The 112,767-nt window shown below is 60.7% G+C and carries 110 protein-coding genes, 5 tRNA genes, 2 pseudogenes and 1 riboswitch (1 of these 118 only partly in view); of the genes and pseudogenes, 36 read left to right on the forward strand and 81 right to left on the reverse strand.

The window, feature by feature from the left end; translation table 11 throughout:
• Together HA052_RS11400 and HA052_RS11405 are read right to left on the reverse strand one after the other, a co-directional pair.
• On the reverse strand, positions 1-202 hold a 202-nt coding region (locus HA052_RS11400), incomplete at its 3' end, for an FAD-dependent oxidoreductase (protein WP_166452042.1).
• A gap of 173 nt (positions 203-375) precedes the next feature.
• Positions 376-1,341, reverse strand: a complete 966-nt coding sequence (locus tag HA052_RS11405; RefSeq protein WP_081546388.1) for a LysR family transcriptional regulator — start codon at positions 1,339-1,341, stop codon at positions 376-378.
• Positions 1,342-1,993: 652 nt separating this feature from the next.
• Here HA052_RS11405 and HA052_RS11410 point away from each other — a divergent pair.
• The 3 genes and pseudogenes from HA052_RS11410 to HA052_RS11425 all read left to right on the forward strand — a co-directional run bounded on the left by HA052_RS11410 (position 1,994) and on the right by HA052_RS11425 (position 5,644).
• Positions 1,994-3,880 (forward strand): annotated as a pseudogene (locus tag HA052_RS11410) (ribonucleoside triphosphate reductase).
• A complete protein-coding gene (locus HA052_RS11420; protein ID WP_166452045.1) occupies positions 3,861-4,568 on the forward strand; it encodes an anaerobic ribonucleoside-triphosphate reductase activating protein in 708 nt (235 codons plus the stop codon). Before HA052_RS11410 ends, HA052_RS11420 begins: the two are co-directional and overlap by 20 nt.
• 278 nt (positions 4,569-4,846) lie before the next feature.
• Complete coding sequence (locus HA052_RS11425; protein ID WP_107797968.1) at positions 4,847-5,644, forward strand: LuxR family transcriptional regulator; 798 nt, start codon at positions 4,847-4,849, stop codon at positions 5,642-5,644.
• Positions 5,645-5,660: 16 nt separating this feature from the next.
• On the opposite strand, the gene HA052_RS11430 is transcribed toward HA052_RS11425, so the two are convergent.
• Positions 5,661-6,326: an acyl-homoserine-lactone synthase gene (locus HA052_RS11430; protein WP_166452046.1), complete on the reverse strand. Its 666-nt coding sequence runs from the start codon at positions 6,324-6,326 to the stop codon at positions 5,661-5,663.
• Between the two features lie 411 nt (positions 6,327-6,737).
• Between HA052_RS11430 and HA052_RS11435 the strand changes: the two genes are divergently transcribed.
• Positions 6,738-7,919: an NAD(P)H-dependent flavin oxidoreductase gene (locus HA052_RS11435; protein ID WP_081546376.1), complete on the forward strand. Its 1,182-nt coding sequence runs from the start codon at positions 6,738-6,740 to the stop codon at positions 7,917-7,919.
• Between the two features lie 138 nt (positions 7,920-8,057).
• Here HA052_RS11435 and HA052_RS11440 read toward each other — a convergent pair whose 3' ends face one another.
• The 4 genes and pseudogenes from HA052_RS11440 to HA052_RS11450 form a co-directional block, all read right to left on the reverse strand.
• Entirely contained in the window at positions 8,058-8,852 is a 795-nt protein-coding gene (locus HA052_RS11440) for a MetQ/NlpA family ABC transporter substrate-binding protein (RefSeq protein WP_166452047.1), read from the reverse strand.
• 75 nt (positions 8,853-8,927) lie between these two features.
• Positions 8,928-9,605, reverse strand: a complete 678-nt coding sequence (locus HA052_RS11445; protein ID WP_081546374.1) for a methionine ABC transporter permease — start codon at positions 9,603-9,605, stop codon at positions 8,928-8,930.
• Positions 9,605-9,907, reverse strand: a complete 303-nt coding sequence (locus tag HA052_RS28345) for an NIL domain-containing protein (RefSeq protein WP_303245933.1) — start codon at positions 9,905-9,907, stop codon at positions 9,605-9,607. The genes HA052_RS11445 and HA052_RS28345 overlap by 1 nt, the downstream gene beginning before the upstream one ends.
• Positions 9,884-10,615, reverse strand: a pseudogene (locus HA052_RS11450) (methionine ABC transporter ATP-binding protein); the annotation flags it as partial. The gene HA052_RS28345 and the pseudogene HA052_RS11450, both read right to left, overlap by 24 nt.
• 219 nt (positions 10,616-10,834) lie before the next feature.
• On the opposite strand from HA052_RS11450, the gene HA052_RS11455 reads away from it, so the two are divergent.
• Positions 10,835-12,190: an aldehyde dehydrogenase family protein gene (locus tag HA052_RS11455; RefSeq protein ID WP_166452049.1), complete on the forward strand. Its 1,356-nt coding sequence runs from the start codon at positions 10,835-10,837 to the stop codon at positions 12,188-12,190.
• Between the two features lie 30 nt (positions 12,191-12,220).
• Here the strand turns inward: HA052_RS11455 and HA052_RS11460 are convergent, their stop codons facing one another.
• On the reverse strand, positions 12,221-14,548 hold the full coding sequence (locus tag HA052_RS11460) for a type I restriction-modification system subunit M (RefSeq protein WP_166452050.1): 2,328 nt from the start codon (positions 14,546-14,548) through the stop codon (positions 12,221-12,223).
• A gap of 179 nt (positions 14,549-14,727) precedes the next feature.
• Here HA052_RS11460 and HA052_RS11465 point away from each other — a divergent pair, with 179 nt between their 5' ends.
• On the forward strand, positions 14,728-16,374 hold the full coding sequence (locus tag HA052_RS11465) for a methyl-accepting chemotaxis protein (RefSeq protein ID WP_166452051.1): 1,647 nt from the start codon (positions 14,728-14,730) through the stop codon (positions 16,372-16,374).
• Between the two features lie 546 nt (positions 16,375-16,920).
• A complete protein-coding gene (locus HA052_RS11470) occupies positions 16,921-18,558 on the forward strand; it encodes an APC family permease (protein ID WP_206118876.1) in 1,638 nt (545 codons plus the stop codon).
• A gap of 18 nt (positions 18,559-18,576) precedes the next feature.
• Here the strand turns inward: HA052_RS11470 and cynR are convergent, their stop codons facing one another.
• Positions 18,577-19,503 (reverse strand): transcriptional regulator CynR, encoded by a 927-nt coding sequence (cynR, locus tag HA052_RS11475; protein ID WP_166452052.1) that lies wholly within the window; start codon positions 19,501-19,503, stop codon positions 18,577-18,579.
• A gap of 109 nt (positions 19,504-19,612) precedes the next feature.
• Between cynR and HA052_RS11480 the strand changes: the two genes are divergently transcribed.
• The 4 genes from HA052_RS11480 to HA052_RS11495 all read left to right on the forward strand — a co-directional run bounded on the left by HA052_RS11480 (position 19,613) and on the right by HA052_RS11495 (position 23,706).
• Positions 19,613-20,248, forward strand: coding sequence for a carbonic anhydrase (locus HA052_RS11480; RefSeq protein WP_081546362.1), 636 nt, complete (start codon positions 19,613-19,615; stop codon positions 20,246-20,248).
• A 42-nt stretch (positions 20,249-20,290) separates the two neighbouring features.
• Positions 20,291-20,761, forward strand: a complete 471-nt coding sequence (cynS, locus tag HA052_RS11485) for a cyanase (protein WP_081546360.1) — start codon at positions 20,291-20,293, stop codon at positions 20,759-20,761.
• A gap of 391 nt (positions 20,762-21,152) precedes the next feature.
• A complete protein-coding gene (locus HA052_RS11490) occupies positions 21,153-22,712 on the forward strand; it encodes an OPT/YSL family transporter (protein WP_166452053.1) in 1,560 nt (519 codons plus the stop codon).
• 64 nt (positions 22,713-22,776) lie between these two features.
• Complete coding sequence (locus HA052_RS11495) at positions 22,777-23,706, forward strand: DUF1177 domain-containing protein (RefSeq protein ID WP_166452054.1); 930 nt, start codon at positions 22,777-22,779, stop codon at positions 23,704-23,706.
• A 255-nt stretch (positions 23,707-23,961) separates the two neighbouring features.
• On the opposite strand, the gene HA052_RS11500 is transcribed toward HA052_RS11495, so the two are convergent.
• The 11 genes from HA052_RS11500 to HA052_RS11550 all read right to left on the reverse strand — a co-directional run bounded on the left by HA052_RS11500 (position 23,962) and on the right by HA052_RS11550 (position 35,745).
• Complete coding sequence (locus tag HA052_RS11500) at positions 23,962-24,690, reverse strand: substrate-binding periplasmic protein (protein ID WP_166452055.1); 729 nt, start codon at positions 24,688-24,690, stop codon at positions 23,962-23,964.
• Positions 24,691-25,159: 469 nt separating this feature from the next.
• Positions 25,160-25,657 carry a thiol peroxidase gene (gene tpx, locus HA052_RS11505; protein WP_043594076.1) on the reverse strand — a complete coding sequence of 166 codons (498 nt, stop codon included), beginning with the start codon at positions 25,655-25,657 and terminating at the stop codon, positions 25,160-25,162.
• A gap of 98 nt (positions 25,658-25,755) precedes the next feature.
• Positions 25,756-26,583: an ABC transporter permease gene (locus tag HA052_RS11510; RefSeq protein ID WP_166452056.1), complete on the reverse strand. Its 828-nt coding sequence runs from the start codon at positions 26,581-26,583 to the stop codon at positions 25,756-25,758.
• 52 nt (positions 26,584-26,635) lie between these two features.
• Positions 26,636-27,895: an ABC transporter permease gene (locus HA052_RS11515; RefSeq protein ID WP_166452057.1), complete on the reverse strand. Its 1,260-nt coding sequence runs from the start codon at positions 27,893-27,895 to the stop codon at positions 26,636-26,638.
• Positions 27,896-27,956: 61 nt separating this feature from the next.
• A complete protein-coding gene (locus HA052_RS11520) occupies positions 27,957-28,991 on the reverse strand; it encodes an ABC transporter substrate-binding protein (RefSeq protein ID WP_206118877.1) in 1,035 nt (344 codons plus the stop codon).
• 65 nt (positions 28,992-29,056) lie between these two features.
• Complete coding sequence (locus HA052_RS11525) at positions 29,057-29,434, reverse strand: ABC transporter substrate-binding protein (RefSeq protein WP_240937344.1); 378 nt, start codon at positions 29,432-29,434, stop codon at positions 29,057-29,059.
• 77 nt (positions 29,435-29,511) lie between these two features.
• Complete coding sequence (locus HA052_RS11530) at positions 29,512-30,321, reverse strand: class II aldolase/adducin family protein (protein ID WP_166452060.1); 810 nt, start codon at positions 30,319-30,321, stop codon at positions 29,512-29,514.
• Positions 30,322-30,398: 77 nt separating this feature from the next.
• Positions 30,399-31,439: an ABC transporter substrate-binding protein gene (locus HA052_RS11535; protein ID WP_166452061.1), complete on the reverse strand. Its 1,041-nt coding sequence runs from the start codon at positions 31,437-31,439 to the stop codon at positions 30,399-30,401.
• A 41-nt stretch (positions 31,440-31,480) separates the two neighbouring features.
• A complete protein-coding gene (locus HA052_RS11540; RefSeq protein WP_081546338.1) occupies positions 31,481-32,584 on the reverse strand; it encodes an ABC transporter ATP-binding protein in 1,104 nt (367 codons plus the stop codon).
• Between the two features lie 147 nt (positions 32,585-32,731).
• Positions 32,732-33,361, reverse strand: coding sequence for a response regulator (locus tag HA052_RS11545; RefSeq protein WP_166452062.1), 630 nt, complete (start codon positions 33,359-33,361; stop codon positions 32,732-32,734).
• Entirely contained in the window at positions 33,358-35,745 is a 2,388-nt protein-coding gene (locus HA052_RS11550) for a PAS domain-containing sensor histidine kinase (protein ID WP_206118878.1), read from the reverse strand. The genes HA052_RS11545 and HA052_RS11550 overlap by 4 nt, the downstream gene beginning before the upstream one ends.
• 324 nt (positions 35,746-36,069) lie before the next feature.
• Here HA052_RS11550 and HA052_RS11555 point away from each other — a divergent pair, with 324 nt between their 5' ends.
• Entirely contained in the window at positions 36,070-36,618 is a 549-nt protein-coding gene (locus HA052_RS11555) for a cupin domain-containing protein (RefSeq protein WP_081546332.1), read from the forward strand.
• A gap of 79 nt (positions 36,619-36,697) precedes the next feature.
• Here HA052_RS11555 and HA052_RS11560 read toward each other — a convergent pair whose 3' ends face one another.
• The 3 genes from HA052_RS11560 to HA052_RS11570 all read right to left on the reverse strand — a co-directional run bounded on the left by HA052_RS11560 (position 36,698) and on the right by HA052_RS11570 (position 40,815).
• Positions 36,698-38,134 carry a high affinity choline transporter 1 gene (locus HA052_RS11560; protein WP_166452063.1) on the reverse strand — a complete coding sequence of 479 codons (1,437 nt, stop codon included), beginning with the start codon at positions 38,132-38,134 and terminating at the stop codon, positions 36,698-36,700.
• A gap of 328 nt (positions 38,135-38,462) precedes the next feature.
• The gene (locus HA052_RS11565; RefSeq protein WP_166452064.1) at positions 38,463-39,683 is read right to left on the reverse strand and encodes a DUF2399 domain-containing protein; all 1,221 of its coding nucleotides are present in this window, start codon (positions 39,681-39,683) and stop codon (positions 38,463-38,465) included.
• Between the two features lie 88 nt (positions 39,684-39,771).
• Positions 39,772-40,815 carry a GGDEF domain-containing protein gene (locus tag HA052_RS11570; RefSeq protein ID WP_166452065.1) on the reverse strand — a complete coding sequence of 348 codons (1,044 nt, stop codon included), beginning with the start codon at positions 40,813-40,815 and terminating at the stop codon, positions 39,772-39,774.
• Between the two features lie 194 nt (positions 40,816-41,009).
• On the opposite strand from HA052_RS11570, the gene HA052_RS11575 reads away from it, so the two are divergent.
• The 9 genes from HA052_RS11575 to kynA all read left to right on the forward strand — a co-directional run bounded on the left by HA052_RS11575 (position 41,010) and on the right by kynA (position 48,964).
• Positions 41,010-41,525, forward strand: coding sequence for a GNAT family N-acetyltransferase (locus tag HA052_RS11575; protein WP_166452066.1), 516 nt, complete (start codon positions 41,010-41,012; stop codon positions 41,523-41,525).
• 104 nt (positions 41,526-41,629) lie between these two features.
• Positions 41,630-42,022: a hypothetical protein gene (locus tag HA052_RS11580; RefSeq protein WP_166452067.1), complete on the forward strand. Its 393-nt coding sequence runs from the start codon at positions 41,630-41,632 to the stop codon at positions 42,020-42,022.
• A gap of 72 nt (positions 42,023-42,094) precedes the next feature.
• On the forward strand, positions 42,095-43,429 hold the full coding sequence (gene miaB / locus HA052_RS11585; protein WP_166452068.1) for a tRNA (N6-isopentenyl adenosine(37)-C2)-methylthiotransferase MiaB: 1,335 nt from the start codon (positions 42,095-42,097) through the stop codon (positions 43,427-43,429).
• A gap of 84 nt (positions 43,430-43,513) precedes the next feature.
• Positions 43,514-43,801, forward strand: a complete 288-nt coding sequence (locus HA052_RS11590; RefSeq protein ID WP_166452069.1) for a YciI family protein — start codon at positions 43,514-43,516, stop codon at positions 43,799-43,801.
• A gap of 82 nt (positions 43,802-43,883) precedes the next feature.
• Positions 43,884-44,864 carry a PhoH family protein gene (locus HA052_RS11595; RefSeq protein ID WP_166452070.1) on the forward strand — a complete coding sequence of 327 codons (981 nt, stop codon included), beginning with the start codon at positions 43,884-43,886 and terminating at the stop codon, positions 44,862-44,864.
• Entirely contained in the window at positions 44,851-45,357 is a 507-nt protein-coding gene (gene ybeY / locus HA052_RS11600) for an rRNA maturation RNase YbeY (protein ID WP_166452071.1), read from the forward strand. Before HA052_RS11595 ends, ybeY begins: the two co-directional genes overlap by 14 nt.
• Positions 45,358-45,360: 3 nt before the next feature.
• On the forward strand, positions 45,361-46,212 hold the full coding sequence (locus HA052_RS11605) for a CorC family transporter (RefSeq protein ID WP_166452072.1): 852 nt from the start codon (positions 45,361-45,363) through the stop codon (positions 46,210-46,212).
• Positions 46,213-46,471: 259 nt separating this feature from the next.
• Positions 46,472-47,956 carry an apolipoprotein N-acyltransferase gene (lnt, locus tag HA052_RS11610; RefSeq protein WP_166452073.1) on the forward strand — a complete coding sequence of 495 codons (1,485 nt, stop codon included), beginning with the start codon at positions 46,472-46,474 and terminating at the stop codon, positions 47,954-47,956.
• A 165-nt stretch (positions 47,957-48,121) separates the two neighbouring features.
• Positions 48,122-48,964: a tryptophan 2,3-dioxygenase gene (kynA, locus tag HA052_RS11615; RefSeq protein ID WP_166452074.1), complete on the forward strand. Its 843-nt coding sequence runs from the start codon at positions 48,122-48,124 to the stop codon at positions 48,962-48,964.
• A gap of 45 nt (positions 48,965-49,009) precedes the next feature.
• Here kynA and HA052_RS11620 read toward each other — a convergent pair whose 3' ends face one another.
• The 4 genes from HA052_RS11620 to HA052_RS11635 all read right to left on the reverse strand — a co-directional run bounded on the left by HA052_RS11620 (position 49,010) and on the right by HA052_RS11635 (position 55,772).
• A complete protein-coding gene (locus HA052_RS11620) occupies positions 49,010-50,647 on the reverse strand; it encodes a methyl-accepting chemotaxis protein (RefSeq protein ID WP_166452075.1) in 1,638 nt (545 codons plus the stop codon).
• Positions 50,648-50,819: 172 nt separating this feature from the next.
• The gene (locus HA052_RS11625) at positions 50,820-52,307 is read right to left on the reverse strand and encodes a CoA-acylating methylmalonate-semialdehyde dehydrogenase (RefSeq protein ID WP_166452076.1); all 1,488 of its coding nucleotides are present in this window, start codon (positions 52,305-52,307) and stop codon (positions 50,820-50,822) included.
• 42 nt (positions 52,308-52,349) lie between these two features.
• A complete protein-coding gene (gene aptA, locus HA052_RS11630) occupies positions 52,350-53,666 on the reverse strand; it encodes an omega-aminotransferase AptA (RefSeq protein WP_081546310.1) in 1,317 nt (438 codons plus the stop codon).
• 228 nt (positions 53,667-53,894) lie between these two features.
• Positions 53,895-55,772: a methyl-accepting chemotaxis protein gene (locus tag HA052_RS11635; protein ID WP_081546308.1), complete on the reverse strand. Its 1,878-nt coding sequence runs from the start codon at positions 55,770-55,772 to the stop codon at positions 53,895-53,897.
• 264 nt (positions 55,773-56,036) lie between these two features.
• Here HA052_RS11635 and HA052_RS11640 point away from each other — a divergent pair, with 264 nt between their 5' ends.
• Genes HA052_RS11640 through HA052_RS11650 form a run of 3 tightly spaced genes read left to right on the forward strand, consistent with a single transcriptional unit; the run spans position 56,037 to position 59,213 of the window.
• Complete coding sequence (locus HA052_RS11640; protein WP_277345093.1) at positions 56,037-57,416, forward strand: aminotransferase-like domain-containing protein; 1,380 nt, start codon at positions 56,037-56,039, stop codon at positions 57,414-57,416.
• A gap of 35 nt (positions 57,417-57,451) precedes the next feature.
• Positions 57,452-58,249, forward strand: coding sequence for an MOSC domain-containing protein (locus HA052_RS11645; protein ID WP_166452078.1), 798 nt, complete (start codon positions 57,452-57,454; stop codon positions 58,247-58,249).
• 52 nt (positions 58,250-58,301) lie between these two features.
• A complete protein-coding gene (locus HA052_RS11650; protein ID WP_166452079.1) occupies positions 58,302-59,213 on the forward strand; it encodes a glutaminase in 912 nt (303 codons plus the stop codon).
• A gap of 115 nt (positions 59,214-59,328) precedes the next feature.
• On the opposite strand, the gene rplQ is transcribed toward HA052_RS11650, so the two are convergent.
• The 48 genes from rplQ to rsmD all read right to left on the reverse strand — a co-directional run bounded on the left by rplQ (position 59,329) and on the right by rsmD (position 92,501).
• Positions 59,329-59,724: a 50S ribosomal protein L17 gene (gene rplQ / locus HA052_RS11655; protein ID WP_019102992.1), complete on the reverse strand. Its 396-nt coding sequence runs from the start codon at positions 59,722-59,724 to the stop codon at positions 59,329-59,331.
• 25 nt (positions 59,725-59,749) lie between these two features.
• On the reverse strand, positions 59,750-60,733 hold the full coding sequence (locus HA052_RS11660; protein WP_039755788.1) for a DNA-directed RNA polymerase subunit alpha: 984 nt from the start codon (positions 60,731-60,733) through the stop codon (positions 59,750-59,752).
• A gap of 23 nt (positions 60,734-60,756) precedes the next feature.
• A complete protein-coding gene (gene rpsD, locus HA052_RS11665; protein ID WP_043594097.1) occupies positions 60,757-61,377 on the reverse strand; it encodes a 30S ribosomal protein S4 in 621 nt (206 codons plus the stop codon).
• A gap of 18 nt (positions 61,378-61,395) precedes the next feature.
• A complete protein-coding gene (rpsK, locus tag HA052_RS11670; RefSeq protein WP_008955659.1) occupies positions 61,396-61,791 on the reverse strand; it encodes a 30S ribosomal protein S11 in 396 nt (131 codons plus the stop codon).
• Positions 61,792-61,810: 19 nt separating this feature from the next.
• A complete protein-coding gene (gene rpsM / locus HA052_RS11675) occupies positions 61,811-62,173 on the reverse strand; it encodes a 30S ribosomal protein S13 (protein WP_048411917.1) in 363 nt (120 codons plus the stop codon).
• A gap of 70 nt (positions 62,174-62,243) precedes the next feature.
• Positions 62,244-62,357 (reverse strand): 50S ribosomal protein L36, encoded by a 114-nt coding sequence (gene rpmJ / locus HA052_RS11680; protein ID WP_011137711.1) that lies wholly within the window; start codon positions 62,355-62,357, stop codon positions 62,244-62,246.
• A gap of 261 nt (positions 62,358-62,618) precedes the next feature.
• Positions 62,619-63,938 (reverse strand): preprotein translocase subunit SecY, encoded by a 1,320-nt coding sequence (gene secY, locus HA052_RS11685; protein WP_039755684.1) that lies wholly within the window; start codon positions 63,936-63,938, stop codon positions 62,619-62,621.
• Between the two features lie 11 nt (positions 63,939-63,949).
• Complete coding sequence (rplO, locus tag HA052_RS11690; RefSeq protein WP_043636363.1) at positions 63,950-64,381, reverse strand: 50S ribosomal protein L15; 432 nt, start codon at positions 64,379-64,381, stop codon at positions 63,950-63,952.
• A 3-nt stretch (positions 64,382-64,384) separates the two neighbouring features.
• A complete protein-coding gene (gene rpmD, locus HA052_RS11695; protein WP_011137715.1) occupies positions 64,385-64,570 on the reverse strand; it encodes a 50S ribosomal protein L30 in 186 nt (61 codons plus the stop codon).
• Complete coding sequence (rpsE, locus tag HA052_RS11700; RefSeq protein ID WP_043594101.1) at positions 64,563-65,081, reverse strand: 30S ribosomal protein S5; 519 nt, start codon at positions 65,079-65,081, stop codon at positions 64,563-64,565. Before rpsE ends, rpmD begins: the two co-directional genes overlap by 8 nt.
• Positions 65,082-65,094: 13 nt before the next feature.
• Entirely contained in the window at positions 65,095-65,448 is a 354-nt protein-coding gene (gene rplR / locus HA052_RS11705; RefSeq protein ID WP_081546300.1) for a 50S ribosomal protein L18, read from the reverse strand.
• Between the two features lie 13 nt (positions 65,449-65,461).
• Positions 65,462-65,995: a 50S ribosomal protein L6 gene (gene rplF / locus HA052_RS11710; RefSeq protein ID WP_081546298.1), complete on the reverse strand. Its 534-nt coding sequence runs from the start codon at positions 65,993-65,995 to the stop codon at positions 65,462-65,464.
• 9 nt (positions 65,996-66,004) lie between these two features.
• On the reverse strand, positions 66,005-66,400 hold the full coding sequence (rpsH, locus tag HA052_RS11715; protein ID WP_019104495.1) for a 30S ribosomal protein S8: 396 nt from the start codon (positions 66,398-66,400) through the stop codon (positions 66,005-66,007).
• Positions 66,401-66,414: 14 nt separating this feature from the next.
• The gene (gene rpsN, locus HA052_RS11720; protein WP_081546296.1) at positions 66,415-66,720 is read right to left on the reverse strand and encodes a 30S ribosomal protein S14; all 306 of its coding nucleotides are present in this window, start codon (positions 66,718-66,720) and stop codon (positions 66,415-66,417) included.
• Positions 66,721-66,724: 4 nt separating this feature from the next.
• On the reverse strand, positions 66,725-67,264 hold the full coding sequence (gene rplE, locus HA052_RS11725; RefSeq protein WP_019104493.1) for a 50S ribosomal protein L5: 540 nt from the start codon (positions 67,262-67,264) through the stop codon (positions 66,725-66,727).
• A 10-nt stretch (positions 67,265-67,274) separates the two neighbouring features.
• Positions 67,275-67,589 (reverse strand): 50S ribosomal protein L24, encoded by a 315-nt coding sequence (gene rplX / locus HA052_RS11730; RefSeq protein WP_048413703.1) that lies wholly within the window; start codon positions 67,587-67,589, stop codon positions 67,275-67,277.
• A 9-nt stretch (positions 67,590-67,598) separates the two neighbouring features.
• On the reverse strand, positions 67,599-67,967 hold the full coding sequence (rplN, locus tag HA052_RS11735; RefSeq protein WP_019104491.1) for a 50S ribosomal protein L14: 369 nt from the start codon (positions 67,965-67,967) through the stop codon (positions 67,599-67,601).
• A 203-nt stretch (positions 67,968-68,170) separates the two neighbouring features.
• Positions 68,171-68,434 carry a 30S ribosomal protein S17 gene (gene rpsQ / locus HA052_RS11740; protein ID WP_043594104.1) on the reverse strand — a complete coding sequence of 88 codons (264 nt, stop codon included), beginning with the start codon at positions 68,432-68,434 and terminating at the stop codon, positions 68,171-68,173.
• Between the two features lies 1 nt (position 68,435).
• Positions 68,436-68,624 carry a 50S ribosomal protein L29 gene (rpmC, locus tag HA052_RS11745; RefSeq protein ID WP_011137725.1) on the reverse strand — a complete coding sequence of 63 codons (189 nt, stop codon included), beginning with the start codon at positions 68,622-68,624 and terminating at the stop codon, positions 68,436-68,438.
• The gene (gene rplP / locus HA052_RS11750; protein WP_019101458.1) at positions 68,624-69,040 is read right to left on the reverse strand and encodes a 50S ribosomal protein L16; all 417 of its coding nucleotides are present in this window, start codon (positions 69,038-69,040) and stop codon (positions 68,624-68,626) included. The genes rpmC and rplP overlap by 1 nt, the downstream gene beginning before the upstream one ends.
• The gene (gene rpsC / locus HA052_RS11755; protein ID WP_081546294.1) at positions 69,024-69,725 is read right to left on the reverse strand and encodes a 30S ribosomal protein S3; all 702 of its coding nucleotides are present in this window, start codon (positions 69,723-69,725) and stop codon (positions 69,024-69,026) included. Before rpsC ends, rplP begins: the two co-directional genes overlap by 17 nt.
• Positions 69,726-69,735: 10 nt before the next feature.
• Entirely contained in the window at positions 69,736-70,065 is a 330-nt protein-coding gene (gene rplV / locus HA052_RS11760) for a 50S ribosomal protein L22 (RefSeq protein WP_019099946.1), read from the reverse strand.
• A gap of 9 nt (positions 70,066-70,074) precedes the next feature.
• On the reverse strand, positions 70,075-70,353 hold the full coding sequence (gene rpsS, locus HA052_RS11765) for a 30S ribosomal protein S19 (protein WP_019099947.1): 279 nt from the start codon (positions 70,351-70,353) through the stop codon (positions 70,075-70,077).
• Positions 70,354-70,359: 6 nt separating this feature from the next.
• Positions 70,360-71,193: a 50S ribosomal protein L2 gene (gene rplB, locus HA052_RS11770; protein ID WP_043594111.1), complete on the reverse strand. Its 834-nt coding sequence runs from the start codon at positions 71,191-71,193 to the stop codon at positions 70,360-70,362.
• Between the two features lie 11 nt (positions 71,194-71,204).
• Positions 71,205-71,513 carry a 50S ribosomal protein L23 gene (gene rplW / locus HA052_RS11775; protein WP_019100830.1) on the reverse strand — a complete coding sequence of 103 codons (309 nt, stop codon included), beginning with the start codon at positions 71,511-71,513 and terminating at the stop codon, positions 71,205-71,207.
• Entirely contained in the window at positions 71,510-72,130 is a 621-nt protein-coding gene (gene rplD, locus HA052_RS11780; protein ID WP_081546292.1) for a 50S ribosomal protein L4, read from the reverse strand. Before rplD ends, rplW begins: the two co-directional genes overlap by 4 nt.
• A complete protein-coding gene (rplC, locus tag HA052_RS11785; RefSeq protein WP_081546290.1) occupies positions 72,130-72,774 on the reverse strand; it encodes a 50S ribosomal protein L3 in 645 nt (214 codons plus the stop codon). Before rplC ends, rplD begins: the two co-directional genes overlap by 1 nt.
• Before the next feature lie 158 nt (positions 72,775-72,932).
• Positions 72,933-73,244 (reverse strand): 30S ribosomal protein S10, encoded by a 312-nt coding sequence (gene rpsJ, locus HA052_RS11790; RefSeq protein ID WP_011137734.1) that lies wholly within the window; start codon positions 73,242-73,244, stop codon positions 72,933-72,935.
• Positions 73,245-73,259: 15 nt separating this feature from the next.
• The gene (gene tuf, locus HA052_RS11795; protein WP_081546274.1) at positions 73,260-74,450 is read right to left on the reverse strand and encodes an elongation factor Tu; all 1,191 of its coding nucleotides are present in this window, start codon (positions 74,448-74,450) and stop codon (positions 73,260-73,262) included.
• Positions 74,451-74,527: 77 nt separating this feature from the next.
• The gene (gene fusA, locus HA052_RS11800; RefSeq protein ID WP_081546288.1) at positions 74,528-76,624 is read right to left on the reverse strand and encodes an elongation factor G; all 2,097 of its coding nucleotides are present in this window, start codon (positions 76,622-76,624) and stop codon (positions 74,528-74,530) included.
• 27 nt (positions 76,625-76,651) lie between these two features.
• Positions 76,652-77,122, reverse strand: coding sequence for a 30S ribosomal protein S7 (gene rpsG / locus HA052_RS11805; protein ID WP_081546286.1), 471 nt, complete (start codon positions 77,120-77,122; stop codon positions 76,652-76,654).
• 109 nt (positions 77,123-77,231) lie between these two features.
• Positions 77,232-77,603, reverse strand: coding sequence for a 30S ribosomal protein S12 (rpsL, locus tag HA052_RS11810; protein ID WP_019103491.1), 372 nt, complete (start codon positions 77,601-77,603; stop codon positions 77,232-77,234).
• Between the two features lie 208 nt (positions 77,604-77,811).
• Positions 77,812-82,008 (reverse strand): DNA-directed RNA polymerase subunit beta', encoded by a 4,197-nt coding sequence (gene rpoC, locus HA052_RS11815; RefSeq protein ID WP_081546284.1) that lies wholly within the window; start codon positions 82,006-82,008, stop codon positions 77,812-77,814.
• Positions 82,009-82,062: 54 nt separating this feature from the next.
• A complete protein-coding gene (rpoB, locus tag HA052_RS11820; RefSeq protein ID WP_166452080.1) occupies positions 82,063-86,235 on the reverse strand; it encodes a DNA-directed RNA polymerase subunit beta in 4,173 nt (1,390 codons plus the stop codon).
• 158 nt (positions 86,236-86,393) lie between these two features.
• A complete protein-coding gene (gene rplL, locus HA052_RS11825; RefSeq protein ID WP_081546280.1) occupies positions 86,394-86,765 on the reverse strand; it encodes a 50S ribosomal protein L7/L12 in 372 nt (123 codons plus the stop codon).
• A 36-nt stretch (positions 86,766-86,801) separates the two neighbouring features.
• A complete protein-coding gene (gene rplJ / locus HA052_RS11830; RefSeq protein ID WP_081546278.1) occupies positions 86,802-87,299 on the reverse strand; it encodes a 50S ribosomal protein L10 in 498 nt (165 codons plus the stop codon).
• An 86-nt stretch (positions 87,300-87,385) separates the two neighbouring features.
• Positions 87,386-87,460: transfer RNA gene (locus tag HA052_RS11835), tRNA-Thr, on the reverse strand.
• Between the two features lie 179 nt (positions 87,461-87,639).
• A complete protein-coding gene (gene rplA, locus HA052_RS11840) occupies positions 87,640-88,335 on the reverse strand; it encodes a 50S ribosomal protein L1 (protein ID WP_019100247.1) in 696 nt (231 codons plus the stop codon).
• Complete coding sequence (gene rplK / locus HA052_RS11845) at positions 88,335-88,766, reverse strand: 50S ribosomal protein L11 (RefSeq protein ID WP_048411721.1); 432 nt, start codon at positions 88,764-88,766, stop codon at positions 88,335-88,337. The genes rplA and rplK overlap by 1 nt, the downstream gene beginning before the upstream one ends.
• 99 nt (positions 88,767-88,865) lie before the next feature.
• On the reverse strand, positions 88,866-89,399 hold the full coding sequence (gene nusG, locus HA052_RS11850; protein ID WP_081546276.1) for a transcription termination/antitermination protein NusG: 534 nt from the start codon (positions 89,397-89,399) through the stop codon (positions 88,866-88,868).
• Positions 89,399-89,755, reverse strand: a complete 357-nt coding sequence (gene secE / locus HA052_RS11855) for a preprotein translocase subunit SecE (protein ID WP_019100014.1) — start codon at positions 89,753-89,755, stop codon at positions 89,399-89,401. The genes nusG and secE overlap by 1 nt, the downstream gene beginning before the upstream one ends.
• A gap of 68 nt (positions 89,756-89,823) precedes the next feature.
• Positions 89,824-89,899: transfer RNA gene (locus HA052_RS11860), tRNA-Trp, on the reverse strand.
• Positions 89,900-89,910: 11 nt separating this feature from the next.
• Positions 89,911-91,101: an elongation factor Tu gene (gene tuf, locus HA052_RS11865; protein WP_081546274.1), complete on the reverse strand. Its 1,191-nt coding sequence runs from the start codon at positions 91,099-91,101 to the stop codon at positions 89,911-89,913.
• A 40-nt stretch (positions 91,102-91,141) separates the two neighbouring features.
• Positions 91,142-91,216 (reverse strand) — tRNA-Thr (locus HA052_RS11870).
• A gap of 22 nt (positions 91,217-91,238) precedes the next feature.
• Positions 91,239-91,312, reverse strand: a tRNA-Gly gene (locus HA052_RS11875).
• Positions 91,313-91,365: 53 nt separating this feature from the next.
• Positions 91,366-91,450 (reverse strand) — tRNA-Tyr (locus HA052_RS11880).
• 138 nt (positions 91,451-91,588) lie between these two features.
• Positions 91,589-91,840, reverse strand: a complete 252-nt coding sequence (locus HA052_RS11885; RefSeq protein ID WP_166452081.1) for a YfhL family 4Fe-4S dicluster ferredoxin — start codon at positions 91,838-91,840, stop codon at positions 91,589-91,591.
• Positions 91,841-91,943: 103 nt separating this feature from the next.
• Positions 91,944-92,501: a 16S rRNA (guanine(966)-N(2))-methyltransferase RsmD gene (rsmD, locus tag HA052_RS11890; RefSeq protein ID WP_166452082.1), complete on the reverse strand. Its 558-nt coding sequence runs from the start codon at positions 92,499-92,501 to the stop codon at positions 91,944-91,946.
• 236 nt (positions 92,502-92,737) lie between these two features.
• On the opposite strand from rsmD, the gene ftsY reads away from it, so the two are divergent.
• From ftsY to rpoH, 4 genes are all read left to right on the forward strand, one after another.
• On the forward strand, positions 92,738-93,895 hold the full coding sequence (gene ftsY, locus HA052_RS11895) for a signal recognition particle-docking protein FtsY (protein ID WP_081546270.1): 1,158 nt from the start codon (positions 92,738-92,740) through the stop codon (positions 93,893-93,895).
• Positions 93,896-93,955: 60 nt separating this feature from the next.
• On the forward strand, positions 93,956-94,609 hold the full coding sequence (gene ftsE / locus HA052_RS11900; protein WP_043592279.1) for a cell division ATP-binding protein FtsE: 654 nt from the start codon (positions 93,956-93,958) through the stop codon (positions 94,607-94,609).
• Complete coding sequence (ftsX, locus tag HA052_RS11905; protein ID WP_081546268.1) at positions 94,606-95,514, forward strand: permease-like cell division protein FtsX; 909 nt, start codon at positions 94,606-94,608, stop codon at positions 95,512-95,514. The genes ftsE and ftsX overlap by 4 nt, the downstream gene beginning before the upstream one ends.
• A gap of 185 nt (positions 95,515-95,699) precedes the next feature.
• Positions 95,700-96,563 carry an RNA polymerase sigma factor RpoH gene (gene rpoH / locus HA052_RS11910; protein ID WP_166452083.1) on the forward strand — a complete coding sequence of 288 codons (864 nt, stop codon included), beginning with the start codon at positions 95,700-95,702 and terminating at the stop codon, positions 96,561-96,563.
• 70 nt (positions 96,564-96,633) lie between these two features.
• Here rpoH and HA052_RS11915 read toward each other — a convergent pair whose 3' ends face one another.
• The 4 genes from HA052_RS11915 to HA052_RS27955 all read right to left on the reverse strand — a co-directional run bounded on the left by HA052_RS11915 (position 96,634) and on the right by HA052_RS27955 (position 101,268).
• Positions 96,634-98,418 carry a PglL family O-oligosaccharyltransferase gene (locus HA052_RS11915; RefSeq protein ID WP_166452084.1) on the reverse strand — a complete coding sequence of 595 codons (1,785 nt, stop codon included), beginning with the start codon at positions 98,416-98,418 and terminating at the stop codon, positions 96,634-96,636.
• 71 nt (positions 98,419-98,489) lie between these two features.
• Positions 98,490-100,307, reverse strand: a complete 1,818-nt coding sequence (locus HA052_RS11920; protein ID WP_166452085.1) for a PglL family O-oligosaccharyltransferase — start codon at positions 100,305-100,307, stop codon at positions 98,490-98,492.
• 57 nt (positions 100,308-100,364) lie between these two features.
• Positions 100,365-100,820 (reverse strand): pilin, encoded by a 456-nt coding sequence (locus tag HA052_RS27950; RefSeq protein WP_166452086.1) that lies wholly within the window; start codon positions 100,818-100,820, stop codon positions 100,365-100,367.
• Positions 100,821-100,842: 22 nt separating this feature from the next.
• The gene (locus tag HA052_RS27955; protein WP_166452101.1) at positions 100,843-101,268 is read right to left on the reverse strand and encodes a pilin; all 426 of its coding nucleotides are present in this window, start codon (positions 101,266-101,268) and stop codon (positions 100,843-100,845) included.
• A 195-nt stretch (positions 101,269-101,463) separates the two neighbouring features.
• On the opposite strand from HA052_RS27955, the gene HA052_RS11935 reads away from it, so the two are divergent.
• The 4 genes from HA052_RS11935 to HA052_RS11950 all read left to right on the forward strand — a co-directional run bounded on the left by HA052_RS11935 (position 101,464) and on the right by HA052_RS11950 (position 106,889).
• Positions 101,464-102,816 carry an adenosylmethionine--8-amino-7-oxononanoate transaminase gene (locus tag HA052_RS11935; RefSeq protein WP_166452087.1) on the forward strand — a complete coding sequence of 451 codons (1,353 nt, stop codon included), beginning with the start codon at positions 101,464-101,466 and terminating at the stop codon, positions 102,814-102,816.
• A 101-nt stretch (positions 102,817-102,917) separates the two neighbouring features.
• Positions 102,918-104,420: a cyclic-di-GMP receptor FimW-related protein gene (locus tag HA052_RS11940; RefSeq protein WP_141111166.1), complete on the forward strand. Its 1,503-nt coding sequence runs from the start codon at positions 102,918-102,920 to the stop codon at positions 104,418-104,420.
• A gap of 199 nt (positions 104,421-104,619) precedes the next feature.
• Positions 104,620-105,738: a glutamate 5-kinase gene (gene proB, locus HA052_RS11945; RefSeq protein WP_166452088.1), complete on the forward strand. Its 1,119-nt coding sequence runs from the start codon at positions 104,620-104,622 to the stop codon at positions 105,736-105,738.
• A 77-nt stretch (positions 105,739-105,815) separates the two neighbouring features.
• Entirely contained in the window at positions 105,816-106,889 is a 1,074-nt protein-coding gene (locus tag HA052_RS11950; protein ID WP_166452089.1) for an ABC transporter substrate-binding protein, read from the forward strand.
• Between the two features lie 48 nt (positions 106,890-106,937).
• Here the strand turns inward: HA052_RS11950 and HA052_RS11955 are convergent, their stop codons facing one another.
• Positions 106,938-107,345, reverse strand: a complete 408-nt coding sequence (locus HA052_RS11955) for a hypothetical protein (protein WP_081546806.1) — start codon at positions 107,343-107,345, stop codon at positions 106,938-106,940.
• A gap of 120 nt (positions 107,346-107,465) precedes the next feature.
• Positions 107,466-108,500 (reverse strand): Holliday junction branch migration DNA helicase RuvB, encoded by a 1,035-nt coding sequence (ruvB, locus tag HA052_RS11960; protein ID WP_166452090.1) that lies wholly within the window; start codon positions 108,498-108,500, stop codon positions 107,466-107,468.
• 88 nt (positions 108,501-108,588) lie between these two features.
• Positions 108,589-108,735: riboswitch (FMN riboswitch) on the forward strand.
• A 125-nt stretch (positions 108,736-108,860) separates the two neighbouring features.
• On the opposite strand from ruvB, the gene ribB reads away from it, so the two are divergent.
• The 4 genes in view from ribB to HA052_RS11980 are tightly spaced (at most 52 nt apart) and all read left to right on the forward strand, a layout consistent with a single transcriptional unit that may run on beyond the window.
• The gene (gene ribB / locus HA052_RS11965; protein ID WP_206118880.1) at positions 108,861-109,520 is read left to right on the forward strand and encodes a 3,4-dihydroxy-2-butanone-4-phosphate synthase; all 660 of its coding nucleotides are present in this window, start codon (positions 108,861-108,863) and stop codon (positions 109,518-109,520) included.
• A 52-nt stretch (positions 109,521-109,572) separates the two neighbouring features.
• Complete coding sequence (locus HA052_RS11970; RefSeq protein WP_166452091.1) at positions 109,573-110,982, forward strand: ATP-binding protein; 1,410 nt, start codon at positions 109,573-109,575, stop codon at positions 110,980-110,982.
• Positions 110,979-111,509, forward strand: coding sequence for a hypothetical protein (locus HA052_RS11975; protein WP_081546812.1), 531 nt, complete (start codon positions 110,979-110,981; stop codon positions 111,507-111,509). Before HA052_RS11970 ends, HA052_RS11975 begins: the two co-directional genes overlap by 4 nt.
• Positions 111,506-112,767: the 5' portion of a sigma 54-interacting transcriptional regulator gene (locus HA052_RS11980; protein WP_166452092.1), read on the forward strand. It continues 88 nt past the right edge of the window; the window shows 1,262 of its 1,350 coding nt (coding positions 1-1,262); its start codon is at positions 111,506-111,508; the stop codon falls past the right edge of the window. Before HA052_RS11975 ends, HA052_RS11980 begins: the two co-directional genes overlap by 4 nt.

Here is a 112,767-nt window from a genome sequence, read left to right on the forward strand (position 1 = left end):
AGCCCACCCGCGCCGCCTCCAGCACCGCCACCTGATAACCGCGCTCCGCCAGGTGCAACGCCGCGGACACCCCGGTGTAGCCGGCGCCGATCACGCAGACATCAACCTGCAAAGCCCCTTGCAAGGACGGGCGCTCCGGTGCCGGATTGGCCGAGGCGGCGTAATAAGAGCTCGTATGTTCCTGTCGGGCCGGCGCGTTCATGGCTGTCTCCTTGGCAAAGCGAACGCGTGGCGTCCGTTCATGATTGGTATAAAAATACAATACACGCGCTCATTATATTTAACAACACCTAGGAGAAAGGATGGCTCGCGGCGGTAAAAAGACAACAAAAAAGCCAGCGCGAGCGCTGGCTTTCGGATGAGGCGGAGACCGGATCAGGCTGAGTTTTTCTGAGCCGCCTTGCGTTTGGCGCTCAAATCCAGGCCCGGCAAATCCGCCATGATGTCCGGATGATCCGCCAATTTCTCCACCACGAAATCAACGAACACCCGGGTGCGCGGCGCGATGTGGTCGCGATGCGGGAAGCAGATGTAAATCGAACGCTCCAGCGACACCATATCGGTCAACACCGGCTCCAGCTCGCCGGAACGGATCAGATGCACCACCTCGTGGCCCGGCAACTGGGCCACGCCCATGCCCAGACGCGCCAGCTCGGCCACCGCCTCCATCTCGTTCAAGGTGTAAGTGCCGTTGACCTCCAGCGGAATCCGCTCGCCCTTGCGGTCGAACTCCCACTTGAACAGACGGCCGGAAGTGGGGAACTGGAAATTGATGCAATCGTGGTTGCTCAGTTCCTCCGGAGCGCTCGGGCGGCCATGCAAATCCCAATACCCCGGCGACGCCACCACATACAGCGGCATCTGCGCCAGGTTGCGCGCCACCATGCGGCTATCCGGCATCATGCCGGAACGCACCCCCACATCGTAGCCGTCCTCGATCAAATCGCTGAAGTGGTCGTCCAGGCCGAAGAAGACCCGCACCTTGGGGTAGCGCTCGCAGAACTCGCCCATGATGGGCAAGATGAAACGCCGGCCAAAGGAGTTGGGCATGCTGACCCGCAGATGGCCGGCCGGCTCGTCGCGGCTGGCTTTCAGCTGGTTGATCGCCGAATCCAGATTGTTCACCGGCCCGCGGCACTGGGCGTAGAAACGGCGCCCGTCCTCGGTCAGCGTCAATTGGCGCGTGGTGCGGTTGAACAGGCGAACCTCCAGCTCCTGCTCCAGCCGGGCAATGCTCTGGCTGATAGCGGCCGGCGATACGCCCAGCTTGCGTGCGGCGTCGGAGAAACTGCCGTTTTCCGCCGTGGTCATGAAGACCATCAATGCTTTTAAGGTGTCCATAATCAGGGATGTTCCAGGCTCGGCATCGCCTACCCTTCACGCCCGGACGGACGCCCTGGATTTGACAATGCTGATAACATTATTAAGTAGTATCTCTTTAAAAAGGGTACACCATACCCTTTAATGATTAAAGAAGAACTTGCAAATTGTTGTGAATGCATCTTCATGGACAAATCCACGCCAGGAACAGAACCGACCGCAGCTTCCCCACTGCACCGCTCGCGGAGCGCACTTTGTCATATAGTTTTTACAGCTTGCTTGAAAATACATCGCCCTATTTTCTATGCAATCCAAGTATGCACCTGATTCGGGCTGAATGCCATGAGTTTGTTGCAACAGACTCAATGAAACAGCATCAAGTTGGCAACAATATGCCCCAGGGCCAACGACGGCCGCTCAGAAGCGGCGTTTGCGGTGCGGCGGCATCCCATCCAGCATAAGCCATGCGTCGCCGCAAACAATACGAGAATCGCGCTCAACAACCCGTTTTCACCGGCCTGACAAGCGTCGCCTTCTCCCAAAAGCGCCGCGCTTGATCCGCGTCAAGTTATCGCCACCTCGGCCACACAGACCATAAAACACAATTTATAGTGGCCTCCATTCGATAACTTCACTAGATATAGAAATGAGCACAGCTTCCGCGCCCACCGCCATGGTGGATGCCATCTCCGCGATCGACGAATATCTGGACCGGGCCGACTGGCGGGTCAACGCCAACGCCAACCAGGGCTACAGCTTGGGCGGCCTGATCCTCAACATCGCCGGCAAACTCACCGCCAATTACTGGCTGGAGCGGGTGCTGGCGCCGGAAGTTGCCATTGCCCACCGCCAGGGGGACTTGCACATCCACGATCTGGACATGCTGTCCGGCTACTGCGCCGGCTGGTCGCTGCGCACCCTGTTGCAAAATGGCTTCAACGGCATTCCCGGCAAAGTCGAATCCGCGCCGCCGCGCCACCTATCCTCCGCCTGCGGCCAAATCGTCAATTTCCTCGGCACCCTTCAAAACGAGTGGGCCGGCGCCCAAGCCTTTAGTTCCTTCGACACCTACCTGGCTCCCTTCGTCAAGAAAGACGAACTGAGCTACGCCGACGTGCGCCAGTGCGTCCAGGAACTGATCTACAACCTCAACGTGCCCAGCCGCTGGGGCACCCAGACCCCATTCACCAATCTGACCTTCGACTGGATCTGCCCGGACGACGTCGCCGAGCAGATTCCGGTGCTGGGCGGAGAGGAAATGCCGTTCCGCTACGGCGATTGCGCGCGCGAAATGGCGATGATCAACCGCGCCTACATCGAAGTGATGCTGGCCGGCGACGCCAAGGGCCGCTCCTTCACTTTCCCCATCCCCACCTACAACATCACCCGCGACTTCGACTGGCACGGCGAAAACACCGATCTCTTGTTTGAAATGACCGCCAAATACGGCCTGCCCTATTTCCAGAACTTCGTGAACTCCGACCTGGAGCCGCAGATGGTGCGCAGTATGTGCTGCCGGCTGCAATTGGACTTGCGGGAACTGCTCAAGCGCGGCAACGGCCTGTTCGGCAGCGCCGAGCAAACCGGCTCCGTCGGCGTGATCACCCTCAACTGCGCGCGTCTGGGCCACCGCTTTGCCGGCGACTACGCCGCGCTGCTGGCCGAAACCGACCGCTTGCTGGAACTGTCCCGCGACGCGCTGGAGAAAAAGCGCAGCGAAGTGCAAACTCGCATCGACGACGGCCTCTATCCCTACACCCGTCACTTCCTGGGCTCGCTGCGCAATCATTTCAGCACCATAGGCGTCAACGGCATCAATGAAATGATCCGCAACTTCAGCGGGGACCGCATCGACATCACCAGCGAGGAAGGCCACCAACTGGCCTGCGACTACCTGGATCACATCCGCCAGCGCATGGTGGAGTTCCAGGAAAGCACCGGCCACCTGTACAACCTGGAAGCCACCCCGGCGGAAGGGACCACCTACCGCTTCGCCAAGGAAGACCGAAAACGCTATCCCGACATCTTGCAAGCCGGCAGCGACGCTCATCCTTATTACACCAACTCCAGCCAATTGCCGGTGGGCTTCACCGACGATCCCTTCGAAGCCCTGCAACGCCAGGAGTTGCTGCAACGAAAATACACCGGCGGCACCGTGCTACACCTTTATATGACCGAGGCGGTCAGCAGCGCCGACGCCTGCCGCGAACTGGTGCGGCGCGCGCTGTCCCGCTTCCGCCTGCCCTATATCACAGTGACCCCCACCTTCTCGATCTGCCCCAAACACGGCTATCTGTCCGGTCACCACGAATTCTGCCCGCGCTGCGACGCGGAACTGCTGGCGCGCCAGTCTTCATAAGCCCTTAAGAAAGGAAAGCCCATGACTCCTCCCACCCGCATCCCCGGCCAAGACGCCGCCCCGCTCAATGACGAACAGCGCACCCGCTGCGAAATCTGGACCCGCGTAATGGGTTATCACCGCCCGGTGCAGTCTTTCAATATCGGCAAACGCGGAGAATTCGACGAACGGGTCTGCTTCAGTGAACACACCGCCCGCTGACCCCGCAGCAGCCCGCATCGGCGGGCTGACGCCGTTCTCCAGCTGCGACTGGCCGGGCAAACTGTGCGCCGTGGTCTTCCTAGCCGGCTGCCCCTGGCGTTGCGGCTATTGCCACAATCCCCACCTGCTGCGGCGCCAAAACGGCGAAACCCGCTGGCCGGACATTCTGCATTGGCTGCAAAGCCGGACCGGCCTGCTCGACGGCGTGGTGTTCTCCGGCGGCGAACCGCTGCAGGAACCGGCGTTGCCGGCGCTGCTGGAACAGACCCGCGCGCTGGGCTTCGCCACCGGCCTGCACACCGGCGGCGCCTATCCACAGCGCCTGCGGCGGGTGCTGCCGTTGCTGGATTGGGTCGGCCTGGACATCAAGACCGATTTCGGCGCCTATCCGGCGCTAACCGGCTTGCCCCGCAGCGGCGAGCAGACCGAGACCTCGCTGCACTGTTTGTTGCAAAACAACAGCAATTTTGAATGTCGCAGCAGCATACATCCGCACTGGCACAATGAGATCCAACTGGCCGCGCTGGCGCGGCGGCTGGCGGCGCTGGGCGTCGCCGACTATCACTGGCAGCAACTGCGTCCGCCGCCCTCCTTCGCCCTGCCTCCGGCCCCGGCCGACTGGCCCGCGCCGCAGCTGATAGAAGAGATCGCGCCTTTGTTCCAGCACTTCAGTTATCGGGAACACTGACAGAAGGTCCAGTTTTCCAAGCTTGTCCCGGCGTCTTCCTTATGACGCCCCAACTTCCCGCCTAGTTTGTCCCCCGCCAAATAGCACCAAATAAGTCATTGATCAATATAATTATTTCTACTTACGGATTTTTGGACAGGCAATTTGTTATAATGTCGGCGACGAATGCAACAGTCGCTGTTCTTGGCACCAGAACAAGGAGTTAGCGCTTCCCATGCCTTTTGCATGTGGGCTACTATCCAGCAGCGTAAAACCACAAGATCAAGAAAGATTTGCTCATGGTCATCTCAAATTCCGCGATAGCACGGCCGCTGCCCAGCGGCTTGTCCGCGAGTCAGCAATGGACGTTGCTGGAATGGATTCACCTTGCCGGACAAATCGAAACCGAAGCCGAGCTCAGGGGGTTTCTGGACATGTTGCTCAGCCAGGCGCCTTCCGAGCACATGGTGCTGGCGCTGGGGCGCATCAACCAGCACCAGCAGATTCAGCGGCTGGAGCGGGTCTTGAATGTCAGCTATCCCACGGAATGGCTGAAGCATTACATGGAGGAAAACTACGCCCAGCACGATCCCATCTTGAAGATCCATCTGGGCAGCGGACCGGTGCAGTGGCAAGAGCGCTTCAGCCGTGCCAAGGGCAAGGAAGAACGCAAGTTCATCGCCGAGGCCGCCACCGTAGGATTGGAAAGCGGCGTCACCTTCAGCGCCGCCTCCAAACGCAATAATCTGGGTTGCATTTTCTCCGTCAGCGGCAAAGACGCCAGCTCCGACCCCAATCTGGTCGCCATGCTGGAATGTCTGACGCCCCACTTGCACCAGGCTGCGGTGCGCATCGCCAATCTGGCCCCGGCCACACCCAGTTCCATGCCGCTATCGCAGCGTGAATACGATATTTTCCACTGGATGAGCCGCGGCAAGACCAATTGGGAAATCGCCACCATCCTGGACATCAGCGAACGAACGGTGAAGTTCCACGTCGCCAACGTCATCCGCAAGCTGAACGCCAACAATCGCACTCACGCCATCGTGCTGGGCATGCACTTGTTGCCGCCTCCCGGACTCCAGGTCAGCGATTAGCTGCGGGCCGGCCAGCTTAAGCCCACGCGGGAGCATGCGCACGGTCGTATTCCAACCAGGAACGGACGCACTCTCTTGGCGCAGCGACTTCCCGTCGCAGCGACTTGATGAACTCCGGATCAGCCTGCTCCCAGTCAAAGCAGCCCGCAACCGACATCACTCCGCCGTCCAGCGGTCTTGGCACGCCCACCGGCTGTATCGGAAACCCCATTCGGGACAGATGCCGATAAAAAGACGGCTCCACCACGAAATAAAGCCAGCGCACCTCGTTGGCGCGCGACCACTCCCATAAGCTCAGATACAACAAGCGCGCAATCGCTCTCGTCTCACGGCTGGAAATCGTCTTGCCCACCGCGAAGCGAGTGATTTCCCCACAACCCGCGCCTTTGCGGATGCGCTCCCCAGGCGCCAGCAAACGGGCAAACTCCCGCTCGATCATGAAGGGCTGATCGCCTGGCGTGAAACGCGCCGACCCCACCACTTGCTGCTGCGCAATCACCGCCAGATTGTCGGAGAACGCGTCGTAATCATCCAAGTCCAGGCCGTCCGGCCGCGGCGGTACCCAACCCAGTTGCACGCGAAACACCTGGTGGCGGAACTTCAGCAAATCAATTTCATAAGACGTCGCGTTGACCTTCTCCATCTGCAAGCCATCCAACTCCAGTGGAAAGAAATGAGCCATTTTATTTTCTCCAATCATCAAGTTACCGGCACGGGCACTGTAAGAGCAGGACTGAACCGGGAAATCTGACCAAATGGACAGGAGCTGATTTTTAGGAATGTGCTAAGGCCAACGATGGCAAAAAGTCTTTACCCTGGATTTGCCGGGACTTTCGCCGCGCGATTTCTTTTCACAAAAAATACCAAAGACATATTTGAACGCATCACAATGGCTTAACTAAAAATATCCTCACTAAAATCAAAAGTTTGCGTGCCATACCCGGCAGAGGCAAGTGCTCAAGTCATTGAAGCATCAATAGTTTTTCCGAGTTAAAAAGCGAGCCATCCTTAGTTTTTTGCTCTAGAGCAAAGACTCTTAAGGCCGCCATGCCTAAGATCGCCTTTTATTCACCCGTACCCTCATCGTTGCTAAATGACCACAAATTCCCCGCTCTACGCTCCCTTGCAGATAGGGCAACGCGCTCTGCTCCCCATCGTGCAAGGCGGAATGGGCATAGGCGTTTCCGCCAAAAGCCTGGCCGGCCACGTCGCCCGAGAGGGCGCGCTGGGCACCGTGGCCAGCGTCGATCTGCGCCATCTGCACGCCGATCTGGTTGAGCAGTCGCCATACGCGCGCGGTCAGGCCGAACTGGATCGTCTCAACCTGATTGCGCTGGATCGCGAAGTGAAGGGCGCGCTGACCTACGCTCAGGGCCACGGCATGGTGGCGGTCAATGTGATGAAGGCTGTGGCCTCTTATCCGGACTATGTGCGCCAAGCCTGCGAATCCGGCGCAGAAGCGGTGGTGATGGGCGCCGGCCTGCCGCTGGACCTGCCGGAGATGACCTCGGACTTTCCCAAGGTGGCCTTGATCCCCATCCTGTCCGAGGCGCGCGGCATCGGCATCGTGCTCAAGCGCTGGATGAAGAAGGGACGGCTGCCGGACGCCATTGTCATCGAGCACCCCAAACACGCCGGCGGCCATCTGGGCGCGGCCAGCCTCGCCGAACTGGACGCCGAGCGCTTCAGCTTCCAGAAAGTGCTGGACGACACCCGACAGTTGTTCAAAAGCCTGCAACTGGAAAGCGAGCGCATCCCGCTGATCGTCGCCGGCGGCGTCAATAGCTTCGAGAAGATGAAGGCCTGCATCCAGGACTTCGGCGCATCCGCGGTACAGATAGGCACCGCCTTCGCCGTCACCCGCGAGGGCGACGCGCACGACAACTTCAAGCGCACGCTGGCGGAGGCCAAGCCGGAAGACATAGCCGAATTCATGAGCGTGGCCGGCCTTCCGGCGCGCGGGGTGCTGACGCCCTTCCTGAAAAGCTATCTGAAGCGCGAGGCCATCTTGCAGGCCAACGCCAAGGCCGACCCGGCGCGCTGCACTCAAAGCCTCAATTGCCTGAGCGCCTGCGGCCTGCGCGACGGCGTGGCCAAGATGGGCCAGTTCTGCATCGACCTCAAACTCGCGGCGGCCTTCCGCGGCGAAGTGAGCAAGGGGCTTTTTTTCCGAGGCGCCGATCCGCTGCCTTTCGGCGACGCGATGCGCAGCGTCAACGAAACCATCCGCTATTTCCTGACCGGGGAGAAACCGGCCGATCTCGCCGGCGCCTGAACGCCTGTTCAAAGTCTCGCGAGCAAGGACGAGACAAGGCGAAAACAGCTTCAAGCCTGTAGGCAAACAAGACAAAGCCCCGCAAAGCGGGGCTTTATCAATTCAACCAGACATGTCGGACGGCTTGGCACTAGACTCTCAGAACGCCGGGATCACCGCGCCCTGGTACTTGCTCTCGATGAACTTGCGCGCTTCCGGGCTGGCCAGCGCGGCGGCCAGCTTCTTCACGCCCACGCTGTCCTTGTTGTCGGCCCGCGCCACCAGTAGGTTGGCGTAGGGCGAGGTGGTCTCGATGAACAAGGCGTCGCGCTTGGGATTGAGTTTGGCTTCCAGCGCGTAGTTGGCGTTGATCAGCGCCAGATCCACCTGCGGCAGCACGCGCGGCAGCGTGGCGGCTTCCAGTTCCTTGATCTTCACCTGCTTGGCGTTGGACGCGATGTCTTTCACCATCGGGTACAGATTGTTGCGGTCCTTCAATTTGATCACGCCGCCCTGATCCAGCAGCAGCAAAGCGCGGCCGGCGTTGGTCGGATCGTTGGGGATGGCCACAGTCGCACCCTTGGGCAGGTCCGCCACTTTCTTGAACTTGCTGGAGTAAGCGCCGAACGGTTCGATGTGCACCGGCTTGCTGGCCACGACCAGCTTGGTGCCGCGATCCTTGTTGAACTTGTCCAGATAGGGAATGTGCTGGAAGAAGTTGGCGTCCAACCGCTTCTCGGACACTTGCAGATTGGGCTGCACGTAGTCGTTGAACACCTTCACCTCCAGCTTGACCCCTTGCTTGGCCAGGGTGGGCTTCAAGGCTTCCAGGATTTCCGCGTGCGGCACCGGAGACGCGGCCACGGTGACGGTCACCAGGTCGGCGGCCAGCGCCTGCGCGCCCCACAGCGCGGCGACGGCGGTAAAGGCGAAGCGAGCGATATTCTTTTTCATGATGCGATTTCCTCTATTCAACACAGTGTTGGGTTCAAATCTCTTGGGTTTTCGATGCTGCTGAGCGCCAAGCGCTCAGCCGCGTTGACAGCGCAGCACCAGCCGGTCGCCAAAGCTCTGGATCAACTGCACCAGCAAGAGCAGCAACACCACGGTCACCACCATCACCTCGGTCTGAAAACGCTGATAGCCGTAGCGCACCGCCAAATCTCCCAGGCCGCCGCCGCCGATGACGCCGGACATCGCGGTGTAGGACACCAGCGCCACCGTGGTCACCGTCGCCGCGCCCACCAGGCCCGGCAAGGCCTCCGGCAGCAGTACATGGCGCACGATCTGGCCCAGGCTGGCGCCCATGGACTGGCTGGCCTCGATCACCCCCCGGTCCACTTCGCGCAGCACGTTTTCCACCAGTCGAGCGAAAAAGGGCGACGCGCCGGCCACCAGCGGCGGAATCGCGCCCGCCACCCCTATCGAAGTACCCACCAGCTTCAGCGTCAGCGGGATCATCACGATCAGCAAAATCACGAAGGGCAAGGAGCGGAACACATTGACCAGGAAGGACAGCGTGGCGTACAAGCGCGGCCGCGACAGCAATTGCCCCGGCGAGCTAACGTACAGCACCACGCCCAGCGGCAGGCCGAACAGCACGGTGAACAGCAACGAGGCGCCCAGCATGGTCAGCGTGTCCAAGGTGGCCTGGCCTATTTCCAGCCAGTCCATGCTCAATAATTGGGCCCAGTCGAAACCTTCCATCACAGCACCTCGCAACGCACGCCATGACTGGCGAATAATTCAGGCAGGCTCTCCAGCGGAGCCTTCGACTCGATCACGCCGGCCACCAATTGGCCAAACGGCGTGCCCTTGATCTCGGACAGCGTGCCGCTGACCAGGTTGAAGCGGGCGCCCGCCTCCTTGCCCACTACATCCAGCACCGGCTGCAAGGTGGGATCGCCGACGAAGGTCAGCTTGATCAGCGGCGCGCCCACGCGCTGTTGCCAGGTCTGGCGCGCTTCTTCGTGATACAAGCCGGTTTCCGCCAATAGCCCGCGGGTCACCTCGTGCCGCGGGTGCAGAAACACGTCCAGCACCGGCCCCTGCTCCACCACGCGGCCGTGGTCCAGCACCGCCACCTGATCGCACAATTGGCGGATCACGCGCATCTCATGGGTGATCAACACAATGGTCAGGCCAAGCTGGCGGTTGATGTCGGCCAGCAGGGTCAGGATGGAATCCGTGGTTTCAGGGTCCAGCGCCGAGGTCGCCTCGTCGCACAGCAAGAGTTCGGGGTGATTGGCCAGCGCCCGGGCGATGCCGACGCGCTGCTTCTGGCCGCCGGACAATTGCGCCGGGTATTTGTCGCGATGCCCGGATAGCCCCACCAAGGCCAGCAGTTCTTCGACGCGAGCGTCCATATCGGCCGCGGACACGCCGCCGGCCAACTCCAGCGGAAAGCGCACATTGCCCGCCACGGTGCGCGACTTCAACAAATTGAAATGCTGAAACACCATGCCGATGCGCTGACGGCGCAATTGCAATTGCCGGCTGTCCAGCGCGGTCAAATCCGTGTCGCCCAAGCGCACCGCGCCGCGGTCCGGGCGCTCCAGCAGGTTCAGGCAACGCACCAAGGTGCTCTTGCCCGCGCCGGAACGGCCGATGATGCCGAACACCTCGCCCTTGGCCACCTTCAGGCTGACGTCAGCCAAGGCCGGCACTTCGCGCCCGTCCACCCAGTAATGTTTGTATAAATTCTCTATTTCAATCATGCCTTGCCTCTGAATCCCGTCATCCGTCAACGCCACTGCCTGACGATTGCGAACCAGTCTATAAGCAAGTCAAATAAAACCTAAAGAACTATAAATTTAATCATTTATTCAAATTAGAAATATGAATGACAAATCACCGCGGAATTGACCCCGCTCACCCCCGTCCCCGGGGATTTTTGCTACATTGTGTCTTTGCTTGCCAACCGAATACAGCACGTCATGACCGCCTTTACCAGCTGCAACCCCGCCACAGGAGAAGTCGTCTACACCCGCGCCGCCTGGCCGGAATCCCAACTGCCCGCCGCCCTGGCGCAGCTGCGCCAGGGCCAGCGCCATTGGCGCGAGCTGAGCGTGGCCGAGCGCGCCGCGCAACTGCTGCGTCTGGCCGACCAACTGCAGGCCCATCGCGAAGAACTGGCCGGCCTGGTCACGCTGGAGGTGGGCAAACGCACGGCGGAATGCCTGGCGGAAATCGACAAATCCGCCCAGTTGATCCGTTACTACGCTCAATTGGCGCCGGAGCTGCTGGCTTCGCTGGACATCCCCACCCAGGCCAGCCGCAGCGGCGTGGCCTTCGAGCCGCTGGGCACGGTGCTGGCGGTGATGCCGTGGAATTATCCGATCTGGCAGGTGCTGCGCTTCGCGGTGCCGGCGCTGATGGCCGGCAACGCCTGCCTGGTGAAGCCGGCGCCGTCGGTGCCGCAATCCACTCAGCGTCTGCTGGAGTTGGCGCGCGCCGCCGGCTTGGCGGTGCTGGACGTGGCCTGGATAGATCATGATCAAGTGGAAGAGGCCATCCGCCAGTGCGACGCGGTGGCCTTCACCGGCTCCACTCAAACCGGGCGCGCCATCGCGGCGCTGGCCGGCCGCCATCTGAAAAAGACCGTGCTGGAGTTGGGCGGCAGCAATCCCTTCATCGTGCTGGCCGACGCCGACGTCGCCGCCGCGGCTCAGGACGCGGCCAACTCCCGCTTCCGCGACGCGGGCCAGAGCTGCAATGCGGCCAAGCGCATGATCGTGGTGCCGGAAATCGCCGAAGCCTTCATTGACGCCTTCTGCGCCGAAGCCGCCAAACTGCGCGCCGGCGACCCGCGCCACCCGGCCACCACCTTGTCGCCGCTGACCCGCGCCGATCTGCGCGAAGCGCTGCACGCTCAGGTGCTGGACGCCGTCGCTCACGGCGCCGAGCTGCGGCTGGGCGGGCAGATGCCGGCCAGCCCCGGCTTCTTCTATCCGGCCACGGTGCTGGACCGGGTCAACTCGGACTGCCGCGTCTACCACGAGGAAGTATTCGGCCCGGTAGCCGGCATTTTGCGCGCGCGCGACGAGGCCGACGCGCTGCGGCTGGCCAACGATACCCCCTTCGGCCTGGGGGCCAGCATCTACAGCGCGGACAAGGAGCGCGCCTGGACGCTGGCGCGCCAAATAGAAGCCGGCAGCGTGTTCATCAACCGCCACACCAGCTCGGACTTGCGCCTGCCTTTCGGCGGCGTCAAATCCTCAGGCTATGGCCGCGAGCTGTCCGAGTTCGGCCTGTACGAGTTCGTCAACGTCAAAACCTACTGGCAGAAATAAGCCGCCGTCGCAACGGCGGCCGGCGGGCCTTCAGTCTTCCGACGGAAAGCGCGCCAACAGCGCGTCGCGCCGCGCCTGCCATTGCAGCAGGCGCTGCTGCAGAGCAAGCAAGGCTTCGTCCTGGCGCGCCAACTCCTCCACCAGCTTGCGTTGCTCGCTCAAGGGCGGCACGGGCAGCGGCATTTCCGCCAGCGCCTCGAAGCCGAACTCGGCCCCCTCCACCGCCGCGCCCAGCCGTTCCAGGCAAAAGCGCCACCCTTCCGACTGCCGGTAGCACTCCAGGAAAGCCGGCAAGATCCGAGCTTCGTCCAACGCGAAAGCCCTTTGGTCCGCCGCGGCCAGCGTCGGAGCTTCGTCGACGTTGCGCGCCAGCGCGCCCTGATACAAACGGGCCGGATCAAAGGCGAAAGCGTTGGGCGGCAGCGCCGTGCCCAGGCCCTCTCCGGCCCGACGCCAGCCGCCGCCCTCGGTAGCCTCCAACAGTTCGCCCTCGGCGGTGGCCGCCAGCGGCGCGGCCAATTCCCCCAATTTGCACACCTCCCAGTTGCCGGGAACCACCCCCAACGGACTGGGTTTGAACGATTGATGCGGACTCCACTTGCCCATGCGCCGGGTGCCGTAGCCGCGGTTGAGCAAGGCCTGGATGCGGCTGGGACGCAGCTTGCGCTCCGCCGCGTATTGGCTGGACAGCAACTCCAGCTTTTCATCCGTCAAAGCCAGGCAGCCCTCCAGCTCGCCCTCCTCCGCCCGCCAACCCTGCTCTTCCGTGAAGAAGGCCGCCAGCCGCGCGTCCAGCGCCTGCTCCTGCTCTTGCAAGGCGGCCAGCTCAGTGGCCAAGGCCTCGGCGTCCACCACCTCGGCCTCCTCGTCCTGGGCGAAGTAGCGCTGCACGTTCAGATTGCCCCGGTGACCTTGCTTGATCTCGCGCAGCCCCACCAGCCGCAGATAGTCCGGCTCCTCCGTCTCCTGCTCCACCACGACGCGGTAAGCGCGCAGGATATGCTCGATGTCCTCTTGCCGCAGCGTGTTCTGCACCCGGCCGCGGCCGAATTCCTTGCTGGCGTCGACGATGATCACCTTGTTGCGCAGGCCCGCCGGTTTGTTCTTGTTCAACACCACCACGCAGGTGGGCATGCCGGAACCGTAGAACAAGGCCGGCGGCAAGGCGATCACCCCCTCGATGCGGTCGCCGGACTGGCCTTGGCTGCCAAACAGCAGGCCGTTGCGGATGCGGCCCTCGTCGCCGTCGCGGAACAGCACGTCGTGCGGCATCACCAGCGCGGCGCGGCCATCCTCTTTCAAGGTGGCCAATACGTGCTGAACGAAGGCGTAATCGCCGAAACTGCGCGGCGGAATGCCGTAGCCGAAGCGCTTATGCTCGTCCGTCAGCTTCTTGTAGTTGGGCTCGGCGGGACGTTTGCGGCGACGCTTCTTGCCGTCGGCGGGCGGCGGTTCCACCGCCTCGGCCTCAAGCGGCGTCCACCAGTTTTTCACCGTGAACGGCAGTTGTGCCACGATGCGGTCGAAGCGAGGCAGCCAGCCTTCCGGGGTCAGGTGCTTGGGCTCCACCAAGGTGTCCCCCAATTCCAGGCTCATCTCCACGCCGTGGAAATAAGCGCACAGCTTGGCCATCGCCCAGGTGGCCGGCAGTTTTTCCTGGCCGAACAACTCCAGCGCGACCCGGCCGTCCGGCAAGCGGCCGCCCGGCTGCGCGCCCAGCATGCGCCAGGCGTCAAGCAAAGTGCCGGCAGCGCCGCAGCTGGGGTCGTACAGGCTCTGGCCCGGCAGCGGCTCCGCCAGCCGCAGCAGCAACTGGCTGACCGGCGCCGGCGTGGAAAAGGCGCCGCCGCGCTTGCCGGACTCCGCCGCGTAGCGGCGCACCAGCCCTTCGCAGACCTCGCCCAGACGGGACGGCGCTTCCAGATCGGCGTCGCCCAGCTTCAGCGCGCCGATATGGTTCATCAAGGGGTGCAGCACCTCGTCGCTCAAGCGCTTGTGACCCTGATATTGAGCAACGCTGAGTACGCCGGCCAGCGCAGGGTGATGCTCCTCAATGGCGGCCACCGCCTTGTCCAGCGCCTCGCCTATGCCTTTCTTGCGCTCTTGCAGGCCGGGCCAGCGCGCATGCTGCGGATAGACGCCGTATTGTTCCTGCACCACGCCCTCGGCGCGCTTGCGGCTCATGCCCTCGGCCGCCACGCGCGCCTGAACCCGCTCCACAAACACATCGTGCAGGCGCTTGAGCACAAACAGGCCGAACACGTGGTTCTTGTAGTCGTACAGGTCCACTTGCTCGCGCAGCAGTTCCGTGGACGCCCACAGCTCCTGTTCCAACTGGTCCGGGGATAGCAAAGTCATAAGCCAACAACCAAGTTAAATGACAAACCCGGCTATTTTAGCCGCAACGTCGCGCAGCGTCGGCAAAGAATGGTCTCGGCAATAGGGTTCCCTATAGGACAATTCATCTTCATGTCATTCTGCCGTCATCCGCCGCGCCTAGACTGCGGCTCTCCCGCATCGCAACGCACGACATCATCATGACTTTGGCCAAACGCCTGTGGCTGACCATCTTCTTCACCCTCGCCAGCCTGGCGCTGGCCCTCATCCTCACCGGACAGCAGCTGAGCGGCCTAACCCGCGCGGTGGACCGCCACAGCGCACGCCAGCAATTAAGCGCCAGCCTCTACCAGCTCAAAGCCGGCGTGTTGCAGCTGTCGCGGCTGGACCCTCTTCTGCCGGACAGCCCGGCGCGGCTGCGGGACACCAGCCTGGCCGTGGCGCGCCTGACCGGCGACATCGCCGCCGGCCTGCCCGCCAATGAAGCCGCCCCCTTTCGTCAGGCAGTGGGCCGGCTGTGGCAGGACTACGAGCGCAATCTGAGCAGCGCGCTGGCCATCGCCGAGACCGCGCCGCAGGACGCGCTGTCCATTCCAGAACAAGCCTGGCAGCAAAGCCTGCAGCCGCTGGCGACCTTGCTGGACCGCCAACAGGCGCAGGAACAAGGACGGCTGGCCCAGGAAACCGCGCAATTGCAGGACACGCTGCAAGGCCTGGCCTGGCTGACGCTTGGGCCGCTGGCGCTGGCCAGCCTGATAGTGGCGGCAATGCAATTGGCGCTGGCGCGCCGGTTGAAGCGACAGTTGCAGGCGATGGCCGCTTCAGCCGACGCGCTGGGCGAAGGCAATCTGGCGATGCGGCTGCCGGCTCAGGGCCGCGACGAGCTGGCCGCCACCGCCGGCCGCCTGAATCAGTTCCTGAACAAGCTGAACGACTTGCTGCGCCGGGTGGAAGCCGACGCCCGCCGCAGCGGCGGCGACTGCCAGCGCCTGCAATTGCTGACTTTGCAAGTGGCCGACGCCAGCCGCCAGCAAAGCGCCAAGGCCAAGCTGAGCAACGAGGCGGCCCACGCGGTGGCCGACAGCGCCCAAACCGTGGCCGGCCATCTGCAACAGGCGGACGCCAACACCCGACAAGCGGCGGACGATACCGGCCGCGCGCGCGAACTGGGCCGGCTCAACGCCGAAGCGATGCGGACGCTGGCCGACAATATGGGATGCGCGCAAACGGAAATGCGCCAGCTCCAACTCAGCCTGGACGACATCGCCGGCGTCAGCGGACTGATCCGCGACGTGGCCGAGCAAACCAATCTGCTGGCGCTCAACGCCGCGATTGAAGCCGCGCGCGCCGGCGAAAGCGGCCGCGGCTTCGCCGTGGTGGCCGACGAAGTGCGCAAACTGTCGGAACGCACCCGCGCCGCCACCGGCAGCATCTTCGACGCATTGGGCCGCGTGGAGGGCGCCACCGGCTCGCTGCACGCCGCGCTGGAGCAAGCCGGCGACGCCTGCGCCGACAAGCTGGATTCTCAACAGGCGCTGGATCAGGCTCTGCTGCAAGTGGACGCGGGGTTGGAGCGCTTGAATCGCTTGATGGCCGACATCCGCGAGCACAGCGCCGCCCAGGCCCGCGCCGGCGGAGACATCCGCCAGCACGGTCACGAAGTGGCTCACCTCGCCTCTGCCATCGACCAACACATGCAGCAAGCCGCGCCGGTGATGCAGCACCTAGCCGCCGCGGCGCAGGATCTGAATCAGACCCTGAGCTGGTTCCGCATCGACGCGCCGGACGCCGAACCCGCGTCTTCCGCCGAGGCGCCCGATTGGCGGCTGCGGCAACAACCGGCTTAGCCACCGCGCCGGTGTCAATTAGGCAGAAAATTGCCGCCGACTCACTCCTAGAGCATTTATTCCACTAAAAGCCTTGCGATTAGCTTAAACACGCAATAGATCGCCCTTTTGCTCGCCATCTTCAATCTTTTGTCATGTTTGAAATAAGCTAGCGAGTACATTTCGTTACATACCGTAATGAAAAGCAAAGGTAGATTAGCCCCCTCTTATAAAAGAGCACATCAGACCGGGCCCACCCGGCACCCGGGACAAGCTCGCCGGCGCCCTCCGCGCCGGCGCATCCAGCACGCCGTCATTCTCCTTGCCATGCCCTCCGCCTCGGACGGCCGGGCGAGCGCGTCGTGGTCGGAACTTGTCTCCATCGCTTGCCCGCCGCGTCCGGAGCTGACTCCACCGGGCCGTCGGGTTTTCAGAAACTGTTTACGATCTCGCGAGCCAGAGCGGGACAGGGCGAAAGTGGCTTCAGCATTCTGAAGCGGTACTCGCCGTGTGACGCCTCACGACGCACAGCGGATCGTCAGCAGGTTCTTTAGACAGGAGATACCTTTGACACAGCAACACTCCCGCCATATCGGCCCCGTCGCCCTGATGCTGACCGGCCTGGGCTCCATCATCGGCTCCGGCTGGCTGTTCGGCGCCGCCCACGCCGCCCAGATCGCCGGCCCCGCCGCCATCGTCGCCTGGATAGTCGGAATGGTGATCATTCTCTCCATCGCGCTGAGCTACGCGGAACTGGGCGCCATGTTCCCGGAAAGCGGCGGCATGGTGCGTTACGCCCGTTACTCCCACGGCTCCCTGCTCGGCTTCATCGCCGGCTGGGCCAACTGGATCGCCATCGTCTCCGTGATCCCGATCGAGGCCGAGGCTTCGGTGCAATACATGAGCTCCTGGCCATACGCCTGGGCCCAACAACTGTTTTCCAACGGCGAATTGACCCCGCCCGGCCTGATGCTGTCCGCGCTGCTGGTCATCGTCTACTTCATGCTCAACTACTGGGGCGTGCGCCTGTTCGCCAAGGCCAACAGCGCCATCACCATCTTCAAAGTGATCGTGCCCGCGCTGACCGTGGGCGCGCTGATCTACAGCGGCTTCCACCCCGGCAACCTGGGCGGCGACACTCCCGGCGGCTTCGCGCCGTTTGGCTGGGCCAGCGTGATGACGGCGGTGGCCACCAGCGGCATCGTGTTTAGTTTCAACGGCTTCCAAAGCCCGATCAACCTGGCCGGCGAGGCCCGCAACCCGGGAAAGAGCGTGCCCTTCGGCGTGGTGGGCTCCATCCTGCTGGCGGCGGTGATCTATGTGGCGCTGCAAGTGGCCTTCATCGGCGCGCTGTCGCCGGCGGACCTGGCCCACGGCTGGCAGGGCCTGAACTTCAGTTCCCCCTTCGCCCAACTAGCGATGGCGCTGGGCCTGAACTGGCTGATGCTGCTGCTGTACTTCGACGCCTTCGTCAGCCCCAGCGGCACCGGCGCCACCTATATGGCCACCACCTCGCGCATGATTTACGGCATGCAGCGCAACGGCACCATGCCGGAGATCTTCGGCCGCATTCATCCGCTGTACCAAATCCCGCGCCCGGCGATGTGGTTCAACCTGGCGATCTCCTTCGTGTTTCTGTTCTTCTTCCGCGGCTGGGGCACGCTGGCGGCGGTGATCTCGGTGGCTACCGTGATTTCCTACCTGACCGGCCCGATCAGCGTGGCCTCTTTGCGCCGTTGCGCCTCCGACCTGCCGCGCCCGCTGCGCTTGGCCGGCCTGAGCGTGATCGCGCCGTTCGCCTTCGTCTGCGCGTCCCTGGTGCTGTACTGGGCGCGCTGGCCGCTGACCGGCGAGATCATCTTCCTGGTCGTGGCCGCCTTGCCGGTGTACTTCTGGTATCAGGCCCGCGCCGGCTGGCCCGAGTTTGGCCGCGAACTGAAAGGCGCGCTGTGGATGGTGCTCTACCTGCCGACGATGGCGCTGCTGTCCTACATCGGCAGCCATGACTTCGGCGGCATCGGCCTGTTGTCCTACGGCCCCGACATGGCGGTGGTGGCGGTAGTGTCTCTCGCCTTCTACTACTGGGGCGTCAACAGCGGCTGGCGCACGCGTTACCTGGACGCCGAGCACGATGCCCGCGCCGTAGCCGACATGCAAGCCGCCGAGAGCGCGCCGCGCGGCAAGCTGGCCGGCCAGCAAGCCTAAACCTCTCCCGGGTGCCGCTCAGCCGGCTCCCGCCGCGGGCGGCCTCGCGCCGCCCTCGGCTTCCAACTCCTCTCCCAAAGCGTCCAACACCGGCAGAAACGCCCGCAAAGCGGCGCTGCGATACGCGGCCTTGCGCGTCAGAACCGCCGCCGTGCGCGCCGGCAACGGCGTTTGCAATTCCACCGCCCCCAGCTCCGGATGCCGCCGCGTGATCGCCCTCGGCAGAATGGTGGCGCAATCGCTGTGGCGGACGATCTCCATCACCGCGCCGATGCTGTTGGCCTGCGCCGCGATCCGCGGCTTCAGGCCCAGTTCCCGGAAATAGCGATCGATATGGCCGCGAGTGGCGAAATCCGCGCTCAATAGCGCCCAGGACGTCTGCGCCAAAGCCTCGGCGTCCACCGCTTCCGCCTGTCGTCGCCATGGGTGGCCCTCGCCCACCACCACGGCCAGGGTTTCGCTAAACAGCGGCCGCGCGTCTATCTCCGCCGAGCGCGCCTGGTCGAAGGCGATTCCGACATCGATCTCATCCTCCAGCAAGGCCAGCTCGATCGCGTCCAGCGTCGCTTCGCGCACGCCTAGTTCGATGCCGGGGTAGAGGCTGCGCAGCCGCGCCGCCAGCGGCCCCAACAGGTAGCTGGCGAAAGTCGGCGTCATCGCCAGCCGCAAACTGCCGCGCGACAAATCGCCGACATCCCGAGTGGCTCGTCGCGCGGCCTCCAACTCGCGCAACGCGCGGCGTGCGTATTCCAAATAAGCGGCGCCGGCGTCGGTGGGCCGCACCATCCGCCCGCCGCGGTCCAGCAACTGCGCGCCCACCGTCTCTTCCAATTGCTTGATCTGCTGCGACAGCGTGGGCTGCGAAACATGCAGCGCCTCGGCCGCCCGAGTGAAGTTGCCGTGCTCGACAACGGCCTGCAGGTAACGGATATGTCGAAGAATCATGCGCCAAAACTATAGGAAATAATTATGGCAATCATTTTATATCGGTCTTGGACCCTATAGAAAAAAAGCCTCATCCTTGGCGCATCCCTTCCCCGCCAAGGAGCAAGCCATGCAAGCCCTCATCGACGGTTTTCTGAAATTCCAACAGGAAGCCTATCCCCAGCGTTCTGCGCTGTTCCGCCAGCTGGCGGACAGCCAGGCCCCCGGCGCCTTGTTCATCACCTGCTCGGACAGTCGTGTGGTGCCGGAACTGCTGACGCAACAAGAACCCGGCGAGCTATTCGTGATCCGCAACGCCGGCAACATCGTTCCCTGCTACGGGCCGGAACCGGGCGGCGTCACCGCCTCGGTGGAATACGCGGTGGCCGCGCTGGGCGTCGCCGACATTGTGGTCTGCGGCCACTCCGACTGCGGCGCGATGACGGCGATCGCCAACGGTCATTGCCTGGACCATCTGCCAGCGGTGGCCGGCTGGCTGCGCCACGCCGACTCCGCCAAAGTGGTGAACGCGGCGCGCCGGCACGACGACGCCCGCCAGCGGCTGGACGACATGGTGAAAGAAAACGTCGTCGCCCAACTGGCCAACCTCAAGACCCATCCCTCGGTGGCGCTGGCGATGCGCCAGGGCCGGCTGACCCTGCACGGCTGGGTCTACGACATCGAAACCGGCGCCGTCCTGGCCCTGGACCACGCCAGCCAGCGCTTCGTTTCCCTGGCGGATTTTCCGCTGACCCGCGCCGCCTGAAAGCGGCGCGTCTCCCTCAAATCAAAGGATAAGGACTCTCCCATGCAACACTCCAATATCAATCAGGATCTCCGTGTAGAACTGACTGCTCGCGCCCTCGCCGCCAAGGCCTTGAAAGACCTGAGCTGGGAACAAGTCGCCGCCGACACCGGCCTCAGCCTGGCCTATGTCACCGCCGCCGTGCTGGGCCAGCACGCGCTGCCCAAAGCCGCCTCGGAGTTGGTCTGCCAACGGCTGGGCCTGAACGCGGCCGACGCCTTGCAGCTGCAAACCATTCCCTTGCGCGGCAGCATTCCCGGCGGCATTCCCACCGACCCCACCATTTACCGCTTCTATGAAATGATCCAGATCTACGGCACCACGCTGAAGGCGCTGGTGCACGAGAAATTTGGCGACGGCATCATCAGCGCCATCAATTTCAAGCTGGACATCCGCAAAGAGGAAGACCCGGACGGAGGCGAACGCGCGGTGATCACCCTGGACGGCAAGTTCCTGCCCAATAAGCCGTACTAAGAACCTGTTTACGATCTGCTGCGCTGCGGCGATACGGCGTTGAAAATGCCTTCGAAATGCTCATGTACCGTGTGTGCATTCCGCTTTCTCAGCTGTTTTCGCCTTGTCTCGCTCTGGCTCGCGGGATCGTAAACAGACTCTAAAGAAACGTCCCTCAGCCTTTCTAGATTCAAATCCGCTTCACGGATAACGAGGGGCTAGCCCCATTCCGCCCTTCTGCCTAGCGGCGCATCTTGCGCCGCTGTTTTTTTGCCCACGGCAAAACGCCGGCAGAGCTCAAACCGGGCCGACCAAGGCCGCTTGACACCGTTGACGCCGCCCTCTTAGTTTGCAAGTTAACTTTCTCGTGAGCGCAGCTTGCCGCGCCGCAAGCCAATCAGGGGGTCACGCCATGCAAGACGACAAGCCGATCACGAACATCGCCACCCTGGCCATGCTGCTTGCGCTCGCCATCCTGGGTGCCATCATCGGCATCCAATTACTGAGCACCCTGGGCATCACACCGAGCACCTCCATCATCGGCGCGCTGCTGGCGATGCTACTGGCCCGACTGCCCTGGCGCATGTTTCGGCCTTATCGTTCCATCCATACCCAGAACCTGGCGCAGACCGTGATCTCCTCCGCCACCTTCGGCGCCGCCAACAGCCTGCTCATGCCCATCGCCGTGCCTTGGGCCATGGGCATGCCCGAGCTGATCCTGCCAATGTTCTGCGGCGTGGCCGCCGCCATGCTGCTGGACGGCTATCTGCTCTACCGCATGTTCGACACCCGGGTCTTCCCGGCCGGCAACGCCTGGCCGATAGGCACCGCCACCGCCGAGGCCATTCTCGCCGGGGACCGGGGCGGCCGTAACGCCCGCCTGCTGCTGGCCGGCATGGCCACCGGCATCGTCGGCGCGATGCTCAAAATACCGATGGCGGCCTTTGGCACCGCCTTCATCGGCAATATCTGGGCGCTGAGCATGTTCGGCCTGGGCCTGTTGCTGCGCGCCTACTCCGAACCCATCGCCGGCATCGACCTCAACGCCCGCTACCTGCCGCACGGCGTGATGGTGGGCGCCGGCCTGGTCGCCCTATTCCAGGTGGCCGGCGCGATCCGCGGCAAGCAGGCCGATAGCGGTCGCGCCACCACCCCGGACCGCGAGGTGCGCCACGCCTTGGGCCTGGGCGCCGTCGGCTATCTGCTGATCTCCATGCTGCTGGCGCTAGCGGGCGGCCTGTGGAGCGAAATGGCGCTGCCCATGCTGCTGCTGTTCGTGCTCTACGCCGCTTGCGCCGCCTTCGCCCACGAACTGATCGTGGGCATCGCCGCCATGCACTCCGGCTGGTTTCCTGCATTCGCGGTGGCGCTAATCACCTTGATCATCGGCATCTTGCTCGGTTTTCCCCCTTTGGCGCTCTGCCTGTTGACCGGCTTTACCGCCGCCACCGGTCCGGCCTTCGCCGACATGGGCTTCGATCTGAAAGCCGGCTTCATCCTTCGCGGCCATGGCAGCGACCTGCCGGCGGAACAACATGGGCGCCGCATCCAGATGCTCGCCGCCATGGCCGCCTTTGTCATCGCCATCCCGGTCGTCTGGCTGGTCCACTCTGGCTATTTCGCCCAAGACCTGCTGCCGCCCGCGGCGCGGGTGTTCGCCAAGACCATCGCCGCCGGCAGCCAGGCGAACCTGGCCTACTCTCTGGGACTGTGGGCCATTCCCGGCGCCATCATCCAATGGCTAGGCGGCCCTCGCCGCCAACTCGGCGTGCTGCTCTCCACCGGCCTGTTGATCAACAACGCGGCCGCAGGCTGGGCGGTGCTGCTTGGTATCGCCTTGCGCATCTTCATCCGCCGCCGCTGGGGGGAAGCCGCCCGACCATCAATGGAAGTGATCGCCGCCGGCTTCATTGCCGGCGACGCGCTCGCCAGCTTCTTCGGCTCCCTGTTCACAACGCCCGGCAAACGTTAAGGACGGGCTCGCGCTCTCACCGTCAGCGGCGAATGCCAGCAGACACCAAACAAGGAAGCATGACATGAGCTTGCAACAAACCCTACAAGCATTTGAGTTGCTGGATAGCGCCAAAGTGGGCGGCCGGGATATCGTCGAACGATTCGCCGCCGATCCCGGCGTCCGCGCCGTCAGCACGCGCGTCCAGGGCGCCAAGGGTGGCACCGACTTCATCCGCATCGACATCCCCGGCTCCCATGGCAAAAGCGCCGGCGGCGCGGCGCCCACTCTGGGCATCGTCGGCCGCCTGGGCGGCATCGGCGCCCGCCCCGACCGTATCGGTCTGGTGTCAGACGGTGACGGGGCCGTCGCCGCCGTCGCCTGCGCGCTGAAGCTGGCCCTGATGCAGCGCAATGGGGATCAACTGGCGGGCGATGTGGTCATCACCACTCATATCTGTCCCGATGCCCCCATCCTGCCGCGCCAGCCGGTGGACTTCATGGACGCGCCGGTAGACGACGCCACGATGAACCGCTACGAGGTGGCCGCCGAAGCGGACGCCGTGCTGTCGATAGACACCAGCAAGGGCAACCGCATTCTCAACCACAAGGGCTATGCGATCTCGCCCACCGTCAAGGAAGGCTATATCCTGCGCGTGGCCGATGATCTGCTGCGTATCATGGAGCGAAGCAGCGGCCGCCCGGCGGTGACCTTTCCCATCACCACCCAGGACATCACGCCTTACGGCAACGGGGTCTATCATCTGAACAGCATCCTGCAACCCGCCACCGCGACGGCGGCGCCCGTCGTCGGCGTCGCCATCTGCGCTGAAACCGTGGTGCCCGGCAGCGCCACCGGCGCCAGCCATGAGACCGATATCGCGCTGGCGGTGAAATTTGCCGTGGAGGTAGCCAAGGCATTTGGCCGCGGCGGCTGCCAGTTCTACGACGCAAAGGAGTACATCCGCCTGCTGGAGCTGTACGGCAGCCTGCGCCACTTGCAAACCCGTCAGTAGGCGGGGCCCTCAAGAACAAGCTCCACCTCGTTTCCGTGCGGCCAGTCCGACTCGGCGATATTCGCCACCCTAAATCTTGAGCCGATGGTTTTCGCGTTCAATGCGAACGGCTTAGGGTCTGTTCCAAGCCTCGCAAACCAGAGCAAGACCAGGCGAAAACAGCGGAGAAAGCAGAATATAGACGTGGCACATGAGCATTGCTGAAGTGGTTTTCAACGCCGTATCGCCGATGCGCAGCGGGCTTTGAACAACGTCTTAGGGAAGAGGGAGTATAGATTGATTAATACGTTGCATCAGTTCAGAACTTACCTGCTTGCTGCACATAATATATCGCTTAAGCCCCTCGGGTATGTCTTTGAATTTCAATATCGTCAATTTTTTTGAATCTATTTCCTTTTTCTGCAGAAAGAATTTATAGTCCTCGACATCAATCAACATATAATCCGCGCGTTGCGAGATAATCATTTGGGCTAGTTCCCCTGGCGTTACCGTTGAATCCATCACTGCGGCGGCCGCATGATCAATCATCGCATCCAATTCGGTGCCATAAGAAACGCCGGCAACTTTACCAAGTTTAAATTCAGTGCTGGCGAGCAGAGCTTTTAGCGTGCTGATTTTTTGAATATTTTCTGAGGATTTGGTGTTGGCCAATACCAGATGCGGCTTGTCTTGATGAATTGCCAAGGAAAAACGGGCGAAGGCCTCGCGCCCGGGGGTTTTATACCAACCTGGAGAGCAGATCCGTTTTTTATTTGCTTCAATATTGTTGATAATACGTTTGGCAGGAACTTCTTCAAACTCCGCCGGCACGGCCGCACGGTGTAAAATTTCAATCGTCCGCTCCAGCAAAAAACCTGCCGGCTTTCCATTTTGACTATAGCTGTAGGGAGGTTTGTCTCGGTACTCCAAGAACAAGACCGGCTCCGCCAAACAGCTTGGCACAAACCCCATAAATGAGAGAATAAAGAACAGCCGCTTAGCCATGTTTTCTCCTGATGGGGTCAATAATGCAAGCGAGCATGGGAAGGCATAAAAAAACCTGTTTACAATCCGCTACACGTCGAGAGACGACATACGGTGAGAACGTCTCCCGAATCCGCGTGTCCCATGTGTACATTCCGCTTTCTCAGCCGTGTTCACCTTGCCTTGTCTCGCGAGATCATAAACATACTCTTAGGCCGTTAAACCGAATAGAAAACACGGCTATCGCATGTCCCATGCGTAAAATCTTGTGAATATAAAAATTTAAAACGGCAGTGATGGATTCACTATAGGATCATTTTGACCTTGCGGCGGCGCATCGGATGACTCGTTGGAGAGCCTGAATACGGCAGTGGATAAATGATTCGCCATGACATGATGGGTTCAATGAAGCGCGGAGCCGGCCGCCATAGCGGGGCACAAAAAAACCCGCCGACACAATGTCGGCGGGTTTTGTCTGCAACGGAGCCGCTTACAGCGCGGCCAGCGCGGCGTCGTAGTTCGGCTCTTCGCCGATCTCGGCCACCAGCTCGCTGTGCAGCACCTTATTGTCCTTGTCCAGCACCACCACCGCGCGGGCGGTCAGGCCGGCCAGCGGGCCGGAAGCCAGCTTGACGCCGTAGTCGGCGGCGAACTGCGGATTGCGGAAGGTGGACAGGGTCACCACATTGTCGATGCCTTCGGCGCCGCAGAAGCGCTTCTGCGCAAACGGCAGATCCGCGGAAACGCAGAGCACCACGGTGTCGGCCAGCTTGGCGGCGCGTTCGTTGAACTTGCGCACCGACATCGCGCAGGTAGGGGTATCCACGCTCGGGAAAATGTTCAGCACCTTGTTCTTGCCGGCGTAGTTGTCCAGTTTGACTTCGGCCAGGTCGGCGGAGGTCAGGGTCAGCGCCGGGGCTTGCTGGCCCTTGGCCGGCAGCGCGCCGGCCACTTCAACGGGATTGCCGCGCAAAGTAACGGTAGCCATGTGGGAATTCCTCATTTGGGTTAAGGGGTGAGAGACTCCGCTAGTGTGCGGCAGCTTGGCCGAATTTCAACCCCTCCCAAAGTAGGGCCAAGCCCGTATTAGGCCACCGGCCGGCTGCGCAGCCGCTCGGAACGACCGCGCAACCACTCCAGCGTCAGCAGCATCAGCACCGAAAAACCAATCAACAGCGTGGCCGCCGCAGCGATGGCGGGGCTGAGGTTTTCGCGGATGCCGCCGAACATCGCCCTCGGCAGCGTCGCCTGCCCCGGCCCGGCGACGAACAAGGTCACCACCACCTCGTCGAAGGAGGTGCCGAAGGCGAACAGCGCGCCGGAGATCACCCCTGGCGCGATCAACGGCAAAGTCACCTTGAAGAAAACCCGCAGCGGCGACGCGCCCAGGCTGGCGGCGGCTCGCACCAGATTGCGGTTGAAACCCTGCAACGTGGCGCTGACGGTGATCACCACGAAGGGCACGCCCAGCGCCGCGTGCAGCAGCACCAGCGTCAAATAGCTGTTGTCCATGCCCAGGGGCGCGAAAAACAAATAACCGGCCACGCCAACGATCACCACCGGCACCACCATGGGCGAGATCAACACCGCCATCAGCAGGCCCTTGCCGGGAAACTCGGCGCGGGTCAGGCCGATGGCGGCCAGCGTACCCAGGGTCATCGCCAGCACGGTGGCCAAGGGCGCGACGATCAGACTGTTCTGCAAGGCCCGCATCCACTCCGCCGAGGAAAAGAACTCCTGATACCAACGCAGGGAGAATCCGTTGAGCGGGTAGACCAGGAAGGCGCTGCCGTTGAAGGACAAGGGAATGATCACCAGCACCGGCAGCACCAGGAACAGCAACGTCAGGCCGCCCAGCAAGCGGTGCAGGTAAAACCAGAGCCGCTCTTCCGGCAAAGTGTGATGGCTTGGCATGGGTGTAGCTCTCCACAGTTTTGGTTTGATTCAAGCGGCGCCAGGACGCGGTTTAGCCCAGCCGCAACCGCTCGCTGCCCACCAGCCGGTGGTAGACCGCGTACAGCAGCAAGGTGGCCGCCAGCAACAGGCCGCCCAGCGCGGTGGCCATGCCCCAGTTGATGGTGGTGTTGGTGTAGAAGGCGACGAAATAGCTGACCATCTGGTCGTTGGGGCTGCCCAGCAAGGCCGGGGTGATGTAATAGCCGATGGACAGGATGAACACCAGCAGGCAGCCGGCGCCGACGCCGGCCACGGTCTGCGGCGCGTACACCCGCCAGAAGCTGGCGAAGGGATGGCAACCCAGCGAGATCGCCGCGCGCAGATAGCTGGGGGAGATGCCCTTCATCACGCTGTAAATGGGCAGAATCATGAAGGGCAGCAGAATGTGCACCATGGCGATGTAAACGCCGACGCGGTTGAACACCAGCTGCAGCGGCTGTTCGATCAGGCCCAGGCTCATCAAGGCGGCGTTGATCAGGCCGCCGGACTGCAGCAGCACGATCCAGGCGGCCACCCGCACCAGCACCGAGGTCCAGAACGGCAGCAACACCATGATCATCAGCAGATTGCTGCGGCGGGTGGGCAGGCTGGCCAGCAAATAGGCCAGCGGATAGGCCAGCAACAGGCACAGCGCGGTCACCACCAGGCTCATCCAGAAGGTGCGGGCGAACACGTTCAGATAGATGCCCTGGTCCGGCATCGCGCGGCTGATTTCGCCCAGATCGTCGATGCGGTGGTCCAGCGCCGCCAGCAGATAGTAAGGGGTGTAGACAGACTGGTTGCGGCGTATCGCCAGCCAATAAGCCGGATCGCCCCAACGCTCGTCCAGCTCGGTCAACGCCTGTTTGAACGAGGACGGCGCCGGCTCCAACGGCAAGGCGCGCGCGGTTTTGCCCAGCAAGCTGCGATAGCCGGGCACCTCCATGTTCAGCCGCTTGCCCAAGTCGCCCAGCGTCTGTTGTTCGCCGGCCAGCCGCACATCGTCGACGAGCGCGCGGTAGGCTGTTTCCGGCGGCAGCGACTTACCGTCCCAAGCCGCCAGCGCCCGCACCGTCCGCGGCAGCGTGCCCGCCACTTCGGGATTGTCGACGCTGCGCAGCAGCAACGCGCCGATGGGCACGATGAAGGTCAGCAGCAGAAACAGCAGCAGCGGCGCCACCAACGCCAGCGACTTGAGCTTGCCCAGCCGCTCCGCCCGGGCCAGCCGCGCCTTCAGGGGCAGCGGGGCCGGCGCGGACGCGCGGGAATGAGATACCGAGGAAGCGGTCATGGCTTGGACTCCGTCAAAACGGCCGCCGGAAGGCGGCCTCCGCTAAATGAAGGACGAGCGCTTACTTAGCCGCCCAGGCGTTGAAACGCTGTTCCAGGCTCTCGGCGTGATCGGCCCAGAACTCCAGATTGATTTTCAGCGCGTCCTTGATGTTCTGCGGCGCGGTGGGCAAATCCGGCAGCTCGCTCTTGTCCAGCAGCGGAATCGCCCGCTTGTTGCTGGGGCCGTAGGCGATGTTCTGCGAATAAACCTTCTGGTTTTCCGGCTTGCTGGCGAAGGCGATGAACTGATAGGCCTGATCGCGCTTGGGCGTGCCCTTGGGAATCGACCAGTAGTCGAAGTCGTAGAGATTGCCGTTCCACACCACTTTCAGATTCTTTCCTTCCTTGCGCGCCACCGCGATGCGGCCGTTGAAGGCGGAGCTCATCACCACATCGCCGGAGGCCAGGTATTGCGGCGGCTGGGCGCCGGCCTCCCACCACTGCAGATAGGGCTTGATCTGGTCCAGCTTCTTGAAGGCGCGATCCACGCCGGCAGGCGTGCCCAGCGCCGGATAGACATCCTTGGCCGCCACGCCGTCGGCCAGCAGCGCGATTTCCAAGGTGCCCTTGGCGCCCTTGCGCAGGCCGCGTTTGCCCGGGAATTTCTTCACATCCCAAAAATCCTTCCAGCCAACCGGCGCGGTCTTCAGCTTGTCGGCGTTGTAGGCCAGCGCGGTGGACCAGACAAAGATGCCGATGCCGCAAGGCTGAGCCGCGCCGGGCACGAAATCCGCCTTATTGCCGATGCGGGCGTAGTCCAGCCGTTCCAGCAGGCCCTCGTCGCAGCCGCGCACCAGTTCCGGCGACTCCACCTCCAGTACGTCCCAGGACACGCTCTTGGTGTCCACCATCGCCTTGAGCTTGGCCATTTCGCCGTTGTACTCGCCGCTGACCAGCTTGAGCCCGGCGCTCTTCTGGAACGGCGCGTAATAGGCCTTGGCCTGGGCGTCCTTATTGGCGCCCCCGTAGGAAATCACCGTCAAATCCTTGGCCGAAGCCGCGCCGGCCAAAGCCAGCGCGGCGCCCAGCAAGATGAATCCTTGTTTGACTGCCATCCTCATTCTCCTTGTTAACTGCATCGTGGCGCCGGTCAGGCCGGCGCGGCTTTCAAAACCGACGCTCAGCGCAGGGCCCAGGCGTTGAAACGCTGCTCCAGGCTTTCACCGTGATCGGCCCAGAACTCCAAATCCACCTTCACCGCGTTTTTCATGTTCTGCGGCGCGGTGGGCAGCTCCGGCCGTTCCGCTCTGTCCAGCAGCGACAACGCTTTCTTGTTGCTGGGGCCGTAGCTGATGTTTTGGGAATAGACTTTCTGGTTCTCCGGCTTGCTGGCGAAGGCGATGAAGCGATAGGCGGCGTCCTTGTTGGGCGAGCCTTTGGGGATGGCCCAGGAATCGAAGTCGTACAAGCTGCCGTCCCAAACGATCTTCAGGTTCTTGCCCTCTTTCTGCGCCGCGGCGATGCGGCCGTTGAATGAACCGTGCCGCCGGTATTTCAACTCCGCCGGTTCCCGGTTTGAGCTCGCCCTCGCCAAGCGACGGCACAAGGTCGGGTCAAGAAAACCGCCCATCCCTGTCAAAGCTTGTAGCCGGGATCAAGCCGGTCCAGCCGGCGCAGCAACGCCTTCCAGGCCAAGTCGATGAACATATCGTCCTTCAGTTCCTGCTCGCCCACCTCGCGCCCCGGCTCGTTGAACTGGCGCTCGGTCCGCCGGCAAACCTCCACGGACGGCAGGCGCAAGGCCCCGGCCGCCTGCGCTGCCAACTGGATGTCGCAGGCCTTTTCCAGGTAGTACATGCGCAGGAAAGCCTGCTTGACCGTTTCCCCCACGGTCAGCAAGCCGTGGTTGCGCAGAATCAGCACCGGCTTGTCGCCCAGATCCCGCACCAGGCGCGCCTGTTCGTTGAGGTCCAGGGCGATGCCTTCGTAATCGTGGTACGCCACCTTCCCGTAGAACTCCATCGACATCTGATTCACCGGCAACAAGCCCTCCGCCAGGGCCGCCACCGCGCACCCTGCCCGGGTATGGGTATGCAGCACGCACTGCGCATCGGGTCTTGCAGAGTGGATGGCGCTGTGGATGACGAAGCCGGCCGGGTTGACCAGGGCGTCTTTCTCGTCCAGCGCCAAGCCATCAAGACCGATCTTGACCAGGCTGGACGCGGTGATTTCGTCGAACATCAGCCCGTAGGGGTTGATCAGGAAGTGGTGTTCCGGCCCAGGCAAGCGCACCGAGATGTGCGTCGAGATCAGATCGCTCATGCGAAAGTGCGCAATCAGCCGATAACAGGCCGCCAGTTCTCGACGTAGTTGCCGCTCCCCCTCTGACTCCACGGGCTGGGCGCCCTGCTGCGGGGTAGGGCTGAGCTTTGCTGAGATTTCCATCATTCATTGCCTCGGAATGTGTATCCGCCCCCATCGGGGCCCTCTGACGGCGCCTGCCGGCGCCGCGACAACCGCGCTTACTTGGACTTGGCCACCCAGGCGTTGAAGCGCTGCTCGAGCTCCTCGCTCCTATCCACCCAAAACGCCGTGTCCTCGCTAAGCGCCACGGCGAGATTCCGCGGCGAAGTCGGCAGGTCTCGGCTCATTTTCGCGTCCAGCATCTGAATCGCCTTGCGGTGGGTGATGCCGTAATCGATGGTGTCCGCATAGACTTTCTGGTTGACCGGCTGCGTGGCGAAGCGGATGAACTTCAGCGCGTCGTCCTTACGCGGGCTGCCCTTGGGAATCGCCCAGTAGTCGTAGTTGTAAACCGAGCCATTCCATACCATCTTCAGGTTCTTGCCTTCCTTCCTCGCTTCGGAAATTCGGCCGTTGTAGGCCGAGCTCATCACCACGTCGCCCGAGACCAGAAACTGCGGCGGCTGGGAGCCCGCCTCCCACCACTGGATATTCGGCCTGAGCTGGTCCAGCTTGCGGAAGGCCCGATCGACGCCCGTCGGGGTGGCCAGCACCTTGTAAACCTCCTTCGGCGCCACGCCGTCCGCCATCAGCGCGAACTCCAGATTGTCCTGCGCGCCCTTGCGCAAGCCGCGCTTGCCCGGAAAGGTCTTCACGTCCCAGAAATCCTTCCAGCCGGCCGGCGCCGCCTTCAACTTGTCGGCGTTGTAGGCCAGAACGATGGACCAGACGTTCATGCCTATCCCACAGCTCTGCACCGCGCCGGCTAGAAAATCCGCGGGCTTGCCGATCTTGCCGTAATCGAGCTTTTCGAACAGGCCTTCGTCGCAGCCGCGCGCCAGCGCCGCCGGCTCGACTTCGACCACGTCCCACGACACGCTCTTGGTGTCCACCATGGCCTTGATCTTCGCCATCTCGCCGTTGTATTCCGCCCCGATCACCTTGATGCCGGTCGCCCGCTGGAAGGGGCCGTAATACGCCTTGTCCTGAGCGGACTTCCCGGCGCCGCCGAACGAGATCACGGTCAGAGCGGCAGCCATGGCCTCGCCCACGAAAGCCAACCCCAGGGCCATAACGACCAACTTGATGCTTGCAGTCATTTTCAGGTTCTCCTTTGCAAAGGGAGTGCTGCCACTCCTTGCTATTCCTGAACCAGCGGATCGAGCGCGCGCACATGCTCGACCTGCCAGCCCAGCGGCACCACGTCGCCGACGGCGAGCGTGGCATCCAGTTCCGCGATGGCTTGCTTGACGAAGAAGTTGGGCTTGCCGCACACCTCCATGCGCACGCGCACGTGGTCGCCCAGATAGATGAACTCGGCCACACGGCCGGAGAAGCGGTTGTCGCAGTGCTCGCTATGGCCGTTGAGCAAAATGCGCTCGGGGCGGATGGACAGCGACACCCGGCTGCCGGTCTCGCCCACTTTCACCGCCAGCGCCGCCACCCGCTCGCCGCGCTCCAGTTCCACCAGGCAGCGCTCGCCGTCCTGGCTCAGCAACGTGCCTTGCAAGCGGTTGTTCTCTCCGATGAAGTTGGCGACGAAGGCGTTGCCCGGCCGCTCGTAAAGTTGGGCCGGCGCGTCTACCTGCTGGATTTCGCCCTGGTGGAACACCGCCACCCGGTCCGACATGGTCAGCGCCTCGCCCTGGTCATGGGTGACGTAGACCACGGTCACGCCCAGCCGCTGGTGCAGATGCTTGATCTCCATCTGCATGTGTTCGCGCAATTGTTTGTCCAGCGCGCCCAAGGGCTCGTCCATCAGCACCAGCTGCGGTTCGAACACCAAGGCGCGCGCCAGCGCCACCCGCTGCTGCTGGCCGCCCGACATCTGGCCCGGATAGCGGCCGGCGAAGGCGTCCAGCTGCACCATGGCCAGCGCCCTCTTCACCTTGTCCTGAATGTCCGCCTTGGACACCCCGCGCACGGACAGCGGGAAGGCCAGATTTTCCGCCACCGTCATATGCGGGAATAAGGCGTAGTTCTGGAACACCATGCCGATGTTGCGCTTGTGCGGCGGCACTCGATTGATGGAGCGGCCCGCCAATTGGATCTCGCCGCCGGTCGGGGTTTCGAAGCCGGCCAGCATCATCAGGCTAGTGGTCTTGCCGGAGCCGGACGGCCCTAGCAGGGTGAGGAATTCGCCGCGGCGGATATCCAGGTTCAGGTTTTTGACGATGAGATTTTCGCCGTCATAGCTTTTCTGGACGTTGAGGAAGCGGACAAGCACATCGCTGGCTGCGGACATGGCGGCGGCACCTGAAAGTGAATGCGTACGCCAACCATGCTAAGGAGCGCGGCGCGCGCCCGCCATCGGCGGGCGGCGGATTTTGCCATCGGGATAAACGGCGCTCGCTGTAGGGAAATTCTTAGTGCGCCGCAGCAGTCAAGCGCGTTAAAACAGCTGATGTTCGATGGCGTAGCGCACCAGATCCGCCAGCGACTGCGCGCGCAGCTTCTGCATCAGCCTGACCTTGTGGGTGCTGACGGTTTTGGCGCTGATCGCCAGCAGCTGCGCCACCTCATTGACATTGGCGCCCTGCGCCAGGCGCTGGAACACCTGGAATTCGCGCTCGGACAGCTGAGCGTGCGGCGGCCTCTCGTCGCTGAGATTGACTTCGAACACCAGCCGGTCCGCCAACTGCGGGTCGATGTAGCGGCCGCCACCGGCCACTTTGCGGATCGCGGTCAGCAGCAGCGCCGGATCGCTGTCCTTGGTGGCGTAGCCGGCGGCGCCGGCCTTGAGCGCGCGCGCGGCCATCTGCACCTCGTCGTGCATGGACAACACCAGGATGGCCGGCGCTTGGGCCATCGCCCGCAGGCGCGGAATCACGTCCAGGCCGCTCAGGCCCGGCATCGAAATATCCAGCAACAACACATCGCAAACGGCGGCGCGCAAGGCGTCGAACACCGCGCCGCCGTTGGCGGCTTCGCCGACCACTTGCAAATCATCGGCCAGGCCGATCAGTTGCTTGATGCCTTCGCGCACAATGGTGTGGTCTTCCGCCACAATCACTCGAATCATGTCTCCTCCTCCCCTTCATCCGGCCGCAAAGGCAGCCGGGCCGTCAAACTACAGCCCTGCCCCGGCGCGCTAGCGATCTCCAGGCCGCCGCCGAACATCAGCAGGCGTTCGCGCATGCCCACCAGGCCGTAGGAACCGCCCGTCTCCCCCGGCCGCCGCTCGAAGCCCTTGCCGTCGTCGACAATGCTCAGCGTCAATTCGCCCGGCTGCGCCTGCAAATGCAGCGTTACCGTGTGAGCCTCGGCATGGCGCATCACATTGGTCAGCGCCTCCTGCAATACCCGGAACAGGCCCACCGCCTTGGCGTCGTCCAGACGCAGCGGCGTTTCCGGCACCAGCACCAGACAAGGTATGCCGCTGCGGGCCTCGAAGCGACGCGCCTGCCATTCCACCGCCGAAGCCAGGCCCGCGTCCAGTATGGGCGGCCTCAGCGCGGTGGCCACGTCGCGGACCAGGGCGAAAGTCTGAGCAATCAGCTTCTTGATGCTGGCCAGCCGCTCCGCCGCCGCGCCCTCCGACCGCTCCAGACTCAGTTCCAGCATCGAGGTTTCCAGCTTGAGCACGGTCAGCACCTGACCCAGCTCGTCGTGCACCTCGCGCGCGATATGCGCTTTCTCCTCCTCGCGCACCGTTTCGAGGTGAGCGGCCAAGTCTCGCAGCATGGCGCGCGACGCGCTCAGTTCCAGCTCATTGCGTTTGCCGGCGCTGATATCCCACAGGATGCCGTCCCACACCATGCCCGCCGCGCCGTGCCGGCGGGCGCTGGCGCGCAGATCGGCCCAGCGCTCCGCGCCGTCGCGGGTCAGAATCCGGCCCTGCCAGCTCCAGTCTCGCTGCTCTCGCCAAGCCGCCCGCCAGCTCTCGCGCAGGCCGGCGGCGTCCTCCGGATGCGCCAAGGCCAGCAAGCCCTCCGGCCGCGCCAGCAAGTCCGCGGCCGGATAGCCGGTCAGCGCCAGGCTGGCCTCGCTGACGAAGGCCAGCCGCGGGTCTCCCGCCGCGTCGCCGCGCTCCAGCCGGAACACCAAGCCCGGCACATTTTCAGCGATGCCCTTGAAGCGCGCCTCGCTTTCCCGCAAGGCGGCGCGCGCCTGTCGCTTCTCGGTAACGTCGTGCATAAAGGCCACCAGATAGTCGGCGCCGCCGAAGCGCAGAAAACTGAGCGAGACATCCACCGGCAAGCTGCCGCCGTCGGCGCGCAGACAATCGATTTCGAACTGCAACAGGCCCCGACTGCGCGCCCGGCTCCACAAATCCAGCCAGCCGTCCATGTCCAAGTCCGGCTGGAAGCGAGACAGCGGCTGCCCCACCGCCTGCGCCTCCGCGCACCCCAGCATCGTCAGCGCGGCCTGGTTGGCGTAACGCAGCCGGCTGTCCCAGTTCAGCCACAGAATGCCCACCGTGCTGTGATCCACCGAGAACTGGGTCAGCCGCAAAGCCTCGGCGCCGGCCTCCCGTTGCGCCAGCGCCTGACGCGCAGCCGCCAGCGCCTGCCGCATCTGCCGCTGTTGCCTGCCCCGCCACAGCAATGCGCCGACCAAAGCCAGGATGAGCAACCCCGAAACCTGGCTCAGCCGCCGCCAGAACGACAGACTGCCGCCCAAGGGCGTCGGCTCCGCCTGCACCCAGCGCGTGTAAAGATGGCCGCGCTGCGACGCCGGCATCGCGCTCAAGGCCCGGTCCAGCAGCGTAGCCAACTGCGGCCAGTCCTGCCGCGACGCCAGCCGCAGCAGCCGGGTGGCGCCGCTGTCGCCCACCGCGCGCAAGGGCGAGAACTCGGGCTCCCGCAGCAGCTGGTTCAGCTGCGCCTCGTCCACCACCGCGTAATCCGCCCGCTGCTGCAGCACTTGCTGCAACGCGGAACGGTCCGAACCGGCCGGCCAACGCCGCAAAGCCGGATAGTTGGCGGCCAGGAAAGCCGCCGCCGCGCCGGGTTCGGCCACCGCCACCCTTACGTTGCCCGGCAGTTGCTCCAGCTCCAGCGCCGCCGCCGGCTCGCCGCGTCCAACCAGCTTGTAGGGTATGCGCAGGAAGGGGCCGGAAAACAGCCAGTAACGCAAGCCTGCCGGTGTCTGCTCCAGCCCGGGCGCGACATCCACGCTGCCCGTCCGCGCCGCCGCGCTCAATTGCGTCTTGTTCGGATAGGCCGTCCAGGCCAGCTTAAGCCCTAGCTCGGCGGCCAGCCGATTCATCAGTTCCACGTGCGAGCCGCTCAGCGCTTGCCGGCGCGCGTCCAGCACCGCGTACGGCGCTTGCGGCACCACGCCCACACGCAATACAGGATGCCGGCTCAACCAGTCCCGCTCCGCCGCAGACAGGCTCAGCGCCCAACTAGGCGACGCCAGCCACAGCGCCGCCAACCCCGCCATCCACAATAAGGCTTTCAATGCGTCCCTCCGGCGCGCCGGACGGCGCGCATGACTCCATACTGTGGCAGCGCGGCGGCGCTGTCTAAAAAATCAAACGCAAAGCGGAAAAGGTTGTGGCAAGAGGCGCAGGCGGCGGGCCTGGCGGACGGGCGACGGAGGGGAGAGCAAGGCTGACTGACCCAGCGAAATGGCTCCGGGTTTGGAAAATGCGCCGCGGCTGGCCAGAAAGCGTGAATTGCGCTGCATGGCCGGCGGCGACATCAGTATACTGTGACGCTATTCGAAAAATTGTCGAAAATACTAAGCAGAGGCCGACAAGGGCACGCCACCGAGGTTACAGGCATGGATATTGGATTTCGCGTCAAACAAGTGCGAGAGCACTTCGCGCTGTCGCAGCGCGAGCTGGCGAAACGGGCCGGCATGGCCAACGCCACCATCTCGCTGATAGAACAGAACCGGGTCAGCCCGTCCATCAGCTCGCTATTGAAGCTGATCCAGGGCTTTCCGATGACGCTGACCGAGTTCCTGACTTTTGGCGAACCGCCGCCCAGCGACCCCTACACCTTCCGCCGCGACCAACAACCGGACCTGGGCCGCGACGGCTTGAAACTGCTGATCATCGGCGCCTCCAACCCCAATCGCCAGATGCGCATGCTGCGCGAGCTGTATTCGCCGGGCGCGGACACCGGCAAGGAAATGATCACTCATCCGGAGGGCGAGGAGTGCGGCGTGGTGGTTCGCGGCACGGTGGAGCTGACCGTGGACGGCCACATCAGCATTCTCTCCGCTGGCGACGGCTATTACTTTCCCAGCACCCTGCCGCACAAATTCCGCAATGTCGGGCCTGACGAGGCGGAGATCATCAGCGCCAACACCCCGGCCAATTTCTGAGCGTTTTGTCTCGCTCTAGCTCGCAAGACACTGCGAGAACGGCTGAAGCAGCGGATCGTAAATAGGTTCTGAGGCCGGATCAGGCCCGGCCCATCCCCGCCAAAGCCTGCCGTCCCAGCCGCTGCGGCAGCAAGCTGCCGGCCACCATGCCGACAATGCTGAAGCCCAGGCCCACCAGCTGCGGCGGCCAGAACGCGTCCACCGGGCCGAACCAATCCAGCGCCAGCCAGCTGCCCAGGCCCAGCGCGATGGCCAGCAAGGCGCCCTGCGGCGTGGAGCGCTTCCAGAACAAGCCGGCGAACAACGGCGCCACCGCCGACACCAGCGTCACCTTGTAGGCATTGCCCACCATTTCGTAGATGGTGGCGTCAGACAACAGCGCGAACACCGTGGTGACAATGGCCAAAGCCACCACGGTCAGCCGCATCGCCAACAGGAACTGCCGATCCGACATCACCGGGATGAAACGGCTGAGCACGTTCTCGGTAAAGGTCACCGACGGCGCCAGCAAAGTACCGGACGCGGTGGACATGATGGCGGACAACAACGCGCCGAAGAACATCACCTGCGCGAACAGCGGCGTGCGCTCCAGGATCAAGCTGGGCAGAATCATCTGCGCGTCCTGCTGCATCCAGCGGCTGACCATGGTCGGGTCGATCAGGGTGGCGGCGAAGCCGATGAAGATGGGCAGCATGCAGAAGGTCAGGTACAGGCCGCCGCCGACGATGGACGCGCGCGCGGCGACATTCTCGTTCTTGGCCGACATCACCCGCTGGAAAATATCCTGCTGCGGAATCGAACCCAACATCATGGTCAGCAAGGCGCCGACGAAGCCGACGACGTCCTTGGGCGACATGCTGGGAATCATGGTGAACTTGTCCTGCGCCGCCGCGTGCTGCAGCACTTTGACCGGGCCGCCGGCCATATCGCCTATCAGCCAGGTCAGATAAAGCAGGCCGGCGACAATCACCGTCATCTGGAAGAAATCGGTCAAGGCCACCGACCACATGCCGCCGAACAGCGTGTACACCAGCACGATGCCGGCGCCCAGCAACATGCCGGCGTTGGCGCTGATCGCGCCCTGGGACAGCACGTTGAACACCACGCCCAGCGCGGTCAACTGCGCCGCCACCCAGCCCAGGTAGGAGGCGATGATGCACAGCGACACGAACAGCTCCACATTGCGGCCGAAGCGCTGTTTGTAGAAGTCGCCTATGGTCAGTAGATTGAGCCGGTACAGCGGCCGCGCGAACAACAGGCCCACCAGCACCAGGCACATCGACGAGCCGAACGGGTCTTCGACGATGCCGGCGAAGCCCTTGTCGATAAAGGTGGCCGGAATGCCCAGCACCGCTTCCGAACCGAACCAGGTGGCGAACACCATGGCGGTGACGATGGGAAACGGCAGGCTGCGGCCGGCCACGGCGAAATCGCGGGCATTGCGCACGCGAGTGGCGGCATACAGGCCGATGCCCACGGACAACAACAAATAAACAACGACGAAGCCAATCAGCATGGGAAGGATGTTCCTCTTCTGGCGGCGCGCGCACGCGCCAAAACGGCGGCCCAAAAGCAAGAGGCCGGCGGGGGTGCCTGACACCCCGCCAGCCTCTCTCAATTCCTGAAAACCCTGATATCTTGCCTTTGCCATCAAGGGTTTGGGGGGCGATGATAACGCAGCTTTTTCCCGCTGTGTACCCATCGCCGGGTAGTTTTTTCACACCCGCCCCAATTTGCCCGAATGTCATCGCCGGCGCGTTGCCGCCCATCCGTCTTTTCCGCTTGCCGCCGGTCGTCGAAGCCGGATTTACGCGCCCGTTTTCAGCGGGCCGGACGATGGACGTTCAGTCTCCCCTGTCCTCGATGAACAAGGCCTCCTGCTCCACTTTGCACTGCTTCTCCTGCATCTCCATCGCCAGGCCGTGCAGCAAGGGCGGCAGGCCACCGCCCATCAGACGCGCCAACTGCGTCTGCTCCGCCTCGCTCAAAGGCTGGGCGCCGTTGGCCAACGTCAGTTGCTCCGGCTGCATCCGCCACGGCGACCATGGCCGCCCGGCCTGCTCCGCCACCTGGCCGGCGGCCATGGCGACGGCGATGCCGGACGGAGCCAGATCGCAAGCGATCTGCACCGGCACCCGCAGCAGGGTTAATAAGTGACGAACCGCCTCGCGCCAGCGCTGATGCGGCTGGCCCGGCACCCAGATGGTCAACACCGGCAGCGCTTGCTGGCTAAGCGTCTGGAACACGCTGAGGTTCTCCACGATGCGCACGCTGCGGATCGCGCCCTCCACCGCGCTAACGCTCATCAACGCTTCCGGCCCCAAGGCCACGCCTTGCTGCAGCAAGGCGGCGGACAGCAGGCATTGCTGCCCGGCCCACAAGCCCAGCGGCCCGGACAAGAAAACGTGCGGAGTGTGGGCGGCGATGCCGCAGGCCTCCAGATCCACGCCGAACTCCGCCAACCACTGCCGGTCCGCGGCGCCGAAAGCCTTGCTGCGCCCCAGCGCGCGCTGCGAAAACTGGCGCTCGGTGCCCCAGCAGCCGTCCAGCAGCCATTGGTCCAGCGCCTGGGCCAGCTTCAGCCGGCGCTCCAGCGTAGAGGATTGCAGATGCGGGCTCAGGCTTTCCGCCAAGCCCAACAGCAGCGGATGGCGCGGCTGCCAGCCGCGCCACAGCTCCACTACCTCGGTCTGGGGCCGCGCGTCGGCCATGCCCAGCAAATGGCGCAGGCCGTACATGTCCAGCCATTGCACCCAGAACGGTTCCAGCTGACTGAGGCGCAAGCCGGTTTCGGCGTGCAGTTCCACCTCGCACCAGCCGGCCTCCAGCAAGCGGCGCAGCAGGTTCGCCGCCAGGGCGTGACTGTCCGCCAGCGCGAGCAGGCTGCTCCAGCGCATGCGATTGCGGCGCGATTTGAGCCAGCCGTCCACCAGTTCCTGCTCTTCCTGGCTCAGCAACAGCGGCTGCGGCGCGGCCTGCGGCGTCAGCAGCAGATTATGGCCGCGCGCGCCCAGCGGGGTGCGGCGAACGGAATCGGGATCGATCTGGGACAACCAATGCGACATAGCGGGCGACTCGGTGAAAAGGCGGATGAGGAATAGACCATTTTTCCGCCAGAAATTCAATGCCGCGCCGCGTATCGGGAGCCGGCCCTCAAGCCGCTTGCCAGGCGATGACTCGATCGCGGCCGCCGGACTTGGCCTGATACAGCGCTTGGTCCGCCCGATGGAAAGCCTGCTGCAAACCGCCGTTCCCCACCTGACAAACACCGGCGCTGACCGTCACCTGCCCATGGGGAAAAGGGGCGGCGCGCACCTGTTGGCGGAAACACTCCAGCCGCGCCTGCCCCGCCGCGTCGCTGCGCGCCGCCAGCAACACGCCGAACTCCTCACCGCCGATGCGGCCGTAAATCTGGTCGTGAAAGGTTTCGGCCAACAAGGCGCTGACCTCGCGTATCGTCTGATCCCCCACCGCGTGCCCGTGGGTGTCGTTGATGCGCTTGAATAGATCGATATCGATGATGGCCAGATAGAAGGCGATGTCCTCATGTCCAAGTGCGTACTCCGCCTGCTGCAGAAAGGAGCGTCGGTTGGGCAGGCTGCTCAGCGAGTCGTAAAATGCCTGCCGCCTCAGCTTGTTCAATAACAGATGGTTGCTGCGCAGGGTTTGCACCACCTGCAGATGCACCAGCACCATGCCGCCAATGATGAGGGCCAGAAAGCCGAAGCCGTAAATGGTCTGTTCGCCGCCCCAGCGCAGGAACACGCGCGCAGGATCGAACACCAGCAACAGCAGCCCCCAAAAACTCAGGGTGTGCCATACGTTGGACATGCTGATCGACATCACCAGCGCCGACACGCCCAGCGTCGGCAACAACAGGTATTCGCCGTAGCCGCCGGCATCCAGCGCCCGCTTCATCGCCAGGCAATACCCTATGGCGAACAATACCTGCCATAACAGCAAAAAACGGCCGCTCCGCGCCACAATCTGCAACAGGATCAGGCCGCCCAAACCCAGGCCCACCGCCAGAAACACCCATCCCGGCACCATGCCGCCATACAGGCGGCGCACCAGCAAAAAACCCAGCGCGGCCAATACTCCCACCCCCTGAAAGCCCAGGCTGCGCCATTGAAAAGCGTCGATCAGATAAGCGTCGAAGTCTTGCTCCAGCGGCCGTACCGGCGCAGGTATCGTCATCGCATCATGCTCCCGCCCACACGCGTCTGATATCGCGTCTTGCTGTGGTATAGGCACCTGAACCGCCCCCATGCAATCTTCCCCGAGGCCGGCTGGCCCCCCGCTCTCCCGGAGGCTATAATCGCCGCCTTCGACGCGGCGCGGCTCTGGCCGCGCGCTTTGCTTTTTGTCTTCCATGGATTGGCCCGCACCCGATGTCCGCAGTCTGTCGCCGGCAGGACGCCATTGTCCTGCGCCCGATGCAAGTTCAAGATTTTCCCGCCGTGCTGCAAGTTCAGCAACACTGCTATCCACCGGCGCTGATAGAAAGCCGCGACGCGCTGGCTTCGCGCCACCGGCTATCCCCGGACACCTGCTGGGTGGCGGAGCGCCCCGGACAGTTGCTGGGCTATGTGTTCGCCCACCCCTGGGCCGGTGGCCGTCCGCCCAGCCTGAACCGCCCGCTGGAGCAGTTGCCGGAAGCGGTCGACACCCTGTTCATCCACGATCTGGCGCTGCACCCGGACGCGCGCGGCCATGGCCTGGGACCGCGCCTAGTGCAAACCGTGCTGGGCCAGGGCCGGCGGCGCGGACTGCGCCAGGCGCGGCTGGTAGCGGTTCAGGGCGCCGCGCGCTACTGGAAACGCTTTGGCTATCAGCCCTGCTCGCGCGACGATTACACCCGCCGGGCCTACGGCGAAGGCGCGGTCGGCATGCAACGCTCCTTGTAAACGCAGGCCTCATCGGCGCGCCAAAACGCCTATGCTGCAAGGAAGATTTGGTCAGCCCCTTGGCCAAGCTATGATAGAATCGCGCGCAACGTATTCAATTCCTTATGAAAATACTCATAGTCGCCCTGTGTGCGGCATGGCTCGCCGCCCCGGCTCTGGCCGGCCGTTTGCTGCCGATGGAACTGAAGGCCGGCACCGTCCGCGCCGCGGATGACGCCACCATCGAGTTCGTCAAGAAAGACCGCTCCTTGCTGGAAAGCCTGCTCGGCATTTTCATCCGCTCCGAACGCCAGTTCCCGTTGGCGCCCGGCCTGCGCATCTTCGACGAGCACAACCGCTTCCTGCTGCGCGGCCAACTGGAAGGCCTGGAAGGCCGCCCTGTGGGCGTTACCTTCAATATGCAAGGCCAGATCAACCGGATCTGGGTGCTGCGTCCCGAGGAAGTGGAGATGCTGAAGCAAAGGGAAGCCGAAGCGGCCGCCCAGCCGTCCCAATAAACTCAGCCGCTCGCGGCGCGCTTGTCGGGCCTGGCCCGACGGCGAACTGAAACACGCTGGAATCTAGCTGCAATGAAAAAGGTATATATCAAGACGTTCGGCTGTCAAATGAACGAGTACGACTCGGACAAAATGGCGGACGTGCTGTCCGACTCCGAAGGCATGGTCAAAACGGACAATCCGGAAGAAGCCGACATCATCCTGTTCAACACCTGTAGCGTGCGCGAAAAGGCGCAGGAAAAAGTGTTTTCGGATCTGGGACGCATCCGCCCGCTGAAAGAAGCCAAGCCCGATCTGATCATCGGCGTCGGCGGCTGCGTGGCGTCGCAGGAGGGCGAGACCATCGTCAAACGCGCGCCCTACGTCGACGTGGTGTTCGGTCCGCAGACCCTGCACCGCTTGCCGGACCTGATCAAGTCGCGCCAATCCAGCGGCAGCTCCCAGGTGGACATCTCCTTCCCTGAAATCGAGAAGTTCGACCACATCCCGCCGGCCAAGGTGGAAGGCAGCGCGGCTTACGTTTCCATCATGGAAGGCTGTTCCAAATATTGCTCCTTCTGCGTGGTGCCCTACACCCGCGGCGAGGAAGTCAGCCGCCCCTTCGACGACGTGCTGACCGAGATCGCCGGCCTGGCCGCGCAGGGCGTCAAGGAAATCACCTTGCTGGGACAAAACGTCAACGCCTATCGCGGCGCGATGTCCGACGGCGAAATCGCCGATTTCGCGCTGCTGCTGGAATACGTGCACGAGGTGCCGGGCGTGGAGCGCATCCGTTTCACCACCAGCCACCCGCGCGAGTTCAGCCAGCGCATCATCGATTGCTACGGCAAGCTGCCCAAGCTGGTGTCCCATCTGCACCTGCCGGTGCAAAGCGGCTCCGACCGCATACTGACGGCGATGAAGCGCGGCTACACCGGCCTGGAGTACAAATCCATCATCCGCAAGCTGCGCGCGCTGCGGCCGGACCTGTGCCTGTCGTCCGACTTCATCGTCGGCTTCCCCGGCGAAACCGAGGCCGACTTCGAACAAACGCTGAAGCTGGTCAAGGACATGGAGGTCGACTTCAGCTACGTGTTCATCTACAGCCCGCGTCCGGGCACGCCGGCGTCCAATCTGCCGGACGATACCCCCCACGCGGAAAAAGTGCGCCGGCTGGAAGCCCTGAACGAGGTGATCGAGGCCAAGGGCTTCGCCATCAATCAATCCATGGTGGGCACGGTGCAGCGCGTGCTGGTGGAAAGCGTGTCCAAGAAAGACGCCACCATGCTGGCGGCGCGCACCGCCAACAACCGCGTGGTCAACTTCGTTGGCCACCCGCGCCTGCTCAAGCAGATGATAGACGTGCGCATCACCGAAGCCCGCCCGCACTCGCTGGTGGGCGAGGCGCTGATCGCGGAAACCGTCTGAGCATGACGTCCGCCCGCCATTTTTTTGCGCCGGCCGCCGCGGGCGGGCGTATGCTTGGCGCTTTCCATCCGAGCTGACGCCGCCATGTTCATCGTTTCGCTAAGCTACATCGCCCCGCTGTCCGATATCGACGCGCTGCTGGAACAGCATGTCGCCTGGCTGCGGCAGGGCTACGCTTCCGGTTTGCTGCTGGCCTCCGGCCGCAAAACGCCGCGCACCGGCGGCGTGATCCTGGCGCGCGGCGAACGCGCCGAGCTCGAGGCCCTGCTGGCGCGCGACCCGTTCGCCGTCGCCGGCCTCGCCCGCTATGAAATCACCGAGTTCCACGCCAGCATGAGCGCGCCGGAACTGGATTGTCTGCGGAACATTTGATGAGCGCCGCAGCCTTAACCCTTGTCCATCTGCCATCCCGCCCCGCCGCGGGCCGCCCAGAACGACCCAGACTACGAGCCGCATGACTACATCGCACGCCGAACCCCTCAGCTTTAACCCTGTCGACAACGAACGGCTGGCCCGCCTGTGCGGTCCGCTGGACGAAAACCTGAAACAGATAGAAACCGGCCTGGACGTGACCGTGCAGCGCCGCGGAGAAAGCTTCCGCGTGCAGGGCGAACAGGCCAAGACCGGGGTGGAGGCGCTGACCCGGCTCTATCTGCTGGCGGAAAAACAGGAGCTGTCGATAGACGACGTGCAACTGTGCCTGGTGGAACTGCGCCGTCACGCGCCCAACGGCGCCACGGCGGCCGCCGAAGACGAAGACGTTCCGGTGCTGGTGACCCGTCGCGGCGATTTGCGCGGCCGCACGCCGCGCCAGAGCCGCTACATCAAAGCCATCCAGCAACACGACATCACCTTCGGCATCGGCCCGGCCGGCACCGGCAAGACCTATCTGGCGGTGGGCTGCGCGGTGGACGCGATGGAGCGCGACACGGTCAAACGCATCGTGCTGGTGCGCCCGGCGGTGGAGGCCGGCGAGAAACTGGGCTTCCTGCCCGGCGACCTGGCGCAGAAAGTGGACCCGTATCTGCGGCCGCTCTACGACGCGCTGTACGACCTGATGGGCTTTGACCGCGTGACCCGGCTGTTCGAGAAGAACCTGATCGAGATCGCGCCGCTGGCTTATATGCGCGGCCGCACCTTGAACAACGCCTTCATTATTCTGGACGAGGCGCAGAACACCACACCGGAACAGATGAAGATGTTCCTTACCCGCATCGGCTTCGGCTCCAGAGCGGTGATCACCGGCGACGTGACCCAGATCGACCTGGCCCGCCATCAGAAAAGCGGCCTGGTCGAAGTGGAGCGCATTCTGGACAAGGTGCGTGGCATCCATTTCCATCATTTCCAGAGCGACGACGTGGTGCGCCACCCGCTGGTGCAGAAAATCGTCGACGCCTACGACCAATACCAAAGCAAGCAAGATGAAAAAAGCTAAGCGCAACCCGCTGCTGGCGCGCCTGGCCGCGCGCCTGGAACTGAGCCTGGACGTGCGCAGCCAAACCGCCGCGCTGCCGCGGCCCGCAGATTTGCGCCGCTGGAGCCAGGCGGCGCTGCAAGCCGGCGTCAAGCAGGCCCAGGTCAGCATCCTGATCGTGGACGCGGATGAAGGCCGTCAAATGAACCGCGACTACCGCGGCAAGGACTACGCCACCAATGTGCTGAGCTTCGCCCTCAACGAGGGCGACCCGGTGCCGGGCCTGCCGCTGATCGGCGATCTGGTACTGTGCGCGCCGGTGGTGGAAAAAGAGGCCGCCGAGCAAAACAAGCCGCTGCAAGCGCATTACGCCCACCTCTTGGTGCACGGCATGCTGCATCTGCAGGGCTTTGACCACGAGCAAGACGACGAAGCCGAAACCATGGAGGCGCTTGAAACCGTCATCATGCAGAGGCTAGGATATCCCGACCCCTATCGAGAGGAGCAGTTCTAAGAAATGGAAGACCCCAGTAAACCGCGGCCGACTTGGCTGGAACGCCTGTCCACCATGTTGCTGCGCGAGCCGGAAGATCGCGAAGAGTTGATCGAGCTCTTGCACAACGCCTTCGAGCGCAATCTGCTGGACGCGGAAGCGCTCGGCATGATCGAGGGCGTGCTGGAAGTCAGCGAGCTGACCGTGCGCGACGTCATGATCCCGCGCAGCCAGATGAACGTGATCAGCTGCGACGACCCGATCACCCGCTTCCTGCCGATGGTGATTGACTCCGGACACTCGCGCTTTCCGGTGATAGGCGACAGCAAGGACGACGTGCTGGGCATTCTGTTGGCCAAGGAACTGTTGCGCTACTTCCACGCGCCGGCCAGCTTCGATTTGAAAGCGGTGCTGCGTCCGGCGGTGTTTGTGCCGGAATCCAAGCCGCTGAACGTGCTGCTGCGCGATTTCCGCGCCACCCACAACCACATGGCGGTAGTGGTGGACGAATACGGCGGCGTCTCCGGCCTGGTGACCATCGAAGACGTGATCGAGCAGATCGTCGGCGACATCGAAGACGAATACGACACCGAAGACGACGAGGAAGACATCCTGCCGGTGCGCGGCCATCAGCGCTACCGGGTCAAGGCGCTAACCGAGATCGAGGACTTCAACCATTACTTTGAAACCGATTTCGAAGACGACGACGTCGACACCGTCGGCGGCCTGGTGATCTCCCTGACCGGCCACCTGCCCAAGCGCGGCGAAGCGGTGGAAGCCGCCGGCCTGCGCTTCACCGTGCTGCGCGCCGACAACCGCCGCGTAGACACCCTGCTGGTGGAGCGGATTCAGGCCGGCGAGACCAGCGAGGCCTGAGGAGCTGTTTAAATCTGCTGCGAATCGGAGCCTTACACGGCGAGAACCCCTTAGAAATGATCATGTACCCCGTGTACACTCGCTTTCTCATCCGGTTTCGCCCTCGTTCGCAAGCTCGAAAGCAGGCTCTGAAAACCATCTCCAGGCGCAAGAGGCCGGATTGGGCTTGGTGCCCGCGTCTCCCGCTCCTAAGATGAATATCAGCTATTTGACAATCCGTCGGCCGGCTTTTGCCGGCCGGCTTCGCCTGATGCCTACCATGCGCACTTTACTGGTCCTGCTGGCAGCCGCCTTGGCTGGCAGCCTCACACTATTCGCCTTCGCACCCTACCGCTTGTTCTGGATCATGCCCCTGTCGCTTGCGGCGCTGGCGGACCTGACCCAGCGCCACCCGCAACGCGCGTTCTGGATCGGCTATGTCTGGGGCTTGGCCGCCTACACCAGCAACTTCAACTGGATCTACAACAGCCTGCACGACGTGGCCGGCCTGCCGGTCTGGATCGCCTTGCCGCTGGTGCTCTTGCTGCCGGCCTATCTGGCGCTCTACCCGGGCCTCGCGATGTGGCTGAGCGCCCGCGTCACCGCCAAGCCTTGGCAACGCTGGCTGCTGGCCTTTCCGGCCTTGTGGGAGCTGGGGGAATGGCTGCGCGGCTGGGTGCTGACCGGTTTCCCCTGGGCCGCCGCCGGCTACTCCCAGATCACGGAAAGCCCGCTGGCCGGCTACGCGCCGCTGGGCGGTTCCCATCTGGTCACCTACCTGGTGGCGTTGTCCGCCGGCGCGCTGGCGCTGATGATTCACAGCGGCGGGAAGATGCGCGCCGGCCTGCTGATCGCCGCGCTGGCGGTATGGGGCAACGGCTTCTGGCTGAAAAGCATTGAATGGACCTTGCCTCAGGGCAAGCCGATCAGCGTGGCGCTGGCCCAGGGCAATATCGCCCAGGAACTGAAATGGTCGCCGGAAAACCTGGAAGAATCCCTGCGCGTGTATTACCAGCAAGTGGCCACTGCCCGCGCCGACCTGATGCTGCTGCCGGAAACCGCGCTGCCGCTCTTCCTCGACGACCTGCCGTCCGGCTATCTGAGCATGATGGAAGGCCAGGCCCAGCGCGCCGGCATGGCGCTGGCCACCGGCGTGCCGCGCCGCACCAACGACGGCCGCGGCTATTTGAACGCGGTGGTGGCGCTGACCACGCCGGGCCGCCCCTTCTTCGCCAAGGACCACCTGGTGCCCTTTGGCGAATTCATCCCGGTGCCCGGCCTGATAGGCTGGATCTACCAGTTCATGAATATGCCGATGTCCGGCTTCAGCAGCGGCGGCGCCAATCAACCGCCGCTGACGCTGGCCGGCGAGAAGATCGCCTTCAACGTCTGCTACGAGGACAGCTTCGGCGAAGAACTGATAGGCCCGGCCTCCCAAGCCAGCATCATGGCCAACGTCAGCAACCTGGCCTGGTTCGGCAAAAGCGTGGCGATGAGCCAGCACCTGCAGCTGTCCCAGGCCCGCGCGATGGAAAACGGCCGCTACATGCTGCGCGCCACCAATAACGGCATGACCGCCATCATCCGCCCGGACGGCGAAATCGCCGCGGTGGCGGCGCCCTACACCCGCCAGGTGTTGCAGGGCTTCGCCCAGGGCCGCCAGGGGCTGACGCCCTATATGCGCCACGGCAATATGCCGGTCTTGATAGGCTGCGCGGCGCTGCTGCTGCTAGCCATGTTGCTGGGGCGCAAACACCGGCCTTGAGCTGTCCTCCGCCTTGCTAACGCGCGATGTTTCCACACTGGAACATCGCGCGTTTTGACATTCGCCCCCGGATTCCCGATCATCATTCGCCGGCGACGCGAACCGGTCCCGTACCGGAACCACACCAAGAAACGCCGCGCCGCCTCTACAAGGGAAAGAAACACCATGAACGAGAGAAAACTGGAAGCCGGGATCGTCACCAACTTTTCCGAGCGCATGAGCTACGGCGGTTATCTGTGCCTGGATGAACTGCTGGCCTGCCAGAAACCGCTGTCCAATCCGCCGCACCACGACGAGCTGCTGTTTGTGATCCAGCATCAAACGTCGGAATTGTGGATGAAATTGATGCTGCACGAATTGCAGGCCGCGGTGCGCTTCGTCCAGCAGGACACGCTGGGGCCCAGCTTCAAATGCCTGGCGCGGGTCAAGCAAATCCAACGCCTGCTGTTCGAACAATGGGCGGTGCTGGAAACGCTGACGCCGTCCGAATACATGGAGTTCCGCGACGTGCTGGGCAACTCCTCCGGTTTCCAGTCCCACCAATACCGTTCCATCGAATTCCTGCTGGGCAACAAGAATCAGGCGATGCTGAACGTGTTTGCCCACGAGCCGGACAAGCACGCCGCGCTAAAAGCCATTCTGGACGCGCCCAGCCTGTACGACGAATTCCTGCGCCATCTGGCGCGCCGCGGACTGCCGGTGCCGGCCTCCAGCCTGGAACGCGACTGGTCGCAGCCCTATCAGCGCAACCCGGAGCTGATCCCGCTGTTCAAGCTTATTTACGATCAGCCGCAGCAGCACTGGGAAGCCTATGAGATGGCGGAGAAGCTGGTGGACGTGGAGGAATACTTCCATCTGTGGCGCTTCCGGCACATGAAGACGGTGGAACGGGTCATCGGCTTCAAACAGGGCACCGGCGGCTCCAGCGGCGTGCGCTTCCTCAAGCAGGCGCTGGAGCTGACTTTCTTCCCGGAGTTGCTGGACGTGCGCACCGAGATAGGCCGCTAACGCGGCGGGGGGAAACGGCGACGGCCCGGGCCGCCGCGCCGCCTCTCAACAGCGGAAGCGCGACACCAGCCCGCGCAGATTGCCGGCCAGCTGGTTCATGTCCGCCAGCGCCGCCGAAGCGGTGGATGCCGCCTGCGCGTTCTTGCTGGAGCTCATCGCAATCTGCTCGACGTATTGGGCGATATCCTGGCTGGCGGTGCCCTGCTCCTTCAGCGCGTGGGAAATATCGTTGACCACGCCCAGCACCCCGCCGGCGCTCTGACGGATCTCGCCCACCGCCGCGCCGCCCTGCTCGGCCAGCTCCAGACCGTTCTTGGCGCGCCGCACCGCCTCTTCCATCGAACCGTGAGATTGGGTGGAGCTTTGCTGGATCTCGGCAATCATGCCGGCAATCTCTTCGGTAGCCTGAGCGGTGCGCTCGGACAGCTTGCGCACCTCGTCCGCCACCACCGCGAAGCCGCGGCCCTGCTCGCCGGCACGCGCCGCTTCGATCGCCGCGTTCAGGGCCAGGAGATTGGTCTGATCGGCGATGTCCTTGATCACTTGCATGATGCCGGAGATCACCTGCGCCTTGTCCACCAGCTCGTTGATGGTGCCGGCGGCCAGTTCCACCGATTCATTGATGCGGCGCATTTCCGCCACCGCGCGCGAGATCACCTCGCTGCCCTGCTGAGATGACTCGCCAGACTGTTCGGACAGGTTGCGGGCGTCCTGGGCGCGATCGGAAATATGGTTGATGCTGACGGTCAGCTCTTCTATCGACGCCGCCATCGAGGTGGCCGCCTCGCTCTGCCGTTCCGAACCGTTGGCCACTTCGCTGGCATGGCTGCTGACATCCGTGCTCATCTCCGACACCCGATTGGCCGCGGCGGCGATTTCGCCCACCAGCTGCCTCAACTCTCCCTGCATGCCGGCCACATTGGCCAGCAGGCTGTCGCGGTCGCCAGCCTTCACCGGCACCGCCATATCCAGCTGGCCGGCGGCGATGCGCTTGACGATGTCCACGGTGACCGCCGGCTCGCCGCCCAACTGGCCCAGCACGCTGCGCATGATGTAGCCGCCCAAGCCGGCCAGCAGCAGCAGGATTACGCCAACCTCCAGCGCCAGGTTGAACAACGATTTGTGATAGGCGGCCGCCACATCGTCCAGATAGATGCCGGTGCCCAGCACCCAGCCCCAGCCGGGGGAGGTCATCAAATAGGAAATCTTGGGCTGCGGCGCGTCAAAACCCGGCTTGTCCCAGACATAGCCGGCATAGCCCTTGCCGCCGCCGGCGCTCAAGGCCTGGTCGAACAGCTGGCCCATGTCCTGGCCGCTCCCCTCCTTGACCCCGTGCAGATTTTTGCCGATCAAGGCCGGCTTCACGCCGTGGGCGACGTAGGTCAGGCCCTTGTCGAAGGCGAAGAAATACTCGCGCTCGTCGTAGCGCATGCTGCTCAACGCCGCCGCCGCCAGTTGCTTGGCCTGCGGCTCGCTCATCTTGCCGTCCGCCGCCATCTTCTCGTAAGACGTCACCAGCGCCGCTGCGGACTCCACCAGATTGCGCGTCTTGTCCTTGCGATCCTGCAACATGGCGTCCCGCTCGCGCATCACCGAGAGCACGCCTATCGCCGTCACCAGCAGCGCCATCGCCACCAATAGCAAAAGCAGCCGGCCGCGCAGGCTCATTGTTGTTTTATTCATCTCCATCTCCCCACACCTTGTTAGCTTATTCTAGACAGTGCTTATCGCTCTTTCTTATGCGATTAATCCCAGTTTGAGGCATTTCGATGAAAAATATCAATAGCATAAAAAAACCCGGATCGCTCCGGGTTAAACTGGACGCGAGCACGCGTCCAGAGTCGTCATTCCGTCCTTACTTCATTGTCGGCATCACGAATTCGGCGGTCATCTTGGCCGGCCAGCGGCTGGTCACCGTCTTCATCCGGGTATAGAAACGCACACCCTCCGGGCCGTGCATATGGTGGTCGCCGAACAGCGAGGCCTTCCAGCCGCCAAAGCTGTGGAAAGCCATCGGTACCGGGATCGGCACATTGATGCCCACCATGCCCACCTGAATGCGGTGACTGAACTCGCGCGCGGCGCCGCCGGAACGGGTGAAGATGCTGGTGCCGTTGGCGAAGGGATGGGCGTTGATCAGGCTGACCGCGCTGTCGAAGTCCGCCACCCGCACCACCGCCAGCACCGGCCCGAAGATTTCCTCCTTATAGATGGTCATCTCCGGCGTCACATGGTCGAACAAGCAGCCGCCGAGGAAAAACCCGTCCTCGTGACCGGGATGGCGGTAGCCGCGGCCGTCCACCACCAGTTGCGCACCTTCGGCCACACCCTGATCGACATAGCCTGTCACCTTGTCCAAGTGCTGGCGCGTCACCAGCGGCCCCATTTCCGCCGTCGCGTCGTCGCCCACGCCTATCTTCAGGTTGCGCGCGCGTTCGGCCAGCCGTTCCACCAGCGCGTCGCCGATGTCGCCCACCGCCAGCACCACCGAGATCGCCATGCAGCGCTCGCCGGCCGAGCCGTAAGCGGCCCCGATCAGAGCCTCCACCGCGCCATCCAAATCCGCGTCCGGCATCACCACCAGGTGGTTCTTGGCGCCGCCCAGTGCCTGCACCCGCTTACCGTGGCGCGCGCCGGTTTCGTAGATGTACTGGGCAATGGGCGTTGAGCCGACGAAGCTGAGCGCGGCGATGTCGGGATGGACTAGCAAGGCATCCACCGCCTGCTTGTCGCCGTGCACCACGCTGAACACGCCGGCCGGCAGGCCGGCCTGCTGCAGCAGTTCCGCCAATAGCAGCGCGGCGGACGGGTCGCGCTCGGACGGTTTGAGGATGAAACAGTTGCCGCAGGCCAAGGCTACCGGGAACATCCACAGCGGCACCATGGCCGGAAAGTTGAACGGGGTGATCCCGGCCACCACGCCCAGCGGCTGGCGCATGGAATGACTGTCGATGCCGCCGCCCACCTGTTCGGTGAACTCGCCTTTCAGCAGTTGCGGAATGCCGCAGGCGAACTCCACCACCTCCAGGCCGCGGGCAACCTCGCCGATGGCGTCGGACACCACCTTGCCGTGCTCGCTGGAGATCAGCGCCGCCAGCCGCTGCTGGTTCTGCTCCAGCAACTCCTTGAACTTGAACATCACCCGCGCCCGCTTCAGCGGCGAGGTTTCCGCCCAGGCAGGGAAGGCCTTGCGTGCCGCCGCCACCGCGGCCTGGACCTCGTCCGGGCTCGCCAGCGGCACGCGGGCGGCGACGCTGCCCAACGCCGGGTTGTAGACATCGCCAAAGTGGCCGCTCTGGCCTTCGCAGCGTTCGCCGCCGATGTAATGAGGAATGGTCTGCATCTTATGTTCCGATTCGAATGAATTGAGTATTCGGCGCCGCGCTTACTCGCAGGCGCGCAAGGCGGAGGCGATGGTGTCGAACAGGCGGTCGATCTCGTGCTTTTCGATGATCAAGGGCGGCGACACCGCCAGGATGTCGCCGGTAAAGCGCACCAGCACGCCTTGTTCCCAGCACTTGAGGAAGACGTCGAAACCGCGCTGCCCGGCCGCGCCGGGGCGGCTGTCCATTTCGATGCCGGCCACCAGGCCCAGGTTGCGGATGTCCTTGACGTAGGGCTGGCCGCGCAAGGCGTGCGCGCGCTCCTCAAAATAAGCGGACAGGCCGGCGGCGCGCTCGAACAACTGCTCCTCGCGGTACAGGTCCAGCGAGGCGATCGCCGCGGCGCAGGCCAGCGGGTGGGCGGAATAGGTGTAGCCGTGGGGGAACTCGATCATGCGCTCGCCGGCGGCTGCCATGAAAGCGTCGTGGATCTCCGGCTTCACCAGCAGCGCGCCCATCGGCACCACGCCGTTGGTCAGGCCCTTGGCGCAGGTGATGATGTCCGGCAGCACGCCGAACTTGTTGGCCGCCCAATCCGCGCCCAGGCGTCCGAAGCCGGTGATCACCTCGTCGAAGATCAGCAAGATGCCGTAGCGGTCGCAGATTTCACGCAGGCGCCGCAAATAGCCCTTGGGCGGGATCAGCACGCCGGTGGAGCCGGCCATCGGCTCGACAATGACGGCGGCGATGGTGGACGGATCGTGCAGGGTCAGGATGCGCGCTTCCAGTTCGTCGGCGAACTCGGCGCCGTGCTCGGGCTCGCCGCGGCTGAAAGCGTTGCGGGCAAGGTCGTGAGTGCTGCGCAAATGATCCACCGCCGGCAAGGACACCGGGAAGTGCTTGCGGTTGCCGGCCATGCCGCCCACCGAGATGCCGCCAAAGTTGACGCCGTGATAGCCGCGCTCGCGGCCGATCAGCTTGACGCGGGCGGCGTCGCCGCGCACGCGGTGATAAGCTACCGCCATCTTCAGCGCGGTGTCCACCGCCTCCGAGCCGGAACCCACGAAGAAGGCCTTGCTCAAGCCCTTGGGCGCCATCGCCACCAGCTTGTCGGCGGCCTCGAAGGCCTTGGGGTGCGCCATCTGGAACGGCGGCGCGTAATCCAGCGTCGCCACTTGGCGCTGCACCGCCTCGACGATGGGCTTGCGGTTGTGGCCGGCGGTCACACACCACAAGCCGGCGCTGCCGTCCAGGATCTGGCGGCCTTGGTCGTCGGTGTAATACATGCCATCGGCACTCACCAGCATGCGCGGGGCGCTCTTGAACTGGCGGTTGGCGGTAAAGGGCATCCAGAACGCGTCCATCTGCGGCTGATTCATCGTTGTCTCCCCTGGCTCTCGGCCGAATGATGACAACTAATCTAGCGGCTGCACCAATACAATTACAGGTACAGTTGGCGCGAATTTGCACAGTCCCGTATCGGCAAAATCGCCAGTACAGTCAAAACTATGAAAAAACCCGGCCGTAGCCGGGTTTTCACAAGACAGTTGCACTCGTTCAGAACGTGTTCAGGTCTTACAAGCGCGCAACAGATATTGAACAGGTTCTCAGACGCGGAAGCTGGAGAACAGCTGCCGCATATCTTTGGCCGCCTGCGATAGATCATTCAGCGTATCGTGCACCGTCTGCAATGCGCCGTCGCTGTCGACGATGCGGCCGTTGATCTGCTCAGTGCTCTGCGCAATCAAAGTGGTGGCCTTATGTTGCTCGCTGGTGGACAAGGTGATCTCGTTCATCTTGGCCATCACCTCCTGCATCGCCTGCTGGATCTGCTCAATACGCTGCACCGCGCTGTCTGTCAGTTCTACGCCACCGTCCACCGAGCTGACGGTGCGCTGCATATTGGTCACCGCCTGGCTGGTTTCCTCACGGATGGTGCTGACCATGCTGGAAATTTCCACCGTGGCCTGGCCGGTGCGCTCGGCCAGTTTGCGAACTTCGTCCGCCACCACCGCAAAGCCGCGGCCCATTTCGCCTGCGCGCGCCGCTTCGATCGCCGCGTTCAAGGCCAACAAGTTGGTTTGATCGGCGATATCCTTGATCACATTGGTAATGCCGCTGATCTGCTGCGAGCGCTGATCCAGCGACACCAACATGCCGGACAAGCCCTTCACCGCCTCCACCGTACTATTCATCTCGCGGGAGATGCGCTGCATTTCGTCCGCACTTTCGCTGGACACGGTGCCGGTGTGGTTGACCAGCGAGTCCGCCTCGCGCGCGGCGTCGGCGATATGGGAAATGCTGACGGTGATTTCCTCCAGCGTTGCGGCGTTGGAGCTGGACACATCGGAAATTTGCCGGGAATCACGCGCCACCTGATCCACCGTTGTCGCCACGCTCTGCACGCCGTTGGTGACGTTTTCCGCCTCGGTGCGCACCGCCACGAACATGCTTTGCAAACGATGAATGAAGCTGTTGAACGCGGTGGCGGTCTCCGCGATCTCATCCTGGCCCTGCACTTCGATGCGGCGGGTCAAATCGCCCTCGCCCTTGGATATCTCCAGCATCGCGTTGCGCAAGCGGCCAAGGCCGGCCAACATTTTGCTCAGCATCACGCTGGCCACCGGGATCAGCACCACCACGCACAGCGCGCCCAAGCCCACCACGGTCAACAGCAGTTTTTCCAGCGGCTCGTTGACCACGGACTTGTCTATCATCACGCCCAGCAACCAGTTGGTGCCTTCCACCGGATCGACTTGCACCAGCTTGGTCTCGCCGTTGACTTCGATTTCCTCCATCGCACTGCTAGTGGACAACTGCACCAGCTTCTCACCGGTCAACGCCGGCACTTTTTCCGCCAGCGGCTTCAGCGTCAAGGTGGTGTCCGGGTGCGCGATCACCTTGCCGGCCTTATCCACCAGGAAGGCGTAACCGTTGCCCCGCAACTTGGCGGACAGCACGGTCTTGACCAGATCGTCGATGAAGATGTCGCCGCCCACCACCGCTTTCAGCGTGGAACCGTCGAACACCGGGGACACGAAAGTCACCACCAATTTCTTGGTGTCGAAATCGACGTAGGGATCGGATACGCCCGGCTTGCCGCTGGCCTGAGCCTGCTGATACCAAGGACGCGCCACAGGATCGTAACCCGCCGGCTGCGGCTTGAAGTCGGAACGGATCATTTTGTGATCAGCCGTGCCGATATAGGTCATGTCGTAGCCGCCGGCCTGACTCAAGCGAGCCAGCATCGGCATAGGCTCCGGCGTTCCCACCACCGGATTGCCGGCTATCACCACCTTGACCTTGCCGCCGTACCAGTCCTTGACCAGATTGGCGTATCCGCGCGAGGTGCTGGACAACTCATTGTCCACGCCCTGAACAATCTCGTTGCGCATCTGGGTATACACCAAGGTCGTAATAATGGCGCCCAGCAAAACCAGCAGCACCGCAATGAATACAATCAACTTTACACGCAAAGAGCGCATTTCCGTCCTCCATCCCCAATTCGACTTGGCTCGCCGCGATTGCTTGTCATTCCGCGACAAAGCACTGTTATGATCATTCTCAATGCCGGTAGGCTCTGTTCTTGTCTTAGCCGTTCCGTCAGCAAAGCTCAACAAAAAACATACAGACTGACGGCTGCGACATGCCATCCGGCTTATGACGTGATATTTATCACAAGCTGTTCTCAACGGACAGGCCCAATATCAATGATGCTCAAATAGTGCGCAATGGCTAGCCTGAATCTTATGCCCATAGATGGCATTACATTGGTTGAAAACATCGTCAATTCAGCTATTTCCGCCATCCAATGCGGCCAATGGCGTAAAGGCGCAAAAATCCCATCTATTCGCAGAATGGCCGGGGAGCTGGGCGTCAGCCCTTTCACCGTGGCCGAGGCCTACGATAGGCTGGTGACTCTGGGCTATCTGGCCGCGCGACCGGGCTCGGGCTTTTACGTGGAGGCTAGGCGGGAAAGCCGGCCACCCGATCTGCCGGCAGCTCCTCGCGTCTGGCCGGTGGACGAATACTGGCTGCTGCGCAAGATTTACCAGCAAGACGCCAATACCCTGTTCGCCGGCTGCGGCTGGCTGCCCTCCCACTGGTACGACGCCGAAGCTCAGCAAAAAGCGCTGCGGCAACTGGCCCGCGACGCCGTCGTCGCTCCCGGCTACGGCGACCCAAAGGGTTTTCTGCCTTTGCGCGAACATTTGGCCGACCGTCTGAGCGAACGCGGCATCCAGGCTCGCGCCGACGACATCGCTCTGACCCAGGGCGCCAGCCGCGCGCTGGACATGGCGGCCTGCGCGCTGCTTCAAGCCGGAGACACCGTGCTGGTGGACGATCCCGGTTATTGCAACCTGCTGTCCTGCCTGGCGTTTCGCGAGTTCAAGCTGGTGCCGGTGCCTTGGACCGAACACGGTCCCGATCTCGAGCAATTGCGCGCGCTGCTGCTCCAGCATCGACCGCGGGCCTTCTTCACCAACCCCTGGCTGCAGAACCCCACCGGCGCCAGCTATGCGCCGTCCATCGCCCACCAGGTGTTGCGGCTGGCTGAGGAGTACGACTTCCTGATTGTGGAGGACAATGTTTCAGCGGACTTCGCCGGCGACCGCCAACCCGCGCTGGCGGCGCTGGACGGCCTCAAACGCGTGCTCTACATCGACAGTTTCTCCAAGTCGCTATCGCCGGGCCTGCGCGTCGGCTATCTGTGCGGCCCGTCCGAACTGCTAGAGCGCATCGTTCATTACAAGATGATGTCCGGGCTGACCTCGCCGGAGCTGAACGAGAGGCTGGCGCTGGAATTGGTGTCAGAGGGCCGCTACCGCCGTCAGTTGGAGCGGCTGCGCGCACGGCTGGCCGAAGCGCAAGCGCAATGCCAACAGTTGTTCCTCGAACACGGCTGGCAGCTGTTCGCGCGGCCGGCCAACGGCCTGTTCCTGCTGGCGCGGCCCCCCGGAGAGCTAGACGCCAGGCGGCTGGCCGAACAAGCGCAGCAACACAAGATCCTGCTCGCGCCCGGTCATCTGTTCCGCGCCTACGGCATGCCCTCCGACTGGCTGCGCTTTAACGTCGCCTTCAGCCAGGATCGTCGGCTGTGGGATTTTCTGAGTAGCCCGCCGCAGTGATAACATGCGGTAACCACAGCTTAGCGGAGCCCTTCATGCAACTCGTCGAAATGTTCGTCCATCCGTTGAAATCCTGTCGCGGCCTTTCCTACAGCCGCGCCTTCGCCGACAAGCAGGGCCTGCTGCATGATCGCGAATGGCTGCTGATGGGAGACAACGGCCGCTTCTTCACCGCCCGCACCCATCCGCAGCTAGTGCGCGTGGAGGTAGACCTGATTCCAGGCGGCGCGCTGTTCAAATTTCCAGGCAAGACGCCGGTGCTGGCAATGAGCACTCAATACCAGCAAGACGCGCCGGCCACGGTATGGAAGGACAACTTCGCCGCCTATCACGGCGACGCCGCCGTCGATCGCTGGTTCAGCGAAGTACTGGACGAGCCCTGCCGGCTGCTGTGGTTGGGCATGCGTTCCAATCGCCGGCTGAAGGACAGCGAACACGCGATGTCCTTCGCCGACGGCTACCCCTATCTACTGGTGAATCAGGCTTCGCTGGACGCATTGAACGACGAGCTGGATCAGCCGGTTACACTGCGCCATTTCCGCCCCAATCTGGTGGTCAGCGGCGATTACGCCTGGGAAGAGGACGATTGGAAAGTCGTGCAGATCGGCGGCGTGGTGTTCGACGTCGCCAAGCCCTGTTCGCGCTGTGTGCTGACCACGGTGGACCCGGATACCGGCATCAAGTCGCCGGAACAGCAGCCTCTGCGCACGCTGGCCAGCATCCGCACCTTGCCGGAAGGCGTCTGCTTCGGCGTCAACTTGGTGCCTCGCAATGAAGGCCTGCTGGAATTGGGCGCCGAATTCAGCGTGCTGGAAACCCGCTACGAGTTCTGATTTTCCAACGTCGGTCCGCCGGCGCTTTTACCGATTTATGCTGAATAGATTAATGAATCTGCAAGACCTACTCGATCAAATCCACGCAGAAGTTGTCGCCTACTACGGCCAAGGCCGCGTCGCCGACTATATTCCGGCGCTGGCCGAAGTGCCGCCGCGCCAGTTCGGCATGGCCATCACCACCTTGGACGGCCGCCATTACCGCTGCGGCGACGCCACGGTTCCCTTTTCCATCCAAAGCATTTCCAAAGCTTTCATGCTGGCGCTCACGCTGGAGGCCGATGGCGACTCCTTATGGAGCCATGTCGGCAAAGAACCGTCCGGCAACCCGTTCAATTCGCTAGTGCAGCTGGAATACGAGGACGGCGTTCCTCGCAATCCCTTCATCAACGCAGGAGCGCTGGTCGTCACCGACCGCGCCGTCAGCCATTTTGAAGACGCCCACGGCGCATTGCTGACCCGCTTGCGCCAGGAGTCGGGCAACGCCACACTATGCGGCAATGCCCGCGTCGCCGAATCCGAGCGCGCCCACGGCCATCGCAATGCGGCGCTGGCTCACTTCATGAAAAGCTACGACAACCTCGGCAACGAGGTGGAGAACGTACTGCAGCAATATTTCAACAGCTGCAGCATCACGATGAACTGCGTGGAGCTGGCCAATGCTGGCTTATTCCTCGCCAACCACGGCATCACCCGCGACGGCTTACAATCGCTGAGCCGCAGCCAGGCCAAGCAGATCAACGCGGTGATGCTGACCTGCGGCACTTACGACGCGGCCGGCGAATTTGCCTACCGCGTGGGCCTGCCGGTGAAAAGCGGCGTCGGCGGCGGCATGCTAGCCATCATTCCCGGCAAAATGAGCATCGCCGTGTGGAGCCCGGAGCTGGACGGCAAGGGCAATTCGGTGCTGGGCCTGGAAGCGCTGGATCGTTTCACCACGCGTACCGGCTTGTCGGTTTTTTAAACCACCCTGTCAACCGGGGCACCGAATAAGAAAAAACCCGCGCAAGGCGGGTTTTTTCTTATCAAGCAATGAAAAAAGCCAGGCTTGCGCCTGGCTTTTTCCTCAACTTCGTCGATTACTCGGCGGAGTTGTCTTCAACCGCTACGGCATCTTCCGCACGGTCCACCAGCTCTACCAGAGCCATCGGGGCGTTGTCGCCCTTGCGGAAACCGTACTTCAGGATACGCACATAACCACCATTGCGGGCGGAGAAGCGCGGGCCGAGAACGTCGAAGAGTTTAACCACGATATCGCGGTCACGAGTGCGGTCAAACGCCAGACGACGGTTGGCGAGAGACGGCTTTTTGCCGAGCGTAATCAACGGCTCGGCCACACGACGCAGTTCTTTGGCTTTCGGCAGCGTGGTCACGATAACTTCGTGCTTCAGCAGCGAGTTCGCCATGTTGCGCAGCATCGCCAGACGATGGCTGGTCGTGCGGTTCAGTTTACGATTACTGTAACGATGACGCATTGTTAATGTCCTTTTATCTCAAACCTTACGGCTTTTCGAGGCCAGCAGGCGGCCAGTTCTCGAGTTTCATCCCGAGAGTCAGGCCTTTGGAAGCGAGAACTTCCTTGATCTCGTTCAGCGACTTGCGGCCGAGGTTCGGAGTCTTCAGAAGCTCGGTTTCAGTACGCTGGATCAGATCGCCGATGTAATAAATGTTCTCAGCTTTCAGGCAGTTGGCCGAACGAACCGTCAGTTCAAGATCGTCTACCGGACGCAGCAGGATCGGATCGATCGGCGGCGCCTTTTCAACGACTTCTTCAACCGCTGTGCCTTGGAGATCGGCAAAGATCGACAGTTGATCCATCAGAATACGAGCAGCGTTGCGCACTGCCTGTTCCGGCTCGATCACGCCGTTGGTCTCGATATCGAGAACCAGGCGGTCAAGGTCGGTACGCTGCTCAACACGGGCGCTTTCCACAGCAAAGCTCACACGGCGAACCGGCGAGAAGGAAGCGTCCAGTTGAATGGTACCGATGGAACGGTTGTCTTCATGATTGGATCGAACCGACACCGGCTGATAGCCGCGGCCTTTTTCGATCTTGATCTCCATGTCGATCTTACCGCCAGAAGAGATGTGACAAATCACGTGGTCCGGATTGATCACTTCCACATCGTGCGGCAGTTCGATATCGCCAGCCAAGACAGCACCTTCGCCATCCTTTTTCAAGGACAGCACAACACTGTCACGACCATGCAGCTTAAGCACTACGCCCTTGAGGTTGAGGAGGATGTCTACGACATCCTCGCGCACGCCATCAAGTGCGGAATACTCATGCAAAACGCCAGCGATAGTCACTTCGGTCGGAGCATAGCCCGGCATCGACGACAGCAGAATCCGGCGCAGCGAATTACCCAGAGTATGAGCGTAGCCGCGCTCGAACGGCTCCATCGACACACGAGCGTGAGTGGCGGAAACCGGCTGAACGTCAATAAGACGAGGTTTCAGAAATTCCGAAGCGCTGTTTTGCATAGTCATTCCCTAAGAGCTAGCGATTACTTGGAGTAAAATTCCACAACGAGTTGTTCGTTGATATCGCTAGACAGTTCGGAACGTTCCGGAGCGGATTTGAAAGTGCCTTCCATTTTCTTGGAATCAACCAGAACCCAAGACGGGAAACCACCCTGCTCGGCCAGAGCCAGACCTTCTACGATACGGGCCTGTTTCTTGGCTTTTTCACGGACGGACACTACGTCACCGGCTTTAACCTGGTAGGACGGAATGTTCACAACCTGGCCGTTCACAACGATAGCCTTGTGGCTAACCAGCTGGCGCGCTTCGGCGCGAGTGGAGCCAAAGCCCATGCGATATACAACGTTGTCCAGGCGGGCCTCGAGCAGCTTCAGCAGGTTTTCACCCGTGGAGCCCTTGCGACGCACAGCTTCCGCAAAGTAATTGCGGAACTGACGCTCGAGTACACCGTAAATACGACGGATTTTCTGCTTTTCACGCAGTTGCACACCGTAGTCAGACAGGCGGCTCTTACGAGCGCCATGCTGGCCCGGAGGGCTATCCAGTTTGCACTTGGAATCCAGTGCACGACGCGCGCTCTTCAGGAAAAGGTCGGTGCCTTCACGACGAGCGAGCTTACACTTAGGGCCGATATAACGTGCCATGTTCTCACACTCTCCGAATTAGATACGACGTTTTTTGGGCGGACGGCAACCGTTGTGCGGTACCGGCGTCACGTCGGAGATGCTGGTGATCTTGAAACCCAGCGCGTTGAGTGCGCGAACAGCGGATTCACGACCCGGACCCGGGCCCTTGATACGAACTTCGAGGTTCTTCACACCGTATTCTTGGGCAACTTTACCAGCGTGCTCTGCTGCTACCTGAGCAGCAAAGGGTGTACTCTTGCGCGAGCCCTTGAAACCAGCGCCGCCAGAGGTAGCCCAAGACAATGCATTGCCTTGACGGTCGGTGATCGTAATGATGGTGTTGTTGAACGAAGCGTGCACGTGCACGATGCCTTCGCTAACAGACTTGCGCACTTTCTTGCGTACACGAACTGCTGTGTTTGCTTTAGCCATTATCTGTTGTTCCTATTAATTACTTCTTGCCGGCGATCGCCTTACGCGGCCCCTTACGGGTGCGAGCGTTAGTGCGAGTGCGCTGACCGCGGCACGGCAGGCCACGACGATGGCGGAAGCCGCGATAGCAGCCCATGTCCATCAGACGCTTGATGCTCATGGTGACTTCACGACGCAGATCACCTTCAACGGTGAACTTGGCGACTTCGTCACGCAGAGTTTCCATTTCCGCGTCAGTCAGATCCTTCACTTTCGTGGAAGGGTTCACGCTGGCAGCAGCACAAATCTGCTGAGCGCGAGTCTGACCGATGCCGAAAATTGCCTGCAGGCCGATAACGGCATGCGCATGATTGGGGATGTTTACCCCTGCAATACGGGCCATACTCTTTCCTTAAGCCTTAAGACCTTGAAAAGTTTGCGATTGTAACACGCAAATCCAGGTCTAACAAATGTTAGCCTTGTTTTTGCTTGTGACGCGGATCCGTGCAAATCACGCGAACTACGCGATTGCGACGAATAATTTTGCAGTTGCGGCAAATCTTCTTTACCGAAGGCTGTACTCGCATGTCAGTTCCTTTCAATCCTCTAAAAGAGCAAGTGCGTTATTTCGCACGGAACACTATCCGGGACTGGCAGGACCGAGGGGAAACCCCTCGCCCCAAACCGCCGTCAGATTGGATGCGAATGCCTACGCAATCGCACCCCGCCTGAACTGCCCGGTTACCACGTGTCCATTCACAAGCAAAACTCCGAAGCGAACTCCGGAATTTCGCACTGCATCTGGATGGTGTCTTCCTTAGCCAATAACCCAGCGCGAGCTCAAGTTGTCAGCGCGTGAGCGCGTTGCCTTTGAAGTTGGCCTTCTTCAGCAAGCTCTCGTACTGATGCGACAGCACGTAAGACTGTACCTGCGCCATGAAGTCCATGGTCACCACCACGATGATCAGCAGCGATGTACCGCCGAAGTAGAACGGTACGTTCCACTTCAAGATCAGGAACTCCGGCAGCAAGCAGACCAGTGTGATATAGATCGCACCAATCAGCGTCAGCCGCAGAATGATCTTCTCGATGTATCGGGAAGTCTGCTCACCAGGACGAATACCCGGGATGAAGGCACCGCTCTTCTTCAGGTTGTCAGCCGTTTCCTTCGGGTTGAACACCAACGCCGTGTAGAAATAGCAGAAGAAGACGATGGCCGCCGCATACAGCAGCACGTAGATCGGCTGACCGGGATGCAGTTTGTCTGCGATGCCCTTCAGCCAGCCCATGTGCTCGCCCTGACCAAACCAACCGAGAACGGTGGCCGGGAACAGGATGATGCTGGACGCGAAAATCGGCGGAATCACCCCCGCCATGTTGAGCTTGAGCGGCAAATGCGTGCTCTGGCCCTGCATGACGCGATTGCCCACCTGCCGCTTGGCGTAGTTCACCAGGACTTTGCGTTGGCCGCGCTCGGCGTACACCACCACATAAGTCACCACGATCACTCCGACAAACAACACGACGGCAAACAGGATAGGCAAAGAACCCTGACTGGTCAGAGTCAAGGTCTTGCCGATCGCAGCCGGAACGCCAGCGGCGATACCTGCGCAGATGATCAACGAAATGCCGTTGCCAATCCCGCGCTCGGTAATCTGCTCGCCCAGCCACATGAGGAACATGGTGCCGGTTACCAGCGATACGACTGTCGTCAGGTAGAACTCCCACTGCGGAGTGACCACCAGGTTAGGCTGCTTGTACAGCATCACCGCAATGCCGAAACTTTGGAAAGTCGCGAGCAAAACGGTGGCGTAACGTGTGTACTGGGTTATCTTACGACGTCCCGCATCGCCCTCCTTCTTCAGCTGCTTGAGGCTCGGAAGAACCTCGGAGGCGAGCTGAAGAATGATGGAGGCGGAGATGTACGGCATGATGCCAATGGCAAATACCGTAAATCTCGAGAGGGCGCCGCCCGAGAACATGTTGAACATGTCGAGCAGGCCCGTCTGCGATGAGTGGAACAACTTCGCTAGCTCGGCAGGGTTGATACCCGGAACCGGAATGTGGGCACCGATGCGATAAACGATCAGTGCACCAATCAGGAACCAGATTCGACGCTTGAGATCACCAAACTTATTGGCATTTGCCACTAGAGAAGTATTCGCCACAGATTATTGCCTTATTCTACGCTGCCGCCGGCAGCTTCGATGGCGGCGCGAGCGCCGGCAGTTACGCCAACGCCGCGCAGTTTTACTGCGCGCTCAATCTTGCCAGACAGCACCACCTTGGCGGAATTCGCCTGGATGGAAGCCAGACCAGCTTGCTTGAGAGAGAGCAGGTCGATTTCATCAACCGGCAGCAGGTTCAGTTCGGACAGGCGAATCTCGGCAACCTTGCCTGCGTTCAGCGACTTGAAGCCGCGCTTCGGCAGACGACGTTGCAGCGGCATTTGACCGCCTTCGAAACCAACCTTGTGGAAACCACCTGCACGGCTCTTTTGACCTTTGTGACCGCGGCCACAAGTCTTGCCCAGGCCGCTGCCGATGCCACGGCCTACACGGCGCTTGGCATGCTTGGCGCCGGCACCCGGCTGTACAGTGTTCAGCAGCATCTCTTAGCCCTCGAATTTCAACAAGTAGCTGATCTTGTTGATCATGCCACGGTTTTCAGGGGTATCGAGCACTTCAACAGTCTGGCGAATTTTCTTCAGACCCAGACCACGGGCGCAAGCCTTGTGAGACTCCAGGCGACCGATCAGGCTCTTTACCAGAGTGACCTTTACAGTCTTGGCGTTACTCATGGCTCACCCCCAGGATGTCCTCGACGCTCAGGCCACGCTTGGAGGCGATTTGCGCCGGGGTGTTGATGTTGCTCAGACCATCCAGAGTTGCACGCACCACGTTGTACGGGTTGGTGGAACCATGAATTTTTGCCGAGACGTTATGAACACCCATAGCATCAAAGATAGCGCGCATCGGGCCGCCGGCTTTCACACCGGTACCTTCTTTAGCGGGCTGGATGAATACAGTAGTAGCGCCGTGCTTGCCAACCACAGTGTGGTGGAAAGTGCCGTTTTTCAACGGAACCTTAACCATGTTGTGGCGAGCCTGTTCCATTGCCTTTTGTACGGCAACCGGAACTTCCTTGGAACGGCCTTTACCCATGCCAATTCCGCCATCGCCATCACCAACCACGGTCAAGGCGGAGAAAGCCATGATACGGCCGCCTTTAACCACTTTGGTGACGCGGTTGACGCTGATCATTTTCTCGACCAGACCGTCGCCACGATCTTCCGTTTCGTGTTTAGCCATTCTTCACTCCGAATTAGAATACGAGACCGTGTTCGCGAGCGGCGTCAGCCAGCGCTTTCATACGACCGTGGTATTTGAAACCAGAGCGGTCGAAAGCGACTTTCTCGATGCCAGCGGCTTTTGCTTTTTCAGCAATGCGCTTGCCGATCACGGCTGCAGCTACCACATTGCCGCCGTTTTTGAGATCAGCGCGTACGTCGGTTTCCAGCGAAGAGGCGCTGGCCAGTACTTTGCTGCCAGTCTCATCAACGATCTGGGCATAAATGTGGCTATTGGTGCGATACACAGTGAGACGCACCATCTTGAGCTCCGCAATACGGGCACGGGTTTTACGTGCGCGGCGGAGTCGAGCTTGTTTCTTGTCCATATCAGTGCCTCAGTTACTTCTTCTTGGTTTCTTTCAGAACCACAACCTCATCAGCGTAACGAACGCCTTTGCCTTTGTACGGCTCAGGAGCGCGATAAGCGCGGATTTCGGCAGCCACCTGGCCAACGCGCTGTTTGTCAGCGCCTTTGATCAGGATCTCGGTCTGACTCGGGGTCTCAGCTTTAACGCCTTCAGGCATTTGATGAGCCACCGGGTGGGAGAAACCCAGAGACAGGTTCAGGGTGTCGCCTTGAGCCTGGGCACGATAGCCCACGCCTACCAGCTGCAGCTTCTTCTCGAAGCCTTTGGACACGCCGGTCACCATATTGTTCAGCAGGGCGCGCAGAGTGCCGGACATGGCACGAGCGAACTTGCTGTCGTTCTTGGCGGCGAATGTCAGTTGGCCGTTGTCCAGCTTGACATCTACCTCTTCGCACAGAGCGGTGCTCAGGGTGCCCAGGGCGCCCTTAACAATCACTTCTGCAGCGCCGAATTTGACTTCGACGCCAGCCGGGATGACTACGGGATTCTTAGCTACGCGAGACATTTGACCCCCTTAAGCCACGACGCAGAGCAACTCGCCGCCGATGCCGGCCGCGCGCGCTTTGCGATCAGTCATAACGCCTTTGGAGGTGGACAGGATAGCCACGCCCAAGCCATTCATGACTTTCGGGATTTCGGTGGAGCCCTTGTACACACGCAGGCCAGGGCGGGAAACGCGGTCAATGCGTTCGATCACCGGACGGCCAGCATAGTACTTGAGCTGGATATCGAGAACAGGCTTCTTCTCTTCGCCGGCAACGGCGAAGTCTTCGATGTAGCCTTCTTCTTTCAACACCTGCGCCAGCGCAATTTTCAGCTTGGAAGACGGCATGGAAACTGCCACCTTGGAAGCCATTTGGCCGTTGCGGATGCGGGTCAACATATCGGAAATAGGATCGTGCATGCTCATTTATGTGTCTCCTATTACCAGCTGGCCTTCACAACCCCCGGAATCTCGCCCTTCAGAGCGATTTCACGGAGTTTGTTACGACCCAGACCGAATTTGCGGAATACGCCACGCGGACGACCGGTGATGGCGCAGCGACGACGCTGGCGAACCGGGGAAGCATTGCGCGGCAGCTGCTGCAGTTGCAGGCGAGCTGCAAAGCGCTCTTCTTCCGAGAGGCTTTGATTGTTGATAGTCGCGATAAGGGCTTCGCGCTTGGCAGCAAATTTTGCAGCCAGCTTGACACGCTTCTCTTCGCGCTGAATCAGTGCAAGTTTTGCCATGTGCTTAACCCTTGAACGGGAACTTGAACGCGGCCAGCAAAGCGCGGGCCTCTTCGTCAGTCTTCGCGGTGGTGGTAACAGTAATGTTCATACCACGCAGAGCATCGATCTTGTCGTACTCGATTTCCGGGAAGATGATCTGTTCTTTAACGCCCATGTTGTAGTTGCCGCGGCCGTCGAAAGACTTGGCGGAAACACCACGGAAGTCGCGAACGCGCGGCAGCGCGATCGTCACCAGGCGGTCCAGGAACTCGTACATGCGTTCGCGACGCAGAGTTACCTTGCAACCCACCGGATAGTGATCGCGAATCTTGAAGCCTGCGATGGATTTGCGAGCGGTGGTGACAACCGGCTTCTGGCCGGCGATCTTTTCCAGGTCGCCCACGGCGAAATCCATTACCTTTTTATCGGCAACAGCTTCGCCCACACCCATGTTCACAGTGATCTTCTCAATGCGCGGGACTTGCATGATGGACTTGTAGCCGAACTGTTTCATCAGTTCAGGCACTACGGTGTCTTTGTAGAAATCGTAGAGACGTGCCATGTTTTGTTCCTTACGCGCCAATGACTTCGCCGTTGGACTTGAACACGCGTACCTTGCGGCCGTCTTCAAGAACCTTGAAGCCTACGCGGTCAGCCTTTTGGCTTGCCGGATTGAAAATGGCGACGTTCGATGCGTCAACAGGCATGGTCTTTTCAACGATGCCGCCGGCCACGCCACGCACCGGATTCGGCTTCTGGTGTTTCTTGGCGACATTCACGCCCTCAACAACCAGTTTCTCGTCCAGAACGCGCAGAACGGTGCCGCGCTTACCTTTGTCTTTGCCGGTGATTACTACGACTTCATCACCCTTGCGAATTTTGCGCATGCGATCTCCTTACAGTACTTCAGGAGCCAGCGAAACGATCTTCATGAAGCGCTCGGTACGCAGTTCACGCGTAACAGGCCCGAAGATACGAGTGCCGATAGGCTCAAGCTTGTTGTTGAGCAGGACGGCGGCATTGCCGTCGAACTTGATCAACGAGCCATCCGGACGACGCACGCCTTTGGCTGTGCGAACCACAACCGCGTTGTAAACGTCGCCTTTTTTGACGCGTCCGCGCGGAGCAGCATCCTTGATGGTCACCTTGATGATGTCGCCTACGCTTGCATAGCGACGCTTGGAACCGCCCAATACTTTGATGCACATAACGTGACGCGCACCTGTATTGTCAGCGACCTCAAGCATGGTCTGCATTTGGATCATGTGATGATTACCTTTCTAATCCAACTTTATCCGTCACTCTCATCTGCCGGTTTCTCGCATAAGAGCAAGACCAAACAGACGAAACGCCACAGAAACTGTGGCGTATCCAACGGCCAGTTTTGGACCCCGTAAGGGCGGAACTCCTACCCGATAGGGGTAGGAAGATGGCCATTATACAGGGAGCTTTCGCTCCCTGCAAGTCTTTACACCTGGCGGGATTTCTCTACCAGGGCAGTTACCACCCACGTCTTGGTCTTCGAGAGCGGACGGGACTCGCTGATAACAACGATATCGCCGGCCTTGAACTCGTTGTTCTCGTCGTGCGCGTGGAACTTCTTAGAACGACGGATAATTTTGCCGTAGATCGGGTGCTTTACTTTGCGCTCGACCAGTACGGTCACGGTCTTATCCATCTTGTCGCTGACTACGGTACCGGTCAGCGTACGTACCACTTTGGTTTCGCTCATCTTAAACTGCCTTTTCTTTCAGAACGGTGCGCACGCGAGCGATGTCGCGACGTACTTTCTTCAGTTCAGAGGTCTTGGCGAGTTGCTGAGTGGCGTGCTGCATACGCAGAGCAAACTGGGCCTTCAAGAGGCTAAGCAGTTCCGCCTTCAGCTCGTCAACAGTTTTGGCTTTCAGTTCGGACGCTTTCATTACTGACCTACCTGTCTAGTTACAAACACAGTGGCGATCGGCAACTTGGCTGCGGCCAGACGGAAAGCTTCACGAGCGAGTTCCTCGGAAACACCATCCATTTCGTACAGCATCTTGCCAGGCTGGATTTCGGCCACGTAGTACTCCGGAGAGCCCTTACCCCCGCCCATACGGACTTCAGCAGGCTTGGAAGTAATCGGCTTGTCCGGGAAGATGCGGATCCAGATGCGGCCGCCACGCTTGATGTGACGGGTCATCGCGCGACGCGCAGCTTCGATCTGGCGCGCGGTCAGACGACCACGACCAACCGCCTTCAGACCGAAATCACCAAAGCTCACTTTGTTGCCACGAGTAGCGATACCCGTGTTGCGGCCTTTATGCTGTTTACGGTACTTGAGTCTAGTTGGCTGCAGCATTTCGAGCACCCTTTCTCGATTTCTTCTCGGTCGCTACCGGAGCCGGCTGAACTTGACCCGGCTTGAGCTCGCCCTTGTATACCCATACCTTGATGCCGATGATACCGTAGGTAGTTTTGGCTTCGGAGGTTGCGTAGTCTACGTCTGCGCGCAGGGTATGCAGCGGCACGCGGCCTTCGCGGTACCATTCGCTACGAGCGATGTCGATACCGTTCAGACGGCCGGAGCTCATGATCTTGATGCCTTGAGCGCCCATGCGCATTGCGTTTTGCATAGCGCGCTTCATGGCGCGACGGAACATCACGCGCTTCTCCAGCTGGGAAGCGATGCCGTCGGCGATGATTTGAGCGTCCAGTTCCGGCTTGCGAACTTCTTCGATGTTCACATGCACGGGAACGCCCAGGCGCTTTTGCAGTTCTTGCTTGAGCAGCTCGATGTCTTCGCCTTTTTTACCAATCACCACACCCGGACGGGCGCTGTGAATGGTGATGCGGGCGGACTTAGCCGGGCGCTCGATAGTCACACGGCCAACCGAAGCATGACCCAGGCGCTTTTTCAGGAATTCGCGAACTTCGATATCCTGCTTCAGCATTCCCGGGAAGTTCTGCGAATTCGCGAACCACTTGGAAGACCAGTTTTTGTTAACGGCAAGACGGAATCCCGTCGGATGAATCTTCTGACCCATTTCTTACCCCTTAATTGCCAACGGTCAACGAGATGTGGCAGGTCTGCTTTTCGATGCGGTTACCACGACCCTTAGCACGGGCGGTGAAACGCTTCAGACTAGCGCCTTTGTCAACAAAGATGCCGGTGACACGCAGGGTGTCAATGTCGGCGCCTTCGTTGTGCTCGGCGTTAGCGATGGCAGATTCCAGCACTTTCTTGATGATTACCGCGCCCTTCTTCGGGGAGAAGGCCAAGATATTCAGAGCCTGATCAACGGACTTGCCGCGGATCAGATCGGCCACCAGGCGGCATTTTTGTGCCGAAAGGCGAACGCTTTTCAGATTTGCAGATACTCTCATCGCTTCACCTTATCTCTTCTTCGCCTTCTTATCGGCCGCGTGGCCTTTGAAGGTACGAGTCAGGGAGAATTCGCCCAGTTTATGGCCGACCATGTTTTCGGAAACATAAACAGGCACATGGGTGCGACCGTTGTGCACAGCGATGGTCAGACCAATGAAATCCGGCAGGATGGTCGAACGACGGGACCAAGTCTTGATCGGACGCTTGTCGCTGGTTGCCCGCACCGCATCTACTTTTTTCAGCAGATGCAGATCAACGAACGGGCCTTTTTTCTGCGAACGTGCCATTGTCAATTACCCTTTTTTGGAATAGCGACGGCGTACGATCATATTGTCGGTACGCTTGTTGCGACGGGTACGGAAGCCCTTAGCCGGAGTGCCCCATGGGCTAACCGGTACACGGCCTTCGCCAGTGCGACCCTCACCACCACCGTGCGGGTGGTCAACCGGGTTCATGGCAACGCCACGTACGGTCGGACGGATACCGCGCCAGCGAGTAGCACCAGCCTTGCCCAGCTTGCGCAGGGAGTGCTCTTCGTTACCCACTTCACCAACAGTCGCTCGGCAATCAACATGCACCAGGCGGATTTCGCCCGAACGCAGACGCAGTTGAGCGTAAGCGCCTTCGCGAGCCAGCAGCATCGCGGATGCGCCAGCGGAACGAACCATCTGAGCGCCCTTGCCAGGCTGCATTTCCACGCAGTGGATAGTGGTACCCACCGGGATGTTGCGGATCGGCAGAGCGTTACCGGCCTTGATCGGAGCTTCCGCGCCGGACAACAGCTCAGCACCGGCCTTCACACCGCGCGGAGCGATGATGTAGCGGCGTTCGCCATCGGCGTAGCACAAGAGGGCAATGTGAGCGGTGCGGTTCGGATCGTATTCGATGCGCTCCACTTTCGCCGGGATGCCATCCTTGTTGCGACGGAAGTCGATGATGCGGTAGTGCTTCTTATGGCCACCGCCACGATGACGCGTGGTGATGTGGCCATTGTGGTTACGGCCACCAGTGGAAGATTTCTTTTCCAGCAGGGCTGCGTGCGGAGCACCTTTGTGCAGGTCAGGGTTTACTACCTTGACAACGGCACGGCGGCCCGCGGAAGTCGGTTTTACCTTAACGATAGGCATGCTCTATCTCCTTACTCCGCTGCGGCCGGGGTAGCGGTCAGATCAATTTCTTGACCTTCCACCAGGCTAACGTAGGCCTTTTTCCAGTCACTGCGACGACCGATGGAACGGCCAAAGCGCTTAACCTTGCCCTTGACATTCACAGTGGAAACGCCTTCAACTTTTACGTTGAACAGCATTTCAACCGCAGCCTTGATTTCGGGCTTGGTCGCATCTTTGGCAACGCGGAACGCCATTTGCTGGTTCTTCTCAGCAATCATGGTGCTCTTTTCGGAAACGATGGGAGCAAGAATTACTTGCAACAGACGTTCTTGGTTCATGCCCACTGCTCCTCAAGTAGCTTCACAGCGTCGCGAGTGATCACGGTCTTCTTGAAGCGCAACAGGCTGTACGGATCAGCTTGAACCGCTTCGATAACCAGCACATTCGTCAGGTTACGCGAAGAGAGATAGAGGTTTTCGCTCAGTTCGCCAGTGATGAACAAAGCCTGTTCCAGGCCCATGGGCTGAACGGCGCCAACGAATTCTTTGGTCTTCGGGCTATCAACATTCAGCTCGTCAACCACGATCAGACGCTCGTCGCGAACCAGCTGCGACAGAATCGCGGCCATGCCTGCACGGAACATCTTGCGGTTAACTTTCTGAGTGAAGTTCTCGTCCGGCTTGTTCGGGAAAGCACGGCCACCACCACGACGGTTCGGGGTAGAAGTCATACCTGCACGAGCGTTACCAGTACCTTTCTGACGGAAAGGCTTCTTGGTCGAGTGCTTCACTTCAGCACGGGTCAGCTGGGCGCGGTTGCCGCTACGGGCATTCGCCAGGAATGCGGTAACAACCTGATGCACCAGAGCTTCATTGTATTCGCGACCGAACAAAGAGTCGGACACTTGCAGGCTGCCAACAGCCTTGCCTTGGGTATTGATTACATTCAATTCCATCACGCACCCGCCTTCACGCTAGGACGAACGACTACGTCACCGTTCTTGGCGCCAGGAACAGCACCCTTAACCAGAATCAGTTGACGCTCGGCATCGACACGAACGATTTCCAGGCACTGCACGGTGCTCTTGACGTTACCGTATTGGCCCGCCATGCGCTTACCCGGGAAAACGCGACCCGGATCTTGCGCCTGACCGATGGAACCCGGCGTGTTATGCGAACGCGAGTTACCATGGGAAGCACGGTTGGAAGAGAAGTTGTGACGCTTGATCACGCCGGAGAAGCCCTTACCTTTGGAGGTGCCGGTTACATCAACCAGTTGACCAACGGTGAAGATCTCAACAGCGATGGCATCGCCCGGCTTGAAGTTGGACAGATCGGAGGAGGTCAGCGAAAACTCGACCAGACCCAGACCTGCTTCAACGCCAGCCTTGGCGAAGTGGCCCGCGGCAGCCTTAACAACACGGCTGGCCTTTTTGGAGCCATAGGTAACCTGCACGGCATTGTAGCCGTCGGTTTCAGCAGTTTTGATTTGCGTGACGCGGTTAGCGGACATGTCCAGCACAGTTACCGGGATGGTTGCGCCATCTTCGGCAAAAATGCGGGTCATGCCGACTTTGCGACCGACAAGACCTAAACTCATGTTTATTTCCTTTTTCAGGCGCCGATTACGATTGACCGGCATAAAAAACACGACAGAAAAAACAAAAACGGACTCGCCAAAATGGCGAGTCCGCTAATGTATCACAGAAAATTCAAGAATCGCAAGAACTTAGCTCGCAAACCCTTGAACTTAAGCGATTACTGCAGCTTGATTTCCACATCCACACCGGCCGGCAGATCGAGCTTCATCAGAGCGTCGACGGTCTTGTCGGTCGGATCCACGATGTCCATCAGACGCAGGTGAGTGCGGATTTCCAGCTGATCGCGGGAAGTCTTGTTCACGTGCGGGGAACGCAGCACGTTGAAACGCTCGATTTTGGTCGGCAGCGGAACCGGGCCTTTAACAACGGCGCCGGTGCGCTTGGCGGTTTCAACGATTTCCTGAGCGGAGCGATCGATCAGGTTGTAATCGAAAGCTTTCAGGCGGATGCGGATTTTCTGGCTAGACATTAGATTCTCCGATCCTTAAGCAATGATCTTGGCAACAACGCCGGCGCCGACGGTACGGCCGCCTTCGCGGATGGCGAAACGCAGACCATCTTCCATGGCGATCGGGGCGATCAGCTCAACGGTGATTTCAACGTTGTCACCCGGCATTACCATTTCCACGCCTTCCGACAGAGTAACGGCGCCCGTTACGTCGGTGGTACGGAAGTAGAACTGCGGACGGTAGTTCGCGAAGAACGGGGTGTGACGACCACCTTCGTCTTTGCTCAGCACGTAGACAGAAGCCTCGAACTTGGTGTGCGGGGTGATGGTGCCCGGCTTGGCCAGCACTTGGCCACGCTCAACGTCTTCACGCTTGGTGCCGCGCAGCAGCACGCCAACGTTGTCACCAGCTTGACCTTGGTCCAGCAGCTTGCGGAACATTTCCACGCCGGTGCAAGTGGTCTTCGCGGTAGCCTTCAGGCCCACGATTTCCAGTTCTTCGCCGACTTTAACAATGCCGCGTTCTACGCGACCGGTTACCACGGTGCCGCGGCCGGAGATCGAGAACACGTCCTCGATCGGCAGCAGGAACGGCTTGTCGATGGCGCGTTCCGGAGTCGGGATGTAGGAATCCAGAGCGGCAGCCAGCTTGAAGATGGCCGGTTCGCCGTATTCGGACTGGTCGCCTTCCAGCGCCAGACGAGCGGAGCCGATCACCACCGGGGTGTCGTCGCCCGGGAAGTCGTAGGAAGACAGCAGATCGCGAACTTCCATTTCAACCAGCTCCAGCAGCTCAGCGTCGTCCACCAGGTCGGCCTTGTTCAGGAACACGATGATGTACGGAACGCCAACCTGACGGGACAGCAGGATGTGTTCGCGGGTTTGCGGCATCGGACCGTCAGCGGCCGAGCACACCAGGATAGCGCCGTCCATCTGGGCAGCACCGGTAATCATGTTCTTAACGTAGTCGGCGTGACCCGGGCAGTCTACGTGAGCGTAGTGACGGGACTCGGTTTCGTATTCTACGTGGGCGGTATTAATGGTAATACCGCGAGCCTTTTCTTCCGGCGCGCTGTCGATCTGGGAGTAGTCTTTGGCTTCGCCACCGAACTTCTTCGACAGAATGGTGGTGATAGCAGCGGTCAGAGTGGTTTTACCATGGTCTACGTGACCGATGGTGCCTACGTTTACGTGCGGTTTATTCCGCTCAAACTTTTCTTTTGCCATTTTGCAAAAATCCTTAATTAAAGAACATTAGATCGGGACTGACCAAGCCTTTACGGCCCGGCCAGCCACAGCGCGCATTACTTGCGAGCGGCCATTACGGCGTCGGCAACATGCTTCGGAGCTTCGGAGTAGTGCTTGAACTCCATGGAGTAGGTCGCACGACCCTGGGTAGCGGAACGCAGATCGGTCGAGTAACCGAACATCTCGGCCAGCGGCACTTCGGCCTTGATCTTCTTGCCACCCAAACCATCGTCGTCCATACCCTGAACAATGCCGCGACGACGGTTCAAGTCGCCCATCACATCGCCCATGTACTCTTCCGGAGTTTCTACTTCCACCGCCATCATCGGCTCGAGGATGCACGGACCGGCGCGGCGCATGGCTTCTTTGAACGCCAGGGAGCCAGCCAGTTCGAACGCGATCTGCGAGGAGTCGACGTCGTGGTAGGAACCGAAGGTCAGACGCACGGTAACGTCAACCACCGGGAAGCCGGCGAGAATACCGCTGGACAGGGTGTTCTGAATACCCTTATCCACGGACGGGATGAATTCACGCGGAATCACGCCACCCTTGATCTCGTCGACAAACTTGTAGCCATTGCCCTCGCCGGACGGCTCAAGGGTAATGACTGCATGGCCGTACTGGCCCTTACCACCGGACTGCTTGACGTGCTTGCCGTCAACATCAGTAACGATCTTGGTAATGGTTTCGCGGTAAGCCACTTGCGGAGCGCCAACGTTGGCTTCAACGCCAAATTCACGCCGCATGCGGTCAACCAGAATTTCCAGGTGCAGTTCGCCCATACCGGAAATAATGGTCTGGCCGGATTCTTCGTCGGTACGCACGCGGAACGACGGGTCTTCCTTGGCCAGGCGGTTCAGGGCAACGCCCATCTTCTCCTGGTCGGCCTTGGTCTTCGGCTCAACGGCAACGTGAATCACCGGCTCCGGGAATTCCATACGTTCCAGAATGATTTCGGCGCTCAGATCGCACAGGGTTTCACCCGTGGTCACTTCTTTCAGGCCGATGGCGGCGGCGATGTCGCCTGCACGCACTTCTTCCAGTTCGATACGGTCGTTCGCCATCATCTGCACGATACGGCCGATACGCTCTTTCTTACCCTTGATGGAGTTCAGCACGGTATCACCGGACTTAACCACACCAGAGTAGACGCGGAAGAAGGTCAGCTGACCAACGTACGGGTCATTCATCAGCTTGAACGCCAGAGCCGAGAACGGCTCGTCGTCGGAAGCGTGACGCTCCGCCGGCTTGCCGTCGGTTTCACCGGCGATGGCCGGGATGTCGATCGGCGCCGGCAGCAGTTCAATCACGGCATCCAGCATGCGCTGAACACCCTTGTTCTTGAACGCGGAACCGCACAGCATCGGCTGAATTTCGCAACGCAGGGTACGCGCGCGCAAACCAGCGATGACTTCTTCCTCGGTCAGCGTTTCGCCGCCCAAGTACTTGTCCATCATTTCTTCGCTGGCTTCAGCCGCGGCTTCAACCATCTTCTCGCGCCATTCTTCGGCAACGGAAACCAGGTCGGCCGGGATTTCGCCGTATTCGAATTTCATGCCCTGGGACGCTTCATCCCAGATGATGGCCTTCATCTTCAACAGGTCAACCACGCCGGTGAAACCGTCTTCAGCGCCGATAGGCACGACGATGGGCACCGGGTTGCCGCGCAGGCGGGTTTTCACCTGTTCAACCGCACGGAAGAAGTTGGCGCCTTGACGGTCCATCTTGTTCACGAAGGCGATACGCGGCACTTTGTACTTGTTAGCCTGACGCCATACGGTTTCAGACTGGGGCTGAACGCCGCCCACCGCGCAGTACACCATCACCGCGCCGTCCAGCACACGCATGGAACGCTCTACCTCGATGGTAAAGTCCACGTGTCCCGGGGTGTCGATGATGTTGAAGCGGTGCTCGGGGAATTGCATCCCCATACCCTTCCAGAAGGTGGTCACAGCAGCGGAGGTGATGGTAATGCCACGCTCCTGCTCTTGCTCCATCCAGTCGGTGGTGGCAGCGCCGTCATGAACCTCGCCCAGCTTGTGGTTCACGCCGGTGTAAAACAGAATACGCTCGGTAGTGGTCGTCTTACCGGCGTCAATGTGAGCGGAGATACCGATGTTACGGTAACGCTCAATGGGGGTTTTCCTTGCCACGATCTACACCTTAAATAGTGGGTCTGCTTAGAAGCGGAAGTGCGAGAAGGCCTTGTTGGCTTCTGCCATGCGGTGCACTTCGTCACGCTTCTTCATCGCGCCGCCACGGCCTTCGGCCGCGTCGAGCAATTCACCAGCCAGGCGCAGGTCCATGGACTTTTCACCGCGCTTGCGCGCAGCGTCGCGCAGCCAACGCATGGCCAGGGCCATACGACGCGACGGACGTACTTCAACAGGAACTTGATAGTTTGCACCACCTACGCGGCGGCTTTTTACTTCTACTACCGGCTTGGTGTTGGACAGTGCTGCGTTGAACACTTCCAGGGCATTTTTGCCGGATTTCTTTTCGATCTGTTCCAGAGCACCGTAAATGATGCGCTCTGCAACGGATTTCTTGCCATCGATCATGACTACGTTCATGAACTTGGACAGGTCCTGGGAACCGAACTTCGGATCCGGCAGGATTTCGCGCTTGGGGACTTCTCTGCGACGTGGCATGTTACTTCCTTAGATTATTCAGTTGAGCTTTGGCTCATGACTACCCAATGGAGCAGTCACTTACTAGACGACCCTGAGTGTTGATCAGGCCGCCTTGAGAGCATCCCAATTACTTAGGACGCTTGGCACCGTACTTGGAACGAGCCTGTTTACGGTCTTTAACACCTGCGGTGTCGAGGGAGCCGCGAACGGTGTGGTAGCGAACACCCGGCAAGTCTTTTACACGACCGCCGCGGAGCAGCACTACGGAGTGTTCCTGCAGGTTGTGGCCTTCACCACCGATGTAGGAAATCACTTCGAAACCGTTGGTCAGACGCACCTTGCACACTTTACGCAGAGCCGAGTTCGGCTTCTTCGGAGTGGTGGTGTAGACACGGGTGCACACGCCACGCTTCTGCGGGCAGGCTTCCAGCGCAGGCACCTTGCTCTTCGCCTTGATGGCGACGCGGCCTTTGCGAACGAGTTGGTTAATGGTTGGCATTACTATCAGTTCCTAGTTGAAGCTCTCCAACGGCAACACGCCGCCAGAAAGGACGGAGGATTATATTTTAGTCAACGTCCCACCGTCAATGAAAACAACGCTGCCCTATCACCTTAACCGTTGATAGGGCAGCGTTTTTTCAACACTTTACGTCAAGGCCATCCGGAAGCGGGCAATTCCGCCTCTTTCCGGCCAGGACGATTAAGCGTTATTCGTTGCTGTCGAGCGCATCCGCCGGGGCGATATCGAAGAACTGGGCTTCGGCCGCTTCCAAGGTGTGCTGCGTCGAGCCGCGACGGGTGCGGTGGTAAGCCAGACCGGTACCCGCCGGGATCAGACGACCGACAATCACGTTTTCCTTCAGGCCGCGCAGGTCGTCCTTCTTGCCCATGATCGCCGCTTCGGTCAGCACGCGAGTGGTTTCCTGGAAGGAAGCCGCAGAGATGAAGGAGTCGGTGGACAAGGACGCCTTGGTGATACCCAGCAGCACGTTTTCGTACTGCGCAGGCTCTTTGCCTTCCGCCAGCATCTTGTCGTTCATTTCCAGAGCATCGGCGCGCTCCACCTGCTCGCCCTGGATGAACTCGGTGTCGCCGCTGTCGGAGATGATCACGCGACGCAGCATCTGGCGAATAATCACCTCGATGTGCTTGTCGTTGATCTTCACGCCCTGCAGACGATACACCTCCTGCACCTCTTGGACGATGTAGCGGGCCAGCGCCTCGATGCCCTGCAAACGCAGGATGTCGTGCGGGTCCACCGGACCATCCACGATGGATTCGCCGCGGTTCACCACCTGACCGTCGTGCACCAGCACGTGCTTGTCTTTCGGGATCAGGTTTTCGTAACCGTTGCCTTCCAGATCGGTGATGATCAGGCGCTGCTTGCCCTTGGTGTCCTTGCCGAAGGAGATCGTGCCGGTCACTTCCGCCAGCATGCCGGCGTCTTTCGGCGAACGCGCTTCGAACAGCTCGGCCACGCGCGGCAGACCACCGGTAATATCGCGGGTCTTGGACGATTCCTGCGGGATGCGGGCCAGCACTTCGCCCTTGCCCACTTCCTGACCGTCGCGCACCGTGATAATGGCGCCCACCTGGAAGGTGATCGATACCGAGGCCTCGGAACCAGCCAGCTTCACTTCGTTGCCGTTGTCGTCCAGCAGCTTCACCAACGGACGCAGCATCTTGGACTGCGAACCGGCGCGGCGCTTCGGATCGATCACGACCAGCGTCGACAGACCCGTTACTTCGTCGGTCTGCTTGGCAACGGTGTTGCCCTCTTCCACGTTCTCGAACTTCACGCGACCAGCGTACTCGGTGATGATCGGACGGGTATGCGGATCCCAAGTGGCCAGCACGGCACCTGCCTTGATCACCAGGCCATCTGTCACCATCAGCGTCGCGCCATACGGCACTTTGTGACGCTCGCGCTCGCGGCCCATATCATCGTGGATCACCACTTCGCCGGAGCGGGTGATGACGATGAGCTCGCCCTTGGTGTTCGCCACGTAGCGCATCTGACTGGAGAAGCGCACGGTGCCGTTGGACTTGCCCTCCACCTGACTGGCGGCCGCGTTTCGCGACGCCGCGCCACCGATGTGGAAGGTACGCATGGTCAGCTGGGTGCCCGGTTCACCGATGGACTGGGCGGCGATCACGCCGATGGCTTCGCCGGCGTTGACGCGCTTGCCGCGCGCCAGGTCGCGACCATAGCACTTGGCGCACAGGCCGTAACGGGTATCGCAAGTGATGGCGGTACGCACCTTCACTTCGTCGATGCCCAGGCTGTCCACCACATCCACCAGATGCTCGTCCAGCAGCGAACCCGCTTCGATCACAGTCTCGCCGGTGGACGGATCCACCAGGTCGATCGCGGCCACGCGGCCCAGAATGCGGTCGCGCAGCGGTTCGATCACGTCGCCGCCCTGCAGCACGGCCTTCATGGTGAAGCCGTTGCTGGTGCCGCAATCGTCCTCGATCACCACCAGATCCTGCGTCACGTCGACCAGACGACGCGTCAGGTAACCGGAGTTCGCGGTCTTCAAGGCGGTATCCGCCAGACCCTTACGCGCACCGTGAGTGGAAATAAAGTACTGAAGTACGGTCAGGCCTTCGCGGAAGTTGGCGGTAATCGGCGTTTCGATAATCGAGCCGTCCGGCTTGGCCATCAAACCCCGCATACCGGCCAGCTGCTTGATCTGGGCTGCGGAACCCCGCGCGCCCGAGTCGGCCATCATGTAAATGGAGTTGAAGGATTCCTGATCGACTTCCTTGCCTTCGCGGTCCAGCACCTTCTGCTTGGACAGCTCGTCCATCATCGCCTTGGCGATCTTGTCACCGGTGCGGCCCCAGATGTCCACTACCTTGTTGTAGCGTTCGCCCTGAGTCACCAGACCTTGACGGTACTGCTCTTCGATCTCTTTGACTTCCTTCTGCGCGTCGGCAAGCAGGTCGACCTTCTTGGCCGGGATCTGCATATCGTCCACGCAAATGGAAATGCCGCCGCGAGTGGAGTAGGCGAAACCGGTGTACATCAACTGGTCGGCGAAGATCACCGTGTCGCGAATGCCGCAACGACGGAACGAAACGTTGATCAGTTTCGAGATTTCTTTCTTCTTCAGCGCCTTGTTGATGTGCTCGAACGGCAGACCTTTCGGCAGGATGTCGGACAGAATGGCGCGGCCCACGGTGGTGTCGTAACGCTTGATCACCGGCTGGAACTCGCCCTGCTCGTCTTTTTCCCATTCGCGCAGGCGCACGGTGATGCGCGTCGCCAGCTCAACCTGACGGGTTTCGTAGGCGCGATGCACTTCCTTGGTGTCCGCGAACACCATGCCCTCGCCCTTGCCGTTCACCTTGTCGCGGGTCATGTAGTACAAACCCAACACGATATCCTGCGACGGCACGATGATCGGGTCGCCGTTGGCCGGGGACAGCACGTTGTTGGTGGCCAGCATCAGAGTGCGGGCTTCCATCTGCGCTTCCAGCGACAGCGGGACGTGAACAGCCATCTGGTCACCGTCGAAGTCGGCGTTGAACGCCGCGCAGACCAACGGGTGCAGTTGGATGGCCTTGCCTTCGATCAGCACCGGCTCGAACGCCTGGATACCCAGGCGGTGCAGCGTAGGCGCACGGTTCAGCAGTACCGGATGCTCGCGGATCACGTCTTCAAGGATGTCCCAAACTTCCGGCACTTCCTGCTCTACCAGCTTCTTGGCCGCCTTGATGGTGGAGGCCAGGCCCATCACTTCCAGCTTGTGGAAGATGAAAGGCTTGAACAGCTCCAGCGCCATTTTCTTCGGCAGACCGCACTGATGCAGACGCAGAGTCGGGCCCACGGTAATCACGGAACGACCGGAGTAGTCCACGCGCTTACCCAGCAAGTTCTGACGGAAACGACCGCCCTTGCCCTTGATCATGTCGGCCAGCGATTTCAGCGGACGCTTGTTGGCGCCGGTCATCGCCTTGCCGCGACGACCATTGTCCAACAGCGAGTCAACCGATTCCTGCAGCATGCGCTTCTCGTTGCGCACGATGATGTCCGGCGCGCGCAGTTCCAGCAGGCGCTTCAGACGGTTGTTACGGTTGATCACGCGGCGATACAGATCGTTCAGATCGGAAGTCGCGAAGCGACCGCCGTCCAGCGGCACCAGCGGACGCAGTTCCGGCGGAAGCACCGGCAGCACTTCCAGAATCATCCATTCCGGCTTCATGCCGGAACGCTGGAAGGCCTCCAGCACTTTCAGGCGCTTGGAGATCTTCTTGATCTTGGTGTCGGAGCTGGTTGCCTTGAGCTCGGCGCGCAGGGTCTCGATCTCGCTGTCCAGGTTCAGCTTCTTCAGCAATTCCTTGACCGCTTCGGCGCCCATCATGGCGACGAACTCTTCACCGTACTGGTCTTCCTTGTCCAGGAAGTCCTCTTCGGTCAGCAGCTGACGGTATTGCAGCGGGGTCATGCCCGGATCGGTCACCACGAACGCTTCGAAGTACAGCACGCGTTCGATGTCGCGCAGCGTCATGTCCAGCACCATGCCCAGACGCGACGGCAGCGACTTCAGGAACCAGATGTGCGCGGTCGGGCTGGCCAGCTCGATGTGGCCCATGCGCTCGCGACGCACCTTGGACAAGGTGACTTCCACGCCGCACTTCTCGCAGATCACGCCGCGATGCTTCAGGCGCTTGTACTTGCCGCACAAGCACTCATAATCCTTCACCGGGCCGAAGATGCGCGCGCAGAACAGGCCGTCGCGTTCCGGTTTGAAGGTACGATAGTTGATGGTTTCAGGCTTTTTTACTTCACCATAAGACCAGGAACGGATCTTGTCAGGCGAGGCGATGCCGATCTTAATCGCATCAAACTCTTCTTCTTGCGTAACTTGCTTAAAGAGGTCGAGCAGAGCTTTCATTGCGTCTCCAGTCAGGGGACAGGCGCGGCGGCTTGCCGCGCCCATTCAACCCAATCAATAACGTTCCAGGTCCATGTCGAGGCCGAGCGAACGGATTTCCTTCACCAGCACATTGAAGGATTCCGGCATGCCGGCATCGATCTTGTGCTCGCCCTTCACGATGTTCTCGTACACCTTGGTACGACCAGTCACATCGTCCGACTTCACGGTCAGCATTTCCTGCAGAGTGTAGGCGGCGCCGTAAGCTTCCAGCGCCCACACCTCCATCTCACCGAAACGCTGGCCGCCGAACTGAGCCTTACCGCCCAGCGGCTGCTGGGTCACCAGCGAGTACGGACCGGTGGAACGCGCGTGCATCTTGTCGTCGACCAGGTGATGCAGCTTCAGGTAGTGCATCACGCCAACCGTCACCTTGCGGTCGAAAGCTTCGCCGGAGCGGCCATCGTACAAGGTCATTTGCGTCTTGGACTCATTAAAGCCCATTTTCTCGGTCAGCGGGTCTTCTTGCGGATAGGCCAGATCCAGCATGTGCTTGATCTCGGTCTCCTTCGCGCCGTCGAACACCGGCGTGGCGAACGGCATGCCTTTGCGCAGGTTGTCCGCCAAGGACAAGATCTCGTCCTCGCTCAGCGAAGCAATGTCTTCGGCCTTGCCGGCTTCGTTGTAGATGCGCTCCAGGTAGCCGCGGATCTCGGCGGAGGACTGCTCCTTGAACATGCGGTCAATGCGCTCGCCGATACCCTTGGCGGCCCAGCCCAGATGCACTTCCAGGATCTGACCGATGTTCATACGCGACGGTACGCCCAGCGGGTTCAGCACGATGTCGACCGGACGACCGTCGCCCATGTACGGCATGTCTTCGATCGGCAGGATGCGCGACACCACACCCTTGTTGCCGTGACGGCCGGCCATCTTGTCGCCGGCCTGCAGGCGACGCTTGACGGCCAGGTAAACCTTGACCATCTTCTGCACGCCCGGCGGCAGTTCGTCGCCCTGGGTCAGCTTGCGCTTCTTGTCTTCGAACTTGAGGTCGAATTCTTCACGCTTCTGCGCCAGGCTTTCCTTGATCAGTTCCAGCTGCTTGGCGATGTCTTCATCCGACATGCGGATGTCGAACCAGTCATGCTTGGACGGCAGATCGGCCAGGTATTCCTGATCGATCACCGTGCCCTTCATCAGGCGCTTAGGACCGCCGTTGGCGACCTTGCCCACGATCAGACGCTCGATACGGCTGAAGGCGTCATTGTCGAAAATACGCAGCTGGTCGTTCAGGTCCAAGCGATAACGCTTCAGTTCCGAATCAATGATGGACTGGGCGCGCTTGTCGCGCTCAATGCCTTCTCGGGTGAACACTTGCACGTCGATCACGGTGCCCACGGTGCCGGTCGGCACGCGCAGCGAGGTGTCCTTCACATCGGAGGCCTTCTCGCCGAAGATCGCGCGCAGCAGCTTCTCTTCCGGGGTCAGCTGGGTTTCGCCCTTAGGCGTCACCTTGCCCACCAGCACGTCGCCCGCCTCAACCTCGGCGCCGATGTACACGATGCCGGCTTCATCCAGACGGCCAGCCATGCGCTCGGACAGGTTCGGGATGTCGCGGGTGATTTCCTCAGGCCCCAGCTTGGTGTCGCGGGCAACCACGGACAGCTCTTCGATATGGATCGAGGTGTAGCGGTCTTCGGCGACCAGCTTCTCCGAGATCAGGATCGAATCCTCGTAGTTGTAACCGTTCCACGGCATGAAGGCGATGGTCATGTTCTGACCCAGCGCCAGCTCGCCCAGATCAGTGGAGGCGCCGTCGGCCACCACGTCGCCGCGCGCGATGTGGTCGCCCACTTTCACGATCGGACGCTGGTTGATATTGGTGTTCTGGTTGGAACGGGTGAACTTGGTCAGGTTGTAGATATCCACACCCACCTCGCCCGCCGTCGCTTCCTCGTCGTTGACGCGAACCACCACGCGACTGGCGTCGACATAGTCGACCACGCCGCCGCGACGCGCCACCACGGTGGTGCCGGAGTCAACCGCCACCGAGCGCTCGATGCCGGTGCCCACCAGGGCTTTTTCCGGACGCAAGCAAGGCACTGCCTGACGCTGCATGTTGGCGCCCATCAATGCGCGGTTGGCGTCATCGTGCTCCAGGAACGGAATCAGCGAGGCGGCAACGGACACCACTTGGCCGGTGGCCACGTCCATGTACTGTACGCGGTCCGGGGTCGCCAGAATGGTTTCACCCTTCTCGCGGCAGGTCACCAGCTCGTCGATCAGCGTGCCCTCTTCGCTCAGCTCGGCGTTGGCCTGAGCAATCACGTAGCGGCCTTCTTCGATCGCCGACAGGTAATCGATCTCGTTGGTGACCTTGCTGTCCACCACTTTGCGGTACGGCGTTTCCAAGAAGCCGAACTCGTTGGTGCGCGCAAAGACGGACAGCGAGTTGATCAAACCAATGTTCGGGCCTTCCGGCGTTTCGATCGGGCATACGCGGCCATAGTGGGTCGGATGCACGTCGCGTACTTCGAAGCCGGCGCGTTCGCGGGTCAAACCGCCCGGACCCAGCGCCGATACGCGGCGCTTGTGGGTGATCTCGGACAGCGGGTTGGTTTGATCCATGAACTGGGACAGCTGCGAGGAACCGAAGAATTCCTTGATCGCGGCGGAGACCGGCTTGGCATTGATCAGGTCGTGCGGCATCAGGTTGTCGGACTCGGCCTGATTCAGGCGTTCCTTGACCGCGCGCTCGACACGCACCAGACCGGCGCGGAATTGGTTCTCGGCCAATTCGCCCACCGAACGCACGCGACGGTTGCCCAGGTGATCGATATCGTCCACTTCGCCGCGGCCATTGCGCAGCTCGGTCAGGATCGCGATCACGGAAACGATGTCTTCGGTCGACAGCGTGCCTTCCATCACATCGCGACGCTCGGCGAATTTCTCGCCGATCAGGACCTTGAACCACTCCGGGGTCTTGTCGTCGAACTTGTACTGGTAAGTGCGCGAGCTGAACTTCATGCGACCCACGCGCGACAGATCATAGGTTTCTTCGCTGAAGAACAGACGCTGGAACAGCGCTTCCACCGCGTCCTCGGTCGGCGGTTCGCCCGGGCGCATCATGCGGTAGATCGCCACGCGGGCCTGCAGCCGGTCCTGGATGTCGTCGGCGCGCAGGGTCTGCGAGATATAGGAGCCCTGGTCCAGGTCGTTGGTGAACAACACTTCCACCTGCTGGATATCCGCCAGCGCCAGCTTGGCCAGCACCTCTTCGGTGATTTCGTCGTTAGCGCGCGAAATCAGCTCGCCGGTATCGCCATTCGCCACATTGTGCGCCAGCACCTTGCCCAGCAACGCGTCGGCCGGCACTTCAATGCGGTCCAGCTCTGCGGTCTGGATGTCACGGATGTGCTTGGCGGTGATGCGCTTGTCCTTGGCCACGATCAGCTTGCCGTCGGCGGCAACGATGTCGAACTTGGCCACTTCGCCCTTCAGACGATCCGGCACCACGCGCATGAACACGCCGCCCTTGGTCAGGTAGAAGGTGTCGAAGCTGTAGAACTCGGACAGAATTTCTTCGTTGGTGTAACCCAGCGCCTTCAGCAGAATGGTCACCGGCATCTTACGGCGACGGTCGATACGGAAGTACAGCAGGTCTTTCGGGTCAAACTCGAAGTCCAGCCAGGAACCGCGGTAAGGAATCACGCGGGCGGAGAACAACAGCTTGCCGGAGGAATGAGTCTTGCCACGGTCGTGCTCGAAGAACACGCCCGGGGAGCGGTGCAACTGAGAAACGATGACGCGCTCGGTACCGTTGATGATGAAGGAACCATTGGTCGTCATCAGCGGAATTTCGCCCATGTACACTTCGTTCTCGCGCACTTCCTTCACCACAGGCTTGGAAGACTCTTTGTCGAAGATGGTCAGGCGGATGCGCGCGCGCAGCGGAGCGGCGTAAGTGATACCGCGCAGCTGGCACTCCTGCACGTCGAACGGCGGCTCGCCCAAGACGTAATGAGCGAAATCCAGACGCGCATAGCCATTGTGGCTGATGATCGGATAGATCGATTTGAACGCAGCCTGAAGGCCCACATCCCTACGCTGGTCAAGCGGCACACCCAACTGGAGAAATTCGGTGTAGGAATCAATCTGGGTCGCCAACAGGAATGGGACATCGAGAACACTGGCACGTTTCGCAAAACTTTTACGAATACGCTTCTTCTCAGTAAACGAATAACTCATAGAGTCTCCATCGAGGTGGGGTGGCGCAAGCAAGAAACCAAAAGTCAGCAGCCACGCTCAATAATTGCTGGCTTTTACCTTCTTCGTTTCGGCCAACTACAAGCGCAATAAGGCTGGCGGATTACTCCGCCAGCCTCACCCTCTTTTTTCAAAGAAGATTATTTGATTTCAGCCTTAGCACCGGCTTCGGTCAGCTGTTTCAGGATGTCGTCGGCTTCAGCCTTCGCCACGCCTTCTTTCAGGGCTTTCGGAGCGCCGTCAACCAGGTCTTTGGCTTCTTTCAGGCCCAGACCGGTGATGGTGCGCACAACCTTGATCACGCCAACCTTGTTGTCGCCAGCGCCAGTCAGGATAACGTCAAACTCGGTTTTTTCTTCAGCGGCAGCAGCGCCGGCGCCAGCCGGGCCTGCAACAGCAACAGCAGCGGCGGAAACGCCGAACTTCTCTTCGAACGCCTTAACCAGGTCGTTCAGTTCCATCACGGTCAGACCAGCAACGGCCTCGAGGATGTCTTCTTTGGTGATTGCCATGTGAAAATCTCCTGAATTCTATAAGAATCAAATAAGTTAAGCGGCTTCGGCTTGCTTCTTGTCGGACAGGGCGGCCAGCGCGCGGGCGAAGCCAGCGACCGGAGCCTGCATAACGTAGAGAAGCTTGGACAGCAGTTCTTCGCGGCTCGGGATGGACGCGAGCTCAGCAACCTGAGCGGCGTTCAGCACCTGGCCATCGTAGGAACCTGCTTTGACGACGATTTTATCGTCAGCCTTGGCATATTGATGCAGCACCTTGGCAGCAGCGACCGGGTCGGTGGAAACAGCGTAAACCAGCGGGCCGACCATTTGGTCAGCCAGACCGGCAAACGGGGTGCCTTCCACAGCACGGCGAACCAGCGTGTTCTTCAGAACGCGCAGGTACACGCCATTCTCGCGCGCCTGAGCGCGGAGTTTGGTCATGCTGCTTACCTCGATGCCCCGATATTCAGCGATAACGAGGGTCTGAGCGTCTGCCAGCGTGGCAGATACTTCAGCTACGACCGCCTTTTTATCTTCGATATTGAGACTCAAGGTCTACCTCCTAGACTGAAATGAAGCGAAAGGATTTTCGCTTCGCTTTGCAGCGGCGACCTACATCAGGAGACATCATAAAGAACTGGTGCTCATGGGCGGAATTGAACCGCCGACCTCTCCCTTACCAAGGGAGTGCTCTACCCCTGAGCTACATGAGCTTGAACTTTGTTCAGAAGCCTGTTTCGGGTACACCATCTGCGTAGGTTGCGGATTTCCGTACCGGCGAATCTGCGATTAAGCCTTGCGGCGCCTACGGTCTTTGACAACCTGACAAGCAAGCTTGCCAGCCCAAAGCCTTGGCGAGACGGCGAACCGCCCCGCCAAACTCAAACAGCGATTAAGCGCTGATCGAGTTGGTATCTACACGAGCGCCGACACCCATGGTGCTGGATACGGCGATCTTTTTCAGATACACGCCCTTGGAAGCTGCCGGCTTGGCTTTCACCAAGGCATCAACCAGAGCGGAGAAGTTTTCACGCAGAGCTTCGGCTTCGAAAGAAGCGCGACCGATGGTGGCGTGAACAATACCAGCCTTGTCGGTACGGTATTGAACCTGACCGGCCTTGGCGTTCTTCACAGCTTCGGCGACGTTCGGGGTCACGGTGCCAACCTTCGGGTTCGGCATCAGGCCGCGCGGGCCCAGAATCTGACCCAGCTGACCCACAACGCGCATGGCGTCCGGGGAAGCGATCACGATGTCGAAGTCCAAATTGCCGGCCTTCACCTGCTCGGCCAAGTCGTCGAAACCAACGACTTCGGCGCCAGCGGCTTTAGCGGCTTCAGCGTTCGCGCCTTGGGCGAACACGGCAACGCGTACCGACTTGCCGGTGCCGCGCGGCAGAACCACGGAGCCACGAACCACTTGGTCGGATTTACGCGGATCCACGCCCAAGTTTACGGCGATGTCGATAGACTCGTCGAACTTGGCGGTGGCGGCGGCTTTCACCAGGGAGATCGCTTCGTCGATTGCATACAGCTTGTTGCGATCAACGCTAGCTTTCAGAGCTTGCAAGCGCTTGGAAACCTTAGCCATTACACGCCCTCCACTTCCAGGCCCATCGAACGGGCGGAGCCGGCGATGGTGCGAACAGCGGCGTCCAGATCGGCAGCGGTCAGGTCCGGCTGCTTGGTCTTGGCGATTTCTTCCAGCTGAGCGCGAGTCACTTTACCCACCTTGTCGGTATTGGCCTTGGCCGAACCGGACTTGATGCCAGCAGCCTTCTTCAGAAGGATAGTGGCCGGAGGGGTCTTCATGATGAAGGTGAAGGACTTGTCCGCGAATGCGGTAATCACCACCGGAATCGGCAGACCCGGCTCAACGCCTTGGGTCGCGGCGTTGAACGCCTTGCAGAATTCCATGATGTTCAAACCACGCTGACCCAAGGCCGGGCCGATCGGCGGCGACGGATTGGCTTTACCAGCGGGCACTTGCAGCTTGATATAGCCGACAATTTTCTTTGCCACGATTAAACTCCTAGTTTGGGTATAACGCGAGCGTTAACTCGCTTCCCGACGAAAGCGCAACAGTATACACGCTTAAAAAATACTTGCCAAGAGGCAGACTTACAACTTTTCAACCTGACCGAATTCGAGCTCAACCGGGGTGTCGCGACCAAAAATCTGAACCGACACGCGCAGCTTGTTGCGCTCGTAGTTCACCTCGTCGACGGAACCATTGAAGTCATTGAACGGGCCGTCGATGACGCGCACCTTCTCGCCCACCTCAAACAGAACTTTCGGCTTCGGCTTCTCCACGCCCTCCTGCATCTGCTGCATGATGGCCTCGACTTCCTTCTTGGAAATCGGCGCCGGGCGGTTGGCGGTGCCGCCAACAAAGCCGGTCACCTTCGGAGTGCTCTTGACCAGGTGCCAAGTATCGTCGGTCATTTCCATCTCGACCAACACATAACCCGGGAAAAACTTGCGCTCGGTAATGGAGCGGCGACCGTTCTTCACGTCGACGACCTCCTCCACCGGCACCAGAATCTGGCCAAACTGATCGGCGACATCAGAACGCTCAATGCGCTCGCGCAGCGCCTTTTGCACGCTCTTTTCAAAACCCGAGTAAGCGTGAACCACATACCAGCGCATTGCCATTATTTACCTCGACCAAGAATCACATCATAAAACAACCAGGACAGACTGGAGTCCACCAACCACATGAACAAGGCCAGCACCAGCACAAAAACAAACACCATGCCGGTCATCTGCATCGCCTCCTTGCGAGTCGGCCACACCACCTTGCGCGCCTCGACTAGAGACTCGTTGGCGTAAGAGACGAAACTCTTTCCCGGCTGCGACAACCAGATCGCGCCAACCGCCAGCACCACACCGGCCACAAACGAAAGCGCGCGCAAAATACCCTGATCCGCCGGAATCATGTAAAAACCGACGATACCAGCCGCCACCAGCAAACCGGCCAGCGCCAGCTTGATTTTATCCTGCATTTCCATGTCGATATCTTCTCATGCGCGTATGCGACAAAAGACCAACCGGCGCACAAGCGCCGGCTGGTCTTAATTGGCAGGCCAGGAGGGTCTCGAACCCCCAACCCTCGGTTTTGGAGACCGATACTCTACCAATTGAGCTACTGGCCTTTAAACTTTAATTAAGCAATGATCTTGGCAACAACGCCGGCGCCGACGGTACGGCCGCCTTCGCGGATGGCGAAACGCAGACCATCTTCCATGGCGATCGGGGCGATCAGCTCAACGGTGATTTCAACGTTGTCACCCGGCATTACCATTTCCACGCCTTCCGACAGAGTAACGGCGCCCGTTACGTCGGTGGTACGGAAGTAGAACTGCGGACGGTAGTTCGCGAAGAACGGGGTGTGACGACCACCTTCGTCTTTGCTCAGCACGTAGACAGAAGCCTCGAACTTGGTGTGCGGGGTGATGGTGCCCGGCTTGGCCAGCACTTGGCCACGCTCAACGTCTTCACGCTTGGTGCCGCGCAGCAGCACGCCAACGTTGTCACCAGCTTGACCTTGGTCCAGCAGCTTGCGGAACATTTCCACGCCGGTGCAAGTGGTCTTCGCGGTAGCCTTCAGGCCCACGATTTCCAGTTCTTCGCCGACTTTAACAATGCCGCGTTCTACGCGACCGGTTACCACGGTGCCGCGGCCGGAGATCGAGAACACATCTTCGATCGGCAGCAGGAACGGCTTGTCGATGGCGCGTTCCGGAGTCGGGATGTAGGAATCCAGAGCGGCAGCCAGCTTGAAGATGGCCGGTTCGCCGTATTCGGACTGGTCGCCTTCCAGCGCCAGACGAGCGGAGCCGATCACCACCGGGGTGTCGTCGCCCGGGAAGTCGTAGGAAGACAGCAGATCGCGAACTTCCATTTCAACCAGCTCCAGCAGCTCAGCGTCGTCCACCAGGTCGGCCTTGTTCAGGAACACGATGATGTACGGAACGCCAACCTGACGGGACAGCAGGATGTGTTCGCGGGTTTGCGGCATCGGACCGTCAGCGGCCGAGCACACCAGGATAGCGCCGTCCATCTGGGCAGCACCGGTAATCATGTTCTTAACGTAGTCGGCGTGACCCGGGCAGTCTACGTGAGCGTAGTGACGGGACTCGGTTTCGTATTCTACGTGGGCGGTATTAATGGTAATACCGCGAGCCTTTTCTTCCGGCGCGCTGTCGATCTGGGAGTAGTCTTTGGCTTCGCCACCGAACTTCTTCGACAGAATGGTGGTGATAGCAGCGGTCAGAGTGGTTTTACCATGGTCTACGTGACCGATGGTGCCGACGTTTACGTGCGGTTTATTCCGCTCGAACTTTTCCTTAGCCATGGCAAAATTTCCTGGATACAAAACAACACAAAGTAAATGGTGGTGCCCATGGGCAGAATTGAACTGCCGACCTCTCCCTTACCAAGGGAGTGCTCTACCCCTGAGCTACATGGGCCCTTTAAAACAGGCTATACGCTTGGAGCGGGTGAAGGGAATCGAACCCTCGTCGTAAGCTTGGAAGGCTTCTGCTCTACCATTGAGCTACACCCGCCTGCAACAACAACCTCAAGCGACTTTCATCGCACACGCCAAGACGCTAAATTCTGGTGGAGGGAGAAGGATTCGAACCTTCGAAGGCTGAGCCGTCAGATTTACAGTCTGATCCCTTTGACCGCTCGGGAATCCCTCCTGAAAGAGACCCGAATATTATAGATAGCTCCGATGGTCGTCAACCGGTTTTTGCATTTTTCCCCAATTATTTTGCCGACAAAAGCAAAGCACCCCGGCAAGCCTGGGGCGCTTTCAATAAATTCAAAAGCTTAGCGTTTCACACCTGACCGGAAATCCGCAGATACTTCTGATGCAACGCCTCCTGAGTCTCCTCGTGAGACGGATCCAAGGGGATGCAATCGACCGGACAGACTTGCTGGCATTGCGGCTCATCGTAGTGGCCGACGCACTGGGTACACAGATTGGGGTCGATTTGATAGATTTCCTCGCCTTGGGAAATCGCGTTATTGGGGCACTCCGGCTCGCAGACGTCGCAGTTAATGCATTCGTCGGTAATCATCAAAGACATAGTAAATTCCTCAAGTATTCCACAACATGAATTCTGTCACCCGACAGTCGGGCTCGCAAGTTCGCCCCGTTATATATTTATGAGAGCGCTGCGCACAAAGCACTCAGACAGGATCCGCCGCCCGGCGCAGCAAACCGTAGTGCACCTGCCCGGCCTTTGCCCGCTTCAACACCTCCCAGCCCGGCAGTTCCTCGGGCCAACGGCGGCTTTCGATATACGCCAGACCGTCCTCGCTCATGACCTGAGCCAGTAAAGGTAAAACCTGGACCAACAAATCGGAATCAAACGGCGGGTCGACGAAGACGACGTCAAAACGCTCCCGGCAAGCCTTCAGATAAGCCAAGGCGTCGAACTGCGCCACATCGATGCTAGCGGCGGACAACAACTGCCGGTTAGCCTTTAGGGACTCGGCCGCCGCGCGGGACTTCTCCACCATCACCACGCGCCGCGCTTCGCGAGAAGCGGCCTCGAAGCCCAGCGCTCCGCTGCCGGCGAAAAGATCCAGGCAGGACTTGCCGTACAGCTGCTGGCCCAACCAATTGAACAAGGTTTCCCGCACACGGTCCGGCGTTGGCCGCAAACCCTGAGCGTCGGGAAACGGCAATAGCCGGCGCCGATACTCGCCACCGATGATTCTGACCGTGTTACGCGACTGACTCATAATTCCAAGCTCAAAAAACAAGGGGCTGAGTGTAACCCGATCCGCGTCGTTACGCCTCATTGTCGCGCAAACCGACCGCCATCTGTCGCCGCTCACGCCACAAAAAGCTATCCATTCCTTATATATAGATTTCAACGATGCGATGGCCCCTCCCCCTCTGCACTGCAACAATTGGGTAAGCATCTCCATTTGAGGATACAATTTAGCCATTTACCGAATTCTGCCGGCCTTAACGCATGTTTAGCTTCTTCAAAAGAAAACCCCAATCCGAGCCCACGCCTCCGACAACAGTCCAAACGGAGCCGGCGGCCGACACTCAAGCCGCCATCCCACCTGAAGTGGCCGCCCCCGCCATCCAACAACCAGAAGCGCATTCGCCCGAGCCGCAGCACTCTACTCCCGAGCTCGCGCCAGCGCCCGCCGAAGTCGCCCCAGTCCCGGCTCAAGCCGCCGCGCCACATGAACCCGCTCCGGTTTCTCTGAAAAAGATGAGTTGGGCAGAACGCCTGAAAGCGGGGCTGTCGAAAACCCGCGATAAGCTGGGCAAATCCCTCGCCGGCCTGTTTGGCGGCGGCAAGATCGACGAAGAGTTGTACGAGGAACTGGAAACCGTGCTGCTCACCGCTGACATGGGGGTGGACGCCACGCTGCACCTGCTCGGCGACGTGCGCGAGCGCGTTTCGCTAAAAGGGCTGAAGGATGCCTCTGAACTGAAAGACGCGCTGAAAGAGTCGCTAAGCGACTTGATCTCTCCGCTGGAGAAACCGCTGGACGTTAACGGCAAGAAACCCTTCGTCATCATGATGGCCGGCGTCAACGGCGCCGGCAAGACCACGTCGATAGGCAAGCTGGCCAAGTACTATCAAAGCCAGGGCAAGAGCGTGTTGCTGGCTGCTGGCGACACCTTCCGCGCCGCCGCGCGCGAACAGCTGATGGCCTGGGGCGAGCGCAACAACGTCACCGTAATCGCCCAGCAAGGCGGCGACTCCGCCGCCGTTTGCTACGACGCGATTCAAGCCGCGGTCGCCCGCGGCATCGACATCGTGCTGGCCGACACCGCGGGCCGCCTACCCACCCAGCTACACCTCATGGAAGAGATCAAGAAGGTGAAGCGGGTGATCCAGAAGGCCTTGCCGGACGCACCCCATGAAATCATTCTGGTTCTGGACGCCAACATCGGCCAGAACGCCATCACTCAGGTCAAGACTTTTGACGACGCCCTCGGCCTGACCGGGCTAATCTTGAGCAAGCTGGACGGCACAGCCAAGGGCGGCGTAATCGCGGCCATCGCCAAGCAACGCCCCGTTCCGCTGCGCTTTATCGGCGTGGGCGAAAGCATAGACGATCTGCGGCCGTTCAAGACCAAGGACTACATCGACGCGCTGTTTGACTGAACGCATCAGCCATCGCAAGCTCTCACTCTTGCCGTCACCAGCTAACGCGGGAACAGAATAATGATCCAGTTCGACCAGGTCACCAAGCGCTACCCAGGTGGCAACGAAGCCCTGAAAAACCTGTCTTTCAACATCGATACCGGTGAGATGGTCTTTCTCGCCGGCCATTCCGGCGCCGGCAAATCCACCTTGCTCAAGCTAATCGCCGGCATAGAGCGCGCCACCGCCGGCGGCGTAGTGGTCAACGGCCAGAACCTATCCAAGCTACGCTCCAGCCAGATCCCCTATGTGCGCCAACACATCGGCCTTGTCTTCCAGGATCACAAGATCCTGTTCGACCGCAGCGTGTTCGACAATGTGATGCTGCCGCTGGACATTATCGGCTTTGATCGCCGCGACGCCGCCAAGCGCGTGCGCGCCGCGCTGGACAAGGTTGGCTTGCTCGGCAAGGAAAAGAGCATGCCGATCCGCCTGTCAGGCGGCGAACAACAGCGCCTGTGCATCGCCCGAGCCGTGGTGCATCGCCCCAGCATCCTGCTTGCCGACGAACCCTCGGCCAACCTGGATCGCGCTTATGCGCTGGACATCATGGAATTGTTCAAATCTTTCCACCAGGTAGGCGTCACCGTGCTGATCTCAGCTCACGACGAAACCCTAATGGAAGACTACGGCCGCCGAATCATTCGCCTGCGGGAAGGACAATTTGCCGCATGAAACATTATCTCTATCTGAACTGGCAAAGCGCCAAGCAGGCGCTGATCAAGATTCTTCGTCAACCGTTCGGCAGCTTTTTGACCTTGCTGATGTTGTCGCTGGCACTGGCCTTACCGCTCTCGCTTTATTTGACCGTCAGCAGCGTGCAGGACTGGGTAGGCCGCTTGAGCGCCACGCCGCAAGTCACCTTGTTCATGGAGCAGTCATCGGAAGAAGCGGACTTGGCCGCGGTCACTTCCACTTTGACCCATCATCCCAAGGTCAAGAGCTACAGCTTCGTCAGCAAGAACAAGGCGCTGGCGGACATGGAGAAACGCAACGGCCTGCCGGGTTTGGCCGATGGCCTGGACAGCAACCCGCTGCCGGACGCTTTCGTCGTCACGCCTAAGGCGCTGGAGCCCCGCGAACTAGAGATGCTGCAAAAGGAATTGTCCGGCCTGCCCATGGTGGAACAAGCGCAATTCGACGCGGATTGGGCAAAGCGCCTCTACGGCATGGTGGAAATGGGCAAGCATCTGACCTGGTTCATGGCCATCGCCCTGGGCCTGGCGCTGGTGCTGGTAACCAATAATGCGATCCGGATGCAAATCCTGGCACGCCAGGACGAAATCGAGGTGTCCAAATTGATAGGCGCGCCGGACAGTTTCATCCGCCGCCCCTTCATGTACCACGCGATGTGGCAAGGCATCCTGGCCGGCTTGGCCGCCTGGGCACTGACAGGCTGGCTGACCTCAGTCGCCAACCCGGCAATTCGCGAATTCGCCCAGTTGTACGGAGAACGGGTGGAGCTGCGCAATTTGAGCCCGATTGAACTGGCCGTCGCCGTCGCCGTTTCCGCCCTGCTGGCGACGCTGGGCGCCCGCCTCGCCTCCGACCATCATCTGCGCAAGATAGAACCCAAATGAAACGCGGCCGCTTGCCAGCGCATGTAAGCGGCGCAACAACTGTTAATCAGAGTAGACAGCGTCGACATATCGGCTGCGTTACTATCGAGTCGATAGAAAAAATCATTGGCGCAGGAACCTTTCATTGCTAGCACTCTCCATATACGAGTGCTAACATATCACTACCCAAGGAGGTAGTTATACAGATGACCACAACATTTGCCTTGCCCGTCCCGTCCACCAGCGGCAGCCTGGAGCAATACATCCAAGCTGTTAACAGCGTACCCATGCTGACGCCTGAGCAGGAAAACGAGCTTGCAACGCGCTTTCAGGAGCAAAACGACCTGGAAGCCGCGCGCCAGCTGGTGCTCTCGCACCTGCGCGTGGTGGTATCGATTTCCCGCGGCTATTCCGGTTACGGTTTGCCGCAAGCCGACTTGATTCAAGAAGGCAATATCGGCCTGATGAAGGCCGTCAAACGCTTCGAGCCCGATCGCGGCGTGCGCTTGTTCTCTTTTGCCGTGCACTGGATCAAGGCCGAGATTCACGAATTCATTCTGCGCAATTGGCGCTTGGTGCGCATCGCCACCACCAAGCCACAGCGTAAGTTGTTCTTTAATTTGCGCAGCATGAAGAGCAGTTTCTCCGCGCTGTCGGAAAACGAGGCCCGCCAAATCGCAGCCGATCTGGGCGTCAAGCCGGAAGAAGTCCGCGAAATGGAAACCCGCATGAGCGGCCAGGACGTCGCCTTGCTGGCTGACGACAATGACGACGACGGCTACGCGCCGATTGACTGGCTGGCCGATCACCACAATGAACCGACCCGCGAACTTGAGCGCCGCGCGTTCGACCATCTGAAAACCGAAGGCCTGCAGCAAGCGTTGGCCACGCTGGACCCGCGCAGCCGCCGCATCGTTGAAGCGCGCTGGCTGGCCGACGACAGCGGCTCCACGCTGCATGAGCTGGCCGCCGAGTTCGGCGTATCCGCCGAGCGTATCCGTCAGATAGAGGCCAAGGCTCTGGGCAAGATGAAGACCGCGCTCAGTCAGGGCGTGGTGATCGAAGGCTAAGTCCTCCCCGCTCAATAAAAAACCACAGACTAAGGTCTGTGGTTTTTTTGTGCCCTGTCATCGCAAGGGCCTACTCGGCCATGGTCTGGTACTTGGCCGGCAACTTGGCGTAGGCTGCGCGAGCCACCGCGCGCAGGGGCTCCCATTCCGCCCTGTCGTCGTCCAAGGTGCTCAGGAACACGCCGGCGTAAGTGGGAAAAGAAGCCAGCGTCGTCCGCAGAGTCTGCTCCGCCTGAGCTTGTTTTCCGGCCAACACTTCCAGCTGCGCGCGCTTCAACATCACTTCCGGATAGGGGCGGAATGCGGTTAGCCGGTTCTCCAGCGCCAATTTACGCTCTAGTTGCTCCGGCCCCACTTTCAAGTAGTCATCCACTGTGTAAAGCGCGTGGTAGGCGAATAGCGGCTTGGTATCGGCGATCTCGATCAAGCGTTCCATCCTCCCCGCATCCCGTTTCGCATCATTGGTCGGCGTATACAAGCCTACCAGCTCCCAGAACATTGACAGACTACTGATTGACAGCCAGCCCACCCAAACCAGCGCCGCGAATAACGGGAGACGTAGTGGCCAAGCCAGCTGACGATCGCCTCGCGGCGCCATGGCTGCGAAGATCACCAGCATCGCCAGAAAGTAGTAATACCACAGCGGATACTCCAACATGCTGTGCGTCAGCGTCACCGCCAGGCAGCCCAAAGCCAATACCCCTTCGAGGGTGGCGCGACGTCCAAAGAACGGCCACAGCACCCAGGCAAAACCGCCGACGATCAACAAGGTGGCCATGCCGCCCATCTCGGCCAGCAATTGCAGAACCAGATTATGGGAGTTGGTGAACAAACCGCTATTGAAACCGGAGGCGGCGAATTGCGGCAGCGGCTGCAAACGCACGCTCTCCGCGGCAAACTGCGACCAACCCACCCCCGTCAGCGGATGCGACTGGAAACTCAGCCAAGCCTTGTGCATTTCGGCGAAACGCCGCGACCCCATATCGTCGCCATTGGCCGCTAGGCGCGCCAGACCAGAAGTGTTTTGCAAGTTTTCGTGCGTCAGCAAGGAAAGCAATTGATTAAACCAAGGCAGGGCGAACTGCATCGCCAACACCACCAGGCAGGACAGCCACATCGCCCACAACATCCGGCGCGACTCCGCGCTACCGATGCGCCAATGCCAGAGCGCGACCAGCCCGGACAAGGCCACCAAATACAACAGAATAGTGCGCGAACCCGCCCACCCCAGCATCAAAGCCAGGCCGAGGACGAGAATGCTCAGGCCCCAGCGCGGTAGCCTGCCGGCAGCATACAAATACACCCCAGCCACCACCGACCACATCAAATAGTGCGCATACTGATTGCGTTGGCCGATATGGCCAAAAATATTGCTGGTGGGGTGCGAACCGTCGTAAAACAAGCCCAGCTCCGCGGCGTAGCCGGTCAGCTGAGCTACGCCTATCGCCGCCTGAACCAAGCCGCCAAGGATCAAGGCCCAAGCCAGCCAGACCGCGAACGGTCGCTCGCCCATTTCCTCGCGCAAAGACATAGTGACCGCTGCGAGCAAGGCCGCAGCCAGCCAGGCCAAGGCAGTGGCGTAATTCATTCCGGGGAACAAGGCCTCCACCCAGAACGGCTGCCCGGCCCAAAGCAGTCCCATGGCCAGACACCACCAGGCGCTGCGCGGCATATAGCGGAATAACGATCCGCTCGGCAACACGAAGACCGCCGCCGCCAGCAGCAGCCAGACCACATTGATTTCGCCAAACCATTGCGGCAGCGGCACATAGTGGATGCGCGAGGCGAAAGGCAGGATGGCGATGAGGCATAGGGCCAGCATCGCCAATCGGGAAGTCAGATTTTGTAAGGTCATCCCACGAGCAACGTTTTGCAAAGTAAAACGTGAAGCATACCTGATGACGCAACAAGCTCAAGCGCCCACCATCAAAAAAGAGTCTTTCTGGTAACGGGCTCCACAACTGTCATCACGGCGGCATTCCGCGCTTGCTCTGAATAGACTTTGTAGCCACCATAAGCCGCCGCAGCGTTCATGACGATGCGCTGCAATGGTATAAGTTCCTTTTCAGATCGATAAGCAAACATTAGGGCAAGTCGTGCCGAATAATCAGGGTAATTTGCAATTGCAATACGCAAGCTCTCTCTCGCCCGTTCAGGCTGCTGGTTTAATGCTTGCAATATACTTAACTTTACCAAAACAGCGGGATATGGGCGATAACTGGCTATTCGCTCAAAAAAATCCAGCTTTATAGCCAACCCTTCTTTCGTTGGTTCAAGATAATTTGCCATGGCCATATCTATATCCCATGACCAAAGTGGATAATTCACAACCGAGCCTAGCTCTTTAATCGCCTTCACCCTTAGAGTGCGATCTGCTGGAGGCGAGCTATAACGCACCAACTTAGAATATACAAACACTCCAGAAAAAACATATGAAAAGCACAAAAAAGTTATTATTAAACAACATATTGTGAGTAGGCGACTTTTAATTGAAAAGGTATAGCGACCTACTGACGACAGAGAAGCTGCCACACAAAGCATCAACAAAAATGACAAGTACCACAAAGGATATTCAAACATACTATGAATCATCAAAACTAAAACAACTCCGACCAATAGAAAACCCTCTACAGACTGCTTACCCTTTACAAAAAACCCAAGCATCGACACCACGCCACCAACCAGCACAATCAATGTTCCAACAATCCCTGACTCGGCTAAAAGCTGAAAGAAAATATTGTGACTATGGGTGAACAAATAGCTTTCCGGTACTTTGGCAAAACCCGAAAAAACCTCCATTCTTGTGGAGGCTGCCGCAAATCCTCCAAAACCAACTCCGAACCATGGATGGCCCTTAAATATATCCCATGCCTTGCTCCACTCTACTCTTCTGCGGGCACCAAACCCAGCATCCAAGATTCTATCCGAACCGCTCACAGCCGCAATATTCAAACCAATTTTATTTAAAAACCAAATAATCTCATGATTAAAAAACTGTGTAAGCGACAACAGGATAACGAAACATGAAATGGCGATAGCCATACGCTGAGCCTCAACTTTTTCGCTTGAACGACGCAACCAAAACCAGACAAGAAAAATCAAGCCAACAGCATAACCCAAAGGCAAGCGAGAGCCAGTCCATGCAACCATTAACACCAATGAAAAAAGACTTAATATAAATAAATATTTACCCAGCTTTTGAATCGAGAACAAATAACAAGCTGAAATACTTCCCCACACCAAAAACTCCGCATACAAATTACGTTGACCAATATTCCCCATCACATTGCCTGTTGGATTGCCCGCATCAAACAAAACAAATCCATACATTTTGGGCGCAAAACCAAGCAACTGCAACCAACCAAGCATGCATTGTAAAAGCGCAGCCAGCAACAACCAAGTTGCCAGCAAAGCAATTCCCCCTCTAAGGTCTATCGAAGCATAAAATGGAATAAACAGCATTACAGCCGAAAGCAAAATTAATACAAGTCCAAATGGAAGACCATCCATTTCATACTGCAGCAAACAATAAATCGCAAGCAGTATCGTTGTCACAAAGGCGAAAGTAATCCTCCCTTCCGCCCGATCAAACAACGCGAACAACAAAGCCAGGCCTACAAAAACCAAAGCCAGTGCGCTCGACACCCAATCCGGCAAAGGATAAAACCGTGCAAAATTAAACAACGGCAGGATAATCGCCAAAGAAATCAAATGAAAGAAAACACCAGCTCGATTTGCAACCATAGGAATCCGCAAACAATAAAGGGCTCCGAATGGAGCCCTGAAACTTATAAACACATTTTACCTGCAGTTTGCCGGCAAATACTGAGCCGGAATCGCGTTACCACCCGCAGAGCATGTCCAAGTGACGGAACCACTGGCCAACGAACCAGTCAGGAGAAATTGATTAGCACTGCCGGTTACGCTTCCTCCTACCGTTGAAGCGTTCAGCGTCACAGTCAGCACTCCATTTGTGCCACTCAATTCATAGGCAACACTATTGACGTATTTAGTAGATGGTGAAGTAAAAGCAACGCCGGCAGCACCAGAGTTGCTAGTTGGCATTGATCCGTTCGAGATCGCCATTTCAGAAATGGCAGTTTTTGCGGCCGCTGCGGCGGACAATCCCTCTGTCACTTTGGCTCGGACGGTATAGTCCTGATACGCTGGAATGGCAATGGCGGCAAGGATACCAATAATCGCCACAACGATCATCAGCTCAATCAGAGTAAAACCCTGTTGCGAACTCTTTCTCATGGAACTCTCTCCTAAAATGACTTTAACGACAAATTGATGGCAAATACTGAAGATTCTGCCCTTGACCCGCGCAAGTCCATTGCACCGCGCCACTGCTTGCTACACTAGGAGTAAACACTACGCTCAAACTAGGAACCGAACTTGCTTGGAACGTCGCAGTAATGATGCTCACTCCGCCTGCGATGGTTACCTGAACATCACTGACATAGTTACCGGAAAGCATGCTAGGCATCCCTGCACTGGCATTATTGGCCGGCCAAACGTTGTTTGCCAGATAAGATTCACTGACAGTGGTCTTGGCGTGATCAATAAAGTTCAAGCCTTCAGATACTTTGGAACGAATCACATAATCCTGATAAGCCGGTATCGCTATAGCCGCGAGAATACCGACAATCGCAACCACAATCATCAGCTCTATCAGTGTAAAACCCGACGCGGCGCTCCTCATGTGCTGTAAGACTCCTTTATCTAGCTTGCTCAGGTCCATTAGCAGAAAGCATGCCACCATATGTGGGGTAATCACTTCCGCTCAGCATTCGTTCATTTCTCTTCCTACGAAAGGAACTATGTGACGTTTTTCGTCACATTCAACCCTAAAACTCGCTGTGATAGCATGCAGTCCTTGCCACTCCTTGGACTTATCATGAACAACAACCAAGACTGGCTGCAACGCAGCTTCAATACCGTCTGGCACCCCTGCACCCAGATGAAGCGTCATGAGGCTTTGCCCATCGTTCCCATCGCCAGCGCCGACGGCGTCTGGTTGAGCGACTTCGACGGCAAGCGCTATCTGGACGGGGTCAGCTCCTGGTGGGTCAATCTGTTTGGCCATGGCCAGCCTCGCATCAAGCAGGCGATCAAGAATCAGCTCGACACGCTGGAGCACGTGATGCTGGCCGGCTTTACGCATCAGCCGGTGGTGGAGTTGTCGGAGCGTCTGGCCAAACTCAGCGGCTTGGCCCATGTGTTTTATGGCTCCGACGGCGCCAGCGCCACGGAAATTGCGCTCAAGATGAGCTTCCACTATTGGCGCAACCAGGGGCAAGCGGACAAAACACGCTTCATCAGCCTGGAAAACAGTTACCACGGCGAAACCGTCGGCGCCCTGGCCGTGACCGACGTTCCCTTGTTCTCCAACACCTATGACGGCTTGCTGAAGCCGGGTCTGCGCGCACCGTCTCCGGACGCCCGCCGCGCGCTGCCAGGCGAAAACGCGGCGGATGTCGCGCGCAGTGCAGTCCAGGCGCTGGAAAATCTGCTAGCCAAGCACTCGGGAGAAGTGGCCGCCGTCATCGTGGAGCCCTTGGTGCAAGGCGCGGCCGGGATGGCGATGTACGATCCGCTCTATCTGAGCGAACTGCGCCGGCTGTGTGATCAATACCAAGTGCACTTGATCGCCGATGAAATCGCCGTGGGCTTTGGCCGGACCGGTAGTCTGTTCGCCTACCAGCAAGCCGACATCACGCCGGACTTTCTCTGTCTGTCCAAAGGCATTACCGGCGGTTTCCTGCCGCTTTCCTGCGTGTTGACCAGCGATCTGATTTATCAGGCCTTCTACCACGACGATGTCACTCGCGGTTTCTTGCATTCGCACAGCTATACCGGCAATGCATTGGCCTGCGCCGCGGCGCTGGCAGTGCTGGATATCTTCGCGGAGGAGGATGTCCTAGCCGCCAATGCCGCCAAAGCTCAGCGCTTCAATACGATGATGGCAGGCATACAAGCGCGTCCGGATGTCAGGAACTTCCGCCACAAGGGCATGATTTGGGCTTTCGAGGTCGACACCGCTCGAGCCGATTTCGCCCAGGCCTGCTTTGCTGCAATGCTGCGCCGAAGTTGCCTGTTGCGTCCGATCGGCAACACCGTTTACTTCATGCCGCCCTACTCGATCACCGATAAGGAAATGGCCTTCCTGATCGCCGCCACCGAAGCCACGCTGGAGGAACTGGCGCGCGCATCCAACACCGCCGACGGTCAAAGCATCCCTTTGCCGTGATCCGCCTTGCCATGGCGGGGTGAGTGCTCATAGCATGGAAATGGCAAGATTTACATTGTGAATCGCCTTGCATGCCGCCATCCACCCTGCCAGAACAAACTATGGATCCTCTGCTGATAGATACTCAACCGGATAGCGTGGCGGCATGGCTGGAGCGGCTGCCTTTCACCGATCTGCCCGAATGCGGACGATTATTAAGTCAGTCCATGCAAAACCTGTCCCGAGTTCCACTGGACAGCCATTTGCGCCACAAGCTCCTGAAGCTGTACCTGAAAGCGGTGGATCGCTATTACCCTCTGCTGGAAAACGAGATTCGCCAACATGACAGTTTGGGGACGCCGAAGGTGCGCCAGCTGGCCTTGCTGAGCGTCGAGCTGTTCGCTCTGATTTTCATCACGTTCAAACAGACTCTGCACGATCGCCTTGCCAAGCGCGGCCTGCTGGATCGCGAGCACCCTAAAATCGAGTTGATGGCCTACACCATGATGGCGGCGCGCCAGCTGCTAAGCATCAGCCAGCAATGCTATAGCCCGATCACGCCGGACTTCTGGTATGACTGCCACCAGTTGCATGTCTTCGCCAGCGGCCGCGGCTGGCAAGACAAGGGGCTGGCCAACGACGATTCCATCCAGACCATCTACTTGCAGATCCTATTGATGGGGCTGACCCCCAGCAACCGCCTCGCCCCCACCGAGCAGGCCTTGTCGCGACAGCTGATCTTCGATTTAGCAGCCAAGGCCCGGTTGATTCCGGTGGAGGCCTTGACCCAGCCGGTCCATGGCTATCTGGTTGATCAACAAATCGACTCCCCGCCGCGCTTTCTGCCGATTTCCGCTAGCAAATTGGGCCCTGGCTGCTTTCTGCTGGATCTGGAACCGCTCCGCGACATCCTGGAGAAAAGCAGAGAGGCGCTGCAAAAAGCGCAGAACAATCGTCAGCAGGGCCTGATGGTAGACGAATTGCAGTTGTTATCCTTGCTGGTGGAAGAATGGCATCAGCCCAAACGTCGCCGTCATCCGCGGCTCAAGACTCAAACCATCATCGAAATCGTCGCGGCACTGCCGGGCATCTGGTTCCATCGCAACGATCTAAGTTGGCAGTTGCCCGGTATCGCCGCTGAAGAGGACACGCTTCGCCACCGGCCGCCGCCGCCGCCCTGCTTGCTGGCCATTTCCAATCAGAGCGACAACGGTTTGCTGCTGCACGGCCAACCGCGAGATCAATCGCTGCGTGCAGGGGAACTGCTGCTGGTCACCCCGCCAAACCAACCGGAAAACGCCAAGCTCGGCATCGCCCGCTGGGTTGCGCTACGCGCGGATGGTCGGGAAATCGAATGCGGCGTGGAGTTTATCGGTGCTCCCCCCCGACCCGCACTGGCCATGCCCAGCATTACCCATCCCGGCGACAGCTTTCAGTTCGCCTTGCTGCTGGCCACGCCTGCGGGAATGCCCAGATTGCTGTTGATGGCTGGACGCCCGTATAGCCAGTTACGCGAATTCCGCCTACAAGACGGCGAACGGGAAAGCCTGATCCGGGTATCCCGCTTGCACACGCAGACTCCGCTGTTCCAAATCATGGAATACCGCGACAGCGAGCATTTCTGACCCAGATCAAGCTTTTATCTGGCCGAGGACCCAGCCGAATTCCACGGTCCGCATCAAAGCCCGTGTAATCAACAGGCTGCCGACACGGTGACGGAGCCGCTTTGCCGCCGTCGGATATCCTCCCCGCCGGAGGCGGTCCGGCCCGCTCTTTTTCGGGTAAACTCCCCCGCATCTATCGTTTCGACTCATGGAGTTTTGGATGCGCTCGGTTATTCACGCCGCTGACCGGATTGTGGTCAAAGTCGGCTCCAGTCTCGTCACCAATGACGGCAAGGGCCTGGATATGGCGGCGCTCAATCGCTGGGCCGCAGAAATCGCCGAACTGAAGCGGCGTGGCAAACAGGTGGTGCTGGTTTCCAGCGGCGCGATTGCCGAAGGCTGCCAACGTCTGGGCTGGACAGTGCGCCCCAAGGGCGTGCACGAATTGCAGGCCGCCGCCGCAGTGGGCCAGATGGGCCTGTGCCAGGCGTATGAAACCGCCTTCCGCGGCTTTGGCTTACAAACCGCGCAAATCCTGCTGACGCATGAGGACTTGGCTGACCGCACCCGCTATCTGAACGCCCGCTCCACCTTGACCAGCCTGTTGAACCTGAACGCGGTGCCCATCATCAATGAAAACGACACCGTAGTTACCGATGAAATCCGCTTCGGCGACAACGATACCCTGGGTGCGCTGGTGACCAATCTGATCGAGGCCGATGCCCTGGTTATTCTCACTGATCAGCAAGGCCTGTACAGCGCGGACCCTCGCAAACACCCCGACGCGGAATTCATCCATGAAGCCATCGCCGGCGAACCGCGGTTGGAAGAGATGGCCGGCGGCGCCGGCTCCAGCGTCGGCACCGGCGGCATGATCACCAAGATTCTCGCGGCCAAGCGCGCGGCGCGCAGCGGCGCGGCCACCGTGATCGCCTGCGGCCGCGAGCATCAAGTGCTGTCGCGCTTGGCGGATGGCGAGGGCATCGGCACCCAGTTGCTGCCGCCCACCAACCGCATGGCGGCGCGCAAGCAATGGTTGGCCGATCATCTGAAATTGTCCGGACGCCTGGTGCTGGACGCCGGCGCGGCGCAGGCGGTGCGGGAACGCGGCACCAGCTTGTTGCCTATCGGCGTTTGCGCGGTGGAAGGCGATTTCCTGCGCGGCGAGGCGGTGGCCTGCGTCGATCAGGAAGGCAAGGAAGTGGCTCGCGGCCTGGTCAACTACAGCTCCAGCGAAGCGCGCACCATCATGCAGAAGCCCACCCGGGAGATTGAAGCCGCGCTCGGCTATATGATCGAACCGGAATTGATTCATCGCGACAATATGGTCGCGCTGTAAGGGATGCGGCGGCGCCTCGGCGCCGTTGCTCCATCTCCACTTTCCATTCCATTCTTTGAATTAAAGGATTCACGCGTATGAAAAAGCTGGCCCTTTCGGCGCTTCTGGCTCTGACTTGGGGCTCGGCAATGGCCGAGGACGTACTCCATATCTACAACTGGAACAACGCCTTGTCCGCAGACACCGCCAAGCGCTTTGAACAATCGTGCAAATGCCGGCTGGTGCAGGACTATTACGGGGACAACGAGGAGATGCTGGCCAAGCTGGCCGCCGGCGCCAAAGGCTACGACATGGTCTTCCCCACCGCCTTCGCCGTCAGCACGCTGATCAAACAGGGCAAAACCCAGCCGCTTAACAAGGCGCAGCTGCCCAACTGGAAGAACCTCAACTCAGGCTACCTGAACCTGAACGCGCCGTTCGACACCGGCAACAAGGTGGCAGCGCCCACCGTTGTGTCGCTGACCTTGCTCGGCTACAACGAAACCCAGTTGCAAAAAGCCGGCGTGTTGCCGCAGGCCAACAGTTGGGCCTTGATCTTCGATCCGGCGGTGCTGGCCAAGATCAAAGGCCGGGTCACCGTACTGGATTCGCAGCGCGAACTGATGTCCGCCGCCCTGCTCTATCTGGGCAAGGACGCCAACTCCACCCATCCCGCCGATTGGAAAGCCGCTGCCGAGGTGATCCGCAAGGCCAAGCCCTACTGGGCCGCCTTCAATAACCAGAGCTACATCAAGGAGCTGACCGTAGGCAATATCTGGGTGGCCCACGGCTATTCCAACGATTTGTTCCAGGCGCAGCAGGACGCGATGCGCGCCAAACGGCCGTTCAAGCTAGGCTACCAGCCACAGAAGGAAGGCAATATCCTGGCGGTGGACAATATGGTGATTCTAAAGGACGCTCCGCGCCCGGACTTGGCGCACCGCTTCATCAACTTCATGCTGGACGGCAAGAACGCCGCCGAAATCTCCAACCAGATCGGCGCAACCAACCCGGTCAAGGCGGCCGAGGCCTTCTTCAAACCTCAGATCAAGGCCAATCCGGTGATCATGCTGGAGCCGGCCAAGGGCAAGTACGTGGCGCTGAAAGATCTGGACGTGAAATCCCGCCGCGATTTGAACCGCCTGTGGTCGCAGATCAAGATCGGCCGCTGAGCCATACCCCGTTGCAACGAAAAATCCCGGCCATTGACCGGGATTTTTTCATTCTTCGGGAGGCTGCTCGCCTTTACGCATCTCCACCGCCTTCATGATCACATAGGCCAGCATGGCGCACAGGAAGAACAACAACATGACCCAGGCAATCGAGCGCAGCGTGTCGATGAAGGTGTTGAACAACTCCAGCAGCCATCGTTCGCCGGTCAGTTCCATCACGGTGCTGCCCTTGCCCGCGGCCGGCGGCAAATATTTCTCCAGCGACCACTGCCGCACCCCGCCGGAAACCCCGGTGACCACGATGGCGAAGAAAATGTACTTGCGCCAGGCATCGGTCAAATCACGCCCCAGGACCCGCGACAGAATCTTGTTTACCGCCGGATCGAAAAAACGCGCGGTGAATATCGAAGTGGCAATCGCCACCGCCAAGGTCAGACCGAACAAAGCGTAAAACATAATCATCCCCCGCCGCAGCGGAATGCGTGAAAGCCAGAATTGTACGCCTGCGCGCCGGCGCAGGCGATCAGCGGATGGCCATGCTGCTGCGCGCAAGCGACAACGCCGGGACTCTGCTCGTCAATCTCTCAGCGGCAGGCCAAAGTGCTGATAAGCCAGCGCCGTCGCCATCCGGCCGCGCGGAGTGCGCTGCAGATAGCCTTGCTGGATCAGGAAGGGTTCGATCACATCCTCTATGGTGTCGGTGGATTCGCCAATGGCTGCCGCCACATTGTCCAGGCCCACCGGTCCGCCGGAAAACTTCTCCAAAATGGCTTGCAGCAACTTGCGGTCCATTACATCCAGGCCAGCCGGATCCACGTCCAGCATCGCCAGCGCGGCGTCCGCCACCTGGGAGCTGACCACGCCGTCGGCCCTGACTTCGGCGTAATCCCGCACCCGGCGCAGCAGCCGGTTGGCGATGCGCGGCGTGCCGCGGCTGCGACGCGCCACTTCGAACGCGCCGTCGTCGGCCAATTTGACGTTCAACAAGCCGGCGGAACGGCTGACGATGCGGGTCAGTTCCTCCGCGTTGTAGAACTCCAGCCGCGCGACAATGCCGAAGCGGTCGCGCAGCGGGTTGGTCAGCATCCCGGCGCGGGTGGTAGCGCCCACCAGGGTGAATGGCGGCAGATCAATCTTGACCGAACGCGCCGCCGGCCCCTCGCCTATCATAATGTCGATCTGGTAATCCTCCAGCGCCGGATAGAGGATTTCCTCCACCACCGGGCTCAGCCGGTGGATCTCGTCGATGAACAACACATCGTGCGGTTCCAGATTAGTCAACAGCGCGGCCAGATCCCCGGCCCGCTCCAGCACCGGCCCCGAAGTCTGCCGCAGATTGACGCCCATTTCGCGGGCCACGATATGCGCCAACGTGGTCTTGCCCAACCCGGGCGGGCCGAACAGCAGCACGTGGTCCAGCGCTTCGCTGCGGCGCTTGGCCGCCTCGATGAAGATTTCCAGCTGTTCGCGCGTCTTTTTCTGGCCGACGTACTCGTCCAGCAGCTTGGGCCGCAAAGCGCGCTCCAGCGCTTCCTCCTGGCTGGACAGGCTTTGCTGGGTGACGATGCGCGGCTCGGGCGCGCCGCCGTACAGGTTGTCGGTTTCAATCATGGTGTTAGCCGTCGGCCAAAAAAACGAATGTCCAATCTTACCACCGCGCTATAATCGCCGCTGGCCCGCCCATCATCGCGGGCCGACGCAACGTCTTCAGGGCGGGGTGCAATTCCCCACCGGCGGTATGATCGCAAGATCGAGCCCGCGAGCGCTTCCGCTTCCCGGCGGAAGGTCAGCAGATCTGGTGACAGGCCAGAGCCGACGGTAATAGTCCGGATGAGAGAAGACGACATGGCCGCCTGCCGCGCTACGCGCGGCCGCGGCGTGTTCGCTGCGCGCTTTTGCGCGCGGGTTGGCTTTCGCCGACCCTTTTCACGCCCTGGAACCTGTTTCTCAAACGACCCGAGGACCGTTTCCATGAGTATCGCCACACATCCCGACACCTTGTCTCAACGCGTCGAAACGGCGCTCAGCGCCTTGCGCCGCGGCTTGCCGGTCATCGTTCCCGACGACCACGACCGCGAAAACGAAGCCGACCTGATTCTAGCCGCCGACACGCTGAGCGAAACCGAAATGGCGCGTCTGATCCGCGATTGCAGCGGCATCGTCTGCTTGTGCCTGACCGCCGAGCACGCCGCCCGGCTGCAATTGCCGCCGATGACGCAACGCAACGACAGCCGCTACGGCACCGCCTTCACCGTCAGCATCGAAGCCGCGCAGGGCGTATCCACCGGCGTGTCCGCCGCCGACCGGGTGCGCACCATTCAGGCAGCCGTCCATCCGCAAGCGCAGGCCGGCGACGTGGTCAGCCCCGGCCATGTCTTTCCTCTGGTGGCGGCAGAAGGCGGCGTGCAGAACCGCCGCGGCCACACTGAAGCCGCGGTGGAACTGGCGCGACTGGCCGGCTTCCAACCCGCCGGCGTGCTGTGCGAGCTGATGAACCCGGACGGCAGCATGATGCGCGGCGCGCAAATCGCGGACTACGCTCAAACGCACGCGCTGCCCGTTCTGAGCGTGGCCGAACTGGCCGAATGGATTTCCGCGCAGAACTTAGCCGCCGCTCCGCTGTCTGCTTGATCTTTGCCCTTAGCCGCGGGCTAATGCCCGCGGCGACGCCGCCGACCCCTTCATGCTTCGTTTTATTTCTTTCCGCAGCCTGTTGCTAGCCAGCTTCCTGATCGTCGCCGTCGTGCCCTCGGCCGTGCTGATTCAGCTTCGCAACGAGCTGGGACACGCCGCCTCCACCCTGCGCTCGCATCAGGAACAGGCCAAGGAATGGCTGGACGCCAACCGCGTGTCACGCGAGCAATCCATTCAATTCGAACGCGCCACCCGCCAGGCTCAAATCCTGAAAGACCGCGCGCTGGCCAAAACCGCCGCCGGCGCCTGGCAGGAGATCGAGCTGGCGCAACGCAAATTGCAACGCGGCGACGACGACGAGTTGACGCTCAGCGCCCGGGCCATTCTGGCGATCCAGCCGCAACTCCAAGCCCTGCCGGCGCGCGCCGGCGCGCAACGCGACCGCTTGTTCCGCCAGCTAGACCTGCACCTGACCGCGCAAGGCCAATTGATCAACCGCCAACTGGAACAAAGCCAGCGCCAATGGCAGGACTCGATCACGGAAATGCGCCGCACCGCCGACCGCCTGGCCTGGCTGTCGCTGGCTTCCGCCCTGACCTTGGCGCTGGCGATGACCTTGTTAATCAGTTGGCCGCTGCGTAAGCTGCAAGCCAAGATCGCGCGGATGAGCGACGGCGCGCGGCTGCAGGACTGGCGCCAGTCCGGCCCCGCCGACCTGCAGCGCCTAGCCCGCGAGTTGGCCCAGCTGGACCGCCGGCTGGCGGCACTGGAGGAACAGAAAGGCCGTTTCTTCCGCCAAGCGTCCCACGAACTGAAAACCCCGCTGGCCGCCATCCACGAAGCCGCCGCGCTGCTGCGCGAAGAAGTGATAGGACAGCTGTCCGCCCAACAGCAGGAAATCGTAGCCATCTTGCAAAACAATGCGCAGACCCTGCGCCAACGCGTGGAGGCCTTATTGCGCTATGATGCCGGCCAATGGCTATCCGAGACACTGACAGTGGAGACCTTCGACCTGCCGGCGCTGATTGCAGAACGGTTGCAGGCCTGTCGTCCGCTGCTGCAAGCCAAACGCCTCGCCGCCGAAGTCCAAGGCGACATGGAGCGGGTCAACGGCGACCGCTCCAAAGTGGAAACCATCCTGGACAACCTATTAATCAACGCCATTCGCCACAGTCCCGTCGACAGCACCTTGAACATCCGCCACGGCCGCGACGCCAGCGGCGTCTGGCTGGAGATCAGCGACCAAGGATCCGGCGTGCCGGAAGCCTATCGAGAAAAGATTTTCGAGCCGTTCTGGAGCGGCTCGCCGCCGCCGGATGAATTGCCCGGCACCGGGCTGGGCCTGGCGATGGCGCGCGGTTTCGCCCAATTGATGCGCGGCGAGCTGACGCTGGAACCCAAGCCCCAAACCGGCGCCTGCTTCCGCCTGCAGTGGCCGGAACCGGAGAACAAGACATGAAAACATCTCGCTTTTGGGCCCTCAACGCGCGGCGGCTGCTCTGGCTGTGCGGCCTGCTAGCCCTGAGCGCCTGCGCGCATCAGCGTCAGCCGGTTGCCATGCCCGCCGCGCCCATCATCCGATGTCCAGACGCCAACCAAATCCTGCTGCTGCTAAGCCAGACGCGGGAGCTCCAAGCTCTGGCCCTAGCCGGGCGGGAAAGCTGCGGCAGCAGCCGCTTGCTGACTCTGCTACAACAGGCCCAGGCGGCGGAGAGCCGCGCCGATGTTCAAAAACTACAGGCCCAATTGGAAAGCCTGCTCGCCAAAACCGACAATCTGGACCCGGCCAGCCAGGGTCTTACGCGACTACAGCTTCAACAGCTGCAGGAAAGACGCAAACTAGCGGAAGCGCTGGAGCGACAACAAGCTCAGAACCGTGATCTGCAGAAACGCTACGACGACTTGAACGGCAAGCTCAACGCTTTGCGCGAAGTCGAGCGCGAACTCCAGCTGAAGCCCAGCAAAACCAAAGGAGGCCAGCCATGAGCGCTACCGCCCGCATCGTCTTGGTGGACGATGATCCCGACCTATTGCGCTTGCTCGGCCTTCGCCTCGGCGCCGCCGGCTACGAGGTTGAAGCGCTGGATAGCGCCGAAGCGGCCTTGAACGCGCTGGCGGCTCGCCGCGCCGATTTGCTGCTGACAGACTGGCGCCTGCCCGGTATGGACGGCTTGGAGCTGTTTGAACAAGTCCGGCAGCGCTACCCCGCGATGCCGGTGATTCTGCTGACCGCCCACGGCACAGTGCCGGACGCAGTGGAGGCCGTCAGCCGCGGCGTGTTCGGCTACCTGGTCAAACCCTTCGACGGCAAGGCGCTACTGGACAAGGTGGCCCAAGGACTATCGCTGGCGGGGTCCGGACGCGTGGTCGATCAGGCAGCCGCCGGCTGGCGCTCCGGCTTGGTCAGCCGCAGCCCGGCGATGGAGGAGCTACTGGCCGAGGCCCGCATGGTCGCCGCCACCGGCGCCAGCGTGCTGTTGCGCGGCGAAAGCGGCACCGGCAAGGAGGTGCTGGCCAAAGCTATCCACCTGGCCAGCCCGCGCGCGGGCCAGCCCTTCATCGCAGTCAACTGCGGAGCGATTCCGGACAATCTGCTGGAAAGCGAGCTGTTCGGCCATGAAAAAGGCTCCTTCACCGGCGCCAACGCGCGCCAGACCGGCTTGATTCAGCAGGCGGACGGCGGCACCCTGTTCCTGGACGAGATCGGCGACATGCCGCCGCCTCTTCAGGTCAAATTGCTGCGCGTGCTGCAGGAGCGAGAAGTGCGACCGGTCGGCGCGACGCGGGCGACCCCGGTGGATATTCGTCTGGTGTCGGCCACGCATCGCGAGCTGGAAGCGCTGATTCAGGAAGGCAGCTTCCGAGAGGACTTGTTCTACCGCCTAAACGTGGTTTCGCTACGCCTGCCGCCGCTGGCGGAACGCCGCGAAGACATTCGTCTGCTAGCCGCGCATTTCCTGGAAAAAATCTCCACCCGCTATCAGAAAGCCGTTAGCGGTTTCGCCGCCGACGCGCTGGAATACCTGAGCGCCGCGCCCTGGCCGGGCAATATCCGGCAATTGGCCAATGTTGTCGAACAATGCTGCGTGCTGACCACGGGCTCTCTGGTGACGCTGACGCAAGTACAGAAAGCCGTCGCCAGCGAAGAAAGCGCGATTCCGACGCTGGCGGAAGCGAAGCGACAATTCGAACGCGACTACCTGGAACGCTTGCTACGGCTCACCGGAGGCAATGTCAGCGACGC

Source organism: Chromobacterium fluminis, from assembly GCF_011602385.1.
Taxonomy (GTDB): Bacteria; Pseudomonadota; Gammaproteobacteria; order Burkholderiales; family Chromobacteriaceae; genus Chromobacterium; species Chromobacterium fluminis.

Bases quoted from the DNA above. Each gene is read 5' to 3' on its own strand.
- HA052_RS11570 (WP_166452065.1), bottom strand. From the start codon at position 40,815: ATGACGATACCTGCGCCGGTACGGCCGCTGGAGCAAGACTTCGACGCT.
- secE (WP_019100014.1), bottom strand. From the start codon at position 89,755: ATGGAAATGCAGGATAAAATCAAGCTGGCGCTGGCCGGTTTGCTGGTG.
- ftsY (WP_081546270.1), top strand. From the start codon at position 92,738: ATGTTTAGCTTCTTCAAAAGAAAACCCCAATCCGAGCCCACGCCTCCG.
- HA052_RS11555 (WP_081546332.1), top strand. From the start codon at position 36,070: ATGGATATTGGATTTCGCGTCAAACAAGTGCGAGAGCACTTCGCGCTG.
- rpsJ (WP_011137734.1), bottom strand. From the start codon at position 73,244: ATGTCTAGCCAGAAAATCCGCATCCGCCTGAAAGCTTTCGATTACAAC.
- lnt (WP_166452073.1), top strand. From the start codon at position 46,472: ATGCGCACTTTACTGGTCCTGCTGGCAGCCGCCTTGGCTGGCAGCCTC.
- rplX (WP_048413703.1), bottom strand. From the start codon at position 67,589: ATGCGCAAAATTCGCAAGGGTGATGAAGTCGTAGTAATCACCGGCAAA.
- rpoC (WP_081546284.1), bottom strand. From the start codon at position 82,008: ATGAAAGCTCTGCTCGACCTCTTTAAGCAAGTTACGCAAGAAGAAGAG.
- HA052_RS11935 (WP_166452087.1), top strand. From the start codon at position 101,464: ATGAACAACAACCAAGACTGGCTGCAACGCAGCTTCAATACCGTCTGG.
- HA052_RS11565 (WP_166452064.1), bottom strand. From the start codon at position 39,683: ATGTCGCATTGGTTGTCCCAGATCGATCCCGATTCCGTTCGCCGCACC.
- HA052_RS11460 (WP_166452050.1), bottom strand. From the start codon at position 14,548: ATGACTTTGCTATCCCCGGACCAGTTGGAACAGGAGCTGTGGGCGTCC.
- HA052_RS11545 (WP_166452062.1), bottom strand. From the start codon at position 33,361: ATGATTCGAGTGATTGTGGCGGAAGACCACACCATTGTGCGCGAAGGC.
- HA052_RS11405 (WP_081546388.1), bottom strand. From the start codon at position 1,341: ATGGACACCTTAAAAGCATTGATGGTCTTCATGACCACGGCGGAAAAC.
- HA052_RS11480 (WP_081546362.1), top strand. From the start codon at position 19,613: ATGCAAGCCCTCATCGACGGTTTTCTGAAATTCCAACAGGAAGCCTAT.
- cynS (WP_081546360.1), top strand. From the start codon at position 20,291: ATGCAACACTCCAATATCAATCAGGATCTCCGTGTAGAACTGACTGCT.
- HA052_RS11560 (WP_166452063.1), bottom strand. From the start codon at position 38,134: ATGCTGATTGGCTTCGTCGTTGTTTATTTGTTGTTGTCCGTGGGCATC.
- rpsQ (WP_043594104.1), bottom strand. From the start codon at position 68,434: ATGAGCGAAACCAAAGTGGTACGTACGCTGACCGGTACCGTAGTCAGC.
- HA052_RS11520 (WP_206118877.1), bottom strand. From the start codon at position 28,991: ATGGCAGTCAAACAAGGATTCATCTTGCTGGGCGCCGCGCTGGCTTTG.
- HA052_RS11430 (WP_166452046.1), bottom strand. From the start codon at position 6,326: ATGGCTCATTTCTTTCCACTGGAGTTGGATGGCTTGCAGATGGAGAAG.
- rplO (WP_043636363.1), bottom strand. From the start codon at position 64,381: ATGCTGCTGAACACTGTACAGCCGGGTGCCGGCGCCAAGCATGCCAAG.
- HA052_RS11660 (WP_039755788.1), bottom strand. From the start codon at position 60,733: ATGCAAAACAGCGCTTCGGAATTTCTGAAACCTCGTCTTATTGACGTT.
- HA052_RS11495 (WP_166452054.1), top strand. From the start codon at position 22,777: ATGAGCTTGCAACAAACCCTACAAGCATTTGAGTTGCTGGATAGCGCC.
- HA052_RS11530 (WP_166452060.1), bottom strand. From the start codon at position 30,321: ATGGAAATCTCAGCAAAGCTCAGCCCTACCCCGCAGCAGGGCGCCCAG.
- HA052_RS11970 (WP_166452091.1), top strand. From the start codon at position 109,573: ATGCTTCGTTTTATTTCTTTCCGCAGCCTGTTGCTAGCCAGCTTCCTG.
- tpx (WP_043594076.1), bottom strand. From the start codon at position 25,657: ATGGCTACCGTTACTTTGCGCGGCAATCCCGTTGAAGTGGCCGGCGCG.
- HA052_RS11465 (WP_166452051.1), top strand. From the start codon at position 14,728: ATGACTTTGGCCAAACGCCTGTGGCTGACCATCTTCTTCACCCTCGCC.
- ftsX (WP_081546268.1), top strand. From the start codon at position 94,606: ATGAAACATTATCTCTATCTGAACTGGCAAAGCGCCAAGCAGGCGCTG.
- rpsH (WP_019104495.1), bottom strand. From the start codon at position 66,400: ATGAGCATGCACGATCCTATTTCCGATATGTTGACCCGCATCCGCAAC.
- rsmD (WP_166452082.1), bottom strand. From the start codon at position 92,501: ATGAGTCAGTCGCGTAACACGGTCAGAATCATCGGTGGCGAGTATCGG.
- rpoB (WP_166452080.1), bottom strand. From the start codon at position 86,235: ATGAGTTATTCGTTTACTGAGAAGAAGCGTATTCGTAAAAGTTTTGCG.
- HA052_RS11650 (WP_166452079.1), top strand. From the start codon at position 58,302: ATGAATCTGCAAGACCTACTCGATCAAATCCACGCAGAAGTTGTCGCC.
- rpsK (WP_008955659.1), bottom strand. From the start codon at position 61,791: ATGGCTAAAGCAAACACAGCAGTTCGTGTACGCAAGAAAGTGCGCAAG.
- tuf (WP_081546274.1), bottom strand. From the start codon at position 91,101: ATGGCTAAGGAAAAGTTCGAGCGGAATAAACCGCACGTAAACGTCGGC.
- HA052_RS11575 (WP_166452066.1), top strand. From the start codon at position 41,010: ATGTCCGCAGTCTGTCGCCGGCAGGACGCCATTGTCCTGCGCCCGATG.
- HA052_RS11515 (WP_166452057.1), bottom strand. From the start codon at position 27,895: ATGACCGCTTCCTCGGTATCTCATTCCCGCGCGTCCGCGCCGGCCCCG.
- HA052_RS11580 (WP_166452067.1), top strand. From the start codon at position 41,630: ATGAAAATACTCATAGTCGCCCTGTGTGCGGCATGGCTCGCCGCCCCG.
- HA052_RS11425 (WP_107797968.1), top strand. From the start codon at position 4,847: ATGGTCATCTCAAATTCCGCGATAGCACGGCCGCTGCCCAGCGGCTTG.
- aptA (WP_081546310.1), bottom strand. From the start codon at position 53,666: ATGAATCAGCCGCAGATGGACGCGTTCTGGATGCCCTTTACCGCCAAC.
- rplV (WP_019099946.1), bottom strand. From the start codon at position 70,065: ATGAGAGTATCTGCAAATCTGAAAAGCGTTCGCCTTTCGGCACAAAAA.
- HA052_RS11625 (WP_166452076.1), bottom strand. From the start codon at position 52,307: ATGCAGACCATTCCTCATTACATCGGCGGCGAACGCTGCGAAGGCCAG.
- proB (WP_166452088.1), top strand. From the start codon at position 104,620: ATGCGCTCGGTTATTCACGCCGCTGACCGGATTGTGGTCAAAGTCGGC.
- HA052_RS11885 (WP_166452081.1), bottom strand. From the start codon at position 91,840: ATGTCTTTGATGATTACCGACGAATGCATTAACTGCGACGTCTGCGAG.
- rplQ (WP_019102992.1), bottom strand. From the start codon at position 59,724: ATGCGTCATCGTTACAGTAATCGTAAACTGAACCGCACGACCAGCCAT.
- HA052_RS11440 (WP_166452047.1), bottom strand. From the start codon at position 8,852: ATGAAAAAGAATATCGCTCGCTTCGCCTTTACCGCCGTCGCCGCGCTG.
- kynA (WP_166452074.1), top strand. From the start codon at position 48,122: ATGAACGAGAGAAAACTGGAAGCCGGGATCGTCACCAACTTTTCCGAG.
- HA052_RS11620 (WP_166452075.1), bottom strand. From the start codon at position 50,647: ATGAATAAAACAACAATGAGCCTGCGCGGCCGGCTGCTTTTGCTATTG.
- rpsS (WP_019099947.1), bottom strand. From the start codon at position 70,353: ATGGCACGTTCGCAGAAAAAAGGCCCGTTCGTTGATCTGCATCTGCTG.
- rplD (WP_081546292.1), bottom strand. From the start codon at position 72,130: ATGGAATTGAATGTAATCAATACCCAAGGCAAGGCTGTTGGCAGCCTG.
- rpsN (WP_081546296.1), bottom strand. From the start codon at position 66,720: ATGGCAAAACTTGCACTGATTCAGCGCGAAGAGAAGCGTGTCAAGCTG.
- rpsC (WP_081546294.1), bottom strand. From the start codon at position 69,725: ATGGGTCAGAAGATTCATCCGACGGGATTCCGTCTTGCCGTTAACAAA.
- rplR (WP_081546300.1), bottom strand. From the start codon at position 65,448: ATGGACAAGAAACAAGCTCGACTCCGCCGCGCACGTAAAACCCGTGCC.
- rpsG (WP_081546286.1), bottom strand. From the start codon at position 77,122: ATGCCACGTCGCAGAGAAGTCCCCAAGCGCGAAATCCTGCCGGATCCG.
- ribB (WP_206118880.1), top strand. From the start codon at position 108,861: ATGAGTATCGCCACACATCCCGACACCTTGTCTCAACGCGTCGAAACG.
- rpmJ (WP_011137711.1), bottom strand. From the start codon at position 62,357: ATGCGAGTACAGCCTTCGGTAAAGAAGATTTGCCGCAACTGCAAAATT.
- ftsE (WP_043592279.1), top strand. From the start codon at position 93,956: ATGATCCAGTTCGACCAGGTCACCAAGCGCTACCCAGGTGGCAACGAA.
- HA052_RS11535 (WP_166452061.1), bottom strand. From the start codon at position 31,439: ATGACTGCAAGCATCAAGTTGGTCGTTATGGCCCTGGGGTTGGCTTTC.
- HA052_RS11605 (WP_166452072.1), top strand. From the start codon at position 45,361: ATGGAAGACCCCAGTAAACCGCGGCCGACTTGGCTGGAACGCCTGTCC.
- HA052_RS11640 (WP_277345093.1), top strand. From the start codon at position 56,037: ATGCCCATAGATGGCATTACATTGGTTGAAAACATCGTCAATTCAGCT.
- rplN (WP_019104491.1), bottom strand. From the start codon at position 67,967: ATGATCCAAATGCAGACCATGCTTGAGGTCGCTGACAATACAGGTGCG.
- HA052_RS11445 (WP_081546374.1), bottom strand. From the start codon at position 9,605: ATGGAAGGTTTCGACTGGGCCCAATTATTGAGCATGGACTGGCTGGAA.
- rpsE (WP_043594101.1), bottom strand. From the start codon at position 65,081: ATGGCTAAACACGAAACGGAAGATCGTGGCGACGGTCTGGTCGAGAAA.
- miaB (WP_166452068.1), top strand. From the start codon at position 42,095: ATGAAAAAGGTATATATCAAGACGTTCGGCTGTCAAATGAACGAGTAC.
- HA052_RS11940 (WP_141111166.1), top strand. From the start codon at position 102,918: ATGGATCCTCTGCTGATAGATACTCAACCGGATAGCGTGGCGGCATGG.
- HA052_RS11635 (WP_081546308.1), bottom strand. From the start codon at position 55,772: ATGCGCTCTTTGCGTGTAAAGTTGATTGTATTCATTGCGGTGCTGCTG.
- HA052_RS27955 (WP_166452101.1), bottom strand. From the start codon at position 101,268: ATGAGGAGCGCCGCGTCGGGTTTTACACTGATAGAGCTGATGATTGTG.
- rpsM (WP_048411917.1), bottom strand. From the start codon at position 62,173: ATGGCCCGTATTGCAGGGGTAAACATCCCCAATCATGCGCATGCCGTT.
- nusG (WP_081546276.1), bottom strand. From the start codon at position 89,399: ATGGCAATGCGCTGGTATGTGGTTCACGCTTACTCGGGTTTTGAAAAG.
- rplF (WP_081546298.1), bottom strand. From the start codon at position 65,995: ATGTCTCGCGTAGCTAAGAATCCCGTAGTCATCCCGGCTGGCGTCGAA.
- rpsL (WP_019103491.1), bottom strand. From the start codon at position 77,603: ATGCCAACCATTAACCAACTCGTTCGCAAAGGCCGCGTCGCCATCAAG.
- HA052_RS11955 (WP_081546806.1), bottom strand. From the start codon at position 107,345: ATGTTTTACGCTTTGTTCGGTCTGACCTTGGCGGTGGCGATTGCCACT.
- ruvB (WP_166452090.1), bottom strand. From the start codon at position 108,500: ATGATTGAAACCGACAACCTGTACGGCGGCGCGCCCGAGCCGCGCATC.
- rpoH (WP_166452083.1), top strand. From the start codon at position 95,700: ATGACCACAACATTTGCCTTGCCCGTCCCGTCCACCAGCGGCAGCCTG.
- cynR (WP_166452052.1), bottom strand. From the start codon at position 19,503: ATGATTCTTCGACATATCCGTTACCTGCAGGCCGTTGTCGAGCACGGC.
- HA052_RS11920 (WP_166452085.1), bottom strand. From the start codon at position 100,307: ATGGTTGCAAATCGAGCTGGTGTTTTCTTTCATTTGATTTCTTTGGCG.
- rpmC (WP_011137725.1), bottom strand. From the start codon at position 68,624: ATGAAAGCGTCCGAACTGAAAGCCAAAACTGTTGACGAGCTGAAGGCG.
- HA052_RS11500 (WP_166452055.1), bottom strand. From the start codon at position 24,690: ATGGCTAAGCGGCTGTTCTTTATTCTCTCATTTATGGGGTTTGTGCCA.
- rplA (WP_019100247.1), bottom strand. From the start codon at position 88,335: ATGGCTAAGGTTTCCAAGCGCTTGCAAGCTCTGAAAGCTAGCGTTGAT.
- rpmD (WP_011137715.1), bottom strand. From the start codon at position 64,570: ATGAGTAACGCCAAGACTGTAAAGGTCACTCTGGTAAAGAGCCTGATC.
- HA052_RS11435 (WP_081546376.1), top strand. From the start codon at position 6,738: ATGACCACAAATTCCCCGCTCTACGCTCCCTTGCAGATAGGGCAACGC.
- HA052_RS11490 (WP_166452053.1), top strand. From the start codon at position 21,153: ATGCAAGACGACAAGCCGATCACGAACATCGCCACCCTGGCCATGCTG.
- HA052_RS11510 (WP_166452056.1), bottom strand. From the start codon at position 26,583: ATGCCAAGCCATCACACTTTGCCGGAAGAGCGGCTCTGGTTTTACCTG.
- rplP (WP_019101458.1), bottom strand. From the start codon at position 69,040: ATGCTGCAGCCAACTAGACTCAAGTACCGTAAACAGCATAAAGGCCGC.
- rplE (WP_019104493.1), bottom strand. From the start codon at position 67,264: ATGGCACGTCTCTACGATTTCTACAAAGACACCGTAGTGCCTGAACTG.
- HA052_RS11590 (WP_166452069.1), top strand. From the start codon at position 43,514: ATGTTCATCGTTTCGCTAAGCTACATCGCCCCGCTGTCCGATATCGAC.
- HA052_RS11595 (WP_166452070.1), top strand. From the start codon at position 43,884: ATGACTACATCGCACGCCGAACCCCTCAGCTTTAACCCTGTCGACAAC.
- HA052_RS11540 (WP_081546338.1), bottom strand. From the start codon at position 32,584: ATGTCCGCAGCCAGCGATGTGCTTGTCCGCTTCCTCAACGTCCAGAAA.
- HA052_RS11950 (WP_166452089.1), top strand. From the start codon at position 105,816: ATGAAAAAGCTGGCCCTTTCGGCGCTTCTGGCTCTGACTTGGGGCTCG.
- HA052_RS11455 (WP_166452049.1), top strand. From the start codon at position 10,835: ATGACCGCCTTTACCAGCTGCAACCCCGCCACAGGAGAAGTCGTCTAC.
- HA052_RS11645 (WP_166452078.1), top strand. From the start codon at position 57,452: ATGCAACTCGTCGAAATGTTCGTCCATCCGTTGAAATCCTGTCGCGGC.
- HA052_RS27950 (WP_166452086.1), bottom strand. From the start codon at position 100,820: ATGAGAAAGAGTTCGCAACAGGGTTTTACTCTGATTGAGCTGATGATC.
- HA052_RS11915 (WP_166452084.1), bottom strand. From the start codon at position 98,418: ATGACCTTACAAAATCTGACTTCCCGATTGGCGATGCTGGCCCTATGC.
- HA052_RS11975 (WP_081546812.1), top strand. From the start codon at position 110,979: ATGAAAACATCTCGCTTTTGGGCCCTCAACGCGCGGCGGCTGCTCTGG.
- rpsD (WP_043594097.1), bottom strand. From the start codon at position 61,377: ATGGCACGTTATATCGGCCCTAAGTGTAAGCTCGCTCGTCGTGAAGGC.
- tuf (WP_081546274.1), bottom strand. From the start codon at position 74,450: ATGGCAAAAGAAAAGTTTGAGCGGAATAAACCGCACGTAAACGTAGGC.
- rplW (WP_019100830.1), bottom strand. From the start codon at position 71,513: ATGAACCAAGAACGTCTGTTGCAAGTAATTCTTGCTCCCATCGTTTCC.
- rplL (WP_081546280.1), bottom strand. From the start codon at position 86,765: ATGGCAATCACCAAAGAAGACATCCTCGAGGCCGTTGCTGGTCTGACC.
- rplB (WP_043594111.1), bottom strand. From the start codon at position 71,193: ATGCCTATCGTTAAGGTAAAACCGACTTCCGCGGGCCGCCGTGCCGTT.
- ybeY (WP_166452071.1), top strand. From the start codon at position 44,851: ATGAAAAAAGCTAAGCGCAACCCGCTGCTGGCGCGCCTGGCCGCGCGC.
- rplC (WP_081546290.1), bottom strand. From the start codon at position 72,774: ATGAGTTTAGGTCTTGTCGGTCGCAAAGTCGGCATGACCCGCATTTTT.